The sequence below is a fragment of the Pseudomonas sp. NFACC05-1 genome (assembly GCF_900100135.1).
Classification (GTDB): Bacteria; Pseudomonadota; Gammaproteobacteria; order Pseudomonadales; family Pseudomonadaceae; genus Aquipseudomonas; species Aquipseudomonas fluorescens_Q.
Genome location: NZ_FMTR01000010.1, coordinates 115,343 through 206,083 on the forward strand (window position 1 = coordinate 115,343; position 90,741 = coordinate 206,083).

Genomic DNA, 90,741 nt, shown 5'->3' on the forward strand with positions numbered 1-90,741 from the left:
CTTCACGCTGCGCGCTGTGGACCACGTGGAAGCGCACCGAGCGATCCAGGGCCACGTCGACGGGGCCCCATACTTCGCGGGTTTCCGCCAGAGGACGCAATTCAAGAATGTCGCTTTGCAATTGGCTCAGCAGGCTTGAAGGCTGCTCTGCATTGAACAGATCGATACGTCCGCCGTTCAGGCCCTCGAACAGGTATCGATAACTCGCCGGCTCGTCATAGTGGTCGAGCACATTGATGTAGTCGCGACCTTGCTTACCCCACGCGGCGAGTAAAGGCTGGCCATGTTGGCTCGTCGCCATAGAGGCACTTCTGTTTGGCTGACGGCGATAGGCATGGCCCAACAAGTCTTTGTCAGCGACGATATCGCCCCAGTGATGGCGACAAGGGTTGTGCACACACAGCAACACCTGGCTGTAGCGCGAGAGTATCGCCAGGGCTTCCAGAACCTGTGCCGGCATAGATGAAATGCCAAACACCACCACACGCCGAGGTAACCCATTCGGGGGCGGCCCTGGTTCACGCAGGCGTGCGACAAAACGCTTGTGAACACCGGCACGGCTCTGCTCAAGAGCACCCTCGCCAACATCCGCCAATACTTCACGCCACAGCTCCGCTTGCCACAGATTGTCGGGCTCCAGCGGCTTCACACCGCCTTTGATGTGCTTTAGCTGATCACGCCCAGCCGCCCAGTCCTCCAGCCAGTCGGCCCGATAGACCTGATACTGGTCAAACAGGTCCGCCAGCCGCTCGGAGAGTTGGTAGAGTTTGCGCTGATCGTCATCCTCCTGAAGAAATCGCCGCAAGCTGCTGAAATTGGTTTTACTTAGCAATTGCGGCAGCAAGCGCATGAGTCGCCAACTCAGTGCCGCCTTGTCCAGCGGGGAGGACTCTGGTGTCGTCTCCGCCCCCAATACAGACCTGTAGGCCTGCCAAAGGAAACGCGCAGGAAGTTGCACATCCAACGCTGCGGCGATACCGCAGCCACCGTTATCAGGATCTTCAGCCAGCGCCAGCTTCAACCATTGAGCAATGCCGTTGCTGTGCACCAGCACGACTTCGTTTTCCAAAGGAGCCAACGGGTAGCGCTGCATCCAGTTCACAACTAGCTCACGCAAGTCATCCAAGCGATTGCCGTGAATAATCATGAAGCCGGGCTTCAACGAGTCCGCATCCTGCATAAACGCTTCCCTCAGGCATGAACGCTCAGCTCTGCGATACAGAGCAGCAAAAGGCCATCACTTTAATCCGATATGGCTATGTATCACCACCTGTACGAAGGTCTGCACCACCATCCATGGGAACCGGGGATAGGCTCCTCAATGTAACTAGAAGTCGCAAATACCTTTTTGTGCCTGAAAAGAAAACCTCAGCCCCGCCTTCACCCCCCCGAAGCAAGTTTCCCAGCCACAACCATGATCTCCACCAGCACCTCTGGCCGCGCCAGACGTGCCTGAACAGTGGCCCGTGCCGGCGCACTATCAGTTGGCAGCCAGGCGTCCCACACCGAATTCATCAGCGCGAAATCACGATCAATGTCTTTGAGCCAGATCTGTGCGCTCACAAGCTGGCCCTTGTCGCTGCCCGCCAGCGATAGCAAGGCTTCTATCTTGGCCAGCACCTGCTGCGTCTGCTCTTCGATGCCAACCTGTAGATCAGTGGGCACTTGGCCGGAGAGGTAAAGCAGGTCGCCGTGACTGACCACACCGGACATCCGCGCGTTGCTCTGAAAACGTTGAATCGTTGCCATCGGGTTTATTCCATGAATTGAGGAAGTTAAAGCGCCGTGCCTCCGATCAATCGGACCAGACGTTGGGCGCTACCAAATGCCAAGGTCATGCCCAGGGCACCCTGGCCGCAATTGACGTACAGGTTGTCACAACCACTGGTGGCCAGAATCGGCCGTCCGGTGGGGGTCGCCGGACGCCAACCGGTCCAGGGCTGGCAATCATCGGCGTTCCATTCCAGACCGAACAATGCTTGCGTCGAGGCTTTCAGTTGCTCGATACGCTTAACGGGAATCGACGCATCCAGCCCACACAGCTCGACCATCCCAGCAACGCGCAAGCGATCACCGATCCGGGCGAACACTGTTTTACGCCGCATGTCCGTCACGCTGACCGTCGGTGCATTCATCGAATCAGTGATCGGCAACGTAATGCTGTATCCCTTGAGCGGGTAGACCGGCATGCGCACACCGAACGCAGATAACAACCCCGCGCTGTAAGCGCCAGCCGCCAGCACGACCGCTTGCGTCCCTAAAAGACCAGGGCCTTCGATGGCATGGTGAATCTCCAACGCGGTGATGCGCCCGCGTTCACGTCGGAAAGCGGCAACCTCACTGTCGAACAGAAAACGCACCCCCTGCGTGCTCAACAACCTCGCAAGCTCCTGACAAAGCTTGCGCCCATCGACCGCGCATTCGCTGTCGGTATGGATCGCACCGTGAAACGCCTTCTTATAGCCCTCAAGTGCAGGCTCGATCGACAAGGCTTCGGCGGGGCTGACGATTTTTTGTTGCCTGGCGCCTTGGGCGGCCTGGAATTTCAGCTGATCGCCGGCCTTGCGCAGGCTTTCAGCATCGGGGTACAGAACCAGTTTGCCGGTACGGGCGAAATCGCATTGCACCTTTTCCTGACTGATGAAGGCGTCCAGCGCCAGCCGACTTTCATGCGCCAGTTCCAGCAACTCGACAGTCGTCTGGCGCGAAACGGACGTACGGCAGGCCGCGAGAAACTCCACACACCAGCGCCATTGTTCCAAGCTCCATTGCGGCGAAAACTTCAGCGGGCCGTTGCGCGCCAACAGCATTTTCGGAATGCCCGGCAACAGGGAGGGATCAGCCAGCGGTTGAACATAGCTGTAGCTCAATTGCGCCCCATTGGCGGCACTGGCCCCCATGCCCGCCTCCCCCGCACGATCGATAACGGTGACGGTATGACCGGCCTTGTGTAGAAACCAGGCACTGCTCAAGCCAACGATTCCAGCGCCGACGACACAGATTTCCATTACGCCACCACCCTGTCCGACAGGTCCCAACCCACAGGTCGCCGTTGGTGCCAATCACTGACTTGCTGGTAGGCATGGGCGATCCGCAGCACCAACGGCTCGGCGAAGGCACGCCCGACAATTTGCATCGAGACCGGCATGCGTTGCTCGTCGAAGCCCACCGGCAGCGCCACTGAACAGAGATTGAGCAGGTTGGCGAAACGGCCGAGCAAGGCCAGCGGCGTACCGTACTCATCGACCTGACTCAACGGCACACTGCCAATGGCGTTGGTTGGAAACGCACAGGCATCGACCTGGGACATGGCTTCGTCCATGGCTTGACGGGCAGCACGTCGCTGGTTGTGCAAATGGATGTAAGCCGCCGCGTCGATGGCGCGCCCGCTCAGCACCCGACGCTGCACATGAGGATCGAAGCGTAGATCGTCGCGCTCGAACAAACTGCCAAGGCTGGCGTAGCCTTCGGCGCTCATGAGACCACCGGCAACGCGCATGCACTGCTCCAGTGAAGTCGGTAGCGGCTGTTCGACCAGATGCATGCCCAGTGCGGCCAATTGCTCAAGCCCCTGGTCGTAGGCTGCCAATACGCCAGGTGCGATGTGTTCGCGTTCGGTCTGTGGCAGCACCCAGATACGCAGACCGGCCACCGGAAGATTCAAACCTGCTGCGGCGCTGAACACTGGCGACTTGGCCGAGACCGGGTCCAGCGGGTCCGGCCCCAGCAGCGCGTCAAGCATCCACGCGGCGTCTTCGACGGTGTGCGTAATCGGCCCTACCGAATCCAGCGATGGGCACAATTCAATCAAACCGTGACGGCTGACCAACCCACGCGTGGTTTTCAGGCCAACCAGACCACACATGCCTGCGGGAATCCGCACCGAGCCGCCGGTGTCGGTGCCCAATGCCGCGCTTGCCAACCCGCCGGCCACGGCCACCGCTGAACCACTGCTGGAACCCCCTGGCGCACGATGCACGTCGGGGTCCCACGGGTTCCACGGCGTGCCCATCACGGCATTTGTGCCCCACCCTCCGAAAGCGAATTCGACGGTGTGGGTCTTGCCCATGATGATCGCCCCGGCGCGCTCCAACCGCTGGACTGCCGTGGCGGTGAGCCGAGAGATGCGCGGCGTCTGTGCCAGCGAACCACCGGTTATGGCCTTGCCGTCGATTTCGAACAAATCCTTGATCGCAATTGGAATGCCGTGCAACGGCCCCAGGTTCACACCCGCAGCCCGCTGCCGATCGGCGGCGATGGCAGCACCAAGGGCGCGCAGGGGATAGGCCTCGACATACGCATTGAGTTGACCGTTGAAGCGCTCGATCCGCTCCAATTGCGCGCCAACCAGGGACTCGCTCGTGAGCGTTCCGGACTCCAGCGCTTGCCGCAACTGGCCAATGCTCTGAGAAGCGGTTCGATCCATGATGTTCATGTGTTCAACCTCGAATGGTTTTGCGCCCGCGAGAAAATCGTGCTTCCAGCGCTCGCGACAACAGAGAAAGAGGGAAAGCGATGACGAAATAGAACAACCCCACCAGCAGGAAAACATGCATCGGCAAAAAGGACTCGGACGCGATGGCGCGGGCCGCCAGCATCAACTCATCGGTGGCGATCAGGGCGCACAGGGAGCTGTCCTTCAGAATCGACACGTAGGCATTGAGCAACGGCGGCAACATGCCGCGAATGGCTTGTGGAAAGATCACGGCGGTGAAGGCTTGCAATGGCGTCAGGCCGGTGGCGATGGCCGCCTCACGTTGGCCGCGATGCAAGGAGTCCAGTCCGCCGCGCAGGATTTCCGCGACGTAGGCCGAGCCCTGCAAGCCCAGGCCGATGGCCCCGGCCCAATAACCCGACAACGTCAGCCCGAGGCTGGGCAGGGTGAAATACAGCGCCAGCAGCAACGCCAGGAGCGGCACCGCACGCATCCCATGAATGAAGAACACCGCCGCATGCTTGAGCCAGACGCTGTGGCTCTTCATCGCCCAGGCCAGTAACGCGCCCAACATCGCCGCCAGGGCGAAGCCTGTCAGGGACAGCTCGGCGCTGACCCGTGCGCCGAGTAGCAGGCGAGCACTCCAGTCGCTCCAGTATTCCGGGTATTGCTGGAAAAAACTGATCATCGCGCCGCCCCCAGATGACGTTCAAGTCGGATGAACCCCACGCCAATAGGCAGGATCATCGCCGCATAGATGCACATCACCGCCAGATAAATCAGCGAGGTCTGGAACGTGGAGGTCACAAGATTGCGGGCAAGGAACATGATTTCCGGCACGGCGATGGCCGAGGCGATGGACGTGTCCTTGATCAGTTGCGTGACATAGTTGGCATACGCCGGCAACGCAATGCGCAGGGCCTGGGGCAAGAGGATGTAGCGCAGAATCTGCATACGGTGCAGGCCGATAGCCTGCCCGGCTTCATGCTGGCCAACGTGCAGCGACTGCAAGCCGGCTCGGAAAGTATCGGCCAGCACTGCGCTGCCTACCAGGCTCAAACCGACGATGGCCGCCAGCCACGCGGGCAGATTGATTCCCAGATAGGACAGCCCAAAGTAGATCAGAAACAGGTGCGCCAGCGCCGGCACATTGCGCATCCATTCAATGAAACAGGCGATGGCGCCGTGTACCAGTCGTGATCGGCTGAACGTCAGTAAAACCGCCAGCACCAGACCGCCCACGCTCGCCAGCACTAAGGTGCAGAGGGCGATTTCCAATGCGCTCATTGCGCCTTTGAGGAGCAAGGGCAACAACCCGAGGAAAGCTTCCAGGTTCGCCATCAAGCGCTCTCCACAGCCATGCGCCCAAGAAAACTGCGGGTACGTTCGTGACAAGGGTTATCGATCACTTGCCTCGACGGCCCCTGTTCGACAATGCGCCCGCCGTCCATGAAGATCACCCGATCCGCCACATCGCGGGCAAACCTCACTTCATGGGTGACCATGATCATGCTGCGGCCCTCTTCCGCCAGCTCGCGAATCACGGCCAACACTTCGCCCACCAGCTCGGGATCCAACGCCGAAGTCGGTTCGTCGAACAGAATCACTTTTGGTTGCTGGGCCAAGGCGCGGGCGATGGCGACCCGCTGTTGCTGCCCCCCCGACAATTGCTCGGGATAAGACTCGGCCTTGTGCCGCAGATGGACTTTTTCCAGCATCGCGTCGGCCAACTCATACGCCTGCTTGCGCGGCATCCCCTGGGCCTTGATGGGGCCGAGTGCGACGTTGTCGCGAACGTTCAAGTGCGGCCACAGATAGAACAACTGGAACACCATGGCGATCTCGCGGCGCTGCGGCGCCATTTCTCGGTCGCTCATCAGCCGCGAACGCTGGCCATCCCTGACCTGACCGATCAACTCGTCTCCCAACCAGATCTCGCCACTGGTGGGTTTTTCCAGGTAATTGATGCAGCGCAGGCAGGTGGACTTTCCAGATCCGCTTGGGCCAATCAGTGACAGGGTTTCACCGGGTTTCAACTCCAGGCTGATGCCCTTGAGCACCTCCAGAGCGCCATAGTTCTTGTGGAGTTCGTGCACACGCAGCAACGCCGCACCGGATGGGTTCGACATGTTGGCTCACCTCTTATTGTTGTAGGCCTGGCGATGAGTCGTGCCGGTGTCTGGACCCGCCCCATCGCCTCACACTTACTTGCAGCCGGGCAGTGTCCAGTCCGCTGGACGATCGACGCCCAGGCGCAGGTCCTTGCCTTCGGGCATGAACCAGACATCCTGAGTCAGGCCGTAGCGAGCGCCGATCTTGCGCATCTCACAGTTTTTCCAGAGCGTCTGAATCTGTGCGTTGACCGCCGTTACCAGTTCCGGGCTGGCCTTGTTGAAGCCGAACACCACCTGGCCCAAGCCAGTCAGCAGTGGGAAATTCGGATCGTTGTCGACAAAGGCGTTGAAATGCAGGTGCCATTGCTCATTGCGGGAAATGGCGTATTGCATGACCGGTGGATCGCCGATCACCGCATCGATGCGTCCGGCGAGCAGATCGCGAACGGCCGCATCGGATGTGTCATAAAGGGCGACTTGCAGGCCATCGATCTTGCGCATCTCAGGGATGAACGAAAAGCCGGTGATGGTGCCGACTTTCTTGCCTTGCAAATCCTTGAGGCTGTTCCAGTTGGTCTTGTCCGTCTGGGTAATACCGTTCTTGAAGTAGTGAATAGGATCGCTCAAGGTCATGATTTTCGAGCGTTGCTCGGTCCAGCCCATGGTGCCGGCCATGACATCCACTCGCTTGGACTGCACCGATGCGATCGTCCCTGACCACTCCATTAATGCCGGTTTGACCTTAAGGCCCAGCTTTTCAGAAATTTGTTGAAGGATTTCACCGTCATAGCCGACCATCCGACTATCTTGATACCCTGTTCCTGGCATATCACCACTGAAGGCGATGGTCAGGCTTCCCGGCTCTACTGTCTCCAATGCGAACACCGGCGCCGCAGCCAGCACGGACACCAGAAACCCGGCACAAATACCGGAAAAACGCTTAACTTTGGACGTCTTCATCGGATGCTCCTCGATAGTTTTCAGGGTGGCAGCGGAACGTTTCGCATGGGCCCATCGTAGTGGGAGCGGCGGTATAACCAGTTGGATGCTTTGCACGAATGATTGAACATTTGCGACATTCTGGCGGCACAGAGCCTGTAGCCCCCCAGGAAAGCCTCGTGGACGGGCTCGATCATGGGCAGGCGCGTCATCCCCCCATGCGCCGCGGCACCGCCGAGTTGTCTATTGGCATCATGTTGTGGCCACGCTTCCCCTTGCTGTCACTGTCAGGGCTGACCGATGCGCTGCGGCATGCCGCCGATACGGGTGATCAAAGCCGCCCCATACGCTGCCAATGGAAAGTACTCGGCACGCCCGGGCAAAGAGTCATTTCCAGTAGCGGACTGGACGTACCGATCGACAGTGAACTCACTGACCCGGAACGTTTCGACTACATCGTGGTGATTGGTGGATTGCTCGATTTCATCGAGGCGGTGCCGAAAACCTATCCCGCGTTCCTCCACCAGGCCGCCGCCGCACAAGTGCCGTTGATCGGCCTGTGCACCGGCAGCTTCGTGCTCGCGCGACATGGCCTGATGGAGGGGCGAACGGCGTGTGTCCACGCCTATCATGGCGACGACTGGAAGCACCGGTTTCCCACGTTGCGCTTTGTCATCAACAGAGACTTTCTGATCGACCGGGACCGGATTACCTGCGCTGGCGGTGTTTCAGTTATCGAGTTAGCGCTTCATCTGATCGGCATGCATTGCGGGCCGGATCGTGCCGGCAAGGTTGTGCATCAGATGACGGTGGCAAAGAACACGTCCAACAGTTTCGTCGACCGACGCAAGGCCCTCGGATACGCCAGTTCATCCAATCGTCGGCTACATGAAGCCGTGATGTTGATGGAAAAACACATGGCCCACCCCCTCGATATCGAGGCCATTGCGCATCTGCTCGGCACCAGCAAACGACAGTTGGAACGCCTGTTCGTCGCTGAAACCAACAGCAGCCCAGCCCAGTTCTACCGCCAGGTCCGACTCAGGTTTGGCAGATGGCTGCTGGTGAGTTCCGATCGCCAGATTGGCGAGATCGCCTTTGAATGTGGCTTCGCGGATGCACCGCATTTTATTCGGCACTTCCAGAGCATGTTTGGCCTCTCCCCGGGAAAGTTACGCAAAGCCTTGATGCAACAAGAAGGGAAGTAACGCCGCACGGCTTCAACCGTGTCGTCAGTGCTAATGCGACGACACATAAATGGACGGCGTGGCAGGCGCCGGCAATGCATAGGTCGCCTTCATCCACTCCACCTCAGCCTGGGGCGTTCGCCCAAACAGGCGCTTGAACTCGCGGCCAAATTGCGAGGCGCTTTCGTAGCCCACGCTGAACGCCGCCGTCGAGGCGTTCATGGCGTTGCGCAGCATCAACAGTCGCGCCTGGTGCAGGCGCGTCGACTTCAGGTATTGCATGGGCGAGGCATCCGTCACGCTGCGAAAGTGCACGTGGAAGCTGGGCACGCTCATGTTGGCTTCGCGGGCGAGCGCCTCGACATCCAGGCGCTCCTGATAGCTGCTGTGAATCTTGCGGATCGCGCGGGTGATCTGGCCGAAGTGGCCCTGGCGACTCAGCGCCGCGCGCATCGAGCCGCCCTGTTCGCCGGTGAGGATGCGATAGTAGATTTCCCGCACCAACGACGGTCCGAGAATGGCCGCGTCACCCGGCGTGCTCATGGCTTCCAGAAAGCGCAGCGTCGAGGCGTACAACCCATCATCCATGGGCGAGGCGTACATGCCCTTGGGCGGGGCATCGCTCGGGCCGAGCGCTTCGTCTACCTGCAGTATCAACTCGCTTGCCAGTTGCAGGTCCAGGCGCATATACACCGCCAGCATGGGCTCCGCTTCGCTGGCGTCGGTTTCCATGGTGAACGGCACGGGAACGGACACAACCAGATAATGCCGGGCATCGTAGACGTAGAGGTCATTCCCCAGGTAGCCGCGCTTGCGCCCTTGGCACAGGATCACGATACCGGGGTCATACAGGACCGGCGTGCGGCTCAATGGCCGGTTCGAGCGCAGGAAACGTACGTCCTCCAGGGCGCTGAGGTTGTAGCCTTCCACCGGCGCCAGCCGCTCCATCAACGCCACCATGCGTGCGGTATGCGGATCAGCCTGGGTCATCCAATTCTCCTTTCCACGGGTCGCTCAGCCGTCGGTCGAACGGGTCAGCGCTTCCCATTGAGCGATCTCGCTGGCGGCCCGACTGAGCTTATCGCGCACCAGGCTCAATGCATCGCTGCCCAGCAACAGATGGGCGGGCGGCGTCGGGCTGGCGATCACCTGCAACATCGCCCGCGCCGCCTTGTGCGGGTCGCCGAGTTGCTTGCCGCTTTTTTCCTGGCGCGCCTGGCGAACCGGGTCAAAGCTGGCGTCATAGTCGGCAATGCTGCGCGGGGTGCGCTGCATCGAGCGCCCGGCCCAGTCCGTTCGAAACGAACCGGGCGCAACGGCCGTCACGAAGATATTGAACGGTCGCAGCTCCTTGCTCAGGGTATCGGAGATCCCTTCCAGGGCGAACTTGCTCCCGCAGTAGTACGCAATGCCCGGCATCGTGATGGTGCCCCCCATCGACGTGATGTTAAGGATATGCCCGGCGCGGCGCCGGCGGAAATAGGGCACGAAGGCCTTGGTCACCGCCACTGCGCCAAACACGTTGACGTCGAACTGGCGCCGCAGCTCTTCCAGCGGCGATTCTTCGAAAATGCCCTCGTGGCCGTAGCCGGCATTGTTGACCAGCACGTCGACCGGGCCGTGGGCGGCTTCTGTGGCGGCGACCACGCTGTCGATTCGGGCGAAGTCGGTGACATCCAAAAGAACACCGTGGGCCCGGTCGGCAGACAATTGCTCGAAGGCCCGCAAGGCCGCCTCGCTGCGCACGGTGCCGATGACCCGGTGGCCGGCCGCCAGCGCTTCCTTGGCCAGGGCGTTGCCGAAACCACTGCTCACGCCGGTGATGAAGAGGGTTTTTATGCGGTGCATGGCGAACTCCTGTCGGTAGGTGTGCGCCATGGTAGCCACCAGCCTGCGGGCCACCTATGCCGGTTTGCCTCGCAGCCTTGCCTATTCCTATCAGGCAAAGAACACCGTGGCGAACGCCAGGGTCGGCAAATTTGCCCTGGGGTCCCGGGCCTGAATATAATGCGAGTCATTATCAATTATGTAGTTTCCGGGATGCTGATGCGCAGCAACGACACACTGGGTGATGCCAATCTCGCGCTGCTCTATCGCAGCCACCATTCCTGGCTGCACAGCTGGCTGAGCCGGCGCATCGGCTGTCACGAGAGCGCAGCGGACCTGGCGCAGGACACGTTCGTGCGTCTGCTCAAATCCCGTCAATCAGGCCCTTTGCGCGAGCCCCGAGCCTACCTGAGCAGCATCGCTCGCGGCCTGATGATCGATCGGTATCGCCGTCGCGAGCTCGAACGCGCCTACTTCGAGAGCCTCGCGCTGCTTCCTCCTCAAGAGGCCCCCTCTGAAGAAGAACGCTTGCTGATTCTTGATAGCCTCGAACGGATCGACCGCCTGCTCGACCAGCTCAAACCGAGGGTTCGCGAGGCTTTTCTACTTGCCCAGCTCGACGGCCTGACCTGCCTGCAAATAGCCGAAAAATTGTGCGTTTCCCGTTCTACGGTTGAACGCGACTTGGCCAAGGCCCTGCAACACTGCTATCGCTTGCGTTATGCCGAACAGTAAGGCGCAAGCGCTGGATCCGGCGGTGGTCGACCAGGCGATCCACTGGCTGGTGCGCCTGCGCTTCAATCCTGCCGATGAGCAAACCCAGCGCAGTTTCGAACACTGGCTGCAGCAGCGCCCGGAACATCGGTTAGCGTGGCAGCGTGTGGAAGCGCTTGGCGATGACTTCGCCGGCGTGCCACCTGATTTGGCCCGGCACACCCTCAAGGGCGCCCGCTCAGGCATGCATCGGCGCCAAAGCCTCAAGCTACTGGGTGCATTGGCCACCTTGGGTGGTGCGACCTGGCTGGGCCGCGACTACACACCGCTGCCGGCCATGCTGGCCCAGCAGCACAGCAGAACCGGCGAGCGGAAGCGCTTCCAACTCGATGATGGCAGCCTTATCCAGCTCAACAGCGACAGTGCGGTCGACAGCTATTTCAATGCTCAGCGGCGCCTAATCGTTCTGCGGCGCGGCGAAATCATCGTCAATACCGGCGCCGATGCGGGCTCGGCTCAACCGCGTCCTTTCTGGGTACAAACCCGCGACGGATTGATAAGCACTCTGAATGCCCGGTTCCTCGCGTATGAGCGTGACGACGGGACCCTCATCGCGGTGCAGCGCGGCGCAGTCAGCGTCTTTCCTGGATCCAGCCAAACCCTTACAGTCAACAACACCGTCCAGGCCGGCAATCAGCGGCTGTTCACCTCGGATGGCGTTCGTGAATTCAAGGATAACGGCCTGGATGTATGGAGCTGGAGTGACGGGGTGATCAGCGCACGCAATATGCGCCTCGGTGATTTCATCGGGGCCTTGTCGCGCTATCGCCCCGGCCTGTTGCGCTGCGCCGAAGAGGTCTCGGGCCTGCGGGTTTCCGGCACCTTTCAACTCGCCGACACCGACCAGGTACTGGCATTGGTTGCGCAGTCACTGCACCTGCGGATTGATTATCGAACCCAATATTGGGTGACGTTGAGCGCCGCCAGCTAAGTATTTTCTTCGCCGCCTATCAACATCAAATAAAAATGAGGTGATTTCTCATTCTCGTTCGGCATGTAAGAAAAGGCCGACCTACAGGCCGATCTGCCGATCCCCTTTCCACGGAGCGAGTTAATGAGTGCGTCCCCGGTTCCCCAGCGTCATCTACTGAATCGTGCCATCCACGGTGCGATCTTCGGCGTCATCGTCAGCAGCTATGCGCTACCCACCCTGGCACAGCCCTCGACCGTTGAGCAAACCCACCAGGTGCACCAGTGGAACATTCCCGCCGGCCCCCTGGCACCGGCGCTTGACCGCTTTGCCCGCGAGGCGGGTATCAGCCTTTCCTTCGATGCTTCAAGCGTAGCGAACCGCAATACCCGGGGCGTGAGCGGCACACTCGATACGTCCGAAGCCCTGTCGTCATTGTTGCAGGGGAGCGACATGGCGATACAGCAGCAAGGCCCGAACGCTTACTTGCTGACGCCGCAAACCAAGGCTGATGCCGAACTCGAGGAGTATCGCCTTGCGCCCATCCTCGTCAACGCCAAGGCCAGGGTCGATGGCACCGAAGACCCCAACTCGGTGGTCGCCCAGGAACTCTGGGTCGGCGGCAAGGTGGCCACCAGCATCCTCAATACGCCCGCCTCGGTGTCCGTGGTGACCGACAAGGAAATGAAGCAACGCAGCGTGAGCACGACCGAAGAACTGCTGCAATACACGCCAGGGGTCATTACCGACTATTACGGCACTGACGACCGCAACGATTACTTCCAGATCCGCGGCTTCCAGGCCACGACCTATCGGGACGGCCTGACCCTGGGTTCGATGCGCGGCGTGCGCGAAGAGCCTTTCGCCTATGAGCGCGTCGAGGTTATACGCGGCGCCAACTCGACGCTGTTCGGCCCGGCCGACCCGGGCGGCTCGGTGAACTTTGTCAGCAAGAAGCCGCGCTTCGACAAGTTCGGCCAGGGCTACGTCACCTACGGTTCTTTCGACCATGTCGAAACCGGCATCGATGTCGGGGACTCGTTGAACGAAGAAAAAACCGTGGCCGGTCGCTTCACGGCAAAGATGCAAGACAGCGATCGCGAGTACGACCATTCACGGGATGACAACAAGTTCTTGATGGGCGGCCTGACCTGGTCACCCACGGACTTCACCTCGGCCTCGGTGATCGTGGATTACCTGAAAACCCAAAGCTCGCCCAACAGCGGCGGTTACCCGCTGGACAAGGAATACGACCGTGACAAGTTCTACGGCGAGCCCAGCTACAACTTCCACGATGTCGAACGTACCAACATCAGCGGCACCTTCAGCCATGATTTCGACAACGGCTTCGTGCTGCGCAGCAACCTGCGCTACAGCAAACTGACCGATGATTTCGGCTATGTGTTCCTCAGCGACTCCCCTACCCGCACCGGCACTACCGTCCCGCGTTATATCTTCGGCACTGACAGCGACGCCGAGCAACTGAACGGCAACTTGATGCTGCAATACGATGCCCGCTTCGAAAACATCGACAGCAGTACGTTGGTGGGCGTGGAGTATGGCGATTCTTCCACCGAGGAACGCTCCGTCTATGCCACGACAGGCTCCATCGACCTGGCCAACCCGGTGTTCACGGGTGTGCCCAGCGGCGTAGCGCCGTATAGCAACGACAAGCTCGACACAAAAACCAAGGCCGTGTTCCTGCAACAGAACCTGTCCTTCTATGAGCGCTTTATCGTCACCGCCGGTGTGCGCAACGACTCGCTGGATCTGTCCAATACCGACATCAACAACGTAAAAGAGTCGGATAACTTCTCCGAAACGTCCTATCGCGGCGCACTGACCTATATCGTCAACGACGAAGTGTCCACCTACGTCAGCATGGTCGAGTCGGTCTCACCGCCAACGGTGGGTGTAGTGCCGAAGACAGGCACGCAATATGAAGTGGGGGTGAAATATGCGCCCATCGGTATGGACGCGCTGTTCTCGGCAGCCGTCTACGACCTGACCCAGGAAAACGTCAGCATCGCCGTCGTACTGCCCAGCGGTGTCATCGAGCAGCAAACCGTTGGCGAATCACGTGTGCGCGGCCTGGACCTGGAAGCCAAGGCTGAGCTGACCCCCAACCTGAGCCTGGTGGGCGGCTACTCCTACATGGAGTCCGAAGTGTTGCGTGGTACGTTGTACGACGGCAGCTCACTCAAAGGAAATGAGTTCGCCACGGCCCCCAAACACTCCGCGTCGCTGTGGAGCTATTACAACATCCCCGACACCGATGTCAGCGTTGGCCTGGGCGCGCGTTATGTGGGTTCCTATTACTTCGACGCCGCCAACACCGGCACCAGCGATGGCACGACACTCTTCGATGCGGCCTTCAACTACAAACTCTTCAAAGGCACTGACCTGGCGGTTAACGTCAGTAACCTGCTGGATGAGCAACATGTGGTTGGTTCAGGGACTGCGAACTACTACAACCCGGGCCGTGAAGTCACCGCTAAGTTGAGTTACAACTGGTAAAGAGTTGGCCGTTCATGATGGGGCGTCGGCTTGATGCGGGTCAGTCATCGAGCGGCGAAAACCGTCGGAGGGGTTCAAACCCTCCGACTTCAAAAAATTAATCATCGAAAATCATGCACTTAGAGAATATTCAACTGCCACTTTGTATCTGAATAGTTGGTTCTGAAGCGCAAGGGGCTGAGCCTGCTGACAGAAGGTCCCAACAACCAGTTGAGTATCCCAGCAAACGATGTAGACTCGCTTTAACGCATAACGTTAAGCATTAAGAGATGATAAGAAGCTTCAGATGCGCCGACACCCAAGCTCTTTTTGAAACCGGCAAAACCCGGCGCTGGGCAGCCATCCTTTCAGTGGCAGAACGAAAGCTGGGCATGCTCGATGCTGCGGTCGATCTCAACGACCTGCGCTCTCCTCCTGGAAACAGGTTGGAGCAGCTGTATGGCGACAGGGAAGGCCAGCACAGCATCCGGGTTAACGGTCAGTACCGGATCTGTTTTGTCTGGGGCGCCAACGGCCCCGAAAATGTAGAAATCGTAGATTATCACATGAGGTGAATCATGTTTAAGAATGGCATGAGACCCGTACACCCTGGAGAAATTCTCAAAGAAGAGTATCTGGAACCGCTTGGCCTTACCGCAGCTGCGCTTGCAAGGGCATTGCACGTTTCTGCCCCCACCGTAAATGACATTGTCTTGATGCGCCGTAGCATCAGCGCCGATGTTGCTTTGCGCTTGGCCGCCGCATTGGAAACGTCAGCGCAGTTTTGGCTGAATCTGCAGACTGCGTATGATTTACGTACAGCTGAGATTGCTAAAGGGGAACAGATTCACAGGGAAGTGGAGAAGGTTCCTCACTGCGCATAACCAGCACAAAACAGAAATTTGAGCCCAGCAAAATAGCTGGGCTTTTTGTTGGGCATACAAAGACACCACGCGTTTGCCGCAAGCGCTTTTTGCGCCAGGACGATAAGTGACTAGCGTCAGCCTATATACCTGGCCCCATCACGCGAGCTGGCAACCTGACCAGCCGATCCCAACCCTCGGCACTGATCCCGGAACAGTTCAGCAACGCCAATGTGTGCAGCGGCAATTGCTCCAACACCGGCACTGCGGCTGAGGTAATCCGCGATTCCCCGGGATCTGCCGAAATCGTCAGAGCACTCAACGGCAGCCGAGCAAGGTGGGCCACCCCAGCGTCGGTGAGCCAAGGGCTGTCATACAAACCCAGGCGCCGCAGCGGCAGATCACGCAAGCAGGCCAGATCGGCATCGCGCAGATCCAGGCCGCTTATTTCAAGTTGCTCCAACGGCAAGCCCAACTCGACGAGCTTGCGCAGAACCTTGCCATCCACGCCGCGACAAAAGCTGAGATTCAGTCGCTTCAGTGGCAGGCCAGCGAGTTGTTTCAGTTCCTTCCAAGTGAGGTCGTTCAATGACAGGTCCAGGGACTCCAACTCCAAACCGCGCAGATCGCTCAACGTATCTGCATCGATGCCTTGCACATCGGAAAGCCCCAGGCGCTTGAGTGGAAAACTGTGCAGCACATCGAGCCGCTCGATGACTTGCCGTGAAGATTTGAGATCCAGGTCGGCGAGCGGCATGCCCTCCAAAGCCTCAAGATCGTCCTCGCCAACATACGAAGACGAGAGCAAAAGCCGTTCGATGGGCAGCCCCGCAATGGCGTGAAGCGTGGCGTCCGTTGCGTAACATTGATCCAGGCTCAGGGAGCGCAATGCGCTCAGGCGGGAGAGCCATGCAGGGTCCTTCAGGATTGCGCTGCTCCAGCCGAGGGACAGTTGCTCAAGGGGGTGACTGCATAAATGCGCCATCCCACGGGAAGTCAGCTCGCCGACGCGTTCCATCGTGAGTGACCGCAACTTGAGGTTTGACAGCCCGAGAAGGCCATCGTCGGTGACGTCATCGCATCGGTTCAGCGACAACTCCTGCAGCGGGCTATTGCCAAGGTGTTGAAGAATCTTGTCGTCGAAGTCTTCGCCGTAGGTGCTTAACGTCAGCCGGCGCAGCCGTTCGAGGGAAGGCAGGCTGGTGGCGTTATCGTCTCGGGAGAATCCGCTGATTTCCAGGTTCTCGAGAGCGAGGCCGGGCAAGCGCCGCCATACACTTTGATCGCAGCTGAAGCGTGGGCTGTTGAGCACCAGCGTGCGCAAGGGCAGCCCAGCCAGGGCATCGCACCACGCCGGCTCGGCGTTATCCAACTCCAGATGATCGACCGGCAGGTTGCGAAGCTGCGCCAGCAATGGTCCGGGGCGATTGGTATGTGCCGTGGTGTTCAATTGAGCAATCACGACGTTAGCCGCCGGATCGCACAGCCCCGCCGCAACGCGTACTCCCTCCACTGACGCCTCTCCGGCGTCGAGCAGATCGCGATAGAGCGACGCTCGCGCGGCAATGTCATCGGGGTTATCGGCGAGTTGGGCGATCAGCGCATTGCGGGTGGGGTTGTGCACGGTCTGTGAGTCCGAAGTGGGCGAGCGCTGGGCAGGCTGCGAAAGAGAAAAGTGGCCATAAGGGAAGCATAAAAAAGAGCCTCGCTGAAGAGGCTATTGAGACGGAAAACGAGATCCCCCGGCCTTGCTCCGAATTACAGATTTCTAGCAGGAGATCAACGACGGCGCCCCTCTGGACAGCTCACCCACCTAAAGGCTGTTCAAATCCCCTGTGGCGAGGGAGCTTGCTCCCGCTGGGCCGCGCAGCAGCCCCTTCTGTGAACGCTCCGCACCCAAGCGGAAGCAAACCCTAGCCACCGTTGGCAGCCCAAAACCAACGTAACGAAATACCACCGCTGACAGGCTAAACGTCCTACATCAAGCTCGGAAAGCGGCGTCTTGTAGCACCCGGACAAGGCGGCCTATATTCCGTCGTCGTCCTAATGGCGACTCGGGTTTGGCGACCCTATTAACGAGGTAGCTCCTTTCAATTGAATGAGGTACTACCCATGAACCGATACATGCCCATCACCGGCATCGACTGCACTCCCGCCACCCTGCTCATCGACACCGAAGCCCCGCTCGACGTCCTCTTCGAAACCGCCGACTACCGCATCCGCACCGTGACTCAACTGCTGGAAAACATCGCGTTCCGTTCGGAAATCAACTCTGACACGCTGATGCTCTCCGACCTTTGCAAAATGCTGACGATATCGCTGCGTGATGGGTGTGATGTGATGGATGTGATTGGGAGACGGTTGCGGGCGCAGGCGGCTGAGTAAATGAAAACGGGCGACCTTGGGGTCGCCCGTTTCACGATCCGTTAGAGACATTGCCACTGCCGCCATCGATGATGTGGTGAAGGACTGGAAGCGCTAGGGAGTCAATCTGCCAGATTGGTCGATAACCCAATGCCCCCCATTTAAGCGGGACAGCATTGGTTTTATTTGTGGCCATAACGTAGTCCCGACCGCCGGGAGCGACTACATCCATCTGCTGCGATGAGCTGTGGCGCAGTTCGTCAAGAACTGCGCCACAATTGCGCAAAATCTCCTCAAACAGCGCCAACACAACCATGCCTTCGCCACGACCGGAATCGATCACGGTTCCCAAGACCTCGGCACGCCGATCAGCGTCAGAACTGAGCGCAAAAAAGGGACGGATTATTTATCACGAGCAAGCCAGTAAGCCCACGCTCTCTACACATTATAAATAAATCCGTCCCCTTTTCGTTGACTACTCCTTAGGTATACAGATACAGAATTAGCAACGAAAACAACCGAAAATATTATGGAGGACCACATCCTCATATAAACGCGTCTCAAATCTTAAGTCAGAAACTGAAACGGTCCTCAAATACTGTCTGGGCCCCTATTTTGACGACACATTGCCGTGCCACCTCGACGGGTACTACCTTGCCTAAAACCGGCATCATGGCCTTGTAGAACACCTTGTCACAGGCTTCATCTTTGCTAAACGGTTGGGCTTTGCCCTCAGCGTCCGCAGTAATGTGGCAGCCCGCTACTAAATCAGCTGGCAGGTCTTTAAAGGCGACAGGCTTTTGAGTAGTGCCCGCCTGCGCCTCGATCATTTCATTGCAACCACCGGTTACGGCCCCTTCCTTAACGGTTTTTACAAAAGCAACGCGCTCGTAATCGGTACCGCTGAAAACAGTCTGGTCGTTGACGCTAACGCGATACTGCGAAGGCTGGAGCATGATGGATTTGATGCAGAACTGTGTCGTGACCGGCTGATTATTCACCGAGGCCGTTGCCGACTTGCAACCCGGGACTGCGTTGGCGAAGCCACCGTTTTGTGCGCTACCTACGACAGGAATACGCTCCTGAGGCTGCGTGATGTCATAGGCTTGCAGTTCACAACCCCCACCCACAAACTGGAGTTCCACCAGATAAACCTTGCCCTTCTCCGGCGTGAAAATGGTGCTGATCGGACCGCAACGATAGCCGCGGTTGATACTTTCGCCGGTGGCGTAACCCGATACCTCGAATGGCTGATCGGGATCAGCTTGCACTTCCAACTGAGGGAAATGCTTCAAGGTCGCGCTGTGGGCCGTTTCGTTAAGCTTGGCAATCCAGCCGAACACTTTGCCGCGACCGGAATCCACTACTGTCCCCTGCACATCCATACGCCGGTCTGGGTCCGACGCTCGCCTGATTGCAAATTCCACCGGGACGACATTGCCCGTCGCTTTCATGATCACCTTGGCGTGCTGCGCATCGACGACAACCTTTTTCTGCTGGAGTTGGATACCGTCGCGAAGCAGGTTAGGAGAAGAGTCCCGGACGTTGGACTTGCAGCCGGATAACGTCAGAATCAGGCCAAAAATTAGCAGCGTTGTTTTCTTCATGAATGCTCCAAGCGCATCATTGATACTTAAAAAGGAAACAGAAAAAATTCTTATGCATCAGCAAGATAAATAAACCAGGCAAAAAAGGAACAGATTTATTTTACAATACCGAGCAAGCCAACAAGCCTGTTATCTCTGCGCTCACAAACTAAACCTATCTTCTTTTCGCTTAAAGCTCAGCTTCAGCAGATAGATAAACACTCAACACACCAGACAAACCTATCCGACCAATATAGTCAACTATATATACAGTGGAACTCTCGTCCGCCTCACATATTGACTCAGACATTTGCTCTTGTAGCCCTGCAACCTTGTAGGCCTTATTAGCAAAAAAACCGACCACCAACAAAATCAAAATCAAACTATTTTGCTCTACGCTTTCAGATGCAAAATTTTCTTCTGCCAACGGTCCGCTCTGCATTTCCTCGGAGTCTAGGTAAGATGCTAACTCACCCGCACTGACCTCTCGATTAGACAGCCATAGCCAACATCTATCAACCGCCTCCTGACATTTTTCTTGGGTACCGCCCGCCGAGTCAAGATTACGTAGAGCATAATCAAGCAACAAAAGAAAAATTGAGGCTTTCTTCACCCACATCATACTGACAATGACCTTAAGAGCCTCTTTATTGCCCATTAACTATTATCTCAGCTTCGAAAAAAGGTGACAGATTTATTTATAAACCGAGCACAATCAATAAGTATGTTCCCTCTGCACATCACAAAATAAACCAGTCCTTTTTTCGAAATAAAATCTGCCTGAGAGCGCGTTGCTTTTCTAACGTTGAATCATCAGAAAAAACCTCATCAGAGGTTACCACTTTAAAAAACCTGCCACACTCATAAACTTTAACCCCCTGACGTTCCAATAACGAAATACTGACAAGTCTATCCACACCAACTCTGTCCCAGAACAGATTACCCAGCCACATAGTACTTCCAATTGCCTCAATATATCCTTGCCTGGGCACGTTACGGCCAGGATTCCCTGATATATCAACTTCCATCTGATCCAATGGAGGAGGCAACTCATTAGATCTCATTGGAAGACCTGAAAGAGAGCGACCTGAGCCTTCATACTCTAGAGGGTCTGTAGCGTTCTGCCAAAAATCATATTCAACATCAGAAACCCATGCCTGAATAAAACCTTCCACGCAGAGAAACGGCTTTATTTTCTCTTCCAGTTCAGTATTGTTATGGCTCTCTAATTCTTCTAGCACCAAAAAGCAATAACCCAGGGCTGGAAGCAACCCGAATCGGATCTCAAACCCACCAGACACCAAACCACTAGACCATGTTTTTTGCAGTATTTTCTTTTCAAGTGCTTTTATATCAGCCTTAATCCCATGCAGAAAAAATACCGCAGGAGAGGAAAACTTATTTAAAACTTCTTCAACCAAGACAAGCATCTGCAAGCCACTGATCGACTCGACATCAAAAACAAACTTGAACCGCTTCATCTTTTAAGGCCTCACTTGAACTCTTTAACAATCACCTTGACATTATATTCACCAGAGAAAGGGGATTTATTTTAAAACACCGAGTAAGCCAACAAACCCACTCCCTCTGACCTCATGAAATAAATCTGTCCCCTTTTCGGATCCGCGTGATCAAACATGTTCGTAAAGTCTACGGTTGCCACATCCTTGGCCAACTGAGTACTCAGAAGTCCCGTCGCGGCATCACGACTCTGCGAAATGCTTCCTACAGCGTTTGCAGTGGTTTTTTACCTAGTTGTAAATCTTAATCAATAGACTCTATTTGAAACACCAAAGTAGAAAAGTCTATTGCTTCAGTACCTCCACTACATTCCAAATTTATTATGCGACCTTCCTCACTGATTACCATCCCTGCATTTCCAACCCAGGCCTGAACAATGTCGTTCGCACGCCATACATTCCAAATTTTTAATTCGCAATCTGTTTTGGATAGCACCGAAAAAAAAACAGACTCCGGGCTAGTATCTTCCCATAGAATAATTTCAGAGTGACGCTGGTCATTCACCTCCAGTTCACCTCTTACTACTTTTAAACGTAAACCAGCTACAGGCGGCATGGATGACTTCAATCTTCGAGCCAAAAAATTGCTTCGACCTGCTTTAATTTTTTTTTGAAAGATCGGGTACACAAGACGCTCACCTACTTGAACAGGTGCCCCTCGTGTACGTTGAAAAGCTGAAGAAAGCGTTTCCGTCATTTCTTAGTATCCTGGTTTTCTGTATGGATCGACAGCGGCGTGGTCTTGCGGCCAACGAGGAACAAAGTCTTTACCACCATCCCGTGTAAAAAAGGGGACTGTAAAAAAGTGGACAGATTTATTTTAGAACACCGAGCAAGCCAATAAATCGACTATCTCTGCATCTTATAAAATAAATCTGTCCCTTTTTCGCCATTGTGGCTGACGCAGGTTTTCGCCGGCCATGGATCAAAGCCGTCGAGGCGCAAGGCTGGTATTACGTGGGACGCGTGCGTAACCGGGATCTCTACCGAGCCGACGCAGACACTTGGCTACCCGTTAAAAACCTCTACGCTCTGGCATCGTCCTCACCGAAGTCATTGGGGCGGATCGAGATGACCCAAAGCGCTCCGCACATCATTCATCTGTACTGCGTCAGGCATTCGGCAAAAGGTCGCAAACACCAGCGTGTCACCGGATCAATCGCCAAAAACAAACTCAGCAGGCAATCGGCCAATCGTGAACGAGAGCCCTGGTTATTGGCTAGCAATCTGCCGGAGGATCAATGGAATCCATCGAAAATCGTGGCCATTTACAAACAGCGCATGCAGATAGAAGAAGGCTTCAGAGATGTAAAAAGTGAGTATTTTGGCGTAGGCGTCACTCGCCATCGGAGTCACTGCCCACGCCGAATCGAAGTACTTTTGCTGATCTCGGCTCTGGCTAATTACATCATTTGTTTAACGGGGTTGCAGGCCCGCGAGGCGGGGCATGAGCGCCGTTTTCAAAGCAATAGCCTTAAACGCCGACGAGTGTTATCGCTATGGCGGCTGGGCTTGGAATACTGGCGTAGCGGACGCGGCTCAAACTCTCGAAAAACTTTGGAGAGACTTGAGCACGCGTTGCGAGCAGAGGTACATCAAGAGGCGCAGACATTGGAATAGATTTGTGGGGATCCCTCAGAATCTGTCCCCTTTTCGCTGAGAGCACCGAGCAATCCAATAAGCCTGCCCTCTCTGCTTCTCATAAAATAAATCTGCCCCCTTTTGACCGGGTACGACGGGTTCAACCAGGCAGGTTGGGGCAAGGGAGATCCCAGCAGTTAAAAGCTGCAGGGCGAGTTGGCTTTTAGCCTTGACTTGAGACCGGCTAATGGGCGTCCCCTTTTTCTGTCCCGCTTCAGCTATAAAAATCAAGCCATTAGGCTTCGCGATACTCGCCCTCCCTCAAAGAACTGTCTAAATACATCTACTACGACCTCTGAATCCAAGCAAACGCCTGAGGCATCAACAGCGTCCCCTAGGATATAAACCACCTTCCCTGCACTTCCGCCTCCAAGATAAGACCGAACAATATAATCCTCCCCATTATCCTCACCTAAAGTCATTGCATACACCCCACCATCCGCAACAACTTGCAAGCTCAACAGCTCAAACCCATTAAAATCCGCAAGTTCCAATGTAACTGAACCAGAGGCATCACATACTTCTCTTAAATGAAGTTCAATGTCACTCCAAGAGGGCTCTTTAGCGCTACTCCCCTGACACTCACTCCCAAACCCAACAACCCATGACAGAGAAAACCTCACTTCCTATTCCCCTCTTTCAGAGCCCGCATTCCAGGCTGCCAATATAAAGTTTTTCCGGTCGCGACCTCTTTAACTGTGAGAGAGGTAAGCCCGGACCTTTCCGCCATTGCAGCAATATCTCCTCGGCAGTACCCACAAACCGCTTTGCCAGAGACAGTAAGTTCCATGCCTGCCCCCAAAGTCTTTCCAGCCGCATACGCCTGTTGTATCACACCTATCTCTGCATGAGCATCGGCCATATTTCCATTTGGTAGACTCTTCCCAGATACTTCAGCCTTAGCAGTTACACGATCAGATATCAAGGTTGGCTGACTAGCATCAGCCTGTGAAGCTGGGCGAGCAGTTTGATTAAAATCAGTAAATATTGCTCCGCCAATCTTCCCCTCCGCAGTTACAACCGGAGGAACAGGAGGTTTTCCAATATTTCCTGGAAAAACATCGAAATACCCGTTATCCGCAGGTAAAGACGTACTTGTCCTGACTCCCCCCGGCACGACCGTGGCCGACAACCCAGGCGCATTGATGGAGAAAGGGCTAAACCCCGACTGATCCAGCCACTGCCCAAACGACGGCGCCCACCCTGTGTCTCCGTCAACAAACATTTGAGCTACCTGCTCAATATGAAGCTGACCGGCTGTAGTCCAATCGCGGGTATTTCCGCCACTTATTCCAGTAAACCGTCCTAGAATCTCAGCAGACTTTCCTTCCGGTAATGTAGTAACCAGATCGTCTATGGCTTTAGAGCCAGCATCTATTTCTGCACGGATTTGGGGGCAATTGCCAAACTTTTGGCAATCCAGAAGCCGCTGGCGATTTGCCGCGTCTCGGGCATTCGCGTCCGCGCGCAAAGCGTCGCAGGACCCGTCGAGATCACAGTTCCTGGCTTTCTCACTAAGCTCCTGAACATCACGATGGTTCAAGAAGTTATACTGCGTCGCGTTCCTTGCAATCCAACTCCCCTTATCCAACTTGGCCGCGTCCGTATCCTCCTGCGCCGCAGCCGCCACCACGCCGACGATCTGAGAACTCATCGTCAGTAGGTTGTCGTTGCCTTTAACCAACGTATCCAGATGGGTGACTAGAGCCTCGCTCGCACCTGCCGCCAGCGCCCCAGTCTTGAAGTCACCGCCAGTGGCCTCGGCCAGCAAACCACCCACCATTGCGTGAATCGCAATTTTCGGTGTCGAGCCGTCGGCGAATACGTTCTTTGTATAGTCGCCAACCATGTTGAAGCTGGCTGCCGCCAAGGTGTTGAACAAGGCGTTTTTCAGCGCATCACCCGCACTCGCATCCTGCCCAAGCGCTTTGCTCAGCAACATGGAAGTGCCGTTCTGTAGCCCTTGGTTGGCTGCAAACTGACCCACACCGCTCCAAGTGTTCAGCGGGCTCGACGTGACGACTTTCTCAGTTGCCGTACTCGTTTCAGTTCCAGTCCACCCATCAAAATATGCAGCCGTCAGCCCTGCTGTAACGCCTGCAATGGCATACCCCTTCATTGCATCCGAAGAAGTCACGTCCTTGAACACGGCGCCAAGATTGCCGCGATTATTGACAACGCTGACGGTCGCGTTTGTTGCAGCTCCCGCTGCAACGGCGCCTGCCGCGGCGGAAATACCAGCAGCCGTCTCCGCCGTAATTGTTCCGGCGGCAACCATCCCTCCAGTCGCGGTTCCCATTGCGCCGGCCGCCATTGGGCCAACAACTGCCGCCATCACAATGGCGATGATGATCTGCGAAGCCGGCCCCAAGCCGGAGTTGCTGTACTTGAAGCTGTCGTGGATCTCTTTGACTTGACGCCAGTCCACATCACCACGTTTTTCCGCGTCCTTGAGCCATGCCAATTGCGGATCAGCCTTGACCATCGCATCGATGGATTGGCTGACGGTTTGCTGATTGACCTGGTTGATATCGATCTTCAAACCGTTGACGGCTTTGATCGCAACACTGCCCTCAGCAATAAACTGGCTTTGACGCAAGGTTTCGTCGGTCTTGCCCTTACCCTTGGACGAGACCCAGAACGCGTTGTTGTCGGTCTTCTCGTGGCTCTCCTGATGTAGGTCCTTCACGCCTTCGAAGGTAATAGAACCGCTACTGTCCAGCGTGATGTCCTTGCCACTCTGCAGTTTCGCCACCTGATACCGCTGGTCGCCGCCGCTGACCAATCGCAGGTCGCCCCCGGTAGTGATTTCACTGCCGATGTTTTTCACATCGGTCACTTCATCCCGCTGAGTCTTCTTACTCCCCCAACCACCCTTCTTCTTCATGTCATACAGCGAATAGTCGCTGTTCTGCGCAGCCAGCAGCTCAAGCTTGCCACCCGCCACGAAATAGGCCTCGTTTGCAGCGCTGACCTTGCTGGCGATCATCGCCAAATCCTGCCCCGCGCTCATTACAACGTTGCGCCCCGCATTAACCGTCGAGGCCACCTGACTGACGTGATCCTCCTGGCTAGTCACCTTCTTGCTCTTGCCGTACGAGTGCTGCTCATCCGCTGCTGAGGCGAAGGTCAGATTTTCCTCGGCAGCCATGGCAACGTCGCGCTTGGCATCGATCTGACTGCCGACAACGGTGAGGTTGCGACCTGCGTTGACGATCACGTCGCGGCCGCTGTCGAGGCTGGAGCCGTATTGCTTGATGTCTTGGTCGCGATGCCGACCGCGTGTGCCGCTGTTGATGCGTTCGGCGGCGATGAGATTGACGTCGCGTGTGGCGTTGAGGGTGGTGTCGGCGCCGCTTTTCAGCACGCCGCCAACACTATTGATGTCACGCCCTGCGCTGATGGTCAGGTTGTTGGCCGCTTCGATACGGGCGGCGCTGTCGATGAAGTCGGCGCGTTCAGTACGGTAGCCGCTGCTGCTTTCGTGGGTGGTAACAGTTCGCTCGTTAGTCACGTCGCCAGTCAAAGCCACAACGCTGACATCCCGCCCAGCAATCACCCCACCCGCCCTGTTAGTCAGGTTATTACTCGCCAACGCATCCAGCCGACCACCCGCCTCCATCAACCCACTGTTGACCAAGCTGTCGCCAGCCGTCGCCCTCAGGTTGTTGGACGCACGCAAGGTGCCCGCATTGTTCAGGTTCTTACCCGCAATCAGGCTGACGTCGGCGCCCTGGATCAACGCGCCATTGGCCGCCAGTCGATTGTTGGCCTGGGCTAGGTAGAGCACCGGCACCAGCACCTGCTCGTTGTTCACCGTCCGGTTTTCCATCCAGACGATGTCGTGGGTCAGGGCCGCGACTTGTTCGGCGGTGAGGCTGACGCCCAAGGACAGGTTCAGTGCGTCCTTGCTGGCGATGGCGTTGTTCATCAGGTATTTGAACATGCCGTCGTCGGAGGTCTGGCCGTCGAGGAAGCGTTGGCCGGTGCGGGCGATCACGGCTTGTTGGATCAGGCGTTGTTCGTAGAAGCCGTCACCCAGGCGCTTGGCGGCGACGTCGGGGTCGTAGCCCAGGTTCGTCAGCAGGTAGTCCGAGCTCATGAAGCGGCGCATGTCGGTCAGCGCCGGGTTGGTCTCGATCAGGTATTTTTGCGGGTTGGTCCGGAACGAGCGGTCCGGCAGGCCGCGCACTTGCGTCAGGCCTGAGCCTTGGGTCGGCGTGGTCGAGCCGTCGCCGCTCATGCGGAACAGGCCGTTTTGCCCGGTCGGCAAGTCAAAGCCCGGCAAGGCCAGCGGATCGACCTGTTGCTGAGTCAGGTTCGGGGGCAGTTGCCGATTGACGCTGACGCGGGTGGAGAAAACGTTGTCAGCCTGGGTATCGGTGCGCGGGCCGGCGCCGACGTAGTTGTAGCCGCCACGCACGACGCCGCTGTTGAGGTCGCCCTGGGTAGGAATGTCGATGGCACCACCGGCCTGGATAATCGCGGCGTAGGTCTGGTTATCGGTGGTACTTGTCTGGATGCGGAACTGTGGGAGCTCACGTTCGGTTATGCCGATGAAGCGGCTCATCGCTGCCTCGAGGCCACCCAGGTCATTGGCGTTATAGCCTGGGCTCTGCAACCAGTATTTGTTGGTGAAGTCATTGGCGGCGGCGCGCCAGCCACCTGGGCTGCGCGTACGCTCGGACATGAAGGTGCGCGAGGTTTCGGTCTCGCCGGTCTCGATGCCGATGTTGTTCAGGCTGACGAGGTTGGCGGTCAATGCGCCGCCGACACCGATGCTGCTGCTCCGGTTGGTCAGGGTGTCGCCCTGGATGTCCAGGTTGCCGCCGGTGGTGATGCTGGAGGCGGCGCTGGCTGCAGTGACTTCGAACTTGTCGCGCTGGATGATCTGCCAGACGTGGTTTTCCTTGCCGCCGCTGCAGTCTCCGGCGTTGACCCCTTCGATACAGGCCACTTCCCTGATCGAGGCGGTGTAGATGCCGGCGTCGTGGGTGGTCAAGACCTCGCGGACGTTGTCGATCGTGCTGGCCGCCAGGCGCATGTTGCCGTCGCTCTGCAGCGTGCCGGAGCTGTTGAGGATGCGGCTGGCAAGTGTGCCGAGGCCGTCGCGATCGATGCTCAGGTCACCGAGGCTGTAGATATCGCCATAGCGGTTGGTCAGGCTATTGACGCGCAGGCTGGTATTGCCGCCGCTGAAAATCAACCCGTGCTCGTTGAGCAGGTCGCCGGTCGATACGCCGAGCGCGCCGGCACTGCCGAGGGTGCCGTAGTTGTTGATCGTGGCGGCAGTGACGTTCATGTCCGCCGCCGAGGTCAGGCGACCGTAGCTGTTGAGGACACCATCGACCACGAGGCTTGTGCTGCCGCCGCCGGCGATGCTGCCGTTTTGCTCCAGGTTGATCAGCGCGGCCTTGAGGCCCAAGGTGCCGAGACTGCTCAAGCGGCCGTTGCCTGCGTAGGCGCCAGTCAATTGCAGGTCGATCGCCCCATCGCTGCCGATCAGGCCGTCGACGCGCCAGTTGCTGCCACGGCCTTCCATGCTGTTGGCGCTGAGCAACTGGCCGGTAGCGGTCTGGGTCAACTGGTCGACACGAACCACCAGGTGCCCGGCCTGGATCGCGGTGCTGTTGGTCCAGCTGTCGGCCGTCACCGTCAGGTTGCCGTAGGTCACCAGTTGCCCACCCGCCTGCCCCAGGTTGGCCTGGCTGATGCCAAACAGTCCCAGGCCGGTGTGCAGCAGCTTGCCACCCACGTTCTGGACGCTGCCGGTGTCGAAGTCCACATCATTACTGGCGGTTTCGAGGGTGCCGTCGCTGTTATCGAACAGACCACCGATGTTGAACGCCGTGGTGCTGTTCTTGCCCAGGGTGCGCAGTTGGCCCTTCTGGTTGCTCAGGCTGGCGGCCAGGATATCCAGGCTGTCCTGGCTTTCGATGATGCCCGCGTTGTTGTTCAGCGCGCCCGAAAGGTCAAAGTCGATGCGACTGGCGCTGACCTGCCCGCCGCCGCTGTTGTCCATGTCCCGGCCAATGACCTGGACCTTGCCGGTGGCATACATCCCGCCGCTGCGATTGTCGATATCCGCGCCCGCGTTGCTGATCACGATATCGCCCGCTTGCGCGGCCAGGCGCCCGCCATCGTTGAACAGCCCAGCCAAGGCTTGGATATTCAGTCCTTGGGCCTGGATCGTGCCGCCCCGACGGTTCACGTCATAGCCATTTCTCAGCACGCCGGTGGTGCGCGCTTCCAGTGCGGCCTTGACGCTGGACAGCACGCCGCCGCGGTTGTCCAGATTGCTCGCGAAGACACTCAGCTTGGCGTCCTGGGCGATGATGCTGCCGCCCTGGTTGTCGATATCGCCCGCGACATCCACGGTCACCAGGCCCTTGCCTTGCAGCGTGCCCCTGGCGTTGTCCAGGCTGGCGGCATCGAGTTCGAGTGCGCCTTCACGGCTGGCGATCAGGCCCTTGTCGGCGTTTTTCACCGAGTCGCTGGCACTGACCAGCAACTTGCCATTGGCGGCGACAGTACCTTTGTTGCTGTTGTCCAGGCTGCCGGTGCGCACGGTCACAACGCCCTGGCTGGACAGTTCACCGCCCTGGTTGTTGATCGCGCCCTTGTTGGTGATGTCGAGGTTCTTGCCGGCCATGACCAGGCCGGTCAGGTTGTCCAGGCTGCCGAGGATCAGCGTCGCGCTGTTCAGGCTGGATAATTCGCCTGCATTATTTTCCAGATGGTCCAGGTTGGCCGTCAGAAGGCCCTGGCTATTGATCAGGCCGCCCTGGCTGTTCAGGACCTGATCGGCGGTCAGGTGCAGTTCGGTGTTGCCGAGAATGCGGCCTTTGTTGCGGTTATCCACAGCGTTGCCGGTGACGGTGGTCTTGCGCTGCCCACTGAGCGTACCGCTCTGGTTGTTCAACGCCTTGGTGGTCACGTTCAGGTCACGACTGGCAATGACGGTTTTGCCGCCGTTGTTCAGTTGCTTGGCCGTGAGGGTGACATCGCCCGTGGTATTGCGGCTGTTATCGGCATTGACGCCGGCTTCGATGATGCCGTTGTTGCTGAGCGTGCCGCCGCTGTCGAGGTGAATGCTGTCGCGCGCCACCAGGTTGTTCTGGCTGGTCAGGTCGCCCTGGGTCTTCACGTCCAGGCGGCTACCGGCGTACACCTGCCCCTGGGTTTCCAGACTTTTGGCCTTGATGTCGATGGCACCGGCAGCAGCCGTCTGCGCCAGGCTCAAATGCCCATTGGCATCCAGTTGGATATCCCCGCCACTGGCAACCATCTTGCCGTCCAGCTTCACCCCGACTCCGGCCTCGGTGCCCACCAGTTTGATCGCCCCGGCGTACATACCACCCAACGCCGAGGAGTCGATGGCCAATTCGGGCTTGGCACTGCCGTCGTCCGCCCGGGCAGTGGCGTTGAGGGTATTGGCATTAACGTCATTGCGCCCGGCCACGATGGTCAGGTTCTTGGCCTGGATCTCGGCATTGATCTTGGCGCTGCGGGTGATGATTTCGAAGCGGTCGACGTTGTTCGCGTTCAAGCCCGCGCCTTCGATGGCGACGCTGCCCTGGTCCACCTGATAGCGGCTCACCTGGCCGTTTTCGATGATCGGCTTGCCCGTGGTCAGGGTCGCCTTTGGGGTATTGATGAAACCGCAGCCGTTACAGCTGATGCCGTAGGGGTTGGCGACGATGACGTGGGCCGACTGCCCTGCCACTTCGGTGTAGCCGCGCAGTTGGCTCGGGTTGCCGCCGTTGACTTCGTTGAGGATGGTGGTGGCGGCCGTGCCCTGGAGGTTCGGGTTGCCGAGGATGATCCCGCCCAGTTGCGTGGCCTGGGCCGGGTTGGTGGCGTTGTTGAGGATTACGCCGTTGCTGCCGACGTTGTAGTCCTTGAACTGGTTGTGGGACAGGCCACTGCCGTTGGGCTTGGCGATGTTGACCACCGGCACGCCATTGCCGGCCTGGCCGAGGCTGGTGCCCGGGGCGCTGACCACGATGCCGCCCGCCTGGGCCCACATCGGCTGCCAGAACATGACGTTGGCCAACAGGAACGCCAGGCCGCGCTTGGGCATGCCCCAGAAGGCGTCGCGGTTTTGCAGGGCAGCAGAAGGCTGGCGGGCCAGGAAGGCGTGTTGGCGGTCGTCCATGATCAGGTCTCGTTGCAGCAGAAATTAAATGGATACATCCACGCGGAAGTAGATCGGCGCTTCGCGCTCGGTCAGGGCATCCGGACGTTCCAGGGAGTGGGCGAAGGTGACGCTGGCGTTCAGGTGCTCACCGCGGGCGAACAGCTCCAGCGAGTTGCTCGACATGCGCCCGTGCTGATCACCGTTGTAGCGATCGCCACGAATCACACCCTGGTCATAACCGAGGCTGGTGCCGTATTCGGCAAACACCGGGCGCAGCCACTCCAATGTCACCGGACGGCTCCAGCGCAAGTCGTTGCGCCAGTAACCGCCGCTGTCGCCGGACAATGTCTGGTCCTTGTAGCCACGAATCGACGACAGGCCGCCCAGGCTCATGCGCTGGGGGCTGAACAGCACGTCTTCGCTGCGCTGGCCGGTCATCAGGCTGCTGAAGCTGAAGGACTCGCCGCCCAGCATGAAGGGCTGCAAATAGCTGAGGGTCGCGGTGTATTTGCGGTAGCGCGCATCCGGCAACCCCGGCCCCGGCTCATGATCGCCCTGGGCATCGAAAGCACCGATACCTTGTTGCAGGCCCAGGTCGAGGTTGACGAAGGCATTGCCGATCCGCCGACCATGGTTGATGCCGAACTGCGCCTCGCTGATGCGATTGCTGCTTTCGGCAAGCTTGCTGTCTTCGATGAAGTTGTTGGTGCGCAGGTACGAAAGGCCGGTGTTGAGTGAGGTCTTGCTCACCGCGTCACGATGGACCACCCGCTCCAGGCGCACCTGATGATTCTGGCTGTCGCCGCCCTGCTTGAAATTGAAGCCGTTGGCCTGGCCCACGGCGCGGTATTCGCTTTGGCTGTAGGTGTAGCTCAGGTTCCACCAGCCAAACGGCAGGTTGTAATAGAGCATGCCGTTGCGCGAGGTTTTCTGGTGATCGCTGACGGCATCGTGGCCGCCGCGCAAGGCCAGTTGGTCGGCCAGGCCCAAGGGGCTGTCCCAGTCCAGGGAGGCGCCCCATTGCTGCTCGCCGGTGCTTTTCTGCCCGTCGTTATGCCGTGACAGGCCGGCGCGCCAAGGCTTTTGCGGGGTGTTATTGACCCGCACTTCGCTGCCGCCGATGTTCTGCCCCGGCGTCAGTTCCATTTGTGCACGGTTGGACGGCAAACGGTTCAGCTGATCGACCATCTGCTCCATCTCACGCAGGTTGAGCAGTTCGCCGGTTTTGCCGGGAAAGGCCATCGCCAACTCGCGATCCGACAACTGGCTGTTCTCGGCACCTTTCAAGCCTTCCAGGCGGCCCTCGACGACCAGCACTTGCAGGTGACCGCTGGACAGGTCCTGTTGCGGCAAGTAGGCGCGACTGGTGACCAGGCCTTTGTCGAGATAATGGTCAGTAATGACTTTGAGCAGCTCGTTAAGCTGCGGCACGCCCAGGCATTGGCCGATGTAAGGCTTGAGCAGGCGTTCGCGCTCCGCATCGGACAAAGCATCGGCGCCCTTGAGCTCGATGGTCTTGATCGGGAAGCAACGGGTATCGACAGGGGCCGTCGGCTGAGTCGGCTTCGCCTCCTTGCCGGGCAGGTCCTTGAGTTCTTCCAGGCGCCGACGTTGCTCTTCGAGCAGGCGATCCTGACGTTCACGGATCAGGTCCGTGTCACCAGGGGTTGGCGCAGCGTAAGCAAGCGTTAGCGGAGACAGCCACAGCAAAGCCAGGCACGACCTCGCCCACAGGGCGGGTGAGAACATGTTCGATCCCTCGATACAGAAATGACAGCAAGCTCGTGAGCGAACGAAGAGCCGAATGCCGGCTTACCTCATGAAACACTCACGTTGCTGATGCGCAAAACTACGCGCACACCAGACCCTGCATATCGCTTTCGGTTCAAGAGAGCGGGAATTTTCCACTCAAAAAAGAGACGCGTCTCACAGGACGCGTCGAAAAACACAACAAAAACGACTGCTCGGATTGCGCAGACGCCTACAAACACTCATCCAGGAAACTCACCACGGTTCCCATGCAAGCCATCCGCTCCTCGATATGGGGCATATGGCTGGAGTGTTCGAACAACGCCCAGCGAATGTCGGGAACATGATCCACATAGGGTTTGACCACCAACGGCGTCGCTTCATCGTATCGGCCTGAAATCAGCAGGGTCGGCACGCTGATCCGAGGCAAGCGATCGGTAATGGACCAGTCCTTCATGCTGCCGATCACATGGAATTCGGTGGGACCATTCATGGCGTGATAAACGGTAGGATCGGCATCGATCTGGGCAAAGGTACGGGCAACGTCATCGGGCCAGGGCGTGACACGGCAGACATGACGGTCATAGAAAACCCGAGCGGCCTCAAAATACTCGGTAGACGTCAAGGTTCCAGCCCGCTCGTGCTTGAGCAGTGTTTGCTGCACCTCAATGGGTAGAAGCTGGCGCAAGCGATTGACTTCAAGGAGCCACGTGGACATGTCCGCCGGGGAGTTGGCGATAATCAACGCGCGCAAGCCCGCGGGCTGGAGCACCGCATGTTCGCTGGCCAACATGCCGCCCCAGGATTGCCCCAACAGGGCGTAATTATCGCGAATGCCCAGATGATCCAGCAGGTTCGCCAACTCATCGAGAAAGAGCGCCACGTTCCAGAACGAGGGGTCTTTTTCCGGAAGATGGGTGGAACGCCCATTGCCCAGTTGGTCGTAATGAATCACCGGATAGCCACTGTTGGCAATATCCTTGAAGGCATCGACATAATCGTGTGTACAGCCCGGGCCGCCATGCAGGATCAGCAGCGGCGTACGGCCGCTGCTGAAATCGCCAGTGATGCGATACCAGGTCTGATACGGACCAAAAGGCGCAAAGCCTTCGTGCGTTACGGGAAGATCCATTTCATGCCGCTCCCTAGAAATCCTGCCGCACACGATACCGGGGACTGGCTGGCGGAATAACTAGAGAAACAGATAGGTTTTTGCCCGATTTCAGCTATCGAGCAACCGATAATGCACCGCCCTGACCACGGCTTGGACCCGATTCCTGGCGCCGAGCTTGTGCATTGCAGAAGTCAGGTGGAGGGTGATGGTGGCCAAGGAGCGATTCAGTTGCCTGGCGATGTCCGCCGCCGTCAACCCGTCAGCGGCTAACCTCAAGCACTCACGCTCGCGTTTGGTCAGGCGAACCGGGCATGCGCGGGCTTCCTTGCCGAGCAGCGGAAAAGCCGCCTCTTGCAGGGCATGGGAAATCAGGCTGAAGTCGCCCAGCGTTTGCCGGACATCCTGCAGGGTGCTCCCCTTCGTATCGGCGCGCAGCCCGGTCAATGTCGCAAAGCCACCTTTGGGCAAATGCATCGGCACCGTCACGCCGCAGGTCATGCGCGAATCCTGCAGGTAGCTCACGACCGGTGCATGACTCTGGCCGATGAACGGCTGCAGCACCGTGTCGGCCTCCGGTCGATAGGACCAGACAAAAGGAGAAATGGCATTGATTGCCAGATGCTGGACGGGGTCGATCTGGTAATAACCTTCTTCACACCAGAGCGAGTGCCAATCACGGGGGGTATTGCGCAACTTCAGCACAGTCGGGGTGATCAGTGCCCCATCATGATCCAGCGGCACCGGACTGTAGTCGTACACCAAGGCTTCAAAGCCTAGCGCCTGGACCATCCCCAGGGTGTTATCCATCTGTTCGTCCAGGCTCCTGCCAGACAAAAGACGGGTATTGAAGTCAGACAGCTTGGCCTGCATCCATTCAGCTCCCTTATTAATTTCAATCCTGAAATCGTGCAAGTAGAATGCCACGCCTGAGCGAGGGAATGCCAGATCAAACCTATAAGAATTGCTAGCTTATGGGCGCGTAGCTTCCTCGGTAAGGTTTAGCCAGAGCGGCACCTGAGCAGGAGAGCAATGATGTGGCGTGAGATCGAGCCAGACCAGCGGTACGACGTGGAAGTCGATGGTCATCGCCTGGTGGCCTATGGCTTTGGCGACGGCGACGAGGTGCTGCTGTGCCTCAATGGCGGCCCGGGATTGCCTTGCGATTATCTGCGTGACAGCCATGGCTGGCTCAAGGAAAAGGGCTTGCGGGTCATCGCTTTCGATCAGTTGGGCACCGGCGCCTCGGCCAGGCCTACTGACGAATCCCTGTGGGACATCACCCGTTACGTGGCGGAGGTAGAGACCGTCCGCCAAGCCCTCGACCTGGGCAAAGTGCACCTGCTGGGGCACTCCTGGGGTGGCTGGCTGGCGATCGAGTACGCCATTCATCACCCTCAATCGCTGAAAACCCTGATCCTGGAAAATACCGCCGGCGATATTCCTCACCTGTCCCTGGAGTTGGAGCGTCTGCGGGCCGCCCTGGGCAGTGAGACCGTCGCGATGATGCAGCGCCATGAAGCCTCGGGCACCCTGGATCATCCGCAATACCAGGCGGCCATCACCCTGCTCAACTATCGTCATGTCTGCCGTCTGGACGAGTGGCCAGCGCCGGTGACACGTTCCCTGGGCGACTGGAACATGGGGCCCTACATGACCATGCAGGGCCCCAACGAATTTCTCTATACCGGCAATCTCAAGGACTGGAATCGCATCGAGCAGATGGCCGGCTTCGAAATGCCCGTGCTGATTACCACCGGTCAACATGATGAACTGACGCCAGCCTGTGCAATGCGCATGAAAATGGCGCTCAAGGATGTACAACTGAATGTGTTCCCCAACAGCAGCCACATGCCGTTCTACGAAGAGCCCCACGCCTATTTCCCAGTCCTGCTGGATTTTCTGCACCGCCACCGGAACTAGCCCATGAACCTGGCGCGCTACCGTTTCATACTGTCGCGCCCGCTACAGCTATTGCCGGTGCTGTTTGGCATCAGCATGATCACCTTTGTGCTCGTGCGCTCAATCCCCGGAGACCCCGCCCGGGCCCTGCTGGGCTCGCGCAGCACGCCAGAGGCGCTGATCAGGATTCGTGCCCAGTACGGTCTCGACCAGCCGTTGTGGATGCAGTACTTCTACTTTCTCAAGAACCTGCTCAAAGGCGATCTCGGCCAATCGCTGCTCTACAAAGTCGATGCCTTGAAGCTGATCAGTACCCGCATTGAGCCAACCCTGTTCCTGGTGCTCGGCAGCGTGCTGCTGGCGCTGCTGATTGCCGTGCCGCTGGCAACGGTGGCGGCACGCAACAAGGGCGGTTGGCAGGATCACCTGATTCGCCTGTTTACCACGGCAGGGCTCGGCATGCCGGCGTTTTGGCTAGGCATCATGTTGATCCTGCTGCTCAGTGTGCAGTTGGGACTGTTCCCGGTCTCAGGCTATGGACGCACCGCTTGGGACAAACTGCATCACATGGTTTTGCCGTGCCTGACCATTGCCTTGGCACTCTCCGCCGTGCTGGTACGCAATCTGCGCGCCAGCATGCTCATGGAGCTACAAGCCGATCATGCCACCGCCGCACGGGCCCGGGGCTTGTCCGAGCGGGCGATATTTCGTCGGCATGTGCTGCCCAACTCCCTGGTGCCGGCGGTCAACCTGCTGGCGGTGAACATCGGCTGGTTGATCAGCGGCACGGTGGTCATCGAAAGTCTGTTTGCCATTCCCGGCATCGGCCAATTGCTGGTACGCGGCATTTTTACCCGCGACTACATGGTGGTCCAAGGCGTGGCCATGGTGCTGGCCCTCGCCACCGTCACGGTCAACTTCCTCGCCGATGTGCTGACCGTGATGATCGACCCGCGGGTGAACATGCGATGAGCGGCCAAACCCTCAGTCCTACCTGGCGTCTTGCGCTGCGTTTCGGCTTGCGCAACGGTCGCCTGGCCACCGTGCTCGGCCTGGCGATTCTGTTTGGCTGGCTGTTGCTCGCCCTCTTCGCCCCCTGGGTCGCGCCCTTCGATCCGATTGCCCAGAACACCGATATCCGCCTGTTGGGGCCGAGCCTGGCCCATCCGTTCGGCACGGACAATTTCGGTCGCGACGTTCTTTCCCGAGTGATCTGGGGCGCGCGCATCGACTTGCAGATCTCCGTGATCGGGGTGGTTTTCCCGTTCTTGATCGGCACTTGCGTCGGCGCCTTGGCCGGCTATATCGGTGGCCGGTTCGACACGATCTGCATGCGCCTGATCGATATTATCCTGGCCTTCCCCTTCCTGGTGCTGATGTTGGCAATCATGGCCATCCTCGGCCCCGGCCTGGGCAGCTTTTATATTGCGATGGCCCTGGTGGGTTGGGTGTCCTATGCACGGCTGATCCGTTCGCAGATCCTGGTGCTCAAGCAAAGCGATTTCGCCTTGGCGGCCAAAAGCCTGGGCTTCGGTCATGGACGCATTCTGTTTCGGCACCTGTTGCCCAATGCCATGTTCGGTTCGATCGTGTTTTCCATGTCCGACGCGGTACTGGTATTGCTCAATGGGGCGGCGGTCAGCTACCTCGGCCTGGGGGTCCAGCCACCCACCGCCGAGTGGGGCACGATGGTCGCCGAAGGCCAGAGTTTCATCACCAACGCCTGGTGGATCTGCACCTTCCCGGGACTGGCGATCGTCACCCTGGCCATGGGCTTCAGCCTGCTGGCCGACGGTGTCGCCGAGCACCTCGGAGAACGCCCATGAGCACACCGGTGCTGCACGTCGAGGACCTCAGCGTGATCGCCGGCCACGGTGAGCGCGAAGTCACGCTGGTGGATCGTGTGTCATTTGACCTGGCCGAAGGCGAAATCCTCGGTCTGGTGGGTGAAAGCGGCTCAGGCAAGACGATGGCCTGCCGGGCCTTGATGCGCTTGCTGCCCTCTGCAAACCTGCGGGTCCAGGGCAAGGCCCTGCGCCTTGCCGGTGAGGATCTGCTATCGCTGGATGAAGCCAGCATGCGGGGCATACGGGGTCGGCGATTAGGGATGATTTTTCAGAATCCCGGCAGTCATCTTGACCCGTTGATGCGTATCGGCGAACAGATCGGCGAGGGCATACGCCTGCATCAGGGAGCGTCCAAACGTGAAGCACGGGCGAAGGCCATTGATGTGTTACGCCAGGTGGGCATTCCCGATCCGCTAACGCGGGTCGACAGTTATCCCCATGAGTTTTCCGGTGGCATGCGTCAACGCGCCATGATCGCCGTGGCATTGGGTTGCAACCCCCAGGTGCTGATCGCCGATGAGCCGACCACCGCCCTGGATGTCACGGTACAGGCACAGATCCTGCGCCTGCTCCTGGATTTGCGCGACCAGCGAGGGCTGTCCATCATCATGATCACCCACGACCTGGGGATCGTCGCCCAGACCTGTGATTCCATCGCAGTGATGTACGCCGGTCGGCTCTGCGAACACGGCAACAAACTTGATCTGCTGGCTCACCCACGACATCCCTATACGGCGGCCCTGATCGACTGCCAACCGGCTACCAGCGCCGGCCATGCCATGCTCAAAACCATCGCCGGCCAGCCTCCTCTGCTGGATGCGCTGCCCAGCGGTTGCCGCTTCAACCCACGCTGCCTTCAGCAGGGCAGCCAGTGCACGCGGCTGTTGCCACAGATGCAAGTCACGGCAGAGGCACACCGGGTCGCCTGCCATTACCCGCTGCCAGTGGGTGCCTCGTCATGACCTTGTTGCACGTGAAGGATCTGCAGGTGCGCTTCGCCGCCCCTGGCAGTGGTCCGTTCGGGATCCACAGGCAATGGGTGAAAGCCGTCAACGGTGTGTCGCTGAGCCTGGCCCCCGGGGAGGTGCTTGGGCTGGTGGGGGAGTCGGGCAGTGGCAAGAGCACCCTGGGTCGGGCCATCTTGCGCCTCACTGAGGTCAGCGCCGGACAAATCCTGTTCGATGGCGTGGATATGGCTCAAGGCAAGCGGATCGACATCGAGCGACTGCGCCACGAAACCGCGATGATTTTCCAGGACCCTTATACCGCCCTCAATCCGCGAATGAGCATCGGCGACACCCTGGCTGAAGTGCTGCGAGTGCGCTGTGCGATTCCTGCATCGCTGATTCGCCAGCGGGTCGATGAACTGCTGAACCTGGTCGGCCTGCGACCGGAGCTGGCCGACCGCAAACCGGGTTCGTTGAGTGGCGGTCAATGCCAACGTGTGGGGATCGCGCGTGCACTGGCCATCGAACCACGGTTGATCATCGCCGATGAATGCGTGGCCGCGCTGGACGTTTCCATCCAGGGCCAGATCATCAACCTGCTGCTGGAGCTGCGACAGCGCATGAACCTGGCGATTCTGTTCATCGCTCACGACCTGGCGATCGTTCGGCGGCTCTGTGATCGGGTCGCCGTGATGTACCTCGGCGAGATCGTCGAGCAAGGACCCACGGAGGCCGTGTTCAGCAACCCGCGGCATCCTTATACCGTCGCGCTGATCCAGTCCATTCCACACATCGACCCGACTCGACCTTTGCTGAGCGAACCCCTGCCTGGCGAGCCACCCAGCCCCCTGAACCTTCCATCCGGCTGCGCTTTTCACCCGCGCTGCCGGTATGCACAACCCATCTGCGCGAAAACGCCGCCCCCCATCCATGACATCAATGGACATCGTTATAGCTGTGTGCTCGGAGAGCCATTGCTCTAAAAAACATTCATCAATAGGGAGTTTGACCATGCGATCGAAACATTTGAAGTTGCTGACCGCCGCGACGTTGACCGTTTGCACACTGGCAGCCGGTGTCGCCCAGGCTGCAGGCGTGCTGACCATCGGTTGCCGTGAAGAAAGTACGACGTTCGACCCGATCAAAAGCGCGCAGAACCGTGATAACTGGGTGTTCTCCAATGTCTACGACGTATTGGTGCGCGTCGACAACACTGGCACCAAGCTGGTACCGGGGCTGGCCGAAAGCTGGCAGGTTTCCGACGATGGCATGACCTATACCTTCAAACTACGCTCGGCCAAGTTCTCCGACGGTTCACCGATTACCGCCAGCGATGCAGCGTTCAGTCTGTTGCGCATCCGCGACAACAAAGGGTCGCTGTGGAGCGACTCCTACAAGATTATCGACAAGGCCCAAGCACCCGACCCGCAGACACTGGTGGTGACACTCACGAGCCCTTCAGTGCCCTTCCTCGCGCAGCTGGCGTTGCCCAACGTCTCCATCCTGTCGCAAAAGGCCATGGAGAAAATGGGTGAGGAAGCCTATGCCCAGGACCCCGTTGCCTCTGGCGCCTTTATCGTCAAGGAGTGGCTACGCGGTGATCGCGTGGTGCTGGAGAAGAACCCCAACTTCTGGCAGGCCGACAAGGTGAGCCTGGATGGCGTGGAATGGATCTCCATCCCGGATGACAATACGCGGATGTTGAAGGTACAGGCCGGTGAACTGGACTCGGCGATCTTCGTGCCCTTCTCGCGCGTCGAAACCCTGAAGAAAGATCCCAACCTGGTCGTACACATGGACCCCTCCACCCGCGAGGATCATCTGCTGATCAACCATGAGCACGGACTGCTGGGCAAGCCTGAAGTACGTCAGGCCCTGGACCTTGCGATCAACAAAAAATCCCTGGTCGATACCGTGACCTTCGGCCATGGCCAGGTGGCTTATTCCTACATCCCTAAAGGCGCGCTTTATCACAATGCCGATAATCTGCAGCGCCCGTACGACCCGGAAAAAGCCAAGAAAATGCTGGCGGATGCAGGCGCCTCAGGCCTGAAGCTCAACTATGTGGTCAATGCGGGCAATGAAGCCGACGAGCAGATCGCCGTGCTGGTCCAGCAACAGCTCGCCGCCGTTGGCGTGACAGCCACCTTGCAGAAAGTCGACCCAACCCAGAGTTGGCAAATGCTGATCGACGGCGATTACGATCTGTCCGTGATGTACTGGACTAACGACATCCTCGACCCGGACCAGAAGACCACCTTCGTACTGGGACATGACACCAACATGAATTACATGACCCGCTACAAGAACGACAAGGTCAAGGATCTGGTCGCGGCGGCGCGGGTAGAAGTGGACCCGACCAAGCGCAAGCAGATGTATACCGACCTTCAGGCGATCGCCAAGCAGGACGTCAACTGGATCGATCTCTACTACAGCCCGTACATCAATATTTCGCGCAAGAACATCGAGCACTTCCAACAAAACCCACTGGGACGCTTCTCTCTTGAGGAAACAGTGAAGCGCTAACGCGTAGTGGCTTTCATCCGAGTCGGATAGGGCCAGTGGCAACGCCTTGATCACGAATCGAGGCTTGCCACTTGATGGCCAAGCAAGATCGGCCGCTCCCCGGTCATCTCGCACAGCAGCGCTGTGACGGCGTTCCCTTCAACCGTGCCATGCTCTTGCAGAAAGGCCGCCACGGCGCTGACCGCCGGCCAGTAACGGTGCACCAGGCAACTGCAGCGGGCGATCGCCTGGGCTTGGGCGTCGAGCAGCTTGCGCGGTGGCAGCAGGCTGATCAATTCATGCCCCCGGTCCAGGTCACCGCGGCCGCTGCCCCTGATCAACCGGTCGGACCGGCGGTGCCGGTAGACCGCTTCGGCCACTGGCCCGGCGAAGCAATGGAGCAGGTCACGTTCAATGGCATCGACCATCGAGGGCAGGAATTCAGCGATCCCCGGGGCGTCGAAGGCCGGGCGCGCGACCAGGTAGTCAGCTTCCACCAACCCTTCTGCGTATTGAGGGTTGCCGCGCAGGTCGAACAGAGGTCCCGTGCAGGCTTCAGCCTTGGTACGCACGGTGATGCGTTTTATCGGTTGACCGTTCCACCAAAAGGCCAGGGCATGACCCGCTTCATGGAAGGCCGTGCTGCGCGGGCATTTGTTCATTATTGGGTCCGTCACGGCAGGCGCCATTCATATCATCTGCCTCGCCGCTTGGCTTCGATAAAAGATTATCCCTATCGACCGTTAATACTGCGCCTATTAGCTATCTGGCAAAGGAGGACTAGCCTGAATTCAGGCTGGTGTAATCCGGCCCGTGAAACCTGACAAAGAGATACGAAGCGTTCAGAAACGTACTGGGCTTGCCGTGGGCCACCGTCCTTGCAATTAGACATTGCAGCGTGGCCGAACATGATCAGTTGAGCGAACTGTGAGCCCTGCGCCCTGTGTATTTCGCCTGTCGCTATTCGAAGCCTCGCCGGGCCGGATAGCTGGATGAATACGACCAAAGGTAGCTTCTCATGGCAAACGAATCGAAATGCCCGTTCAATCACGCCGCTGGCGGTGGCACGACGAACCGCGACTGGTGGCCAAACCAACTGAATCTGAAGATCCTGCACCAGCACTCCTCGCTGTCCGACCCAATGGGCGAGGATTTCAACTATGCAGAAGCGTTCAAGCGCCTGGACTTCCAGGCCTTGAAACAAGACCTGAATGCACTGATGACCGACTCGCAAGACTGGTGGCCGGCAGACTTCGGCCACTATGGACCGCTCTTTGTCCGCATGGCCTGGCACAGTGCAGGCACCTACCGCACCGGTGATGGGCGCGGTGGGGCGGGTTCCGGCCAGCAGCGATTTGCACCGCTCAACAGCTGGCCAGACAACGTCAGCCTCGATAAGGCGCGTCGGCTGCTGTGGCCGATCAAGCAGAAGTATGGTCGCAATATCTCCTGGGCTGACCTGATCGTCCTCACCGGCAACGTCGCGCTGGAATCCATGGGCTTCAAGACCTTCGGTTTTTCCGGTGGCCGCGCCGATGTCTGGGAGCCGGATGAAGACGTCTACTGGGGTTCTGAAAACAAATGGCTGGGGGGCGATGTTCGCTACGGCAAGCCCGACAAAGCCGCCATGCAAGACCCCGGCGAAGGCCAATTGGTGGCCGAGCCCGGCAACGAAGAAAGCCGCACCGACGAGGGGCGCAACCTGGAGAACCCGCTGGCCGCCGTGCAGATGGGGCTGATCTACGTCAACCCGGAAGGCCCCGAGGGCCAGCCGGACCCGGTCGCCGCCGGGCTGGACATTCGCGAAACCTTCGCCCGCATGGCGATGAACGACGAAGAAACCGTGGCACTGATTGCCGGCGGCCACGCCTTCGGCAAGACCCACGGCGCAGGCCCTGCGGACAATGTCGGCGCCGAGCCCGAGGCCGCGGGCCTGGAGCTGCAAGGCCTGGGCTGGAAGAGCACCTTCGGCACCGGCAAGGGGCCCGACACCATCACCAGTGGCCTGGAAGTCACCTGGACCACCACCCCCACCCGCTGGAGCAATAACTACCTGGAGAACCTGTTCGGTTTCGAGTGGGAGCTGACCAAGAGCCCTGCAGGCGCGCACCAATGGACGCCGAAAAACGGTGCCGGCGCGGGCATCATTCCCGATGCCCACGACCCGTCCAAACGGCGTAACCCAACGATGCTGACCACCGACCTGGCGCTGCGCTTCGACCCGATCTACGAAAAAATCTCCCGGCGCTTCCTGGCCAACCCGGACCAGTTGTCCGACGCCTTCGCCCGCGCCTGGTTCAAGCTGATCCACCGCGACATGGGCCCGCTCTCACGCTACCTCGGCCCGGAACTGCCCAACGAAGAACTGCTGTGGCAAGACCCTATCCCCACGGTCGACCATCCGCTGGTCAACGACAGCGACATCGCGGCCCTCAAAGGCAAGCTACTGGCCTCGGGCCTCACGGTTTCACAACTAGTGTCTACAGCGTGGGCCGCGGCTTCCACCTTCCGGGGTTCCGACAAACGCGGCGGTGCCAACGGTGGCCGCCTGCGCCTGGCCCCGCAGAAAGATTGGCCGGCCAACCAGCCCGAACAATTGGCTCAAGTGCTGGCGACCTTGGAAAGGGTTCGGAGCGAGTTCAACGCCGCCCAATCCGACGGCAAGAAAATCTCCCTGGCGGACCTGATCGTGCTGGCTGGCAGCGCCGGCATCGAACAGGCGGCCCAAAATGCCGGGCTCAGCGTGACGGTACCGTTCGCGCCGGGACGCATGGACGCGAGCCAGGAGCAGACGGACGTCGAGTCGTTCGGTTTTCTCGAGCCCATCGCCGACGGCTTTCGCAACTACCTCAAGGGCCGGTACCGCGTGTCCGCCGAGGCTTTGTTGATCGACAAGGCACAACTGCTGACCCTCACTGCCCCGCAAATGACGGCATTGATTGGCGGCCTGCGGGTACTGGACACCAACGTCGGCCACACGGCGCACGGTGTCTTTACCCAACGGCCAGGGACCTTGAGCAATGACTTTTTCGTCAACCTGCTCGACATGGGCGTGGAATGGAAAGCCCTTTCCGACACCCAGGAAACCTTCGAGGCCCGCGACCGCAAGACCGGCCAGGTCAAATGGACCGGCACGCGCGTCGACCTGGTTTTCGGCTCCAACGCCCAGCTACGGGCCTTGGCCGAGGTCTATGCCAGCCCGGATGCCCAGGAGCAGTTCGTCAAGGACTTCATCGCGGCGTGGGTCAAGGTGATGAACCTGGATCGGTTTGATCTCAGGTGAGCAGCGTACAAGGGCATGAGGTCTGGCAAGGAGCTGGCCTCATGAACTTTTCTTCACCCCACGCCCCCGCGTGATTGGGTACAGTCGCCTCGCTCATTCAAGAAACTAAGGTTTTAGCCCGCTCTCCCAGCGGGCTTTTTTTCGCCTGGCATTCAAGCTGACGAATGTGCGTTGCCCAACGCAGGCACGGCAGCCGCCTGCGTCTCTCGCGGTGGTTTCAACACGGGCTGCTCCAAAGCCGCGCGCCCATAAAACAGCAACGCCATCAGCCAACAACTCAACCAGACAAAAATCCCCGCCCAGAACGTGTGGGACATGTAATGCCAGCCCTGCAGGACCCGCGTCGTGCCGTAGACAAACCCCAGGGCCAGCGCCCCGTGCATCAAGGCTTTCGAATGACGCCAGCGGTAACGGCGGGCAACGAAATACAGCGCCAGCATCGTAAAGCCGCCGGACGCATGACCGCCGGGCCAGCAGCGACCGTCACCGGCGGCTTTCAGCAGCGCGAAATTCTGGAACCACTCCTTGTGCTCGATCTTGCCGGCGTACTGGGTGGTTTCCACCGGGCAGTACACGCTGGTGTGGCCCTTGAGGTAATGGATCACCCCGGTGCTGAGGGAAAAGGCGAAGACCACATAGAGGAAATCGCGACGGTGCTTGTGGGCAAGACGTAGTGGTTTGCTCAGTCGGGTCTTATCCAGCAGGCGAAGCAGTCCAGGGCGCTTTGGCGGTTGGAAGATCGGCCAGAAGAGCGACAACAGCACACCGACAATGGCCGCCTCGCCGGTCCAGTTCGGAATGACCCTCGCCCATTTGTGGGTGATTTGCTCGAACAATCGCACGTGCCCCAATGGAAACACCTGGTGCAACGGATCGTAGAAAAGATCGCTGATGGCGATGTCGAGGTGGGTCATGTCGAACAGCAAGAACACCACGACAGCACAGACCAGCGGAATTCCGAGATTAAATCCATAGAAACGGGCGCGAGCAGACATCAGCATGGGCGGTCCTAATCGTAAGAAATGTTACTGAAATGTCACCGCGCGCCAGTCAGACGCTTCGATAAAGCCGAGCAACCGTGGCGCTTGTGGCTGGGCAGTGGAAACGAACAACGAAGCCCCATAGCCAAAGGCAGAGGTCGGACGCTGGAGCGCGGTTTCCATCGCCTGCATGCATTCACTGTGGGTCACCAGGATCAGGTTTCGTCCCGCCACCTTGTGGGCCAAAGCATTACGCAGCAGGTCATGCCGGCAATTGATCAGCCAATCGTCACCGGTGCCCACCTTGTTGAACATGTACCCCGCCGTCTGGGCTGCGCGCACACGTGGACTGTTGTAGAGGTCGGCGTTATCCAGGCCCAGTTGCTCGAACCGCGCCCCCAGGCCCACCGCAACGGTACGGGCACGGTCAGTGATACCCTCGCGGTCATTCAGGCACGCGGCCTTGGAGTGATCGCAGCGTTCGACATGACGCACCAGCACGATCATCTCCCCCTTGGCCCAGCCATCGGCCAAGGCCCGGGCGCCGGCGATGTTGCCGTGGGCCAGGTCCGGTATCGCCGCCGGGCTGAGCAGCCAGAGCGTCAACGGGATCACCAGCAGTGCCGAGGCGAGGATGACCATGGCGTTTTGGTAACGGGCGAACCGGCGCGTATCGATCGAGCGCGTTACGCCGAAAAGGCTCAGTCTCAGTTCCACATCAAGCCGCCCCGACGGCATCCACCCAGTCATTCGATGGCGCGACAGTAGAGAGGCCGACGTAGGCAGGCGGTGAAACAGATGTGAAAAAAAGCTTGGGGTGCAAGCAAAGCTTGCTCCCACAGATACCCGGAAAAAAACTTACAGATCTTGCCCTCCCCGCCGATACAGCCCTGTTACATGCTCTTGCTGGCTCTTAACAACAACAATCTTCCAGCGTACCGACGATCAAGCAGCACAACGTTCCTGGAGGAATTTGATGAATAGCTGGTTTGGCAACATTAGCGTCAACATGAAATTGGGCCTGGGCTTCGGCCTGGTGCTGGTATTGACTTGCCTGCTGGCCCTGACCAGTTGGACCAGCCTGGGTGGACTGATCCAGCGCAGCAACTGGATGAGCGACATCACCCAGCTCAACGCCGGCCTGACCAAGCTTCGCGTCACCCGTCTGCAATACATGCTGACCAACGGTGACGAGACCGCCGCACAAAATGTGCAGACCACCCTCGATGGTTTCGTGGCGCAACAGAACGCCCTGCTCAGCAGCTTCAAGAGCCCGCAGAACGTCAAGTTGCTCAAGGAGCAGAGCGCAGTCATCAGCGCCTATCAGGTGTCCCTGAACAAAATGCGCAGTGCCTACCGCACCGGCAACACCGCCCGCGACGCCATGGGCGCGAACGCCGAGCTTGCCTACAAGTTGATCGAGACCATCGATTCCGACGTACGGAAAATGGCGCTCAGCGATGAGCGCTTCGCCCAGTTCCAGGCCATCACCCAGGCCAAGCAGGACTTCATGCTGGCCCGCTATGAAGTGCGCGGCTACACCGCCAACAGCAACGCCGACACCGAACGCAAGGCCGTCACCCAGCTGGACGCCGCCATCGCGTCGCTCAAGCCATTGAACGAGCACTTCTCCAGCACCCGCCAGGATGAACTGCGCCAACTGGAAAACGCCCTGGCCCAATACCGCAGCGCCGTGCAGGCCTTCAAGCTGGCCACCGCCGACGCGGTACAGGCACGCAAGGAAATGACTGAACAAGGCGCGTCAATCGTGACGTTGAGCGAACAGCTGTACCAGATCCAGCTCGACCGCCGCGACGCCGAAAGTGCCCAGGCGCGCACCCTGCAACTGGTCAGCACCCTGCTGGCATTGCTGGTCGGCGTCATTGCCGCCGTGATCATCACTCGCCAGATCACCGGCCCGCTGCGCGACACCCTGGCCGTCGTCGAGCGCATTGCCGGTGGCGACCTGTCGCACACGGTCGTCGTCACTCGCCGCGATGAACTGGGCGTGCTGCAACAAGGCATTGCGCGCATGGGCGTGACCCTGCGCGACTTGATCAGCGGCATCCGCGATGGCGTGACCCAGATCGCCAGCGCCGCCGAAGAGCTGTCCGCCGTCACCGAGCAGACCAGCGCCGGGGTCAACAGCCAGAAAGTCGAGACCGATCAGGTCGCGACCGCCATGCACGAAATGACCGCCACGGTGCAGGAAGTGGCCCGCAATGCCGAAGAAGCCTCCCAGGCCGCGGCCGCCGCCGACGGCGAAGCCCGTGCCGGTGACAAGGTGGTCAGCGAAGCCATCGCCCAGATCGAACGGCTGGCCAGCGAAGTGGTTCGCTCCACCGACGCCATGACCGTGCTGCAACAGGAAAGCGACAAGATCGGCAGCGTCATGGACGTGATCAAGGCCGTGGCCGAGCAAACCAACCTGCTGGCCCTCAACGCAGCCATCGAAGCGGCCCGCGCCGGTGAAGCCGGACGGGGTTTTGCCGTGGTCGCCGACGAAGTCCGTGGCCTGGCCCAGCGCACGCAGAAATCCACCGAGGAAATCGAAGGCCTGGTGGCCGGGCTGCAGAATGGCACCCAGCAAGTGGCGGCCGTGATGAACAACAGCCGCAACCTCACCGACAGCAGCGTGGCCCTGACACGCAAGGCTGGGGAATCACTGGGGAACATCACCCGCACGGTGTCGAACATCCAGTCGATGAACCAGCAGATCGCCGCTGCCGCCGAGCAGCAAAGCGCCGTGGCCGAGGAGATCAGCCGCAGCATCATCAACGTGCGCGACGTCTCCGAACAGACCGCCGCCGCCAGCGAAGAAACCGCCGCTTCCAGTGTTGAACTGGCGCGGTTGGGGAATCAGTTGCAGATGATGGTGAGTCACTTCAGGGTTTGATCATGAGAAACGCCCGTTTCCAATTGGCAATGGGCGTTTCGCGTGAAGGCTTTGCTCAAGGGTTCCAGGGGTTGATGACTTCAACGCCTGGGAACTTGAAGTCTTTGGTATTGCGGGTTGCGATCAGAGCGCCATGTGCTCGGCAAATGGCTGCGATTTGCGCGTCGGCCATACCTGCCGCCCGCCCCTTAGCCTCGCATGACGCAACCAGGGCCGCGTACTCGACAGCTGCGTGGGCATCAAAGGGTAGGATCCTGTCGACAAAATCCTCTTCAAACATTGCCATGGCATGGGACTCGAGCTTTTGCTTGCGCTTGCCGAAAGGCAGCCGAGCGATACCATGAAGAATCTCCGCAACTGTAATAGCGCAAATAACCAGGTCCATTGCCGGCTGTGAATCGATCCACGCCAGGACGGTTGCGTTCGGCTCGGCGCGCATGAACTCTGAAATGACATTGGTATCGAGCACTATCATTCAGAAAGATCCACCGCCGTTGCTTTCTCGTCACGCGAAGGCAGATCCAGATCAACTCCACCCAAGGAGCTGAACCTGTTTCGGATACGACTTCCTAATCCTCCCGCCGGGCTGACTGTCGCCAAGGCACGCCCCAAGATCAGCCTTGCCTCTTCCTCCATGGAGTGACCGTTGTGGGCGGCGGCGATACGCAGTTGTTCCTTGATCTGATCATCAAGGTTTCGAATCGTGATGCTGGCCATAATCCCCTCGCAATCAATGAAATCATTGATTTCAAACTTAGGTTAATCTCTCCTGCTTGTCCAGCTACCGTTACACACTCATCCATAACGACTGTATCAACTCCCGCTCAACCAAGATCCAGACAACGCATCGCCCTTTCGTACAAAACCCACCCCCTCTCGTCCTACCGCCTTTTGTCCCACGCTCCTGTACGGTTTGCCCTGGACCGCACATTCCGTTCGAACAGGAGATGGACAGCACATGGACGCAAGCAACGACTCACTGTTGCACCGGCTCATCGAAGCCCCAATCGGCGATGACAACGCCCAGGCCGATTTCAGGACAGCCCTGCAGCGCATGGGATTGACGTCGGTCTTCGACGTCATGCGCATGGGCAAGGCGCAGTTCGTCCTTGAGTTGGGCAAGCACACCGACGTGGATGCCGGGCAGGTCTATGACAATGCCGCCAGCTATGCCGGGCAGGTCAGTCGCCTGTATCAGGAGCACCTGATATCACCCAGCGATACTCGGCGACGTGCCCGGCGCAGCCTGGGTTCGGACTCAACCTCGGCGTCCGTCAGCTATCAAGCGCTGTTCAACGAGCATTGGGATCAGTTCTGCAAGGAAGGTGACATCGCGGCCATCGACTCGCCCGTGGCCTATCTGCGGGCGCTGTATCTGTTTGCCGGCCAGCTGGAAAACGCCTCCCCATCAACCGACAAAATCACCCTGGAGCAACGGCGACCGGACCTCAAGGGGCTGATGCTCGATCACCAGAGCGCCTTCGTTGCGCGGCCAATGCTGGACATCGTCAATGACACCTTGCGCAGCGCGCTCGAAGCCCATCTGGCAACGAGCGACAAGACCGTCCACCAGGTCCTGGCCAGCGAACACTACCCCTTCTCGCTGCCCTACGACCTGCATCATCACCAGTGCCTGTTGGGGCTGGGCGCAAACAAACTGGTGCTGGGCGAATTGAATTATCGGGTGAGCCTGAAACTTCCGTTTTCACCAGGGGATTCACCTTACGGGCGTGTTTCGCAATCCCATGTCGAGGCGCAAAGATTGTTGTCCGGGCTCAGTCCTGAGCAACAGAAAATCCTGCTCGCGCCGGCCAGTTCAGACCTGGACCTTGACGTCCTGAAGAGAAGCTACGGCACTGAAAACCCCAATCGCCTCCACGATCTTTCGTTCTTCAAGGAGCGCACCGGGCTGACCACGGAACAGGTCGAACAGTTGCTGGCACAAGGTGCCTACAGCCCACGAACCTCGACCGCCAGTCCCCCCTCGATTCATGCCAACAATTATGGAGCCGCTTACATCAACGGGCCGGAATCGACAGCCACCCTGACGACTCTCAAATCCGCGAACACCGTCATCCATGCATCTCGCGAACGGTTCGCCCGCATGCAGCGGATGATCCGATTGCAGCGCTGGACCGGTATTCCCATTGCCGAACTGGACACGCTGATCGTCAGTGCCCTGCGCTCGGAAGGCAGCACGACGATGACGCTCAACACCAATACCTTGCGCACCCTGGGGGTCTATCGCTACCTGAACCAACGCCACGGCATCGCACCGCAAGAGTTTGCGTCGTTACTGCACGACATGCCGATTGCTGCTTGCGGCCAGCAGGTGCCCTTGTTTGACCAGGTGTTCAATCGAACCCAATTGCTCGGACACCCGCAGGTGGAAGACTTGGTCACGACGGACCTGAAAACCTTCAGCTATCTCAGTGCGGGCCTCGGACTTCCCATGACGCAGGATTCGCTGCTGTTGCTAACGAAGCAAACCGAAAAATACCTGTCTTCGTTTAACCACGATTTATCCACAGTCTCGTCACTCTACCGCCAGGCCCGTATCGCCCGGATGTTTGGTCTCTCTCCCTTCGAATGCACGGCGCTGGCCCGCTTACTGGGCGGGGAGGATTTCTGCAAAGCGTTGGTGACAGGGGCATTGAGTACTTCGCACGTCTCACAGCCCGACATTCTCGATGTGCTGATGGCGCTGGATTGGGCCGTCGACTGGCTCAAGCAAGACAACCGGGATGTCGCGTCATGGTGTCGTCTGTTCGATGTTGTCGAAGACGACGTGCCAATGAACAAGAGCCTGGAAAAACGACTGTCGATACTGCTGGCGGAAGCCCCCCAACCGAGCGGAGACCGGCACGTGGTGGAGACCTTGCTGCACGACCTTGCCGACTTGTCTGCGGAATACTTCCCCTGCGTGATGCGAATGGCCGACACCCATGCAACAACGATTGTCGCGGCCATCGAGAGCGCCCCTGGGAAAATGCCTGCATTGCTGGCGACGGTATTGCGCACGGCCCAAGCGTGCAAGGGTTTGCACCTGAGCAGCAGCACCCTGCGACAATTGATGAATAACCCAACCTGGCTGGCCACAGGCAGCACAGGAACGCTGACGCCTCAAACCCTGTATCTACTCGAACGCTTCAGTCACTGCGCCCACCATCAAGCCCGGTCAGAAGAACACCTGCTGCATTACTTGCAGCTTGCCAACCAGGACACGCCGCAAGGCACAGGCGAAGAAGCCAATAAACTGCTGGCCAGCCTGCTGGACTGGAGCACTGACGAAGTCAGTTGCCTGACCGCACACCTGGACCATAAACGCGCCCAGTCCATGGAAGCCGTGGATTGGATCATGCGCTGCCAAGCGTGCTGCCAGCACACCGGGCTGTCGGCCAGCCTGCTGCTCAAGGCAACCGCACTCAACAACGACAGCGAGACATCGGACTGGAGGACCGTCGGTGAAGCGCTGATCGCGGCCTGCCACTGACACGTCCACCGTCCTCAACATTCAAGGATTGAATATGACCGTTGCCATAAAAAAGCAGCTTGATGAAAGCCTGCGTGATGCACAGTTAGCGCTCTATTTGAACCAGGTCGCGCCCAACAACCCTACGACAAGAAACCTGAAGCTCAAGACGGCCGAGGCGCTTTACGAATACTGGTTGCTCGATGTGCTGGTCAGCCAGGACGTGCCCACCACACCCGTGGCGTGTGCCATCGCCAGCCTGCAGCAATACGTCCATCGCATCCTGATGAACCTGGAACCCGGCTACGACTCGGCAAGCCTGGGCGCCGAGCACCTGAAGACTTGGCGCAACGAGCTGCATCAATACCCCACCTGGGCCGCCCATCAAAAGTTGCTCTATTTCCCGGCGATTTATCTGGACCCATTGCTGAGGGCCAACAAGAGCGACAACTTCCGGCAACTGGAAAACGACCTCAATCAGAACCAGATTCAACCCGATGCGGTCCAGTCCGCGGTCACGGCATACCTGACCCGGTTCGAAGAAGTCGCCAACCTGAACATTCTCACTGGCTACATCGATGGCGAGGACTTTGCCAACAGCACTTACTATTTCATTGCCAAATCACGCTCCGAGAACAGCTATTTCTGGCGTTCGCTGAACATGGCTCAACGCCCAATCAACGGCACGCCACCGCCCTCGCCTGCCACCCCGCCGAAACTTGACCAGCCCGATCCCTACGCCTGGTCGGACTGGGAAAAAGCCAACGTGCCAATTTCCGATAACGCGGTCGAACATTCAATAAGGCCGGTCTGGTTCAACAATCGTTTGTTCGTCGTATGGGCCGAATGCATCCATCAGGATCCATCAGCCACCCGCAATGCTTCTTCACCGTCACAAGCGACCACCCATCATCCGCTATTACGCTTGAGCCTCTGTTTCAAAAAACCGGATGGAAGCTGGAGCACCCCGCGTGTTTGCCTGCAGGGCTATTGCGAGGACAACGCGCTTCGCAGCATGGAGCTGGATGCGATCAAGGCATTGGTCGGCATTGTTGCTGTGCAATACCGCAAGGGTGCGCGCGATGTGTTGTTTCTCGCCTTGTGTGCACGTGAAGCCAGGACCGACTCGCTCAATTCAACCGGCAACCACTTCACGTTCATTAAAACAACGTGCATCGATAAAAACCTCACCCCTGAGCCCGGTAGCTCAGCCACCACGGAACAAGCAGCGAAAGAGCATTATCGCCAGTACAACGCCGATGAAAAAACACTCGTCAGCGCTACGGCGCAACGTATCCAAACCAAAACATCCGCCGAAATCGTCCCCATTGAAGTTGCCCTCCCCGAGAATATGGAAGTCTCCATGTCGGATTTCGATGGGCATCGGCAACGCATTGGCATCGAATCAGTCGAGGGGCCCACAGCCTCTACCCTCACGCTGCGTATGAGCGCGGTCATCGGCCTTGACGGCGGCGCTATCGGTACGCCTTCAAATCGTAAAGAAATGCGCTTGAGACTAACGACCTCGCCCTATCACACGCCTCGACTTCATTTTGGCTGGGTGCTTCCTGCCCGAAGCTTGCCGGAAACGCCCTATGTAGCACTTAACGCCGGTTCGTTTTCTTCAGTAATCAATGCACCTTCGAAGGCCCTCGATCAAAACTACCGACTGTCATTCGATCACATGACCGATGTAATCAAGGATAATGAACACTCGCTTGGCCTTACATTGTCAGAGGACTTTCAGGGGAAATTAATTTCCACTCAGGCAGCACGACACCTGATCGCAGCAAGTAGACGTGTGACTGACACCAGAATATCCGGCACGGTGCAAAACCTGACCCTGCACGCGAACAATTCCGCCCCGCTGAACCTGGGTGAGACATTCGTTAGCCTGGACGAACCCCTCCTCCTCCAGTACGTGATTTTCCGCCGCCCGGACGCCTCGCACACTCAATCGTTAACCTTTGAAGACCTGACGGTCGTAGCAGAGTCCAGCCCCGCACCGAACCTGGAGAAGTTCCTTGAGTTCACCTGGCGCAGCACAGACCTCGCCAAGCACGGTGACACTTTCCTTTGTGGGGTCGCCTTCGTTCACCCCGAGGAGCCGGAAAAAAAACTCTACTCCGCCCTCAAGGCGATCAAGCTGAAGTTCACTCCGGCACGCCTCCAGCCGCCAACCATTACTCACGTATCGACGCCAGGCCTGGGCGCCAGTCAATCCATCGATTTCGCCGGTTCCGCCATCAACGAAAGCGATGCCCAGAACAAACCGCGCCAGCCCATCAGGTTGAACACCCTATTCGCTCCAGAACTGATCCGTCATACCGAAAACAGCCTGGATGATTTGTTTGATTGGCAGACCCAACATTTGCCGGAACCGGCCTTACCAGGCGTCGTCAGCAACAAGATGGATTTCCACGGCCCATACGGCCGTTACTTCACGGAGCTGTTCCTCTACGTACCGTGGCTGATCGCCTACCGGCTAAACACCGAACAACGATACGAGGAAGCCGAACGCTGGCTCCGATATGTCTTCGACCCGAGTCGCGCAAATGAGGGGTGTTGGAGAAGCGTGCCTCTGGTCGACAGCAATATGACGGCCTATCACGACCAGGCCCCCCACGATCCACACCAGATTGCCCTCAGTCATCCGGTGCACCTTCGCAAAGCGCTGTACTTCCTGTACCTCGACATCCTGATCAACCGAGGCGACGCCGCGTATCGCGCGCTGACACCCGATAGCCTCAGTGAGGCCAAGCTATGGTACGTACGGGCGCTGGAGTTATTGGGACCGCGGGCGGTCGTTCAGACACTCGATCAATGGACGAGCATCAGCCTGCAAGCGTTGAGCGAAAGCAGCAATGAAAACCTGCGCGGGTTCGAACGCGTCCTGAGCCAATCCGACACCCCCCACCCGTTGCGCATTCGTGGTAACCCTTCGCCGTCGTCCTTGCCTGCGGTCGATACCCCGTACTTGCGAGTACCGTTCAACCCCGAGCTGCTCAAACGCTGGGACATCACCGAAAGTCGCCTGTACAACCTGCGGCATAACCTCGACATCGTCGGCAAGCCGCTGCATTTGCCGCTGTTCGCTCCGCCGCTGGATCCTCGCGCCTTGCCCGGTGCCAACGCCCTGAACATCGCCGACAGCGCCGCGTCGGGTTTATCGCTCCCACACCTCCCGAACTATCGCTTCATGGTCATGCACAGCCAGGCACAGAGTGCCGTTGAAAGCCTCAGCCAGTTCGGCGCCACGCTGCTATCGCTGATCGAGCGCAAAGAGCAGGCTCAATTGCAGGAACTGCAACAACAGCAAGCCTGGGACCTGGCGAAAATCTCGGTCGACCTGCAACGCCAGGCACTGAAGATCGACCGCCATAACCGCCAGGCGCTGCTGGCCAGCCGTTCTATCGTCGCGGGACGAGCCCATTACTACCAGAATCTGCTGGACAAAGGCGTCAGTGAAGCCGAGAGGCACGCCTGTCGGTTGTACTTGAGAAGTGGCTCAGCCGAACGGGATGCGTCCGACTCCCAGGCCGTAGCAGGCAGCCTAATGATGACCCCTAACATTTTTGGCTTCAGCAATGGCGGCTCCCGTTGGGAAGGTGCGCTGCACGCTGGCGCAGCGATCGCCCAAGGCACCGCCATCAGCGACCGCACGACAGCGGCCCATCTCGAGCGGACGGCACAGTTCCATCGTCGTCGGCAGGAATGGACCCAGGCCCGAGACCAGGCACAGCTCGAACTGGCGCAGGTCGACGCACAACTGGCACATGTTGCCGAGCAGGAAACGGCCACGCACCTGCAACTTCGCCTGGCGGAATCGAGCCTGGGCCAAGCCAAGACCAACTACGATTTTTTCCGCAAGCGCTTTACCAAAGCTCAACTGTACCAATGGCTCAATAGCCAGTTTGCCGCGCTCTACCGCCAAGCCTACGACGCAACAGTGGGTCTTTGCCTGACGGCTGAAGCTTGCTGGCAGTATGAACTGGCGGATTTGAACACGCGTTTCATCCAACCCGACACCTGGAACGCGACCTATCGAGGCCTCGGGATGGGCGAGCAGCTGAAGCTGAGCCTGTTGAACATGCAGGCCGAATACTTGCGCCGCAACGAGCGGGATCTGGAAATTCGTAAAACGGTATCGCTGCGTCAACTCAAAAGCAAAACCGCAACCAGCACCATTAACAAGGAATGGGCGCAAATTCACGCCGACCTGTTGCAAGGCCAGTGCGAATTCGAGCTGACCCAAGAGTTGTTCGAGGAAGACTACAAAGATCGGCAGCATTATTTGCGGCGCATCAAGACCATCAGCGTCTCCTTGCCAGCCATCGTCGGCCCTTATGAAAACATTCGGGCCACGCTGACCCAGACCGCCAGCAAGGTGTTCATGTCTCCCGGTGGCCAGTCCGTGGAAAGCCGCTACGCCAACCAGCAAATTGCCCTTTCCACGGGGGTCGACGATAACGGTCTGTTCACCCTCAACTTCAACGATGAGCGCTACCTGCCCTTCGAATACACCGGTGCGGTCTCCACGTGGTGCCTGAACTTCCCCAACCCCGAAGCCCAAAAGGACATGCTGGCGTCACTGACCGACATCATCGTGCAGGTGAACTACACAGCCCGGGCAGGCGGAGGTTCGCGATGAGTGAACACAGCACAATGCCTGTCAACGCGCCGTCACTGCCCAAGGGCGGCGGCGCCATCCAGAGCATCGGCAAGGGATGGAGCGCCATCGGCGCCCACGGCACGGCGTCCTATGAGATTGCCCTGCCGATTTCCCCGGGGCGCGGCTTTGCCCCCTCCTTGTCGCTGGGGTACGCCAGCTCGGCCGGCAATGGCGTGTTCGGCATCGGCTGGGGGCTGTCGCTGCCCTGTGTGGCGCGATGGACCGCCCAGGGTGTACCGGCCTATACCGAAGAAGACGAGATCATCGGCCCCGGTGCCGTGGTGTGGTTGCCCGAGCGAGATCCGCAAGGTGCCATCCGCTCGACGCGCATCGACCGCTACAACCGTCTGGCGCTGAACAAGACCTACACAGTGATCCGCTACTTTCCGAGAATCGAAAGCCGCTTCGAGCGGATCGAGTATTGGTCGTCGGACAAGGAAACACCGGGTTTCTGGCTCGTACATGATGCCGATGGCAGCCTCCATGTATTCGGAAAAAGCCCTTCGGCGCGTCGAGCAGATCCCCTGGATTCAAGGCGTGTGGGCGAGTGGCTGCTGGAAGAAAGCCTGAACGCCCACGGCGAGCACATCCTTTACCAGTACAAGGCCGACGTCACGGCGCAGCGCTATCTGAGCCGGGTGTGCTATGGCAATTTCAAGGCCGATGCGGACCTCTACCTGTGGGAAGCGGATCGGCTGAAGGCTGTGCAATGGCACTTCGAATTGGTGTTCGACTACGGTGAACGGAGCACGGAATACCAACGGAAGCCGAACTATGAAGGCCACCAATGGCTGGCCCGTGACGACGCGTTTTCCAGCTTCGCCTACGGTTTTGAGTTACGCACCGAACGACTGTGCCGCCAGGTACTGATGTTCCACCGCTTTCCTGATGAATGGGGCGCGGCCCCCGTCCTGGTGCGACGCGTGCTGCTCGATTATCGTCAGACCAGCCTGGGCTATCACCAGCTGACCGCCGCCCACGACCAGGCATTCGGCGACTCGACGACGGCCGATCACCGTCCGCCTGTCGAGTTCAGCTACAGCGAGTTCAAGTTCCCGCTTGAACGCCCCGACTGGCAGCCTTGGCAAAACATGCCGGGGCTCAACAAAAACCAGGGTTTTCAACTGGTGGATCTGTACGGCGAAGGCTTGCCGGGCGTGCTCCATCGAGGCGATGGCGGTTGGTATTACCGCGAACCCATGCGAGCCAAGGCCAACAGCAATGAAGTGGCTTACGGCCAATGGCGGGCGTTGCCCCGCATTCCCGTTGCCGACCCTGCAAAACCATTGCAGCAGTCACTGAGCGACCTCACGGGCGACGGTCGACTGGACTGGATCATCGCCCAGCCGGGGTGGAGCGGTTTTTTCTCCCTCGGTCCCGAGCGCAACTGGTCGGATTTCGCCACGTTCAACGCGTTCCCCGCGGAATTTTTCAATCCACAAGGACAGTTGGCCGACCTGATGGGCGCGGGCCTCAGCGACCTGGTGTTGATCGGCCCACGCAGCGTTCGCGTGTACGCCAACCAGCAGGAGAATGGTTTTTCGGCAGCCCGCGAAATATCTCGCGGCGAGGCAGACGACGCCCTCCCACTCCTCAGCGCGTCGCCCTCCGAGTTGGTGGCATTCAGCGACATGCTCGGCAGTGGCCAACAGCACCTGGTACGCATTCGTCACAACGAAGTGAAGTGCTGGCCAAACCTGGGGCATGGACGTTTCGGCAACGGCATCGTGCTGGGTTCACCGGGCCTGGCATACGAAACCTTCGACGCCTCGCATATTCGTTTGGCGGACCTGGATGGCTCCGGCGCCACCGATCTGCTCTATCTGCAAGCGGACCAGGCGCTAATCTTCATGAACCGCGGTGGCAATGGCTTCAGCCCTCCCGTGGCGCTGCCCTGGCCCCAAGGCCTGCACTACGACCGCCTATGCCAGGTGAGCATCGCCGACCTGCAAGGCCTCGGCTGCTCCAGCCTGGTCCTGAGCCTGCCCCACAGGGGAAACCAACATTGGCGCTACGACTTCGTCAGCGCGAAACCGTATTTACTCACCGGCACAAACAACAATATGGGTGCCGCCAACAGTATCCGCTACCGCAGTTCCGCGCAGGAATGGCTGGACGAAAAAGCCGAAAGAATGGCCGCCGACAGGCCCCTGGCTTGTCATCTGCCATTGGTCGTGCACGTGGTATCGAATCAAACCCAGTTGGACGAGATAACGGGCAATCGGCTGCTCCAGTCCTTCACCTATCGCCAAGGTTATTACGACGGCATCGAACGGGAATTTCGCGGCTTTGGCCTGCTGCTGCAAACCGACGAGCAGACCAACCCCGACGATGCCGAATCACCAGGCTTCACGACGCCGTGCCTGACCAAGAACTGGTTTCACACCGGCCAGGCGGTGGACCTGCCCCGTATCGGTTACAGCCACGCGGATCCCATCGCCGTGGCGCCGGGCAAGACCTTGCTGAGCCAATACCTGCCTGAGACCGGGAGCGACACCCCCATTGTCTCGCCCACCACGGCGACCATCCTGGAAATGTCTCGCGCCCTCAGTGGCTATCTACTGCGAAGCGAGGTATTTGGAGTCGATACGCGCCAGGGCAGCAGAACGTTGTATTCGGTCCAGGAAAATCGCTATCGCATACGCCTGCTCCAGGCACCCGAGGGCAACCGGCGCCATGCCCGGATGTTGCCGCTGCTGCTGGAGTCCATCCACTATCAGTACGAAGGCCTGACCGACGATCCGCAATGCCAGCACACCTTCAATCTGCAGTACGACGCCTATGGCTCGCTGACTCACAGCGTAAACGTCCATTACGCCCGACGAAAAACCCTCGACGATACTCCGCCGTTCAGTGACGCCGATCAGCAACGCTGGTGGCGCGATGCTCATGATCCAGCGCAACAGTTCCATTACCTGACCGAAACCTGCGCCGAGTACATCCATCTGCCAGCGCCTCAGGGTTGGCGACTGGGCTTGCCGTACCGCCAGCGGACCCATGCGCTGAAGAAACCCAAGGCACCCGAGACCGGCGGGCTGAGCACACGGGACATGACCTATGAAAGGTTCATCGAACTCACCGGGGAAACCGCCTGGATAACCCAAAGCGTTCTGACTGGCCTGTCGGTGCAACGCTACAAGGACGCCTCCACCGCAGAAACCTTGCCGGACGGCGTCGCCCACTTCGAAGCCCTGGGCGCCCACATGGAAACCGCCGAGCTGGACGAAACCGCCTTGAAAGCTTTCCATCTGTTGCCACAAACCTCCCGCCCGAAGGGCAAGCTGCTGGAACGAATCGGCTACCACCGCATGGACGCCTTTCTGCCGGCGACGCCACTGCTCGACAAACTCTGGTCAGTCAAAAGAGATTTTGCGACCTACGCGCCACTGGAAGGCTTCTACAAAATCCAGACCCAACAGGCGAGTGAACACCATGGCGTGACCGCCTTCAGCTACGACAATTACCACTGCTTTATCACCGCATTCAAACTGCCCGATGGCTGTGTCACCCAAGCGCTCTACGATTACCGCTCGCTGCTGCCACGGCGCATTACCGATCCCAACGGCAACGTCCAGGAAGGCCTGGTTGATGCCTTCGGCCAAGTATTGGCCACGACATTCTACGGTACCGAAAACAACACCCCCGTGGGTTTCAAACCCATCGCGCAGTTCAAGCGGCTGTGTTTCGACAGTTCGACAGAAGCGATCGAACAGCGCCAGGACGCCTTGCAGGAGGCCGCCACAGCGCTCTGTTACACGCCCTTCAGCTGGATGGGTTGCGTGTCGAACGCCGCGCTGGCGGACGGCGACTGGCTGGCGCGATGCGTGCTCAACCGAGACCTGCTCCCCAGCGGACATATCCGTGCGTCGGCTCGAACGCGACTGGGGGATCTTCAAACACTCTGCGCCGACGACCTGAAACTGAAGAACGAAATGGATGCCGCAACGCGTGAGCCGGTGCACCTCGCCGCACTGGTGGCCGACCGCTACCCCGATGACGACCAGCAGCAAATCCGCATTGCCATCACCTGCTTCGACGGTTTCGGTCGAACCCTGCAAAGCAAGCAACGGGTCGAGCCGGGCATGGCCTACGTCGTCACATCCCAGGGAGCACTGGCGCTCAAGGACGAAAAACCCATGGAGCAAACAACGGCAACACGCTGGCGTGTCAGCGAACGAGTGGAATACAACAACAAGGGTTTGCCGATCCGCCTCTACCGCCCTTACTTCGCCGATCAGCACCGCTACATCAACGACGAGTCCTTGCGGCAGTTCGGTCATTGCGACCAGCAGTTCTACGATGCATTGGGTCGCCCCACCCGCACGCGCCTGGCCACACAGGCTGGCCTTTCCTATATGCGGCGGCACTCCCGCCATGCCTGGTACACCCTGGACGAGGACGAGAACGACACCCTGGAAGAGGTCATGGCCGAACAAGCACCGGTTATCGGAGGTGAGGCATGAACCCACGCCTTCACCGCAGGACACCGACGCTCAAGGCTGTCGACAGTCGAGGCCTGCCCGTGCGACAGGTCGCTTACTGCCGGCGTAACGCAGAAGAACAATCCCAAGCGCGCATCACCCGCCAACACCACGACACGGCTGGACGCCAGGTTGCGCAGTGGGACCCAAGGCTGTTCGACACAGCAACCGAAGCCAACCTGACGACCGTCTACAGCCTTTCCGGCAAGCCGTTGTTGGTGAACAGTGTCGACGCCGGCTGGCGCCTGAATCTCCCTGGCGCTGCCGGACAGATCGTGCGCAGCTGGGATCAGCGAGGAAACCATTGGCGCACCACTTACGACCAGCAGCTAAGGCCGACCGCCATCCACGAGCAATTGCCAGATCAGGATCCGCGCCGAGTCGAATGCCTGCGCTACGGCGACAGCTCGCCGGAATCCGCCGCACGCAACCTTTGCGGCGCCCTGATCCGCCACGATGACAGCGCGGGCAGCCTGCTCGTCGATGAATACGCCCTCTGCGGCAAACCGCTTGGCCAGGCGCGACACTTCCTCGTCGATGCGGCACAACCCGACTGGCCGGCCGAGGAGATCGCCCGCGACAAACTGCTGGAAAAGGGCAACGGCTACGAAACCCGCTGGCGCTACGATGCATTGGCGCACCCTATCCTGCTGGTGGATGCGGCCCGGCACCAACAGCGCTACGGGTTTGATATCGCCGGCCAACTCAAGGTTGTGAGCCTGAAAGTAAAAGACGCTACGACTGAAAAAACCATCCTGAAGGATCTCGTCTACAACGCGTCTGGCCAGGTCGAATCCCAGGTTGCCGGCAACGGCGTCATCAGTCGCGCCGCATTCGATCCGGCCAGCGGCCGACTGATCTCACTCAGCGCGTCGGTGTCTGGCAACACCTTGCAGGATCTGCGCTACACCTACGACGCGGTGGGTAACGTGACGCACATCGAGGATCGGGCCCAACCGGTGCAGTTCGGCAGCAACCAACGGGTCGACGCCACCTGCACGTTCACCTACGACAGCCTTTACCAGTTGAGCAGCGCGACGGGCCGTGAAACGGCGGGGCTGACCAGCAATCCCGAACTTCCCGCCTTCAGCAGGACGCCGTTCGACGCCCGGCAACTGTTCCCGTTTACCGAGCACTACCAGTACGACGCCGGTGGCAACCTGATCGAACTGCGCCATGTCCGCGACCGCAACAACTACACCCGGAAGCTGGAGATAGCCGCCTCCAGCAATCGCCTGCTGTCCTGGAACAAGGCTGAACACTACGATGCCAACGGTAACCCGCAGGTACTCCATCCGGGCCGGGCACTGGAGTGGAATGCCCGCAATCAACTCGCCAGCGTGACGCTGGTGCAGCGCGCAGACGGCCGCCACGACCTTGAGCGCTATGGCTACGACAGCACGGGGCAACGGGTGCGCAAGGTCCAGGTCACCTATGCTTCGGCTGTGACCCATACCCGGGAAGTCCGTTACCTGCCGGGCCTCGAAATCCACACCCGTCAGCACGAACGCCTGGAAGTCATCACCCTGCAGGCCGGCCGTTGCAGCGTGCGGTACTTGCACTGGACCGAAGGCCGCCCAGCCGGCATCGCCGCCAACCAGACACGCTACAGCCTGGACGATCACCTGGGTTCCAGCTCGCTGGAACTCGACGATGAAGGCTGGCTGATCAGCCAGGAAAGCTATCTCCCCTACGGCGGAACCGCTTGGGCTGCGTCCCGCTCAGCCGTGGAAGCCGACTACCGGACCCTTCGCTATTCCGGCAAGGAGCGTGACGCCAGCGGCCTGTATTACTACGGACACCGTTACTACGCACCGTGGTTGCAACGCTGGATCAGTCCCGATCCGGCGGGAGCGGTTGACGGGCTGAACCTGTATTGCATGGTAGGGAACAACCCGATGAGATTTACCGACCCTTCGGGCCTGATGAGGGACGAGGACTTCAGGGAATTCGAAACCTGGGGCCGGGCCCGGTCGCAGGAAATCATGGATTCGGCAAAAGGTGACTATTCCTATCGTTTGATGCCGGATTACTTCGATAAAACGTCCGATCAGTTTCTCAATGGCGGGCTCCTGCGCCAGGAGTTTCTTGCTCACTCTTATGGCTACATCAAGACGGAAGAAGTCGGGCTCAGCGACTTCTTCAACCTGCCAAAGCCGCAAGGCAGCATGAGGGGATACAAAGGCGTGGACCGCAACTATGACGGCCGGGCCAGGACCGACACCCCCTCAGAACACTATTTGAACTTTGGCACCTATCGGATCGGCAATGCCGCTGAATACCTGGCCGATTTATCCAGCCGATACGCCGCCGCCAAAAACGACATGTTCCACAATGTGGCCATAGACGAGGACGTCCTGAAGGACGCACCAACGCTAAGCCGGCTGACCGATCAGGTCCATGAACTGCAGCAACCGACTCGGGGCTGGATCGAAACCCATATTGAAAACATGGGTGGGATCATGCCGATACGTGCCGGAGGCCCCGGGACCCATGCCGAAGTCCGGCTGGCGAATTCCGTGGTAGCGCTCTACCCGGACAGGGCGGAAAGGATGCTTTCCGACACCACGATATTCACTGACACCCTGTTCAGGGGTAAAGCCCCAGAACCGTTTCCGGCCTGCATCAATTGCAGCGGCATTCTTCCAGCGCAAATCACGGTGCCGACCGGACGCACCCCCGTCGACTACGCGGGCTACAACGCTCGCGTCCAGCAGATAAACGAGGCACCACGTCCTCGCCAACGAGGCAGCCGGGCGAGAAGATAATGTCAGTCAAACACTGATTGCATTGGTGAACACCAGGCGATTGCCGAACGGATCGACCACCGCCATGTCCTGGCTCCCCCAGGGCATGGCCTGGATGTGCGGGCGGGCGAAGGTGTATTGCTTGGCCAGCAACTGCGCCTGGAACGCTTCCAGTTCATCGGTCTCGATCCGCAGCGCCGAGCCCGGCGTGCAATCGCCATGGTGCTCGGACAGGTGCAGCACGCAGTCGCCACGGGAGACTTGCAGGTACAGCGGGAAGTCGTCGCCGAAACGATGTTGCCAGTCGACGGTAAACCCCAGGAAGTCGACATAGAATACCAACGCCTTGGCTTCATCGAAGATCCGCAGGATCGGAGTGGTTTTACCGAAGCTCATGGGTTGCTCCCTGGCTGAAAAAGACCCAGTGTAGATGGGTTGACCCTAGTGCTTCGGCCTGGGTTCCGGGTTCTTTAGTGTCAATACGCCATTATTATGGCGCCAATTAAAACAAATTCAGCCGTCCAGCCCCGTCCTCAGGCGCGATCCAATTGGCTGAATCCCTGGCGCAGATCGCCTTCGCGCGCCAGAAACCGACCTGCTCTGCGCCCATTCGCCCGCCCCTCGCCATAACTCAGGACACCGTTGACCCACACCCCGTCGATGCCTTCGGCAGGCCGTTGCGGCGCGTTGAAATCAGCCACGTCGCGAATGGTTTGCGGGTTGAACAACACCAGGTCCGCCCAGTGTCCTTCACGAATTTCGCCACGTTCCTTCAGGCCGAAGCGCGCCGCCGACAGACCGGTCATTTTGTGCACGGCGGTGTGCAACGGAAAAAGCCCGACGTCACGACTGAAATGTCCCAGCACCCGTGGGAAAGCGCCCCACAAGCGTGGATGGGGGAACGGGTCTTCGGGCAAACCGTCGGAACCCACCATGGACAGCGGATGGGCGAGAATTCGTCTTACGTCGCCTTCGTCCATGCCGTAGTACACCGCCCCAGCCGGTTGCAGACGACGTGCGGCGTCCAGCAGCGAGACGTCCCATTCGTGGGCAATATCGGCGAGGTCGCGACCGCCCATGCCCGGGTGGGGTGTCGACCAGGTGATGGTGATGCGATGGGCGTCGGTCACTTGCTTGAGATCCAGGGTCGAGGAACTCGCCGCGTAGGGATAGCAGTCGCAGCCGACCGGATGGGTTTTGGCCGCATTTTCTAGCGCCGCCAGCACCTGCGGACTGCGTCCCCAGTTACCAGCGCCCGCGCACTTGAGGTGGGAAATAATCACTGGGCTCTGGGCGTGACGGCCAATCTGGAACGCCTCGTCCATGGCCTCGAGCACCGGTTCGAATTCACTGCGCAGGTGGGTGGTGTAGATCGCGCCGAAGGCCTGCAATTCTTCGCTCAGTTGCATGACTTCATCGGTGGACGCCGAAAACGCATTGGCATAGGCCAGGCCGGTGGACAGGCCGAGCGCACCGGCCTCCAGGCTTTCGCGCAGTTGCCCACGCATGGCCGCGATTTCTCCCACGCTGGCGGTGCGTAACAAATCCTCCATGTGGTTGCTGCGCAGGGCGGTGTGGCCCACCAATGCGGCGACGTTGACGGCGGGCGTAGCGGCCTCCACCGCCGTCCGATAATCGGCGAAGCGTGGGTAGGCGAACGCCTGGGCGGTGCCGAGCAGGTTCATCGGATCCGGCGGATCGCCCCGCAGGCTGACCGGTGCAGCGCTGATGCCGCAATTGCCGACGATCACCGTGGTCACCCCTTGGCTAAGCTTGGGCAGCATCTGCGGTTGGCGGATGATCACAGTGTCGTCGTGAGTGTGCACATCGATGAAGCCCGGCGCCAGCACACGGCCAGCGGCGTCGATTTCTTCAATCGCCCGGGCATCGTCCAGGTTGCCGATGCGCTCGATGCGCCCGGCGCGAATCCCTACGTCGGCGTTGTAGCCCGGGGTATCGCGGCCATCAATGACCAGCGCGTTGCGAATAAGGGTGTCGTACTGCATGTCAGTCTCCCAACGGCAAGTGATCATCGCCGCCGCGGTAATCGTCCAGGGCGAGCTTGACCCGCCGCAGGCGCTCTTGATTGTCTTCAGGGTGAGCCAACGCCAGCTCGGTGGCGAGCACGTCGATGGCCAGCAGCATGCCGTAGCGCGCCGCCGTGGGTTTGTAGATGAACGAGGTCTCGGCGCCTTGCAGGGGCAGTACCACATCGGCCAGTCGGGCGAGGGGCGAGTCGGCTCGGGTGATGGCCAGGATCGGCGCGCCGTAACTGCGGGCCAGCTCCACCGCACCGAGCAATTCCGGGGTGATACCGGTGAGCGAGCAGGCGATGACCAGGTGTTCTGCACTCAACGAAGTGGCGGTGATGCGCATCATCACCGGATCGCGGCAGGCGGCAATCGGGTATCCGAAACGCACTAGCCGTACCTGCAACTCTTCACCGCACAACGCCGACCAGCCACCGAGACCGAATGCATGAACCATCCGCGCCTTGCCGATCATCCGCACGGCATCGCTGAACCGTGATTCTTCGAACGCCGACAGATGCTGACGCAGGGTCGCCTCGATGTCGCCGACGATCTGTCCATAAAACGCCGACTGCTCAGGCGCTCCGGCCGGGTCGAGAAAGCGGCTGCCGACACCGCTGGCCTGGGCCAGTTGCAAGCGCAGGTCGCGAAGATCGCGGCAACCGACGGTGCGGGCGAAGCGCGACAGTGTGGCGCTGCTGACTTCGGCGCGCAGGGCCAGTTCATCCAGGCTGGCGGAAGCGGCAAATCCTACGTCGTCGAGCATCAGCCGGGCGATTCTGCCTTCGCCGGCGCTGAAGGAATCCTGGCGGGAGCGGATCTGGTAAAGGATGTCCATGGCGCCTCCTGTGGAGTTACGGTGCGCTCAGAGCAAGCGCGAAAGACCGAGGGTCAGGCCGAACGCGACCACGGAAATCAGCGTTTCGAGCACGGTCCAGGTCTTGAAGGTTTGGGCAACGGTCATATTGAAGTATTCCTTGATCAGCCAGAAGCCGCCGTCGTTGACGTGGGAAAAGATAACCGACCCCGCTCCGGTGGCCAGCACCAGCAATTCGGGATGGGGATAACCCAGGCCGATCGCCACGGGCGCGACGATGCCTGAGGCCGTGGTCATCGCCACAGTGGCCGAGCCAGTGGCGACGCGCATCAGGGCAGCGAACAACCAGCCCATGACCAATGGCGACAACTGGAATTCCTGGGCCAGGCCGACAATCTGCTGGGTGACCCCGGCGTCCACCAGGATCCGGTTCAAACCACCGCCAGCACCCACCAATAAGGTGATGCTGGCCGTCGGTGCCAGGCATTCGTTGGTGAACTTGAGGATCGACTCGCGGTTGAAACCCTGGGCCAGGCCGAGGGTCCAGAAGCTCAGGACGGTCGCCAGCAACAAGGCGATCACCGAGTTGCCGATGAACAGCAAAAACTGGTTGAAACCGCTTCCCGGCGTGGAGATCAGGTTGGCCCAGCCGCCGATCAGCATCAGGATCACTGGCAGCAGGACAGTCCCCAGGGTCACGCCGAAACCCGGCAGGTTCGCGCGGGGCTCGCGGTCGAGAAATTGCCGCTCCAACGGGTTTTCAGCCGGCAGCTGGATGCGTGGCACGATGAATTTGGCGTACAGGGGACCGGCGATGATCGCGGTGGGGATGCCAATCAGGATCGCGTACAACAACGTCTGCCCCACCGAGGCCTGGAACGCCTGCACCGCCAGCATCGCCGCCGGGTGCGGAGGGACAAGTGCGTGGACCACCGAAAGCCCGGCGACCATCGGCAACCCCACCATCAGGATCGACAAGCCCACGCGCCGTGCGATGGTGAACGCGATGGGCACCAGCAACACGAACCCGACCTCGAAGAACAACGGCAGCCCGACCAGGAAGGCAATGCACACCATCGCCCAGTGGGCGTTGCGCTCGCCGAAGCGTTCAATCAGCGTCTGCGCCATCCGCTCGGCCCCGCCGGACTCGGCCATCATCTTGCCGAGCATCGTGCCCAGTGCCACCACCAGCGCGATGTGCCCCAGCGTCTTGCCGACACCCGCCTCGTACGCCCCCACCACACCCGAGGGCGGCATCCCGGCCAGCAGTGCCAGGCCAATGGACACCAGGGTAATCACAATGAACGGATTGAGCCGATAACGGGCGATCAGCACGATCAGCGCAATGATCGCGATGGCCGCGTAGACCAATAGCCAATAACCGAAAGCAGGGGCCATGCGTTACTCCTCGAATGGGGTCACGTCGATGTGTTGTGAAACTCATAAATCATTTCGACGGAGAATCTTCAAACCCACTGAAAGTAATTTTCGTACACAGACAAGAAATGTCGCTGAGGGACATCGCGACACGGCACTGATGAAAATTCAGCGCAAGACTTTCATTGCCTTTGTGGCGAGGGAGCTTGCTCCCGCTGGGCTGCGCAGCAGCCCCAACTTCATCAACACAATGACCAACGGCTGGCCGCCCCGCCCTCAATTCCGTACCATCCGCAGCTGTTTTTGCATCACGCCCCGGTAGCCGATGCTCAACCGGGGCCCAGTCAGGTAAATCATGAAACCAGCACGTCTTCGCGCCGACGCCCTCGCCGGCCTCACCACGTCTTTCGCCTTGCTTCCCGAATGCATCGCCTTCGCCCTGGTAGCCCACCTCAATCCGCTGATGGGGCTCTACGGCGCGTTCATCATCTGCACGCTGACCGCCCTGTTCGGCGGACGGCCAGGCATGGTGTCGGGCGCGGCGGGTTCGATGGCGGTGGTGATCATCGCGCTGGTGGTGCAACACGGCGTGCAATACCTGTTGGCCACCGTGCTGTTGGGCGGGCTGATCATGATGGCCTTCGGGCTGTTGCGGCTGGGCAAACTGGTGCGCATGGTCCCGCACCCGGTGATGCTCGGCTTCGTCAACGGCCTGGCGATTGTCATTGCGCTGGCCCAACTGGAGCATTTCAAGCAGGGTGAAACCTGGCTCAGCGGCGATCCGCTGTATCTGATGGCCGGCCTGGTGGCGCTGACCATGGCCATTGTCTACCTGCTACCACGCCTGACCCGCAGCGTGCCGCCGGCCCTGGTGGCGATCCTCGGTGTCGGCCTGGCGGTCTACCTGCTCGGCCTGCCCACCCGAACGCTGGGCGACATGGCCCATATCGCCGGCAGCTTGCCTGCCTTCGCCTGGCCCGATCTTCCCTGGAACCTGGAGACCCTGCAGATCGTCGTGCCCTACGCGGTGATCATGGCGATGGTCGGTTTGCTGGAAACCCTGCTGACCCTGAACCTCACCGACGAAATCACCCAGAGCCGCGGTTATCCGGACCGTGAATGCGTGGCGCTGGGCGCCGCCAACATCGCCTCCGGGCTGTTCGGCGGCATGGGCGGCTGCGCCATGATCGGCCAGACGGTAATCAACCTCAGCTCGGGTGGACGCGGACGGCTATCGGGCGTGGTGGCCGGGGTGATGGTGTTGCTGTTCGTGTTGTTCCTGTCGCCGTTGATCGAGCGCATCCCGCTGGCTGCGCTGGTGGGCGTGATGTTCGTAGTTGCGCAGCAGACCTTCGCCTGGGCCTCGCTGCGGGTGATCAACAAGGTGCCGAAGAATGATGTGTTGGTGATCATCGCGGTGACCGTCATCACGGTATTCACCGACCTGGCCGTGGCTGTGCTCTGCGGGATCATCATCGCGGCGCTCAACTTCGCCTGGCAACAGGCGCGGGAGCTGTACGCCGACACGCATCAGGAAGCCGACGGCAGCAAACTCTATCGCTTGCACGGCACGCTGTTCTTCGCCTCGACGACACCGTTTCTCAACCAGTTCGACCCGGCCAACGACCCGGCCCTGGTGACCCTCGATTGCCGCCACTTGCGCTTCGTCGACTACTCGGCCGTCGCCGCACTCAAGACCTTGCGCGAGCGCTACAGCAAAGCCGGCAAGCACTTGCGTGTGTTCCACCTGTCCGAGCGTTGCAAGCAAATGCTCAAGCGCGCGGGCGTGCAGCACGACTGAAGCAACACGCAACAAAAACCTGTGGGAGCGAGCCTGCTTGCTCCCACAAGGGGGCTTATTCTGCTGGCACTACCGGCGTCACTCACACCATCTCATCAAGAACCCACTCCACCACCGACGTTCGCTTCGGCGTCCAACCCAGCAGCTCATGGGCGTTCTTGCCCCGCACCCGGCTGTTGGAACCCAGGCCATAGTTGGCCATTTCGTAGCCCCACTCGGCTTCGGCATCGGCCAACGGCCAGTCCTGCGGTTCGCCCAGGTTCAGCGCTCGGGCCATGGCGGTGGTCATGTCGATGAACGAAGCTTCGCCGCTTTCGACGAAGTAGAACGTGCCTGGCTGGTTGCGGGTCAGGGCCAGTTTGTACAACTCGACCACGTCTTCGATGTGCACGTTGGACCAGATGTTCTGCCCAGGCCCGACATGCCGCACCACCCCGCTTTTACGGGCCTGCTTGAGCAGCCGTGGCAACTGCACGCTGTCACGCTTGACCCCCAGGCTGTGGCCGTAGATCAAGGTGTTGCAGATCACCGCCGAGTTCACGCCGTGTTTCGCCGCGTCCAGGACCAGATTATCGATAGCGACACGGGCGGCCTTGTCGGCGGTGGGGGGCGGCAGGTTGTCTTCGTAGAAGATGGCCTCGCTGGAACGACCGCCCGAAGCATCGCCGACGATGCTCGAACCGCTGGTGTGCAGCAACACTTTGTTCGACCCCTTGAGTCCTTCGATCAAGGCCTCTACCGCACCGCGATGATCGCTGCTGGCGGCATTGATCACCGCGTCGGCGGCACGTGCCTGTTCGCTGAGCAGCGCGCTGTCTTCGAGGGTGCCGATGACCGGCTTGATACCCAGTGCAGTCAGCTCGCTCGCCTGTTCGGCGCTGCGCACCAGACCGGTGACGTGATGCCCGGCGCGGGCCAGGCCGGTGGCGATGGAGCCGCCGATGAAACCGGCAGCGCCAGTGACGAATACGTTCATGAAAGAACTCCTTGGCAGATCAGTGATGGGACGAGTATCGGGGACCGATCCTTGGCGAAACAGTCCACATTGCCCAAATCACTCTTGCCTTGAAGTCACGAATCAGCCCTTGAATTCCCGCGAGGCGTAGTCGGCGAGCTTGCCCTGGATGAAGTCCAGGAAGCACTGGATCCGCAAGGCCAGTTGCGAGTTGCGGTAGTACACGGCATTGATCGGCTGGCGATACCCGCTGTTGGCATCGGCCAGCAGCACCTTCAGCCGACCGGCCTGGATGTCTTCGCGGGTCATGAAGTCTGACAGGCAGGCGATGCCCTGCCCTTGCAGCGCCAGGTGCCGCACAGTCTCGCCGCTGGACGCGCTGATGGCTGGCTGGATCGGCCAACGATCACCGTGTACGTGACGCAGCGGCCACTGGTTGAGGCCCTCGTTCTGGGCAAACCCCAGCAGCGCGTGACCGGCCAGCTCGGCGACGCTTGACGGCGTGCCGTGCTGCTTCAGATAAGCGGGGCTGGCCAGGATGTGCAACGGGCTACAGCCCAGGGCGCGGGCATGAAGGGTCGAGTCCGTGAGGGTGCCTATGCGGATGGCGATGTCGGTGCTTTGCTCCAGCAAATCGATGATCAGGTCGTTGCTGTTGAGTTCTAGCTGGATGTCCGGGTAGAGCCGGCGGAATTCTTCGATGTGCGGGACGATGGCGTGCAGCATGAACGGCGACGCAGCGTTGATCCGTAAGCGCCCTGCAGGATTTTTCTGACGGGACGACAAACGCTCCTCCAACTGATCCATCTGATCGAGGATGCCCTTGGCCTGTTCGAAGAAGTACTTGCCCTCCTCGGTCAGGTCCATGCGTCGGGTGGTGCGGTTGATCAGCGTGGTGTCGAGCTTTGCCTCCAGCCGCGACAACGTGCGGCTGACCGCCGACGGCGTCTGCCCGACCTGCTCGGCGGCGGCAGAGATCGATCCGCATTCGATCACGCAGACGAAAATCTGCAATTCGTCGGATCTGGCTTTCACGGGTGTCCTCTCATGGGATGCAACTCAATGTGACAGGCTTTTGTGGCGAGGGAGCTTGCTCCCGCTCGGCTGCGCAGCGGCCGCCTTCTTGAAGAGGCGCTCCGCACCTCAGCGGGAGCAAGCTCCCTCGCCACATAAGATGCCTTGCCACAGATGCATCATCGTCTTCAGGTAGGTCCCGATACTAGCCGGATTACCGCGAAAGGCCGAACACCTCGCGCAAATGCTGCTCATACCGCGCGACATCGGCCTCGACGTTCGGACGTTTCATCACGTCCACGCACAGGAAGGTCGGCAGGCCGGTCATGCCCAGGAACTGGTTGGCTTTGTGGAATGGAAAGTACACCGCGTCCACGCCCGTGGCTTCGAAGAAATCAGTCGGATCGTCGAAGGCTTGCTGCGGGGCATTCCAGGTCAAGGACAACATGTATTGCTTGCCTTGCAACAGGCCACCGCTGCCGTATTTCTGCGACGCATCGGAACGGGTCCGGCCGTCGCTGGCGTAGAGGCTGCCGTGGCCTTCTGTGAAGACTTCGTCGATGTATTTCTTGACGGTCCACGGCGCGCCCATCCACCAACCCGGCATCTGGTAAACGATCACGTCGGCCCAAAGGAACTTGGCGACTTCCTCCTCGATGTCGTAGCCGCCGTCGATGAAGGTGGTTTTCACATCAAGACCGCCACGGTCCAACACACTGACCGCCGTGTCGTGGAGGGTGGCGTTGTAGCGACCGTCGGAATGAGCGAATTGTTTGCCGCCGTTGAGCAACAGGACTTTTTTCATGGAGAGCCTCATCGGGTTCCACGGCACGGGCCACTGCATGGCCGCCGGATGGAACGGTTGAAAACGATGGCGGCAGCGTACCGATGAGCCTCGCGCGGAATAAGCACCGGCACGGCAAAACTGATTTGACCAAAACGCACGAATCAACAGCCGATTATTGCCATAGGATTCAGCCGACTTTCATTTCAGGAGGCACCTGATGAGCGAATTGCACGGTTTCATCCTTCACGCCAAGACCCGTCCGGAAAAAGCCGAGGCCTTCGAAGCGCTGTTTCGCGCCTATGTCGAGCCAAGCCGCGCCGAGCCCGGCTGCATCGGATATCACATGTTGCGGGACCAGCAAGACCCGACGCTGTTTATCTTCTATGAGATCTGGGCCTCCCAGGCGCACCTGGATGTGCACTCGAACCTGCCACACATGAAGCAGTTCTTCGAGCAGCGCATGGATTACCTGGAGCGCGACTTCGAAATCCGCCGCATCGACATGCTGAGTACGTCCTCGGCTAGCCGTTGATCATCAAGTGGCCGCCGAGCGCGCCGAGGCCAATGAAAAATACCCGTTTGAACAACACGGCGCTGATCCGCTGACGCAACCATTGCCCCAGCCACATCCCCAGCAGCGCCGGTGCCAACGCCAGCAACGAAGCGCTCAATTCGCCCCCGCCCAGTGCGCCGCGCCACACCAGGCCGGCGGCCAGGGCCAGGGTAGAAACGGTGAAAGACAGGCCCAGGGCTTGCACCAGTTCATCCTTGCTCAAGCCCAACGCTTGCAGATAGGGCACCGCCGGAATGACGAACACACCGGTGGCGGACGTGATGAGGCCGGTCAGCAACCCACAAAGCGGGGCGATCCACGGCTCGACATGGGCGCCGACCCGCAGCGTTGGCAGCAACAGCCCGCTCAGCGCATACAGCACCAGCGCCCCACCCAAGGCCCGCACCACCCAGGCCCCACCCGTCATACCGAGCCACAGCGTACCAAGCCCGGTGCCGATGAAAATCGTCAACAGTAGCGGCCACAGGCGGCGGAGCAGGGCTTGCAGATGACCACCAAATGCCAATTGCCAGAAATTGGTCAGGGTCGCCGGGATGATGAGCAGCGCCGCAGCCTGCGTCGGAGCCATAGCCAGCCCAAGCAAGCCCATGGCGATGGTCGGCAGGCCGAGGCCGATCACGCCCTTGATGGTGCCGGCCAGTAGGAAGGTGCCGATGACCAGCAGGGAAAGGGCCAGACCGAGATTTTGATAGAAAGCGATGAGTGTGTTCATAGGGGTATCGTGCGCCCCGGAACATGGCTTGGAAATCTGCCATATACTGAGGGTGCCTCTCTTTCCGCAAGAGGCTGTGAATTCGCTGATGCTCGCGATGACGATAAACCAGGCGCCACAGCACTTGAGACAGGATCCCCGCCCATGCACTTCGACCTCACCGACCTGCGTCTCTACCTGAACATCCTCGACACCGGCAACATCACCGCCGGTGCGGCTCGCAGCCATTTGTCCCTGGCCGCGGCCAGTGCGCGGGTCCGGGCCATGGAAGCGTCCCTGGGCATCGACCTGCTTGAGCGCGGACGGCGTGGGGTAACGCCCACTCCCGCAGGCAAAGCCCTGGCCGAGCACGCCCGAATCCTGCTGCAACAGGCCGAACGCCTGCAACAGGACCTGGCCGAATACGCCAAAGGCATCAAAGGCCGGGTGCGGCTGCTGTGCAACACCAGCGCCATGACCGAATACCTGCCCGAGCTGCTGGCCGATTTTCTCCAGGCCCATCCCAACCTCGACATTGACCTGCAGGAATTGCCCAGCTCACGGATCACCCATGCGCTGCGCCAAGGCGCGGCAGACCTCGGTATCGTTTCCGACGCAGTGGACACCGAGGGTCTTCAAACCTGGCCTTTTCGCGACGATCCGCTGGTATTGATCCTACCGACCGGACACCCTCTGGCTGACGGTCGCGCCGTACGTTTCAGCGAAACCCTCAGCCACGATTATGTCGGCCTGAACGCCTCCAGTGCCCTGGCGATTCACCTGGAAGAGCAGGCCCTGCACATCGGCTCACGTATGCAAGTCCGCATTCGCGCCGATGGTTTCGACGGGCTGATTCGTATGGTGGCCCATGGTGCAGGCATTGCCATCGTGCCGAAGGCTGCCATCGACCGGCGCCCACCCGAGCCATCGTATCAATGCATCCCGCTGCAAGAAGCCTGGGCGCACCGGGCGTTGCTGCTGTGCGCCCGCAACTTCGACGGTTTGCCGGCCTACGCCACGGCCCTGGCTCGGCATCTGGCCGATTGATGCGCGCTTCTGGATAGCCCGATGTCGACCACAGACATCTACCCGCTCATGCCGCACGTTAGGGTGCCTGTTCTCTTCCGCCCCTTTCGGAGCTCACATGACCGCACCCATCACCGTCCTGCGCGACACCCATCCGCTGCCCGTACTCGATGCCTGCAAATGGGAAAAACTCGAAGGCGACCCGCACACCGTCAACCTCAACGCCTACACCAGCGAAGACGGCAGCAAGATCATGGGCACCTGGATCTGCACACCCGGCAAATGGTATGTGGAATACGTGAAGTGGGAGTACTGCCATTTCCAGGAAGGCTACTGCATCATCACCCCAGAGGGCATGGAGCCGATCCATCTGCGCGCTGGTGACATCTTCGTCATCGAGCCGGGCATGAAAGGCACGTGGGAAGTGGTCGAGACCGTGCGCAAATATTTCGTCTTTGCCTGAAACAAAAAACCGAGAGACCACCTGTGGCGAGGGAGCTTGCTCCCGCTCGGCTGCGCAGCAGCCGCGTTTCAAGAGGTGCTGCGCACCTCAGCGGGAGCAAGCTCCCTCGCCACAAAAGCTTTGAAACCAGCCCCTACTGCGGCTTGCGATAGCTATTAACAATCGCCGAAAAATCCTTGCCGCCCTCGCCCCGCTGGCTCATCGCCTGATACAACTGCTGCGCCACCGCCCCCAGCACCACCGGCTGATGGACCTGCCGCGCCGCTTCGGTCGCCAGGCCAAGGTCCTTGAGCATCAGGTCGGCGCCAAAGCCACCCGTATAGCCACGGGACGCCGGTGCCGTGTCGATCACGCCCGGCCACGGATTGTAAGTGTCCGAACTCCAGCAACGCCCCGTTGAACTGTTGATGATGCCGGCCAACACCTGGGTGTCGATCCCCAAGGCATCGCCCAGCGCCATGGCTTCGCTGACGCCCACCATGGAAATCCCCAGCAGCAGGTTGTTGCAGATCTTGGCAATCTGCCCGGTGCCGACTTCGCCACAGTGCACGATGTTACGGCCCATTTGCGCCAGCACCGGTTGCAAGGTGGCGAACAACTCGGCCGAGGCACCGACCATGAAAGTCAACGTACCCGCCGCCGCACCACCGGTACCACCCGAGACCGGCGCATCGGCCATCGCCACCCCTTGTTTCGCCGCGGCAGCCGCCACGTCGCGGGCGGTTTGTGGATCGATGGTGCTGCAATCCACCGCTGGCGTGCCGGCAGCGATACCAGCCAGCACGCCGTCTTCACCCAGCCAGACACTGCGCACATGGGCGGCGGCCGGCAGCATGGTGATCACCAGAGCAGCGCCCTGGGCCGCGTCGCGAGGCGAGGCACTGATCGTGCCGCCCAATGCCGCCAGTTCAGCCAGCACCGTCTGGTTCAGGTCGAACAGGTTCAGCGAATGGCCAGCCTTGAGCAGGTTGCGCGCCATGGGGGCGCCCATGTTGCCCAGGCCGATAAATGCGATGTTCATGTCCGGCTCCTTAACGCAAATTGATGGTGGTGTTCACACCGTCATTGACGCTGTCATCATCGAACCAGCGCGCGGTCACGGTCTTGGTCTGAGTGTAGAACTGCACCACTTGTTTGCCGTACGGGCCGAGGTCGCCGAGTTTCGAACCACGGGAACCGGTGAAGCTGAAGAACGGCACCGGCACCGGGATCGGGATGTTGATGCCCACCTGGCCGACGTCGATTTCGCTCTGGAATTTGCGTGCCGCCGAGCCGCTCTGGGTGAACAGGCCGGTGCCATTGCCGAATGGGTTGGCGTTGACCAGGGCAATCGCCTGATCCAGGGTGTCGACTTCCAGCACCACCAGCACCGGGCCGAAGATTTCCTCGGTGTAGATGCGCATCTCGGTGGTCACGCCGGAAAACAGGGTCGGGCCGACAAAATTGCCCTGCTCGAAACCCGGCACGCTGATCCCACGCCCATCGAGCTCCAGCTTCGCCCCTTGCTGCACGCCACTCTCGATCAATTCGAGGATCCGTGCCTTGGCGCGCTTGGAAATCACCGGGCCGACGTCAGTGCCCGGCTCGCTGCCGGCATTGACCTTGAGTTTCTGTGCCAGGGCCTTGAGCTCTGGCAACCACTGCTTGGCCGCGCCCACCAGCACCACCACGGAAGTGGCCATGCAACGCTGGCCCGCCGCGCCGAAACCGGCGCCGACCAAGGCGTTGAGGGCCTGCTCACGATTGGCATCGGGCAATACCACCGCGTGGTTCTTGGCGCCCATCATCGACTGCACGCGCTTGCCGTGGCGACCCGCCAGGTCATACACGTGGGTGCCGACCGCCGTCGAACCGACGAAGGAAACCGCCTTGATGTCCTTGTGGGTGCAGAGCGCATCCACCACATCCTTGCCGCCGTGCACCACGTTGAGCACACCCGCCGGGACGCCGGCCTCGATGGCCAGTTCCACCAACAGCATGGTCGACAGCGGATCCTGTTCCGATGGCTTGAGCACAAAGGTGTTGCCGCAGGCGATGGCCATCGGGAACATCCACAGCGGAATCATCGCCGGGAAGTTGAACGGTGTAATACCCGCACACACCCCGATCGGCTGGCGCAGCGTGTAGGTGTCCACGCCTCCGGCGACGTTCTCGGCGAACTCGCCCATCTGCAGGGTGCCGATGGAACAGGCGTGCTCGACCACTTCCAGGCCGCGGAAAATATCACCCTCGGCGTCAGCGATGGTCTTGCCCTGTTCGGCGCTGAGCACCGCGGCGATGCGCTTTGAATGCTCGCGGATCAACGCCTGGAGCTTGAGCATGATGCGCATCCGCGCGCCGATGGGGGTCAGTTTCCAGGTCTGGAAAGCACGCTGGGCAGCGGCGATGGCAGCATCGACTTCCGAGGCCGTGGCGAACGGAACCTTTGCCAACACTTGCTGGGTGGCTGGGTTGACGATGTCGTGCCATTCGCTGGATTGGGATTCGACCCACTCGCCATCGATCAGCAGTCTGACGGTTTGCAGGGTGGTGTCGCTGGGCGTAAGGGAAACGTTCATGCTGGCCTCCGGGATTGTTCTTATAGAGAGCGCTGCTTCAGCAAAGACCAAGGTGCATGAGCACGCATGGTGATGAGACTGTTTTTGGAGTATAGATGTGCAAACTTCTAATAAGAACGCACATAAAAACCGGTCCATCATGCAAAAAAACATCACCTCCCTGGGGTCGCTGAATTGGGACGACCTCAAGTTCTTCCTCGAAGTGGCCCGCACCCGCAAGGCCAGCACGGCCGCCAAGCGCCTGGCCGTCGACTACACCACGGTGTCGCGACGCATCAGCTCGCTGGAAGCCTCGTTGGGCACGCTGCTGTTCGAGAAATCCCGGACCAACGGTTTTGTCCTGACGGCCGAAGGCCAGCGCCTGCTGGGTTACGCCGAATCGATCGAAAGCACCCTGCACATGGCCTGCGAACAGGTCTCAGGCTCTGGCGTCGCACTGTCCGGCCACGTGCGCATGGGCTGCACCGAAGGCTTCGGCAGCTTCTTCATCACCCCGCAACTGAGCCACTTCGTCGACGCCTACCCGGCCATTTCGGTAGACATCCTCCCGCTGCCACACTTCATCAGTCTCTCCAAGCGCGAAGCCGACATCGTCATCGCCCTCGAACGCCCCGAACACGGCCCTTATGTATGCTGCAAACTGTGCGACTACCGACTGCAGCTCTACGCCACCCAGTCCTACCTGGACAACCACCCACCCATCCAGCGCCCGGCAGACCTGGGCAAGCACTCGTTCATCAGCTACGTGGATGACCTGGCGTTCAGCTCCGAATTGCTCTACCTGGCCAACGTCCTGCCCGGCGCCAACGCCCACCTGCGCAGCACCAGCGTGATTGCGCAATTCGTGGCAGCGCAGCAAGGCCGCTCACTGGCAATCCTGCCCTGCTTCCTCGCCGCCCAGGACCCACGGCTATTGCCGGTGCTGCCGGAGGACATCACCGTCACCCGGCAATTCTGGATGTACTGCCGGGAGGACTTGAGGAAGCTGAAGAGGATTACGTTGTTGTGGGATTACATTCGCGAGGTGACTGAATTGAATCAGCCACTGCTGATGGGCGACAGCCGGGAGATGGTGTTCGCCGACTAGTCGGCGATGACCACGATGGCGACACGGCGGTTTTCGGTGCGGCCGCTGGCGGTGTCGTTGGAGGCGACCGGTTTGCTGCTGCCCAGGCCGCGCAGTTGGACGTTCTCTTCGCGCATGCCAACGCTTGTCAGCACCTTGCCCACGCTGGCGGCCCGGCGCATCGACAGTTGTTCGTTGTAGGCCTGGGAACCCGATGCGTCGGTATGACCATCGACACGTACCCGCTCGATGCCCGCCTCCAGCAACGCCTTGCCGATGCGCTCGACGATTTCGGTACTGGCCGGGTTGAGGTTTTCCACATCGCTGCCGAACAACACCTTACCCGACAAACCAAAGGCCCAGCCATCTTCGGTCAATTCGAAGCCTTGGTGCTTGAGTACGGCAATTTGCGCCGGGGTCAGACCTTTCGGCGGAGCCGTCTGGCAACCGCTCAGCGCCATGACGAGCAAGAAAAGCGCCGCGAACCAGCGCAGGGAAAATTGAGGATATGAACGCACGAGTCAGCTCCTGGTTTGAAGATCAGCGACGGAGTGATCCGACCCCGCCGTATGTTGACCGCCTCGGGCAAGGCGTTTGGCTTGGTACATCGCCGCATCGGCGGCGTGGAGTAGGGTGCCCGGTGTGGCACCATCATCGGGGTAAACGGCAATGCCGATACTGAGGGACGTCAGCACGGAAGCATTGCCGGGCAACTGAATCGGCATTTCCATGCTGGCGATGATTTTTTCAGCGATCCGTTCGGCGTCCTCGGCCTTGTGCAGGGGTGCCAGCAGCACGGCGAATTCATCACCTCCCAGGCGCGCGACCAAGTCGTCTTCACGCAACTGTGCCCGGACCCGGGTCGCCACGGCCGTCAGCACCGCGTCACCGGCAGCGTGGCCGAAATTGTCGTTGATGCCCTTGAATCGATCGCTGTCCAGGTACAACACGGCCACTTGCTCGTTGAGCTTGCTGGCGTTGCGCAAGGCGCGGATCAGTCGGCCCTCGAAAAACGCCCGGTTCGGCAAGCCGGTCAAGCTGTCGTGGCTGGCCTGGTGTGCCAGAGTTTCGTTTTCGCTTTGCAGGTGAGTCTGCCAGGACTCCAGTTCGTCGAGCAGTGCATTGAAGTCATTGGCCAGATTATCCAGTTCGGCGATGGCGGCCGGCGGCACGCGCCGATCCAGGGCCCGCTCGCTGCGTGCCGCGTGGGCCACTTCGGCCAGGCTGCGCAATGGTCCGGTGATCGCCCGCAACTGACGTCGCGCCAGATAAAGCGCCACCCAGGCACTCACCGCCGTGCACAAAATGATCCCCGCCAGACCGCTGAGCAAAAAGCGCAACAAGCTGCCGCCATGCCCTGCCAATAGAATGCTGCCGATGTTCCGCCCTTGGTGAACGATCGGCAGACTGATGGGCTTTTCCAAAAACGCCTTGGCAATGTGCACTTCCAGCCCCGACAACAGGCCGGTTTCCGGTCGCTGCCAGCGCGCCAACAGGCGGCCATGTTTATTGAACACCTGAGCATCGGCGACTTCCTCGGTGGAAGCGATCAAGGCCAGTGCTTCGGTGGCCGCAGCCGAGTCATCGAACACCACGGCGGCTTCCACGGTGTAGTTGATCGAACGGGCGATCAGATGCAGGTTGTGATCGGCGTAGACCCGCAAGGCAAGCACACCCAGCAACGTCAGGGAAACGCTGGCCATGGTGATCGCCACCAACGCGACAATCAGGTGGCCGCGCCCGATGACCGAGCCCAGGGTGGGACGGATCCGCGATTTGGTCAGGCTCATGGTACTGCCGGCCTGCGACGGGAAAGCTGCAGAACGCTCGGATGGATACGCACGCCACTGCGCGCGACCGAGTCGAGGTTGACCTCGAACGATACCTGCTCATCACCGACCCGCAGACAGAACAGGCTCCCCACGGTGCACTGGTCGCCGCCTTCGCTGATGCTCAACACGGGCTTGCCGATCAGGGAATCAAACAGGCGGGTGCGCTCGTCGCTGGTCAGCCTGCCGATGTAGACGGCGTTGCAATCCGTAGCGATGTTGGGGTGATCGGCCAGCAATCGCTGTACGGTCACCGGTCGACCGGTGGCCTGGGTGGTGCCTTTGACCAGATCGTCGGTGTATTGAGTCGGGCCGACGATGCACAGTTGCAACTGCGCAGGCTCCACTGGCCAGCGTGCGTAGCTGAGAATGCCCAAGACGACTTGGGTGACCGATTCGGCCCGCTGTTCAGCCCGGCTCGTGGAGGGCGGGACTTCGGCAAGTACCATAGGCGACAGCAACCACAGAAGACCGGCAAGCAGATAATGCCTCCAGTCCTTGCTGCGCACCGCCTCCCGAACCGCCACTTTCATGGAAAATCTCTTAGCCATACGATAAGTGTCGGAACGATAGCACAGTGCCAAAAAGCCAGCGAGCCGGCGCCCTACGGACATATCTGACAGAAAACAGTCAAAATCGTGACTCCGGCATCGAATCACGAAATCTGATCATTCAGTCATCACCCTCCAACTCCAACATGAGCCCGCTCAAACGCTTGACCTTGCGCCGCACCGCCTCCTCGAACACCCCCGCTCGTGGCTCAATCAGGCTGAACCATTGCTTGCCCCGGGTAATGGCGGTGTACACCAACTCCTTGGTCAATACCGGGTTCAGCGCATCCGGGAGGATCAACGCGGTATGGGTGAATTCCGAGCCCTGGGATTTATGCACCGTCATGGCATACACGGTTTCCACATCATTCAGGCGGCTGGGCAGGACGAAACGCACACCGCCCCGGCCGTCGTTGCGCGGGAAAGCAACCCGCAGAACCTGTTTGCCGGCATCGGGGCCATCACGCTCGGGCAGCTTGAGGGCGATACCGATATCGCCGTTCATCAGCCCCAGCCCATAGTCGTTGCGGGTCATCAGCACCGGGCGCCCTTCGTACCACTGGTGATCGCTATCGATAAGGCGGGCCTTGAGCAAGGCGGCGGTGATTCGCAAGTTCAGTCCTTCGACACCCCACGGACCTTTGCGCACCGCGCAAAGCAATTGGAATTCGTCGAAGGCCGCCAGGACTTCCCGGGCCCAATCGGCCCAGCAACGGTCTTCCAGCGGGCGAGAAATGCTCGGGCGTCGCTGCCTTAGCAGGCTCAGGTAATGTCGATAACCCTGGGGGCCATCTGGCTTGCCGTCGAGTAACAGCTTTTCCAATTTTGTATCGTGTTCACTCGCCAATTTCAGGGACGACAGATCGGCATGCTGCCCTTGCTCCAGCAACTGACGGGCTTTTTCAGGCTGCTGCTGGTTGACCCAGCGAGCCAGTTGACCGATCCCGCTGCCTTCGCCGAAGCGCCGGGAATGCCGAAGCATGACCACTTGCTGTGCCAGCGGATGAGTGCCGTCGAGGTCCTGTTGCAGGTCACTGGCCGCCAGGCTTTCACCACTGACCGATTCAAGCCAGGCTCGGGTCCGGGGGCTGTACCACCCCTCCTCGGCGTCTCGACACAAATCCCCCAGCACCGCACCGGCTTCTACAGAGGCCAACTGGTCCTTGTCCCCCAACAACACCAACCGTGCATGGACCGGCAGTGCATCCAGCAGATTGGCCATCATCTCCAGGTCAATCATCGACGCTTCATCGACCACCAGCACATCCAGTGGCAAGCGATTGCCTGCATGGTGGCGAAAATGCCGGGTGCCGGGGCGGCTGCCCAACAAACGATGGACTGTCGTGACGTCGCAGGGAATCCGTTCGCGCACAGCCTCGTCCACATCCAGGGTCCGGACCTGCTGGCTGATGGATTCGGTCAGGCGCGCCGCCGCCTTGCCAGTGGGCGCGGCCAGGCGAATCCGCAGCGGCTTCCCGGCCTCGACGGCCGGTGCCTGGAGCAGGGCCAGCAGGCGTACAACGGTCGTGGTCTTGCCGGTGCCCGGGCCGCCGGTCACGATGCTGAAGGCCCCGCGGGTCGCCAGCGCGCAGGCCAGTTTCTGCCAATCGATCGGGCCGCTGGGGTTGGCCGGCCCGAACAACCCGTCCAAACGCTCGCGCAGGTCGCCGGGCGCCGCTTCATGCTCGATAAGCCGTTGACGCAACGCTTCATCGATCCGCCGTTCGTAACCCCAGTAGCGGCGCAGATAAAGACGCTTGCCAGAGAGCACCAACGGACGTTGCTGCGCCTCTTCGCTCCCATCCACGGCCAGGGCCACCAGACGACTGGACGCCAGGGCCTTGCACCAATGGACGCCATCCAGCGTCGCCAATATTTGCGATGGCAACAGCATCGCGCCCGTCTGCAGGTCACCCTCGGGAGGCAGCGACAGCGCAAAATCCGGTTCCTTGAGGGTCTCGAACACATCCAGGCAAACATGCCCGTGCCCCAGTTGATGGCTGGTCAACGCAGCAGCGAGCAGGACCAAAGGATCATCGTCGGGCGCCAGCTCATGGAGGAACGCCACGAATGCCTTGTCCAGGGCGCGCAACCAGCCGCGCTCGACCCAGCGCGTCAGTAACAACAGCAGGTCCTGCGCACGGCTCAAGGGCGCCAACTCCACCAGGCTTTCGTCGTCGGAGGACTTGGGCAGCAGGTCGGCAAAAGAACGACTCATAGCAACTCTCCCTGTACCCACGCCGGTTCAGCCTTGGGTTCGCTCGCCCCCTGGAACAGGCGATCCAGTTGTTCGATCAATGCCCGTGGCGGCTTGGTGAAATACACACCCTGACTGGCTGAGCGGGTTCCGCGAAGGAACAGGTACAACGCGCCGCCGACATGCCGGTCGTAGTCGTAATCGGGGAGCCGTGCCTTGAGCTGGCGATGCAGGGCCAACAGGTACAGCACGTATTGCAGGTCGTAGCGATGGTCCAGGATCGACTGTTCCATGGCCGGTACGGTGTAGGCCATGTCATCGACACCCAGCCAGTTGGATTTGTAATCGGCCACGTAGTACCGACCGTCGTGCTCGAACGTCAAATCGATGAAGCCCTTGAACATGCCGTTAAGCAGCACCGGCTCCGCCGCGACGCGGGCCACACCGCCATGGGTGAACCGGCAAACCAGCTGGTCGAGCTTTTGCACATCGACCTTGTGGCTGGCGAACCAGAACTCCATCTCCACCTGGAATCGGCTCAAGTGTTCGAGCACCACTGGCGCCTGGTCGTTTCCGACGTGCATGGGCATCTTGATCAGGTGCCGCAGCCAATCGCTCAACGTGGTGATCCAGCCTTTCCAGCCTCGGCGATTGCAGCGTCGGGCAATGGCATCCTCGATATCCGCTGGTGCCGATGAAAAACCCTCCCCAGCGGCCCACTCCAGCAGGCCATGGAGGAAAGTGCCGGGGTTGGGGCCACGGGGAAAGCGGTGGATGTCGCCACCGACAGCAAGGGTCTCCCTGGGAGCGTCCGGGTCCAATCGTTCATCGTCGAACAGTTTCTGGGCCTGGGGACTCTCTGGCGCGGTATCGCTGCCTTCGCTCAGGCTTTCGCTGATGCGCAAGGCACTGTAGGACGCGATCCACCAGTTCTCGCTGGCTTTTCGCAAGGGCACCAAGGGTTCAAGCAACACGGCTTCGTTGCGCGGGGGCCGGTAGTGCTCGTCGGTGGCCTCGGGCATTGGCTGGTAGCTCACCGCGTCACTGCCTTGTTGCAGGTCTTCCAGCCAACGCCTCAATTCCACCGACTCGGCCAGCGGTGCACCACCGCCCAATAGATACCCCAGCGCGGACACATGGAGGATCGAACGATTGTTGCTGCCCCGCTTGAGATCCGCGACACCTAGCCAGCAGGCATGTTGTGCACGGGTCAGTGCCACGTAGAGAAGCCGCAGGTCCTCGGCCAGACGCTCGTCATCGGCCTTGGCGATCAATTCGGCAGTGGGCTTGAGGCTGATCTGCGCCTTGTTGGCCTCATCGTGGTAGTGCAACGGCAATCGACTGCCATCCACCGGTTTCGTCGAGCAGATGAAGGGCAAGAAGACCAACGGATATTCGAGGCCCTTGGACTTGTGGATCGTGACCACCTTGACCAGTTGCTCATCGCTTTCCAGTCGCAGGATCTGCTCTTCCCCCACTTGCCCGGACAAGGCCAGGTGCTCGGACAAATGCCGGATCAAGGCTTGTTCACCATCCAATTCACCGGCGGCCTGTTGCAACAGTTCGCAAAGGTGCAACAAGTTGGTCAGCACCCGCTCGCCATCGCTGCGCGCCATCAAGGCCTGGGGCAGTTCGAAATCATGCAGCAGGCGCCGCAACATCGGCAGAACGCCCTGGCTGCGCCAGACCGTACGATAACCGCGGAACTGCATGACCCGGGCTTCCCAGGCCAGCTCATCCTGATTGAGACGCTCCAGCTCCGTCAGCGACAGGTTCAACGTGATGCTGGCCAGGGCCGCCCGTAGCGGTCGCTCGGCATCCGGCTCGGCACAGGCCCTGAGCCAGATCAGCAAATCCCGCGCTTCCTGCGAGGCAAAGACCGAATCCTTGTCGGACAGATACACACTGCGCACGCCCCGCGCGGACAACGCGTCTCGCACCGCCTGCGCTTCTTTACCATCGCGCACCAGGATGGCGATATCTGCCGGGCGCACGCCTCGCAGCGCTTTTCCATCGACCGTGAAGCCGTCGCGTCCCGACTGGCCGCCGTTGAGCAACGCCGTGATCTCACTGGCGCAGGCGGCCGCCATGGATTGTCGATACACCGCACCGGAAAGTGGCTGGTCCGACGACAGGTGCCAGATGTTCAGCGCCGCGACCGCCTGCCCAACGACCTGCAAGGACTCCTTGCGCCCCTGGGACTCAACGGACAGGAACGGCACCGGGTTCTCGCCCGAAGGTTCGCGGAACAGAAAGGCGCCACGGCCCTTCGGGCGGGACTCGGCATTCTGGAAAATATGATTTACCGCACCCACCATGGCATGGCTGGAACGGAAATTCGTGCCCAGCGTGTGCAGCCTGCCAGCAGTGGCTTCGCGAGCGCGCAGGTAGGTATAGATGTCGGCACCGCGAAAAGCGTAGATCGCCTGCTTCGGATCGCCGATCAGGAAAAGTCCGGTCCCAGGGTCGTTGTCTTCGATACGGTAGATGCTTTCGAAGATGCGGTATTGAACCGGGTCGGTGTCCTGGAACTCATCGATCAGCGCCACCGGAAACTGTTCGCGGATCAGGCTCGCCAGACGCTCGCCGCCGTCGGCCTGCAGGGCCGCATCGAGACGCAGCAGCATGTCATCGAAGCCCATCTCGGCGCGGCGACGTTTCTCTGCCTCGAAGCGCGTCCCGACCCATTGCGCGGCATGCTGCAACACGGCGGCATCTGGCGTGGGCAACGCATCCAGGCTGGCCTTGAGACTGGCCATGGCGTCCAGCCCGGGATGGTTGGGCACTTCACCTTTCCAGGCTTCGGCCATGCCCTCGGGCGTCAACCGCGTGAATCCGGTGCCGATGTCCAACAGCTCAAGGCTTTCGTCATCGACCCAGGCAGTAATTTTCTGAAACCATGGCTCGAAGTAACGCGCCTGCATCTTGCGCCCGTCGACAGACTTGCTGGCAACGCCTTGCTGGCAGATCTCCAACAGTTCCACCGCCCATTGCCGCCACGGCGCCTTGAGATCGAGCAAGGCGGCACTGCGCTCCTGCAAGGCCGCGGCGATGAGTTCAGCAGGCTCAAGCCCGTCGCCGTCGCCATGCTCGCTGGAAAACAGACCTCGCACCCGCGGCAACAGCGCAGCAGGCCCTCCCCAATGGGTACGCACCCAGTTCAGCGCCTCGCCTTGCATCGAATAGCAGAACAACCGCCAATAATCGCGCAGAACCTCGCCCAGCAATTCGCTGTGGTCGGTTTCCAGGGTCTGGGTGAACAGGCTGCCGCTGTCGAAGGCATGCTCACGCAACATGCGCTGGGACCAACTGTGGATGGTCGAGACGGCCGCTTCGTCCATCCACTGCGCAGCAATGTCCAGCCCGTTCGCGCAGCCAGGCCATTGCTCAGCGTTGAACTCATCGCGCAACGCGGCGATCAGCGAATCCGGGGCGGGAATTTCGTCACGGAAGAAACGCGCCGCTTCGGCCAGACGGGTGCGAATTCGTTCACGCAACTCTTTGGTGGCAGCGTCCGTGAAGGTCACCACCAGGATTTGCGGTGGAAGCAACTCGCGGCCAAAGCCGGACGCCGGACCGCCATGCCCCAGCACCAGACGCAGGTACAGCGCCGAGATGGTGAAGGTCTTGCCGGTGCCGGCGCTGGCCTCGATCAGTTGGCTGCCACGTAGCGGAAAAGCCAGGGCCAATGGGGTCTGTCGACTCATGAACGGGCTTCCTCGCCGACCAATGAACGCCATGGGGCTTCGAGCAACGGCCGATAAAGCGCATCGCACCAATCGGGGAATGTTTCGTCAGCCATCAAGGCATCGAAATCAGGAAACTGTCGAGCCAATGCCGGACTTTCCCGCCGCTCGCCTTCAAACGTCTGCCCATCGCCCTCATAGGCTTTGCGAGCCGCCGCTTCGGCCTTGACCGGATCAGTCTGGCCGAGCCATGCGAAAGCCGTCTTCACCGCGATCGGTAGCGGCTGGCGCATACCGGTCTGCCAGGCCTGCAGCATGTCGCCCAGTAGCCTTTGTGCGACAGGCTCCTCAAAAGGCGCCAGCAGCAAGCTGTCATCACTGGCTACCAATGCCGTCGTCAACGACAGGCCATTAGCGCAGGCCACGAGATGGTTGACCCAAGGCCGTATCAGGCGATGCCACTTACGGGTCTTGGTGGAACCGATGCTGTTGGGTATGGCCGTGATGGCGAGGACCGCACCGTCGGAACGCTGATGCAAACCACTGAGCCACCCTTCGACATTCACTCCCAGCAATTGCAGGCTGACTGGCACAGCGCTGACCGACGGTGTCGGCCATAACGCCAGAAGCTGTTGGTATCGCTGGAGCAGATCCGGCAGGGGTTCGATCAATTCACGCTGCATGCATTCACCGAAACCGGCCATGGGTAACAGGCCGCTGTTCTGCAGTCTTTTGGCGTGAGCGGTGAGGGCAAGATCCGGCTGGTCCAGGCGTACCAGGGCGGCCTCGAGCAAGCTGTCACTCAAGCTGTAGCGTTGCAGCGCATCAAGCACGAAAGGTTCGTCATCGGCCAAAGGCGCTTCGATGGCCTCGAAGAACACTTTCAACCGCTGACTGAAGAAATGGCGGACAGGATTGCGCAGGAAGTCCTGCAACTGCCCAAGGCCCAAGGGCTCCTCCTGGACATAGGGTTCCAGCACCTGGTTCTTGTCGGTGTGATCGCAAACGCCATGGAGCATCCGCCATTCGCTGGCGTAACTGAACAGCTCGTCACCTTCATGGAAATAACGTGCACTGAACGGTTGCAACGGATGCTCCTGGGTCAGGGCATCGAGAAGAGGCTTGCTGTCATCTGCCAACCGCCAGCCACTGGCGAGATGATCGCGCAGTTGGCCGATCAACACCGATGCCGGGCGCTCGCTGTTGTCGCGAATACTGCGACCCACCCAACTGATATACAGCTTTTCCCGGGCAGAAAGCAGCGCTTCCAACAGCAGGTAACGGTCGTCCTCACGGCGGGAACGATCGCCCGGACGATAATCGCCCCCCATCAGGTCGAAGTCCAAAGGCGGCTGGGCTCTCGGGTAATCACCATCATTCATTCCCAGCAGGCACACCAGCTTGAAGGGAATCGCGCGCATCGGCATCAAGGTACAGAAGTTGACTGCGCCGGCCAGGAAACGCTGGGACAGTCGCCCCTGATCCAGTCCGGCCAACCACGCCTCTCGTACCACCGTCAGCGGCAATTCATCGTGCAGCCCCACCGACTCACAGGTTTCCAGCCAGGTTTCACGCAAGTCTTCGAGTTGGGCCAGCAAATAGTCGTCATGCTCGTTGCTTGCCTGGAAAAACAGCTGCATCAGATCTTGCAGGCGTGAACCCCATTGCTGCGGCGATGCCGGCCGGGTAAGTTCCTGATGGGCGACTTCCAGGGCATCCAGCAATGCAACCAAGGGACCGATCAACGCCGCGTCCAGGCCACCGATCTCGTCATAGGGCTCAATGCCCTCATACGCATTCGAACTGCCGACGGCATACCCCAGCAACATGCGACGCAAGCCGAAATGCCAGCTGTTCTGCTCAAGCTCGGCAGGCAGGCCCAACCCGGCACGGTGTTCGGCGCTCATCCCCCAGCGAATCCCGGCGCCTTCGATCCAGCGGTGCAGTGTCGGCAGGTCGGCCTCATCAATGCCAAACCGTTCGCGCAACGCCGGGACATCCAACAGATCGAGGATTTCGCTGACCGGAAAGCGACTGTCCGGCAGCTTGAGCAAATGCTCGACGGCGATCAGCAATGGATCACGTCCACGCTGGCCCTGGTCGGTCAGCGTGAAGGGAATGAACCGCGGGTCGCTCCTGTCGAGCTGGCCGAACACTGCGCGAATGTGTGGTGCATAACTGTCAATGTCCGGGACCATGACGATGATATCCCTTGGGCGCAAGGTCGGATCCGCACTGAAGTAGGCCAGCAATTGGTCGTGAAGAATTTCGACTTCACGCTGGGCGCCGTGGGCCACATGAAAACGGATCGAGCCGTCTCGCTCCGTATCGACGATAGGCCAGTGTTCCCGGGTTTCATTCAGGGGGCGCAGCTCCAGGATGTCATCCTGCAACTGACTGAGAAGGGTTGTAGGGGTTCCATCGGTGAACAGGTCAATTCGCCCATCACGAAACACCGAGCGATAGCTGTTGGGGTCATCGTAGCTGTCGAGCAGGTTGATATAGTCGCGCCCTTGCTTGCCCCAGGCAGCCAATAACGGATGGGCATGTTGATGCAGGGTTTGCGGATCGAGGACGACGGGCATGCCAGCCTTGCGTGCCTGGCGCTTGTATTGATGACGCAGCAAGTCCTTGTCGGCGACGATGTCCGCCCAATGATGGCGACACGGGTTATGCACGCAGAGCAGAACCTGGCTGAACCGGGAAAGACCGGCGAGCGCCTCCAGGACCTGGGCAGGCAACGAAGAAATACCAAACACGATGACCCGTGCGGGCAGGCCTTTCGGAGCGGCTTCCAGGCTATTGATACGTTCGATGTAGCGCTGATGAACGCCAGCACGGCTTTGCGCCATGCCTTGTTCCCCCACATCCAGCAACAAGGCTCGCCACAGTTCCGCTTGCCAGCAATTCGCCGGCGCGAGCGACTTGATTTCGCCTCGGACATTTCTGGTCTGGTGTCGACCTTCCGCCCAATCCTCAAGCCAGTCGGCCCGGTAGACCTGGTACTGGTCGAACAGATCGGCAAGACGCTCGGACAGTTGATAGCGCTTGCGCAAGTCGGTGTCGTGGGTAAGGAATCGTCGCAGAGGTTCGAAATGAGGCTGCTCGATCAACTGCGGCAGCAGGCGCATCAGGCGCCAGGTCAGCGGAGCCTTGTCCAATAGGGACTTGGCCGGAATTTCGTCGCGTCCAAGGACTGTTCGATAAAGTTGCCACATGAAACTGCCCGGCAGTTGCACATCAATGGCAGCCGCAATACCGCAGCCACCGGAATCATCGTTTTCCGGGTCTTCAGCCAGTGCGAGCTTGAGCCATTGGGCAATGCCGTTGCTCTGTACCAGGGCGATTTCATTTTCAAGGGGGGCCAGCGGATAGCGCCGCATCAAGCTGATCACGAGGCTGCGCAATTCATCAAGGCGATTCCCGTGAACCACCATGAAAGCTGGGCTGAGGGACGTTGCGTCCGGCATGAAAGGCATTCCTTGAAAATGCAAAAGCTAGGGGCAGAACCTTAGCACTGTCGGGGGGTTGTGACAGCCGGGAGCAGTCCGCGCTTGTCGTAAGAACTTTCTTGCGGGCAAAACAAAACCCCTACCTGCATCAGCAGATAGGGGTTTCGGAATTTAATCTTGACGATGACCTACTCTCACATGGGGAAACCCCACACTACCATCGGCGATGCATCGTTTCACTTCTGAGTTCGGGATGGGATCAGGTGGTTCCAATGCTCTATGGTCGTCAAGAAATTCGGTAGCCAGCGCGTGCCTTGCGGTCACGTTCCAGCGAATGGGTATGCGATAGTTTGTGTGTTGCTGTCGAGTCTCTCGAACTTTCGGTTCGTTTCGTCTTCACACACCGCAATCTGGTCTCTTTCGCCTTTGGCTTGGAGCATACAAATTGCTTGGGTGTTATATGGTCAAGCCTCACGGGC

The 90,741-nt window shown here is 59.8% G+C and carries 67 protein-coding genes, 1 rRNA gene and 2 pseudogenes (1 of these 70 running past the window's edge); 27 read left to right on the top strand and 43 right to left on the bottom strand.

Annotation, left to right across the window (positions count from 1 at the left end; all coding sequences use genetic code 11):
• The 8 genes from recC (BLO97_RS16885) to BLO97_RS16920 form a co-directional block, all read right to left on the bottom strand.
• Positions 1-1,180, bottom strand: partial view of an exodeoxyribonuclease V subunit gamma gene (recC, locus tag BLO97_RS16885; RefSeq protein WP_092346910.1) — the 5' end (the start) only. It extends 2,291 nt beyond the left edge of the window; 1,180 of the gene's 3,471 nt are visible here — the first part of the coding sequence; its start codon is at positions 1,178-1,180; its stop codon lies off the left edge, out of view.
• Positions 1,181-1,380: 200 nt separating this feature from the next.
• The gene (locus tag BLO97_RS16890; protein ID WP_092146172.1) at positions 1,381-1,749 is read right to left on the bottom strand and encodes a RidA family protein; all 369 of its coding nucleotides are present in this window, start codon (positions 1,747-1,749) and stop codon (positions 1,381-1,383) included.
• Positions 1,750-1,775: 26 nt separating this feature from the next.
• On the bottom strand, positions 1,776-3,008 hold the full coding sequence (locus tag BLO97_RS16895; protein WP_092346913.1) for a D-amino acid dehydrogenase: 1,233 nt from the start codon (positions 3,006-3,008) through the stop codon (positions 1,776-1,778).
• Complete coding sequence (locus BLO97_RS16900) at positions 3,008-4,435, bottom strand: amidase (protein WP_092346916.1); 1,428 nt, start codon at positions 4,433-4,435, stop codon at positions 3,008-3,010. The genes BLO97_RS16895 and BLO97_RS16900 overlap by 1 nt, the downstream gene beginning before the upstream one ends.
• A 4-nt stretch (positions 4,436-4,439) precedes the next feature.
• Positions 4,440-5,123 (bottom strand): amino acid ABC transporter permease, encoded by a 684-nt coding sequence (locus BLO97_RS16905; protein ID WP_092346919.1) that lies wholly within the window; start codon positions 5,121-5,123, stop codon positions 4,440-4,442.
• Positions 5,120-5,776, bottom strand: a complete 657-nt coding sequence (locus BLO97_RS16910) for an amino acid ABC transporter permease (protein WP_092346922.1) — start codon at positions 5,774-5,776, stop codon at positions 5,120-5,122. Before BLO97_RS16910 ends, BLO97_RS16905 begins: the two co-directional genes overlap by 4 nt.
• Complete coding sequence (locus BLO97_RS16915; protein ID WP_092146180.1) at positions 5,776-6,564, bottom strand: amino acid ABC transporter ATP-binding protein; 789 nt, start codon at positions 6,562-6,564, stop codon at positions 5,776-5,778. The genes BLO97_RS16910 and BLO97_RS16915 overlap by 1 nt, the downstream gene beginning before the upstream one ends.
• Before the next feature lie 75 nt (positions 6,565-6,639).
• Positions 6,640-7,509, bottom strand: a complete 870-nt coding sequence (locus BLO97_RS16920) for a substrate-binding periplasmic protein (protein WP_063323026.1) — start codon at positions 7,507-7,509, stop codon at positions 6,640-6,642.
• 158 nt (positions 7,510-7,667) lie between these two features.
• On the opposite strand from BLO97_RS16920, the gene BLO97_RS16925 reads away from it, so the two are divergent.
• Complete coding sequence (locus BLO97_RS16925) at positions 7,668-8,696, top strand: GlxA family transcriptional regulator (protein ID WP_238992549.1); 1,029 nt, start codon at positions 7,668-7,670, stop codon at positions 8,694-8,696.
• A gap of 30 nt (positions 8,697-8,726) precedes the next feature.
• On the opposite strand, the gene BLO97_RS16930 is transcribed toward BLO97_RS16925, so the two are convergent.
• A complete protein-coding gene (locus BLO97_RS16930; protein WP_092346926.1) occupies positions 8,727-9,665 on the bottom strand; it encodes an AraC family transcriptional regulator in 939 nt (312 codons plus the stop codon).
• 24 nt (positions 9,666-9,689) lie between these two features.
• The gene (locus BLO97_RS16935; protein ID WP_092347016.1) at positions 9,690-10,523 is read right to left on the bottom strand and encodes an oxidoreductase; all 834 of its coding nucleotides are present in this window, start codon (positions 10,521-10,523) and stop codon (positions 9,690-9,692) included.
• 28 nt (positions 10,524-10,551) lie between these two features.
• Here BLO97_RS16935 and BLO97_RS31980 point away from each other — a divergent pair, with 28 nt between their 5' ends.
• From BLO97_RS31980 to BLO97_RS16960, 6 genes are all read left to right on the top strand, one after another.
• Entirely contained in the window at positions 10,552-10,677 is a 126-nt protein-coding gene (locus tag BLO97_RS31980) for a hypothetical protein (protein WP_256571999.1), read from the top strand.
• A gap of 44 nt (positions 10,678-10,721) precedes the next feature.
• Positions 10,722-11,237, top strand: coding sequence for a sigma-70 family RNA polymerase sigma factor (locus BLO97_RS16940; RefSeq protein WP_092347019.1), 516 nt, complete (start codon positions 10,722-10,724; stop codon positions 11,235-11,237).
• Positions 11,224-12,207 (top strand): DUF4880 domain-containing protein, encoded by a 984-nt coding sequence (locus tag BLO97_RS16945; protein ID WP_092346929.1) that lies wholly within the window; start codon positions 11,224-11,226, stop codon positions 12,205-12,207. Before BLO97_RS16940 ends, BLO97_RS16945 begins: the two co-directional genes overlap by 14 nt.
• Before the next feature lie 123 nt (positions 12,208-12,330).
• Positions 12,331-14,703 (top strand): TonB-dependent siderophore receptor, encoded by a 2,373-nt coding sequence (locus tag BLO97_RS16950; protein WP_092346931.1) that lies wholly within the window; start codon positions 12,331-12,333, stop codon positions 14,701-14,703.
• Between the two features lie 269 nt (positions 14,704-14,972).
• Positions 14,973-15,257, top strand: coding sequence for a type II toxin-antitoxin system RelE/ParE family toxin (locus BLO97_RS16955; protein ID WP_092346934.1), 285 nt, complete (start codon positions 14,973-14,975; stop codon positions 15,255-15,257).
• Positions 15,258-15,260: 3 nt separating this feature from the next.
• On the top strand, positions 15,261-15,566 hold the full coding sequence (locus BLO97_RS16960; RefSeq protein WP_025211727.1) for a HigA family addiction module antitoxin: 306 nt from the start codon (positions 15,261-15,263) through the stop codon (positions 15,564-15,566).
• 121 nt (positions 15,567-15,687) lie between these two features.
• On the opposite strand, the gene BLO97_RS16965 is transcribed toward BLO97_RS16960, so the two are convergent.
• Entirely contained in the window at positions 15,688-17,169 is a 1,482-nt protein-coding gene (locus BLO97_RS16965; protein ID WP_092346937.1) for a hypothetical protein, read from the bottom strand.
• Positions 17,170-17,657: 488 nt separating this feature from the next.
• Here BLO97_RS16965 and BLO97_RS16970 point away from each other — a divergent pair, with 488 nt between their 5' ends.
• The gene (locus BLO97_RS16970) at positions 17,658-17,930 is read left to right on the top strand and encodes a hypothetical protein (protein WP_092346940.1); all 273 of its coding nucleotides are present in this window, start codon (positions 17,658-17,660) and stop codon (positions 17,928-17,930) included.
• A 31-nt stretch (positions 17,931-17,961) separates the two neighbouring features.
• Here BLO97_RS16970 and BLO97_RS31040 read toward each other — a convergent pair whose 3' ends face one another.
• The 5 genes from BLO97_RS31040 to BLO97_RS31045 all read right to left on the bottom strand — a co-directional run bounded on the left by BLO97_RS31040 (position 17,962) and on the right by BLO97_RS31045 (position 21,712).
• Positions 17,962-18,252, bottom strand: a complete 291-nt coding sequence (locus BLO97_RS31040) for a hypothetical protein (RefSeq protein WP_139197697.1) — start codon at positions 18,250-18,252, stop codon at positions 17,962-17,964.
• Positions 18,253-18,481: 229 nt separating this feature from the next.
• Complete coding sequence (locus tag BLO97_RS16975) at positions 18,482-19,516, bottom strand: hypothetical protein (protein WP_092346943.1); 1,035 nt, start codon at positions 19,514-19,516, stop codon at positions 18,482-18,484.
• A gap of 169 nt (positions 19,517-19,685) precedes the next feature.
• Complete coding sequence (locus BLO97_RS16980) at positions 19,686-20,153, bottom strand: Imm6 family immunity protein (RefSeq protein ID WP_092346946.1); 468 nt, start codon at positions 20,151-20,153, stop codon at positions 19,686-19,688.
• A gap of 82 nt (positions 20,154-20,235) precedes the next feature.
• Entirely contained in the window at positions 20,236-20,976 is a 741-nt protein-coding gene (locus BLO97_RS16985) for a hypothetical protein (RefSeq protein ID WP_092346949.1), read from the bottom strand.
• Positions 20,977-21,259: 283 nt separating this feature from the next.
• The gene (locus tag BLO97_RS31045; protein ID WP_139197698.1) at positions 21,260-21,712 is read right to left on the bottom strand and encodes a hypothetical protein; all 453 of its coding nucleotides are present in this window, start codon (positions 21,710-21,712) and stop codon (positions 21,260-21,262) included.
• 194 nt (positions 21,713-21,906) lie between these two features.
• Between BLO97_RS31045 and BLO97_RS16990 the strand changes: the two are divergent.
• Positions 21,907-22,635: pseudogene (locus BLO97_RS16990) on the top strand (IS4 family transposase); the annotation flags it as partial.
• A 248-nt stretch (positions 22,636-22,883) separates the two neighbouring features.
• Here the strand turns inward: BLO97_RS16990 and BLO97_RS32345 are convergent.
• The 5 genes from BLO97_RS32345 to BLO97_RS17010 all read right to left on the bottom strand — a co-directional run bounded on the left by BLO97_RS32345 (position 22,884) and on the right by BLO97_RS17010 (position 34,529).
• Positions 22,884-23,279, bottom strand: a complete 396-nt coding sequence (locus tag BLO97_RS32345) for a DUF6911 family protein (RefSeq protein ID WP_371914660.1) — start codon at positions 23,277-23,279, stop codon at positions 22,884-22,886.
• Positions 23,276-30,814 (bottom strand): two-partner secretion domain-containing protein, encoded by a 7,539-nt coding sequence (locus BLO97_RS16995; RefSeq protein WP_139197700.1) that lies wholly within the window; start codon positions 30,812-30,814, stop codon positions 23,276-23,278. The genes BLO97_RS32345 and BLO97_RS16995 overlap by 4 nt, the downstream gene beginning before the upstream one ends.
• A gap of 24 nt (positions 30,815-30,838) precedes the next feature.
• A complete protein-coding gene (locus BLO97_RS17000) occupies positions 30,839-32,545 on the bottom strand; it encodes a ShlB/FhaC/HecB family hemolysin secretion/activation protein (RefSeq protein WP_092346952.1) in 1,707 nt (568 codons plus the stop codon).
• Positions 32,546-32,777: 232 nt separating this feature from the next.
• Positions 32,778-33,677 (bottom strand): proline iminopeptidase-family hydrolase, encoded by a 900-nt coding sequence (locus BLO97_RS17005; RefSeq protein WP_092224397.1) that lies wholly within the window; start codon positions 33,675-33,677, stop codon positions 32,778-32,780.
• Between the two features lie 90 nt (positions 33,678-33,767).
• The gene (locus tag BLO97_RS17010; RefSeq protein ID WP_063323040.1) at positions 33,768-34,529 is read right to left on the bottom strand and encodes a LuxR family transcriptional regulator; all 762 of its coding nucleotides are present in this window, start codon (positions 34,527-34,529) and stop codon (positions 33,768-33,770) included.
• Between the two features lie 162 nt (positions 34,530-34,691).
• On the opposite strand from BLO97_RS17010, the gene BLO97_RS17015 reads away from it, so the two are divergent.
• The 6 genes from BLO97_RS17015 to BLO97_RS17040 are packed head-to-tail and all read left to right on the top strand — an operon-like array spanning position 34,692 to position 40,878.
• Positions 34,692-35,579 (top strand): proline iminopeptidase-family hydrolase, encoded by an 888-nt coding sequence (locus tag BLO97_RS17015; protein WP_063323041.1) that lies wholly within the window; start codon positions 34,692-34,694, stop codon positions 35,577-35,579.
• 3 nt (positions 35,580-35,582) lie between these two features.
• On the top strand, positions 35,583-36,530 hold the full coding sequence (locus tag BLO97_RS17020) for an ABC transporter permease (RefSeq protein ID WP_072340935.1): 948 nt from the start codon (positions 35,583-35,585) through the stop codon (positions 36,528-36,530).
• A complete protein-coding gene (locus tag BLO97_RS17025) occupies positions 36,527-37,384 on the top strand; it encodes an ABC transporter permease (RefSeq protein WP_092346955.1) in 858 nt (285 codons plus the stop codon). The genes BLO97_RS17020 and BLO97_RS17025 overlap by 4 nt, the downstream gene beginning before the upstream one ends.
• Positions 37,381-38,367 carry an ABC transporter ATP-binding protein gene (locus BLO97_RS17030; RefSeq protein ID WP_092146209.1) on the top strand — a complete coding sequence of 329 codons (987 nt, stop codon included), beginning with the start codon at positions 37,381-37,383 and terminating at the stop codon, positions 38,365-38,367. Before BLO97_RS17025 ends, BLO97_RS17030 begins: the two co-directional genes overlap by 4 nt.
• Complete coding sequence (locus tag BLO97_RS17035) at positions 38,364-39,335, top strand: ABC transporter ATP-binding protein (RefSeq protein ID WP_092346958.1); 972 nt, start codon at positions 38,364-38,366, stop codon at positions 39,333-39,335. The genes BLO97_RS17030 and BLO97_RS17035 overlap by 4 nt, the downstream gene beginning before the upstream one ends.
• Before the next feature lie 28 nt (positions 39,336-39,363).
• Positions 39,364-40,878 (top strand): ABC transporter substrate-binding protein, encoded by a 1,515-nt coding sequence (locus tag BLO97_RS17040; RefSeq protein ID WP_092224405.1) that lies wholly within the window; start codon positions 39,364-39,366, stop codon positions 40,876-40,878.
• Positions 40,879-40,928: 50 nt separating this feature from the next.
• On the opposite strand, the gene BLO97_RS17045 is transcribed toward BLO97_RS17040, so the two are convergent.
• Complete coding sequence (locus BLO97_RS17045) at positions 40,929-41,519, bottom strand: hypothetical protein (RefSeq protein WP_092346961.1); 591 nt, start codon at positions 41,517-41,519, stop codon at positions 40,929-40,931.
• A gap of 356 nt (positions 41,520-41,875) precedes the next feature.
• Between BLO97_RS17045 and katG the strand changes: the two genes are divergently transcribed.
• Positions 41,876-44,140, top strand: a complete 2,265-nt coding sequence (gene katG / locus BLO97_RS17050) for a catalase/peroxidase HPI (protein WP_092224409.1) — start codon at positions 41,876-41,878, stop codon at positions 44,138-44,140.
• 152 nt (positions 44,141-44,292) lie between these two features.
• On the opposite strand, the gene BLO97_RS17055 is transcribed toward katG, so the two are convergent.
• Complete coding sequence (locus BLO97_RS17055; RefSeq protein WP_092346964.1) at positions 44,293-45,141, bottom strand: phosphatase PAP2 family protein; 849 nt, start codon at positions 45,139-45,141, stop codon at positions 44,293-44,295.
• A gap of 24 nt (positions 45,142-45,165) precedes the next feature.
• A complete protein-coding gene (locus BLO97_RS17060; RefSeq protein WP_092146265.1) occupies positions 45,166-45,837 on the bottom strand; it encodes a lipopolysaccharide core heptose(II)-phosphate phosphatase PmrG in 672 nt (223 codons plus the stop codon).
• A gap of 394 nt (positions 45,838-46,231) precedes the next feature.
• On the opposite strand from BLO97_RS17060, the pseudogene BLO97_RS32350 reads away from it, so the two are divergent.
• Together BLO97_RS32350 and BLO97_RS32355 are read left to right on the top strand one after the other, a co-directional pair.
• Positions 46,232-47,110, top strand: a pseudogene (locus tag BLO97_RS32350) (methyl-accepting chemotaxis protein); the annotation flags it as partial.
• A gap of 201 nt (positions 47,111-47,311) precedes the next feature.
• Positions 47,312-48,016: a methyl-accepting chemotaxis protein gene (locus BLO97_RS32355; protein ID WP_371856155.1), complete on the top strand. Its 705-nt coding sequence runs from the start codon at positions 47,312-47,314 to the stop codon at positions 48,014-48,016.
• Between the two features lie 55 nt (positions 48,017-48,071).
• Here the strand turns inward: BLO97_RS32355 and BLO97_RS17070 are convergent, their stop codons facing one another.
• Complete coding sequence (locus BLO97_RS17070; protein WP_092146223.1) at positions 48,072-48,491, bottom strand: type II toxin-antitoxin system VapC family toxin; 420 nt, start codon at positions 48,489-48,491, stop codon at positions 48,072-48,074.
• A complete protein-coding gene (locus tag BLO97_RS17075) occupies positions 48,488-48,733 on the bottom strand; it encodes a FitA-like ribbon-helix-helix domain-containing protein (protein WP_092146225.1) in 246 nt (81 codons plus the stop codon). Before BLO97_RS17075 ends, BLO97_RS17070 begins: the two co-directional genes overlap by 4 nt.
• A 241-nt stretch (positions 48,734-48,974) precedes the next feature.
• On the opposite strand from BLO97_RS17075, the gene BLO97_RS17080 reads away from it, so the two are divergent.
• Genes BLO97_RS17080 through BLO97_RS17095 form a run of 4 tightly spaced genes read left to right on the top strand, consistent with a single transcriptional unit; the run spans position 48,975 to position 63,409 of the window.
• On the top strand, positions 48,975-51,509 hold the full coding sequence (locus BLO97_RS17080; protein ID WP_092346967.1) for a Tc toxin subunit A: 2,535 nt from the start codon (positions 48,975-48,977) through the stop codon (positions 51,507-51,509).
• A gap of 34 nt (positions 51,510-51,543) precedes the next feature.
• Positions 51,544-56,139, top strand: a complete 4,596-nt coding sequence (locus tag BLO97_RS17085; RefSeq protein ID WP_092346970.1) for a Tc toxin subunit A-related protein — start codon at positions 51,544-51,546, stop codon at positions 56,137-56,139.
• On the top strand, positions 56,136-60,623 hold the full coding sequence (locus tag BLO97_RS17090) for a SpvB/TcaC N-terminal domain-containing protein (protein WP_092346973.1): 4,488 nt from the start codon (positions 56,136-56,138) through the stop codon (positions 60,621-60,623). Before BLO97_RS17085 ends, BLO97_RS17090 begins: the two co-directional genes overlap by 4 nt.
• Positions 60,620-63,409, top strand: coding sequence for an RHS repeat-associated core domain-containing protein (locus tag BLO97_RS17095; RefSeq protein ID WP_092346976.1), 2,790 nt, complete (start codon positions 60,620-60,622; stop codon positions 63,407-63,409). Before BLO97_RS17090 ends, BLO97_RS17095 begins: the two co-directional genes overlap by 4 nt.
• 6 nt (positions 63,410-63,415) lie before the next feature.
• Here BLO97_RS17095 and BLO97_RS17100 read toward each other — a convergent pair whose 3' ends face one another.
• The 4 genes from BLO97_RS17100 to BLO97_RS17115 form a co-directional block, all read right to left on the bottom strand.
• The gene (locus tag BLO97_RS17100; protein ID WP_092146235.1) at positions 63,416-63,784 is read right to left on the bottom strand and encodes a glyoxalase superfamily protein; all 369 of its coding nucleotides are present in this window, start codon (positions 63,782-63,784) and stop codon (positions 63,416-63,418) included.
• A 137-nt stretch (positions 63,785-63,921) separates the two neighbouring features.
• Positions 63,922-65,394, bottom strand: a complete 1,473-nt coding sequence (locus BLO97_RS17105; RefSeq protein ID WP_092346979.1) for an N-acyl-D-amino-acid deacylase family protein — start codon at positions 65,392-65,394, stop codon at positions 63,922-63,924.
• Position 65,395: 1 nt separating this feature from the next.
• Entirely contained in the window at positions 65,396-66,256 is an 861-nt protein-coding gene (locus BLO97_RS17110) for a MurR/RpiR family transcriptional regulator (protein WP_092146237.1), read from the bottom strand.
• Positions 66,257-66,283: 27 nt separating this feature from the next.
• On the bottom strand, positions 66,284-67,633 hold the full coding sequence (locus tag BLO97_RS17115) for a GntT/GntP/DsdX family permease (protein WP_092346982.1): 1,350 nt from the start codon (positions 67,631-67,633) through the stop codon (positions 66,284-66,286).
• Between the two features lie 334 nt (positions 67,634-67,967).
• Here BLO97_RS17115 and BLO97_RS17120 point away from each other — a divergent pair, with 334 nt between their 5' ends.
• Complete coding sequence (locus BLO97_RS17120; RefSeq protein ID WP_063323059.1) at positions 67,968-69,413, top strand: SulP family inorganic anion transporter; 1,446 nt, start codon at positions 67,968-67,970, stop codon at positions 69,411-69,413.
• An 82-nt stretch (positions 69,414-69,495) separates the two neighbouring features.
• Here the strand turns inward: BLO97_RS17120 and BLO97_RS17125 are convergent, their stop codons facing one another.
• The 3 genes from BLO97_RS17125 to BLO97_RS17135 form a co-directional block, all read right to left on the bottom strand.
• Complete coding sequence (locus tag BLO97_RS17125) at positions 69,496-70,389, bottom strand: NAD-dependent epimerase/dehydratase family protein (RefSeq protein WP_092346985.1); 894 nt, start codon at positions 70,387-70,389, stop codon at positions 69,496-69,498.
• Between the two features lie 102 nt (positions 70,390-70,491).
• Positions 70,492-71,403 (bottom strand): LysR family transcriptional regulator, encoded by a 912-nt coding sequence (locus BLO97_RS17130; protein WP_063323061.1) that lies wholly within the window; start codon positions 71,401-71,403, stop codon positions 70,492-70,494.
• 193 nt (positions 71,404-71,596) lie between these two features.
• Positions 71,597-72,187 (bottom strand): NADPH:quinone oxidoreductase MdaB, encoded by a 591-nt coding sequence (locus BLO97_RS17135; protein WP_092346988.1) that lies wholly within the window; start codon positions 72,185-72,187, stop codon positions 71,597-71,599.
• A 199-nt stretch (positions 72,188-72,386) separates the two neighbouring features.
• Between BLO97_RS17135 and BLO97_RS17140 the strand changes: the two genes are divergently transcribed.
• Positions 72,387-72,701 carry a putative quinol monooxygenase gene (locus BLO97_RS17140; RefSeq protein ID WP_092346991.1) on the top strand — a complete coding sequence of 105 codons (315 nt, stop codon included), beginning with the start codon at positions 72,387-72,389 and terminating at the stop codon, positions 72,699-72,701.
• On the opposite strand, the gene BLO97_RS17145 is transcribed toward BLO97_RS17140, so the two are convergent.
• A complete protein-coding gene (locus tag BLO97_RS17145) occupies positions 72,691-73,455 on the bottom strand; it encodes a sulfite exporter TauE/SafE family protein (protein ID WP_092224431.1) in 765 nt (254 codons plus the stop codon). The genes BLO97_RS17140 and BLO97_RS17145 overlap by 11 nt on opposite strands.
• Before the next feature lie 144 nt (positions 73,456-73,599).
• Here BLO97_RS17145 and BLO97_RS17150 point away from each other — a divergent pair, with 144 nt between their 5' ends.
• Together BLO97_RS17150 and BLO97_RS17155 are read left to right on the top strand one after the other, a co-directional pair.
• The gene (locus BLO97_RS17150; RefSeq protein ID WP_063323065.1) at positions 73,600-74,481 is read left to right on the top strand and encodes a LysR substrate-binding domain-containing protein; all 882 of its coding nucleotides are present in this window, start codon (positions 73,600-73,602) and stop codon (positions 74,479-74,481) included.
• Between the two features lie 97 nt (positions 74,482-74,578).
• Entirely contained in the window at positions 74,579-74,923 is a 345-nt protein-coding gene (locus BLO97_RS17155; RefSeq protein ID WP_024781087.1) for a cupin domain-containing protein, read from the top strand.
• 133 nt (positions 74,924-75,056) lie between these two features.
• Here BLO97_RS17155 and mmsB read toward each other — a convergent pair whose 3' ends face one another.
• Entirely contained in the window at positions 75,057-75,944 is an 888-nt protein-coding gene (gene mmsB, locus BLO97_RS17160; protein ID WP_092146243.1) for a 3-hydroxyisobutyrate dehydrogenase, read from the bottom strand.
• 10 nt (positions 75,945-75,954) lie between these two features.
• Positions 75,955-77,481 carry a CoA-acylating methylmalonate-semialdehyde dehydrogenase gene (locus BLO97_RS17165; protein WP_092346995.1) on the bottom strand — a complete coding sequence of 509 codons (1,527 nt, stop codon included), beginning with the start codon at positions 77,479-77,481 and terminating at the stop codon, positions 75,955-75,957.
• A gap of 139 nt (positions 77,482-77,620) precedes the next feature.
• Here BLO97_RS17165 and BLO97_RS17170 point away from each other — a divergent pair, with 139 nt between their 5' ends.
• Positions 77,621-78,568 (top strand): LysR family transcriptional regulator, encoded by a 948-nt coding sequence (locus BLO97_RS17170; RefSeq protein ID WP_092346998.1) that lies wholly within the window; start codon positions 77,621-77,623, stop codon positions 78,566-78,568.
• Here BLO97_RS17170 and BLO97_RS17175 read toward each other — a convergent pair.
• The 7 genes from BLO97_RS17175 to rrf all read right to left on the bottom strand — a co-directional run bounded on the left by BLO97_RS17175 (position 78,565) and on the right by rrf (position 90,553).
• Entirely contained in the window at positions 78,565-79,008 is a 444-nt protein-coding gene (locus BLO97_RS17175; protein WP_219737879.1) for an outer membrane lipoprotein YfiB, read from the bottom strand. The two genes, BLO97_RS17170 and BLO97_RS17175, sit on opposite strands and share 4 nt — an antisense overlap.
• A 60-nt stretch (positions 79,009-79,068) precedes the next feature.
• Complete coding sequence (locus tag BLO97_RS17180) at positions 79,069-80,337, bottom strand: diguanylate cyclase DgcN/YfiN (RefSeq protein ID WP_092146249.1); 1,269 nt, start codon at positions 80,335-80,337, stop codon at positions 79,069-79,071.
• Positions 80,334-80,909, bottom strand: coding sequence for a regulatory sequestration protein YfiR (locus tag BLO97_RS17185; RefSeq protein WP_092347001.1), 576 nt, complete (start codon positions 80,907-80,909; stop codon positions 80,334-80,336). The genes BLO97_RS17180 and BLO97_RS17185 overlap by 4 nt, the downstream gene beginning before the upstream one ends.
• Before the next feature lie 139 nt (positions 80,910-81,048).
• Complete coding sequence (gene recD / locus BLO97_RS17190) at positions 81,049-83,145, bottom strand: exodeoxyribonuclease V subunit alpha (protein ID WP_092146253.1); 2,097 nt, start codon at positions 83,143-83,145, stop codon at positions 81,049-81,051.
• Positions 83,142-86,831, bottom strand: a complete 3,690-nt coding sequence (recB, locus tag BLO97_RS17195) for an exodeoxyribonuclease V subunit beta (protein WP_092347004.1) — start codon at positions 86,829-86,831, stop codon at positions 83,142-83,144. The genes recD and recB overlap by 4 nt, the downstream gene beginning before the upstream one ends.
• Positions 86,828-90,280, bottom strand: a complete 3,453-nt coding sequence (recC, locus tag BLO97_RS17200) for an exodeoxyribonuclease V subunit gamma (protein ID WP_092347007.1) — start codon at positions 90,278-90,280, stop codon at positions 86,828-86,830. Before recC (BLO97_RS17200) ends, recB begins: the two co-directional genes overlap by 4 nt.
• 157 nt (positions 90,281-90,437) lie before the next feature.
• Positions 90,438-90,553 (bottom strand): 5S ribosomal RNA (rrf, locus tag BLO97_RS17205).
• Between the last annotated feature and the right edge of the window lie 188 nt (positions 90,554-90,741).

Bases quoted from the DNA above. Each gene is read 5' to 3' on its own strand.
- BLO97_RS17005 (WP_092224397.1), bottom strand. From the start codon at position 33,677: ATGGATCTTCCCGTAACGCACGAAGGCTTTGCGCCTTTTGGTCCGTAT.
- BLO97_RS17125 (WP_092346985.1), bottom strand. From the start codon at position 70,389: ATGAACGTATTCGTCACTGGCGCTGCCGGTTTCATCGGCGGCTCCATC.
- BLO97_RS16890 (WP_092146172.1), bottom strand. From the start codon at position 1,749: ATGGCAACGATTCAACGTTTTCAGAGCAACGCGCGGATGTCCGGTGTG.
- BLO97_RS17055 (WP_092346964.1), bottom strand. From the start codon at position 45,141: ATGCTGATGTCTGCTCGCGCCCGTTTCTATGGATTTAATCTCGGAATT.
- BLO97_RS16905 (WP_092346919.1), bottom strand. From the start codon at position 5,123: ATGATCAGTTTTTTCCAGCAATACCCGGAATACTGGAGCGACTGGAGT.
- BLO97_RS17015 (WP_063323041.1), top strand. From the start codon at position 34,692: ATGTGGCGTGAGATCGAGCCAGACCAGCGGTACGACGTGGAAGTCGAT.
- BLO97_RS17165 (WP_092346995.1), bottom strand. From the start codon at position 77,481: ATGAACGTTTCCCTTACGCCCAGCGACACCACCCTGCAAACCGTCAGA.
- BLO97_RS17070 (WP_092146223.1), bottom strand. From the start codon at position 48,491: ATGATAGTGCTCGATACCAATGTCATTTCAGAGTTCATGCGCGCCGAG.
- BLO97_RS17150 (WP_063323065.1), top strand. From the start codon at position 73,600: ATGCACTTCGACCTCACCGACCTGCGTCTCTACCTGAACATCCTCGAC.
- recC (WP_092347007.1), bottom strand. From the start codon at position 90,280: ATGCCGGACGCAACGTCCCTCAGCCCAGCTTTCATGGTGGTTCACGGG.
- mmsB (WP_092146243.1), bottom strand. From the start codon at position 75,944: ATGAACATCGCATTTATCGGCCTGGGCAACATGGGCGCCCCCATGGCG.
- BLO97_RS17145 (WP_092224431.1), bottom strand. From the start codon at position 73,455: ATGAACACACTCATCGCTTTCTATCAAAATCTCGGTCTGGCCCTTTCC.
- BLO97_RS16910 (WP_092346922.1), bottom strand. From the start codon at position 5,776: ATGGCGAACCTGGAAGCTTTCCTCGGGTTGTTGCCCTTGCTCCTCAAA.
- BLO97_RS16980 (WP_092346946.1), bottom strand. From the start codon at position 20,153: ATGGGCAATAAAGAGGCTCTTAAGGTCATTGTCAGTATGATGTGGGTG.
- BLO97_RS16985 (WP_092346949.1), bottom strand. From the start codon at position 20,976: ATGAAGCGGTTCAAGTTTGTTTTTGATGTCGAGTCGATCAGTGGCTTG.
- BLO97_RS17075 (WP_092146225.1), bottom strand. From the start codon at position 48,733: ATGGCCAGCATCACGATTCGAAACCTTGATGATCAGATCAAGGAACAA.
- BLO97_RS17135 (WP_092346988.1), bottom strand. From the start codon at position 72,187: ATGAAAAAAGTCCTGTTGCTCAACGGCGGCAAACAATTCGCTCATTCC.
- BLO97_RS31045 (WP_139197698.1), bottom strand. From the start codon at position 21,712: ATGACGGAAACGCTTTCTTCAGCTTTTCAACGTACACGAGGGGCACCT.
- BLO97_RS17105 (WP_092346979.1), bottom strand. From the start codon at position 65,394: ATGCAGTACGACACCCTTATTCGCAACGCGCTGGTCATTGATGGCCGC.
- BLO97_RS16940 (WP_092347019.1), top strand. From the start codon at position 10,722: ATGCGCAGCAACGACACACTGGGTGATGCCAATCTCGCGCTGCTCTAT.
- BLO97_RS16930 (WP_092346926.1), bottom strand. From the start codon at position 9,665: ATGACCCAGGCTGATCCGCATACCGCACGCATGGTGGCGTTGATGGAG.
- katG (WP_092224409.1), top strand. From the start codon at position 41,876: ATGGCAAACGAATCGAAATGCCCGTTCAATCACGCCGCTGGCGGTGGC.
- BLO97_RS17045 (WP_092346961.1), bottom strand. From the start codon at position 41,519: ATGAACAAATGCCCGCGCAGCACGGCCTTCCATGAAGCGGGTCATGCC.
- BLO97_RS32355 (WP_371856155.1), top strand. From the start codon at position 47,312: ATGACCGCCACGGTGCAGGAAGTGGCCCGCAATGCCGAAGAAGCCTCC.
- BLO97_RS17095 (WP_092346976.1), top strand. From the start codon at position 60,620: ATGAACCCACGCCTTCACCGCAGGACACCGACGCTCAAGGCTGTCGAC.
- BLO97_RS17025 (WP_092346955.1), top strand. From the start codon at position 36,527: ATGAGCGGCCAAACCCTCAGTCCTACCTGGCGTCTTGCGCTGCGTTTC.
- BLO97_RS16955 (WP_092346934.1), top strand. From the start codon at position 14,973: ATGATAAGAAGCTTCAGATGCGCCGACACCCAAGCTCTTTTTGAAACC.
- BLO97_RS17040 (WP_092224405.1), top strand. From the start codon at position 39,364: ATGCGATCGAAACATTTGAAGTTGCTGACCGCCGCGACGTTGACCGTT.
- recB (WP_092347004.1), bottom strand. From the start codon at position 86,831: ATGAGTCGACAGACCCCATTGGCCCTGGCTTTTCCGCTACGTGGCAGC.
- BLO97_RS17010 (WP_063323040.1), bottom strand. From the start codon at position 34,529: ATGCAGGCCAAGCTGTCTGACTTCAATACCCGTCTTTTGTCTGGCAGG.
- BLO97_RS17140 (WP_092346991.1), top strand. From the start codon at position 72,387: ATGAGCGAATTGCACGGTTTCATCCTTCACGCCAAGACCCGTCCGGAA.
- BLO97_RS17030 (WP_092146209.1), top strand. From the start codon at position 37,381: ATGAGCACACCGGTGCTGCACGTCGAGGACCTCAGCGTGATCGCCGGC.
- BLO97_RS17170 (WP_092346998.1), top strand. From the start codon at position 77,621: ATGCAAAAAAACATCACCTCCCTGGGGTCGCTGAATTGGGACGACCTC.
- BLO97_RS16895 (WP_092346913.1), bottom strand. From the start codon at position 3,008: ATGGAAATCTGTGTCGTCGGCGCTGGAATCGTTGGCTTGAGCAGTGCC.
- BLO97_RS17090 (WP_092346973.1), top strand. From the start codon at position 56,136: ATGAGTGAACACAGCACAATGCCTGTCAACGCGCCGTCACTGCCCAAG.
- BLO97_RS31980 (WP_256571999.1), top strand. From the start codon at position 10,552: ATGGTAGCCACCAGCCTGCGGGCCACCTATGCCGGTTTGCCTCGCAGC.
- BLO97_RS16995 (WP_139197700.1), bottom strand. From the start codon at position 30,814: ATGGACGACCGCCAACACGCCTTCCTGGCCCGCCAGCCTTCTGCTGCC.
- BLO97_RS16915 (WP_092146180.1), bottom strand. From the start codon at position 6,564: ATGTCGAACCCATCCGGTGCGGCGTTGCTGCGTGTGCACGAACTCCAC.
- BLO97_RS16970 (WP_092346940.1), top strand. From the start codon at position 17,658: ATGAACCGATACATGCCCATCACCGGCATCGACTGCACTCCCGCCACC.
- BLO97_RS17080 (WP_092346967.1), top strand. From the start codon at position 48,975: ATGGACGCAAGCAACGACTCACTGTTGCACCGGCTCATCGAAGCCCCA.
- BLO97_RS17155 (WP_024781087.1), top strand. From the start codon at position 74,579: ATGACCGCACCCATCACCGTCCTGCGCGACACCCATCCGCTGCCCGTA.
- BLO97_RS17120 (WP_063323059.1), top strand. From the start codon at position 67,968: ATGAAACCAGCACGTCTTCGCGCCGACGCCCTCGCCGGCCTCACCACG.
- BLO97_RS17185 (WP_092347001.1), bottom strand. From the start codon at position 80,909: ATGAAAGTGGCGGTTCGGGAGGCGGTGCGCAGCAAGGACTGGAGGCAT.
- BLO97_RS17085 (WP_092346970.1), top strand. From the start codon at position 51,544: ATGACCGTTGCCATAAAAAAGCAGCTTGATGAAAGCCTGCGTGATGCA.
- BLO97_RS17100 (WP_092146235.1), bottom strand. From the start codon at position 63,784: ATGAGCTTCGGTAAAACCACTCCGATCCTGCGGATCTTCGATGAAGCC.
- BLO97_RS16945 (WP_092346929.1), top strand. From the start codon at position 11,224: ATGCCGAACAGTAAGGCGCAAGCGCTGGATCCGGCGGTGGTCGACCAG.
- BLO97_RS17180 (WP_092146249.1), bottom strand. From the start codon at position 80,337: ATGAGCCTGACCAAATCGCGGATCCGTCCCACCCTGGGCTCGGTCATC.
- BLO97_RS17175 (WP_219737879.1), bottom strand. From the start codon at position 79,008: ATGGCGCTGAGCGGTTGCCAGACGGCTCCGCCGAAAGGTCTGACCCCG.
- BLO97_RS16935 (WP_092347016.1), bottom strand. From the start codon at position 10,523: ATGCACCGCATAAAAACCCTCTTCATCACCGGCGTGAGCAGTGGTTTC.
- BLO97_RS17020 (WP_072340935.1), top strand. From the start codon at position 35,583: ATGAACCTGGCGCGCTACCGTTTCATACTGTCGCGCCCGCTACAGCTA.
- BLO97_RS16900 (WP_092346916.1), bottom strand. From the start codon at position 4,435: ATGAACATCATGGATCGAACCGCTTCTCAGAGCATTGGCCAGTTGCGG.
- BLO97_RS17115 (WP_092346982.1), bottom strand. From the start codon at position 67,633: ATGGCCCCTGCTTTCGGTTATTGGCTATTGGTCTACGCGGCCATCGCG.
- BLO97_RS16960 (WP_025211727.1), top strand. From the start codon at position 15,261: ATGTTTAAGAATGGCATGAGACCCGTACACCCTGGAGAAATTCTCAAA.
- BLO97_RS16920 (WP_063323026.1), bottom strand. From the start codon at position 7,509: ATGAAGACGTCCAAAGTTAAGCGTTTTTCCGGTATTTGTGCCGGGTTT.
- BLO97_RS16975 (WP_092346943.1), bottom strand. From the start codon at position 19,516: ATGAAGAAAACAACGCTGCTAATTTTTGGCCTGATTCTGACGTTATCC.
- recD (WP_092146253.1), bottom strand. From the start codon at position 83,145: ATGAGTCGTTCTTTTGCCGACCTGCTGCCCAAGTCCTCCGACGACGAA.
- BLO97_RS17035 (WP_092346958.1), top strand. From the start codon at position 38,364: ATGACCTTGTTGCACGTGAAGGATCTGCAGGTGCGCTTCGCCGCCCCT.
- BLO97_RS17000 (WP_092346952.1), bottom strand. From the start codon at position 32,545: ATGTTCTCACCCGCCCTGTGGGCGAGGTCGTGCCTGGCTTTGCTGTGG.
- BLO97_RS16950 (WP_092346931.1), top strand. From the start codon at position 12,331: ATGAGTGCGTCCCCGGTTCCCCAGCGTCATCTACTGAATCGTGCCATC.
- BLO97_RS17110 (WP_092146237.1), bottom strand. From the start codon at position 66,256: ATGGACATCCTTTACCAGATCCGCTCCCGCCAGGATTCCTTCAGCGCC.